Origin of the sequence: Actinokineospora fastidiosa (assembly GCF_014648415.1) — a bacterium.
Taxonomy (GTDB): domain Bacteria; phylum Actinomycetota; class Actinomycetes; order Mycobacteriales; family Pseudonocardiaceae; genus Actinokineospora; species Actinokineospora fastidiosa.
On record NZ_BMRB01000002.1, the window covers coordinates 548,960 to 662,775 of the forward strand.

A 113,816-nucleotide genomic window follows, 5' to 3' on the forward strand; every position below is an offset into this window, starting at 1 on the left:
GCGGCGGACGCGTGCGCGACCAGCGCAGGTGCACGCCGCCGGGCACGCCGACGACGAGATCGGCCTCCAGTCCGAGCAGGACGAGACGGGTGTCCTCCGGGCGGCGGAACTCGGTGTGGCAGAGCATGGTGGCGAACTGGCGGGCGGCGTCGAGCAGCGCCTCCGGCCGGGCGGGCGCGTCCGGCGCGACGCCGAGCCGGTGTCCGGGGGCGGGCTCGCGGAAGGCGACGACCCGGCCGTCCCCGGTGTCGGCCATGCCGGTGACCAGCACGTTCTCCAGGTCGCAGCGGTGGACCAGGACGGGGTCGGCTGGCAGGCGGCGCAGGCTCGGCGGCGCGGGCCGGACGGTGTGCAGCGGCAGTGCGGTGCGGTTCAGCTCGCCGGAGCACACCACCTCACCGTCCTGTTCGGCCAGCAGGGCCGTTCCGCTGTGGACGAGCGCCACGTCGGCGTTCGGCTCGCAGAAGGACGGGAACTCCATCCGCAGGGCGAGCCGGGCCGGGTCGTCGTCGGGGCGGGTGAGCCTGGTCAGGTCGAAGAGGGCGCAGACCAGGGCCATGACCGGCACGTGGTCGAGCGGGTGGTCGTAGAAGTACGGGTCGTATTCGGACAGGGCGAGTTCGGCGGTCGTCGCGGTGTCCGTCCGCTGTGGACTCCGGAGTAACGGCGCGGTGGATTCCAGTTCCTGGGGAAGGGCTGTCACGGTCCTCACCTTTAAGATCGAAGTCAGGCGATCCTGTCGGCGAGGCCGTCGGGGCCGCATCTTCGGCCGTGCGCCCGGCGGGAATGTTCCGATTACTGGCGAGTCTTTCTCATTTTCGATCGGGCACAGCGGACGTCACGCGCGGGTCCGCTGGCGGGCGGCGAGCCGGGCGGCGATCCAGAGCGGGAGGGCGGCGGCGATGCCGGTGAGGACCAGCAGCGTGATCGACAGGGTGCTGGCGTAGCCGAGTTCGCCGTACTCGAAGGCGCGGCGGTAGATCAGCAGGGGCGCGGTGAGCGTGGCGTCGGCCGGGCCGCCGTCGGTGACCAGGAGTGCGGGCACGAACGCGTTCTGCACGACGACGACCATGTCCCGCACGGCCAGGACGATGACGATGGGCGCCATGAGCGGCAGCGTCACCCGGGTCATCGCGAACCAGGGCGACCCGCCCTCCAACGCGATCGCCTCGTGCAGCCGGGCCGGTATCGCCATCCGCGCCGCCAGGGCGACCGTGAAGGCCTCGCCGATCTGGAACACCATCACCAACACCAGCCCGATCCGCGCGCCCCAAGGGGTGGTGAGGAAGCCGGGGTCGGGGAGCCCGAACATCTTGAGCAGAGCGGGCAACGGCCCATAGAGCGGGTTCAGGATCCATAGCCACAACAACGCCCACGCCGCGTCCGGGATGACGGAGGGCAGATACGCCGCGACCCGCCCGACAGACGTCCCCACCCGACGGCGGGCAAGCAACAACGCCGCCCCCACCGCCAGCCCCACCCGCAGGGGCACGACGAGCAACGCCACCACCGCGCTGACCCCGACCGCCTCCCAGAACGCCCCATCCCCCACCAGCCGCCCGAGGTTGTCTCCCCCCGTGAACTCCGGCGCCGTGAACCCGTAGTAGTCCGTGAACGCAAGCGCCGACGCCACCACCAACGGCACAAGCACCAGCAGAGCGGACCCGACGAGATACGGACCCGCCAGCGGCCACCGCCGAGCGAACCTCGCCCTCGTCACGACGCCCCACCAAACCGAACAACGCCTACAACCGAACCCCATTCACCCACGACGAGTGAGACCACACCCCTCCGCCGCATCACACCACGCTGACAACCACCGATCACGCCCCTCACCCACGAGCCCGTCATCGGCGACCGAGCTGGCTCCACCCCACGCCACCACACCCACCGACGACCGGCGACCGTCTCACCCGTCCGAGGCGCGCGGCCTGGCCACTCCACCCGAACCGACCCACGCCGTGACAACTCCGAACCACCCTGCCACTGGCGGCCCACGGTCAGACCGACCATGCCGGCCGTCATCGGCGGTTGCCTGTGGTGGCGTCGAAGTGGTGTTCGTCCTCAGTCCGCCACGTCACGGTCACGCTGGTGCCCGCCTCTGGTGCGGCCGTCCACGGCAGACGGGCCAGGAGGTCGCCCTCCACGACCTCGACGGGCGCCTCGAGGCGGACAAGGCATTCCTCGCCCGCCTGTTCCACCGCCAGGACCGTCGCCCTCAGGCCATCACCGCCCAGGCGGATCCGCTCAGGGCGGACGCCCACGACCCTGCCCTCCGACGCCAGCAGGTTCATCGGCAGTGGGCCCACGATCCGCGCCACCGCCGTCGTGGCGGGCCGCGCGTACAGCGCCGTGGGCGTGTCGCACTGGAGGACCCGGCCACCGTGCATCACCGCGACGCGGTCGGCCATGGCGAGGGCTTCCAGTTGATCGTGGGTGACGTGGACCATCGGAACACCCAGCGACCGCTGGAGCGCGCGGATCTCGCCGCGCATGCGGAGGCGGGATTCCGCGTCGACCGAGGCGAGGGGTTCGTCGAGGAGGCATACCGCGGGCACGCGGATCATCGCCCTGGCCAGCGCCACCCGTTGCCGCTCGCCGCCGCTCAGCTCGCCCGGCATGCGGTCGAGGAGGTGGTCGACGTCGAGCACGCCCGCCACCTCGCGGACCCTGGCCTCGATCGACCGCCGCCCCGCTCCCCGCGCGCGTTCGCCGATGCCGATGTTCGCCGCCACGGTGAGGTGCGGGAACACCGCGGCCTCCTGGAACACCATCGCCACATCCCGTGCCGCGGGCGGCAGGGAGGTGACGTCCCGGTCCCCGATGAGCACCCGTCCGGCGTCCAGGGGTTCCAGACCCGCGATAGCGCGCAGCAGCGTCGACTTCCCCGACCCGGACGGCCCCACGATGACGAGCAGCTCGTCCTCCGTGGCGATGTCCACGCCGTCGAGGGCGACCACGCCGCCCGCGCGGAAGGCCTTGCGCGCGCCCTCGACCCGCAGGCTCATCGGCGCCGCAGCAGGGGGTCGGCCTGCCGCTGGATCTCCGCCAGCACCTCCTCGAGCGGGACGCCGTCGTGGAAGGCCCGCTCCAGCTGGGTGCCGATCACGTCCTCCACCTCCGGCCACGACGGCACCACCGGCGTGTGCCGCAGGTGGGGGATGGCGTCGAGGAACACCTGCGACGACGCGGGCGCGCGGGTCGGGCTGAGGAACGCGGGCGAGGTCGCCACCGAGCGCAGCGACGGCACCGTGCGCCCGCCCAGCGCGGTGATCGTCTGCCCCTGCTGCCCCACCGCGTACGCGATGAACCGCGCCGCCGCCTCCGCGTTCTCCGATGTCGACGAGACGCAGTACGCGTCCGAGTGCAGCACCGACGCGGGCTCGCCCATCACCGGCAGGGCGGCGACGTCGAAGTCGAGCCCGCGCTGCTCGCGCAGCGCCGGGACCTCCACCCGCGAGCTGAGGAACATCGCGAGCTTCCCGGTCATGAACTGCTCCTCCACCCCCTGCGCGGCGAGCTGCTCCTTCGACGGCGTGGCGCCCGTGCCGATCAGGTCGAGCACCGCCTGGAGCGCGGCCTTCGCCCCCGGCTCGTGCAGGGTCGTGCGGGTGGGGGCGGCGTCGTCGTCGACGATCGCGCCGCCGCTGCCCCAGATGAACGGCGCCATCCGGGTGATCGAGGCGTCGATGCCCACGCCCTTGACCCCGTCCGAGGTCAACGCGCGCGCGGTGCGCACGAAATCGTCCCAGGTCCACCCGGCCGAAGGCGCCGCGGCGCCCGCGTCCCGGAACAGCGCGCGGTTCCAGTAGACGACCAGCGACGAGATGTTCTGCGGCATGCACTGCAGCGCGCCGTTGTAGGTGAACGCGCGCAGCGGCTGCTCGTAGTAGTCCGCCGTGTTCACCCCCTGCTCCTCCAGCAGCGGCCCCACGGCGCGCACGGCCCCGCGCTGCACGAACGGCGCGTAGTCGCGGTAGTTGATCAGGAAGACGTCCGGCGCGTCCCCCGACGCGAACGCCGTCGACAGCCGGGTGAGGTGGTCATCGCGCCCCACGGCGACGAGTTCGACCTCCCCGCCCTGGTACGCCGAGATCAGGCTCCGGTAGACCGCCGCCTCCTCCGGCTCGGCCCGGATCTGCAGGGTGATCCGCGCTGGCCCGTCCGCGCTCGGCTCCGCGCACGCGCTCGCCGCGAGCAGCACGGCCAGGCACACCGCCCTGGCCCTCACGAGCGCTCCACCGACGAGAAGAACGACCGCTGGCCGATGCCGAAGGCGATGAGCGCGGGCGCGGTCACCACTACCGCTGCGGCGAGGTAGATCGGGTACAGAGCGGCCTCCATCTCGCTGAGGCTCCGCAACCCCAGCGCCACCGGCCAGTTGGCGGGCGAGGACACCAGGGTCAGCGGATCCATGAACGTGGACCAGTAGAACAGCCCGGACAGCGCGGCCACCGCCACGACCGCGGGCCGGGCCAGCGGGAGCGCGACGCGCCACCACACCGCGACCGGGCTCAGCCCCTCCAGCGTCGCCGCCTCCAGCAGCGAGGTGGGGATGCGCGAGCAGGCGAGGGCGAACAGCAGGACGTAGAACGGGGTCGTCCCCGCGAGCGCGAGCAGGGCGACGGTGAACGGCGTGTCGGCCAGCCCGACCCCGCGCAGCAGGACGACCCGGGGCACCCACAGCGCCGCCGCGGGCACCAGCAGCATCAGCACCGAGACGCCGATGAGCCACCGCCGCGCCCGGCCCCGCGCCATGGCGATCGCCAGGCCCGCCATCGAGGTGACGACGACCGTGACCGGGACCGCGACGACGACGAGCAGCAGCGAGTTCACCAGCAGCCTGCCGACCGGCATGAACCGGGGCACGGCGGCGTAGTTCGCCCACTCGGCGGGGTCGGGCCAGAGGTCGAGGCCGTCGGGCGGCGGCTGGAGCGGGCGCTGCAGCGAGCCCAGCGCCATCACCGCCAGCGGCGCGAGGAACACCACCGAGAGCACGACGACCCCGGCGGCCCACCAGGGCCGCCGGGGTGCTCGGGTGCGCCGCCGGTCCAGGGCCTCAGTCGGCGAGCGACGTCGTCCAGATGCTGCGGCCATAGGTCGCGGCGTAGAGCGTGTCGCTGCCCGCGGGCAGGTCGATGTCGGTGATCGGCACGAGCGGCAGGTTCGTGCCGACCTTGGTCCACGTCCGCCCGAGGTTGGTCGTGCGGTAGACGCCCACGTCGGTGGCGATGAACAGCCAGCGCGGCTTGGACGGGTGGCGGATGACGTCGTTGACCGGCGCCTGCGGGATCTTCTTGCCCGCGATGTCGGCCCACGTGCGGCCGCCGTCGCTGGTCATGACCAGGTGCGGGTAGCCGTCGCCGGAGCGCCAGCCGGAGAAGCTCGCCCAGGCCACCCTCGGGTTCTGCGGGTCGACGGTGATCCGGGTGACCCAGCGGCCGGGGAACACCGGGCTGCGCAGCCGCTCCCAGGTCACCTGGGCGGGATCGGCCGCCATCGCGTTGCGGCTGACCCACATCAGGCCGCTGTCGGTGCCCGCGTAGACCAGGTTCGGGTCGGCCGCGGTCGTGCCCAGCGCGGTGACGGTGCCGAAGCCGGGGGCGCGCGGCTCGGTGCCCTCGGTCAGGTCGGGGCTGATCCGCTGCCAGGTCCGCTGACCGGCGTCGGTGTTGATCCGGCTGACGTACTCGCTGGCGCCGAACAGGATCCGCGGGTCGGCGGAGAACTCCAGCGGCGCCACCCAGTTCTTGCGCGCGCCCGGGATCGTCATGGAGAAGCCCGCGCCGTCGACGAAGCCGCGGCAGCCGCCGTTCTGGGAGCAGCCGTAGTACTTGCGGTCGTCGGTCGGGTCGATCCGGTTCATCATGCCGTCGCCGCCGACGAAGCCGAACCAGTCGCCGGTCACGGTGTTGTCCGAGCCCCACGACTTGAGCGAGCCGTTGTCCTGGGCGCCCGCGTTGACCCGCGAGCCGTCCTGGTGCGAGACGTCCATGGCGTAGAACTGGGTCACGGGCAGGTACGGGGTCTTGGCCCACAGGCCGCGCGCCGCGCCGTTCTCGGTGGACCAGTAGAAGCCGCCGTCGTTGCCGAGGTACACCCGGCCCGGGGTGAACGGGTCCCACTCCAGGCCGTGCTGGTCGGCGTGCGGGGTGCGCGAGGTCGTCCAGGTGAGGCCGCCGTCGAGGCTCTCGGCGAGGCTGACGCCCGCGACGAACACGTGCAGCGGGTCCACCGGGTCGACGTAGACGCGGCCGAACCACCAGGCGAACCCGCCGCTGATCGACTGCAGCGTGCCGCCCGAGGTCGCCCCGACGGGCGTCCAGGTCGCGCCAGCGTCGGCGCTGGTGAAGAAGCCGTTGAAGTTGCCGCCCGCGGTGCTGGAGATGAGGTAGGCGCGGTTGGGGTCGCTGTCGCTGAAGTCCACGCCCATGCGGCCGACGTAGGTCGCCGAGTCCGGCTGGCCCACCACGTCGACGCTCTGCGGCAGCGGCGCCTGGTGGATGTTCACCCAGGTGCGGCCGCCGTCGGTCGAGCGGTACAGGAAGGAGTTCTTGCCGTAGATGCGCGACTTCTCGTCCCGGACCTTGTCCCAGGTCGTGGCGAGCATGATGTCGGGGTTCGTCTTGTTGACGGTCACGTCGATCACGCCGGTGGACGCGCTCGGCGGGGCGATCACCCTGGTCCAGGTGGCGCCGCCGTCCTCGGTCATGAACAGGCCGCGGGTGGGCTCGGTGTCGTGCAGCGCGCCCATGACGGCGACGAACACGCGGTCGTCGTCGCGCGGGTCGATGACGATCTGGCCGACCGTGTCGCCCGAGGAGAGGCCGACGTTGGTCCAGGTGGCCCCGCCGTCGGTCGACTTGTAGACGCCCTTGCCGTAGTACGCCGAGCCGCCGCCGTGGTCGGGCTCGCCGGTGCCCGCCCAGACCACGCCCCGGGAGTCGACCGCGACGGCGCCCATGGACTGGGGCAGCCGGTCGTCCCAGGCGGTGTCGAAGGTGGCGCCGCCGTCGTCGGTGCGCCAGAGGCCGCCCGTCCCGGTGGCGATGTAGACGACGCCCCGTGCCGTCGGGTCGGTGGCGATGTCCCGGATGCGGCCGCCGATGTTGCCGGGGCCGAGCGGCTTCCACACCTGGTCGGTGCCCGCCGCGGCCACGCCCAGCTGTTCGGACTGCGCGATCGCCTGCGTTACCGCGGCGTCCGGGATGGACCCGTCCGGGTTGGCCCGTTGCAGGTACATCCACTCCTCGGCGCCCACCGGGTCGGCCGTGCGCTCGGCGGCGTCGGCCCCGGAGGTCTCAGGAGTGGAGACGGCGCTCGCGCCCGCCATGGCCAGAACCGCGGTGGCGGCGACTATCCAGACAGGGGTCTTGACCACGCATTCCTCCGGAATCACGGGCGCCCTGCGCGCCGGTGCCACACCGTAACACCGGATGATCGGATTTCACCCCGTCGTGAGGGCTGCGGGCATTCCCAGAATTACCTACAGTGGCCGCCATGGTCGAACGGGCGCTGATCGCGGTGGCGGTCCTGCTGACGGGCTGCTCAACCGGGGTGGGCGCGTGCCCGGACCCGGCCGCCGCTCCCCCCGCGGAGCTCGCGCTCCTGCCCGCCGGGCTGTCCCTGGACCAAGTGGGAACGGTGACGCGGGTGGAGAGCGCCGACGGCCACCTCTCGGTCCGGGCCGTGACCGCCAAGCCCATCGACGAGGTCACCGTGCTGATCCAGGACGCGGTGACCGCCGCGGGCTACCGCCCCGCCGGGATGGACAACGAGGGCTTCGAGGCCGAGGTCTTCTTCACCGCAGGCACGTACGCCGCTGGCCAGGCGCTCGTCCGGCGGGGCGCGTGCGAGGGCCAGTGGGACATCGACCTCGTGCTGATCGACCCGGCCACCGTCCCCAGTGGAGGGTGACGCCCCCTAGGGGTCGGGGCGCCGCCAAGATCAGGGGTTCGACCGGATGTGCGGGCCGCCTGCCCACCCGTAGGTTCTCCGCGTGCCACTCATCGAGACCACAGCGCTGGAGATGCGCTACGACGGCGGGGTGACCGCCCTGGCGGACCTGACGCTGGCGATCGAGGCGGGCGTGGTCGGGCTGGTCGGGGTCAACGGCGCGGGCAAGACCACGCTGATCAAGCTCGCACTCGGCCTGCTCACGCCCACCGGCGGCGGGATACGCGTGCTCGGCCTCGATCCGGTCGCCGACGGCGACCGGGTCCGGGCCAAGGTCGGCTACATGCCCGAGCACGACTGCCTGCCGCCGGACATGATCGCCGCCGAGTTCGTGACCCACATGGCCAGGATGAGCGGCCTGCCCGCCGCCGCGGCGCGGGAACGCGCGTCGGAGACGCTGCGCCACGTCGGGCTCTACGAGGAGCGCTACCGCCGCATCGGCGGCTACTCCACGGGCATGAAGCAGCGGGTCAAGCTCGCCCAGGCGCTGGTCCACGACCCCGAGCTGCTGCTGCTCGACGAGCCGACCAACGGCCTCGACCCGGCGGGCAGGCGGGCCATGCTCGACCTGGTGCACCGCATCGGCACCGAGTTCGGCGTCTCCGTCGTCATCTGCTCGCACCTGCTCGGCGAGATCGAGCGGATCTGCACGTCGCTGGTCGCCATCGACGCGGGCAGGCTGCTGCGCTCGGCGTCGCTGTCGGCGATGACCGAGCACAACGACCTGCTCGTCGTCGAGGTCGACGCGGGCGCCGACCGGCTGGCCGACGCGCTCACCGCCGCGGGGTTGGACGTGCGGCGGGACAACCGCGTGCTGACCGTCCGGCTGGGCGATGACGACGGCCCGGCCTACGACCTCATCCGCGACGCCGTCGCCGACCTCGACCTCGCCCTGCACCGGCTCGAACGCCAGCGCCACCAGGTCGCCGACCTGTTCCGCGACCTCCCGACCCCGGCGGTGACCCGTGTCTGAACCCGGCGTGATCCACGACATCGGCTACCAGCGCTACGCGGGCCCCCGGCTGGGCCCGGGCTACTCGGCGCGCTCGCTCTACGTGCACAGCCTGCGCGGCGCGTACGGCCTCGGCCGCAGCCCGTGGGCGAAGGTGCTGCCGATCGGCCTGCTCGGCCTGGCGAGCATCGCCGCGCTCATCCTCGTGATCGTCAACAGCCAGCTGCCCGCCCCGGTGATCGACTACGTCGGGATCGCCTCGACGTTCACCTTCGCCGCCACGGTGTTCGTCGCCGTGGTCGCGCCCGAGCTGGTGTCGGTGGACCTGCGCACGAAGCTGCTGCAGCTGTACCTGTCGCGCCCGCTGAGCCGGTCGGCCTACGCGCTGACCAAGGTCGCCGCGCTGGCCACGGCGACGTTCCTGCTGTTCGCCATCCCGATGCTGGTCATGTTCATCGGCATGGCGTTCGGCACCGACACCGGCATCGGCGGGGTGTTCGACGAGCTGGGCGGCCTGCTGCTGGGCCTGCTCGCCGCCGTCGTCCACGCCGCGCTGCTGGCCGCGCTCGGCCTGCCCATCGCCTCGCTGTCCGGGCGGCGGGTGTTCGCCACCGGCATGATCATCGGCGTCTTCCTGCTGACCGCGCCGATCTCGGCCATCCTGCGCGAGCTCGACCCCGGCGCCCTCGGCGCCCTCGCCGGGCTGCTGGACCCGACCAGCCTGCTCAACGGCGTGGACACCTGGCTGTTCGGCTCGGACATCGCGCTCGGCGCGATCGACGGGTACGGGCCGGTCTACGGCGCCGTGACGCTCGCGCTCATCGCGCTCGGCACCGCGTGCGCGGTGTGGCGCTACAGGGGGATCGATTCGTGAACACCGTCGAACTGACCGGCGTGTCCCGCTGGTACGGCAACGTCGTCGCCGTCAACGACGTGACCCTGTCGATCGGCCCCGGCCTGACCGGCCTGCTGGGCCCGAACGGCGCGGGCAAGACGACCGTCCTGCACCTGATGGCGGGCCTGCTCGCCCCGTCGCAGGGCGAGGTCCGCGTCAGCGGCGAGCCCGCGTGGCGCAACCCCGCGATGTACCGCAACCTCGGCCTGGTCACCGAGCGGGAGAGCGTGCCCGGCTTCCTCACCGCGTGGGAGTTCGTGCTGGCCAGCGCGAAGCTGCACAAGCTGCCGGACCCGGCGGCCGCCGCGCGGGCCGCGCTGGACGTCGTCGAGCTCCGCGACGCCCAGGACCGGCGCATCTCCACCTACTCCAAGGGGATGCGCCAGCGCAGCCGCGTCGCCGCCGCCCTGGTGCACGACCCGGCCGTGCTGCTGCTGGACGAGCCGTTCAACGGCATGGACCCGCGCCAGCGGATGCACATGATGGACCTGCTCGACAGCATGGCGGGCGAGGGCAGGACCATCGTGTTCAGCTCGCACATCCTGGAGGAGGTCGAGCAGCTCTCCGGCACCGTGCAGGTGATCGTGGCGGGCAGGCTGGCCGCCTCCGGCGACTACCGCCACATCCGGCGGCTGATGACCAACCGCCCGCACGTGTTCACCATCGCCTCCTCCGACGACCGGGCCCTGGCCACCGCGCTGATCGGCGAGGAGTCGGTGTCGGGCGTGAGCGTCACCGCGGGCGGCCTGCAGGTGCACGCCAGCGACTACGGCACGTTCACCCGCGCCGTGGCCAAGCTCGCCAAGGCCCGCGCCATCCGGCTGACCTCGATCCTGCCTTCCGACGAGTCGCTCGAGAAGGTCTTCTCCTACCTGGTGACGACATGAACCCCACGATCATGCGCCTGACGGCGCGGGCCCTCCTCGGCCGCAGGCGCGTGCTGCTGCTCCTCCCGATGCCGATCGTGCTGATCGGCCTGACCCTGCTCGGCGTGGCCAGCGAGGACGAGTACGTCACCGCGGGCGACTGGGGGCCGCTGGTCTTCGGCAACCTCGGCCTCGCGGTCATCCTGCCGCTGACGGCGCTCATCGTCGGCAGCAGCGCGCTGGGCCTGGAGATCGACGACGGCACCATCACGCACCTGCTCACCAAGCCGCTGCCGCGCGGCGAGATCATCCTGTCCAAGCTCACCGTCGCCTGGCTGGTCACGACCGCGGCCACGGCCGTGCCGCTCGCCGTCGCGGCGCTGATCGCGGGCTCGGGCGCGCTGGCCGTCGGCATGGTCGTCGGCGCGGCCGTGGGGTCGCTGGCCTACAGCGCGCTGTTCCTGGCGCTGAGCGTGATGTCCAAGCGGCCGGTCGCGGTCGGGCTGGTCTACATCGTGCTGTGGGAGAACCTGCTGGTGTCGTTCGTCGACGGCGCGCGGGTGTTCAGCATCCGCCAGCACGCGGGCGCGCTCGCCGACGCGATCGGCGACACCCCGCTGGTCGACTCCTCGCTGACGGTGCTCACCGCGGTCCTAATGGCCGCCGCGTTCGCCACGCTCGGCACGTACGCCGCCACACGGCGTCTGCGGTCCTTCGCGCTCACGGGTGAGGCCAATTAGCCCAACGCGTTGCTCCAGAGGGTCGAACGCGACCGGTGGCCGAGGCAAAAAGTCTGGTCTTGATCTTTTAACGCCGGAAAGCTTTGAGCTTCCGACCCCACCTGACGGAAGGACATGGCGTGGGATCAAAGAAGCTCCGGCCATTATCCCGGTTGACCGCCGTCACCGCCGCGCTGTTCCTGCTGGGCGCCACCGCGGCGCAGGCCGAGGGCGACCTCGGTGAGGGCGCCTTCGAGACCAGCGACAACGTGCGGCTGATCGCCAACGTCCCGCACACCGCGCCGCTGACCGACAACGGCGGGCGCGGCAGCGACCTCGCCTTCACCGGGAACTACGTCATCGGCGGCAACTACGCGGGCTTCACCATCTACGACATCGCCAACCCGCACCGGCCGCGCATGGTCAGCCAGGTGCTCTGCCCCGGCTCCCAGGGCGACGTCACCGTGCAGGGCGACCTGCTGTTCTACTCCGTCGACTCGCGGCGCAGCGACGACAGCTGCGCCTCGACGGCCCAGAACGACGGGAGCAAGCCCTACTGGGAGGGCATCCGGATCTTCGACATCAGCGACAAGGCCAACCCCCGCTACATCAAGTCGGTGGAGACCGACTGCGGCTCGCACACCCACACCCTGGTCCCGGACAAGGAGGGGAAGAACGCCTACCTCTACATCTCCTCCTACGGCCCGTCCCCGTCCATCGCCCGGTGCAAGCCGCCGCACGACAAGATCTCCATCGTCAAGGTCCCCCTGGCCGACCCGACCGCAGCGGCCGTGATCGCCACGCCGGTGCTCTTCCCGGACGGCGGCAACCCGGGCAAGCCCGGCGACGTCGACTCGGGGTACGTGCGGGAGACCAGCGGCTGCCACGACATCACCGCCTTCCCGGAGAAGGACATCGCGGCGGGCGCGTGCATGGGCGACGGCGTGCTGTTCGACATCACCGACCGCGAGCGGCCGAGGGTGATCACCCAGGTCAGGGATGACGCGAACTTCGCGTTCTGGCACTCGGCGACGTTCAACAACGACGCCACCAAGGTCGTCTTCACCGACGAGCTCGGCGGCGGCGGCGCGGCCACGTGCCGCCCGGACATCGCGGCCACCCGAGGCGCGGACGGCGTCTACGACATCACCGGCTCCGGGACGTCCGCGACGCTGCAGTTCCGCTCGTACTTCAAGATCCCCCGCCACGACACCGAGATCTGCGTCGCGCACAACGGCTCGCTGATCCCGGTCAAGGGCCGCGACGTCATGGTGCAGTCCTGGTACAAGGGCGGGGTGTCCGTCTGGGACTTCACCGACTCGGCGAACCCGGTGGAGATCGGCCACTTCAACCCGCTGCCGGAGCGCAAGGGGCCGTCGGGCACGTGGTCGGCGTACTGGTACAACGGCTACATCTACTCGATGGACGGCCAGCAGGGCCTGGACGTCATCGAGATCAACGACCCCCGCGTCAACCAGGCGCGGTCGGTGCACCAGAAGGTGTTCAACGCCCAGACCCAGTACACGGTCCGCCCCGGTCGCAACTGACGACCCGGCTGAGTTAGCGAACGGCGCCCGGGCGCGCAGGGGTCCCACCCCGCGCTCCCGGGCACCGTCGCGTCAGGGGGCGGACAGGTTGTCCGTCGCGTCGCGGCCCGCCGCCGTGGTGCGGTGGAGGAAGTCGGCGATCGCCTCCAGCTGGTCGACCGTGTAGTCGGCCATCAGCTCGTCCATGGACGTGTTCATGCCCGCGTAGAGGCGGAACACCTCGGGGTTGCGCTCGCGCCGCGCGCGCAGGACGACGGCCCGCCGGTCGACTGGGTCCCGTTCGCGGTCGATCCAGCCGCCGCGTTCGAGCCGGTCCAGGACGCCGGTCATGGTCGCCGCGTGCAGGCCCACCCGCCGGGCCAGCGCGCCCGGGCTGATCGGCTCGTGCCGCCTGATGATCTCCAGGCAGTCGAAGTCGATGTCGCGCAGCTCGAAGTGGGCGCTGATCCGGTGGTTCAGCAGCGACAGCTGGACGCTCAGCTCACGCAGCGACTCCTTGATCTCCGTGCCCGTGCGCCGCCGACGCCGTTTCGCGTCGGCGTTCTCGTCCCCCGAGCCCCGCCCGGTAGCCATGCCGGGATCGTAGGGCAGCCATCGTACGACTTCCAAAACATCTGCTACGGTTTCCGTAGTATCTGAAACTCGAACGAAGTGGGGGGCAGTCATGATCCTGGTCACCGGGGCCACGGGCACGGTCGGCAGACCACTGGTAGACGCGCCGCGGGCGCGCCGGTCCGCGCGGTGTCGCGGGACGCGACGGCGGCGGCCTTGCCCGTGCCCGTGGTGGAAGCCGACCCGGCCCAGCCGCGGTCGCTCGCCGAGGCGCTGGACGGTGTCACCGCGCTGTTCCTGCACCCGCGCGCGGTGGGCGCCGCCGCCGCGGATCTGGTCGCACTGGCGCGGGAGCGGGGAGTCCGGCGGGTGGTGGCCCTGTCGGCGATGAATGTGGACGATCCGCTGGCGGAGCAGCCGTCGCGCTACCGTGGCGACCGCAACAAGGAGGCTGAGGACGCGGTGGTGGGCAGCGGCCTGGGGTGGACCAGCCTGCGGGTCGGCGCGTTCGCCGGGAACGCGGTCGGCATGTTCGGCGCCCAGCTCCGCGCCGGGGACGTCGTCCGGTACCCGTTCCCGGGGTTCGCCGAGTCGCCGATCCACGAGCGGGACATCGCCGAGGTAGCCGCCCGGGCCCTGCTCACCGACGACCTCGTCGACCAGCGCCTCGACCTGACCGGCCCGCGGTCGCTCACCCACGCGGACATGGTCGCCATCATCGGCGATGTCCTCGGCAGGCGCCTGCGATACGAGGAGATCACAGTCGCGGAGGCCACCGCCCGAATGGTCGCCCACGGATTGCCCGAGCCGTTCGTGACGGCGTTGATGGCCCGATACACCAAGCACGCCGACGCGCCCCAGCACCCACCGACCGACGACGTGGCCAAGGTCCTCGGCCGCCCCGCGCGCCCGTTCGCGGAATGGGTCGCCGACAACGCCGCCGCCTTCCAGAACGCCGACCGCTGACCGGAAGCCCAGACGCGCCCGCGCGGCGGCTGCTTCACCGCAAATGAAACGGGTGCCCAGGCCGGCCGAAGCCGACCTGGGCACCCGAATGACTCACACCAGGTCGAACCGGTCCAGGTTCATGACCTTGTCCCACGCGGCGACGAAGTCGCGGGCGAACTTCTCGGCCGCGTCGTCGCTGGCGTAGACCTCGGCCAGGGCCCGCAGCTCGGAGTTCGAGCCGAAGACCAGGTCCACGCGCGTGCCCGTCCACTTGAGCTCGCCCGTGATCGGGTCGTAGCCGTGGAAGGTCTGCGCGTCCTCCGAGGTCGGCTTCCACGTCGTGCTCATGTCGAGCAGGTTGACGAAGAAGTCGTTGGTCAGCAGGCCCGGCTTGGCGGTGAGGACGCCCAGCGGGGACTGCCGGTGGTTCGCGCCCAGCACGCGCAGGCCGCCGACGAGCACGGTCATCTCCGGCGCGCTCAGGTTGAGCAGGTTCGCCCGGTCGACCAGCAGGTACTCGGCGGGCAGGCGGTCGCCCTTGCCGAGGTAGTTGCGGAAGCCGTCCGCGGTCGGCTCCAGCACCGCGAAGGACTCGACGTCGGTCTGCTCCTGCGTGGCGTCCGCGCGGCCCGGGGTGAACGGGACCTCGATGTCGTGGCCCGCGTCCTTGGCCGCCTTCTCCACCGCGGCGCAGCCCGCGAGCACGATCAGGTCGGCCAGCGAGATCTGCCTGCCGCCCTCGGCGTTGAACGCGGCCTGGATGCCCTCGAGCACCCGCAGCGTCTCCGCCAGCGCCTCGGGCTCGTTGACCTCCCAGTTCCGCTGCGGCTCAAGGCGGATGCGCGCGCCGTTGGCGCCGCCGCGCTTGTCGCTGCCGCGGAACGTCGACGCCGACGCCCACGCGGTGGCCACCAGCCGCGACACCGACAGGCCGGACTCCAGGACCCGCGCCTTGAGCGCGGCGATGTCCTCGGCGTTGACCAGCTCGTGGGTGACGGCGGGGATCGGGTCCTGCCAGATCAGCGTCTCCTGCGGCACCAGCGGGCCGAGGTAGCGCGTGACCGGGCCCATGTCGCGGTGGGTCAGCTTGAACCACGCGCGGGCGAAGGCGTCGGCGAACTCGTCCGGGTTCTCCAGGTAGCGCCGGGAGATCGGCTCGTAGATCGGGTCGACGCGCAGCGCGATGTCCGCGGTGGTCATCGTCGGCGCGTGGGTCACCGCCGGGTCGTGCGCGTCGGGGACCGTGCCCGCGCCCGCGCCGTCCTTGGGCTTCCACTGCTTGGCGCCCGCGGGGCTGTGGACCAGCTCCCACTCGTAGCCGAACAGCGTCTCGAAGAAGCTGTTGTCCCAGGTGGCCGGGGTGGGCGTCCAGGCGCCCTCCAGGCCGCTGGTGATCGTGTGCTTGCCCTTGCCGGTGCCGAAGCTGTTCTTCCAGCCCAGGCCCTGGTCCTCCAGCGGGGCGCCCTCGGGCTCGGGGCCGACGTGGCTCGGGTCGCCAGCGCCGTGCGTCTTGCCGAAGGTGTGGCCGCCCGCGATCAGCGCGACGGTCTCCTCGTCGTTCATCGCCATCCGGCCGAACGTCTCGCGGATGTCGCGGGCCGAGGCCAGCGGGTCGCCGGAGCCGTTGGGGCCCTCGGGGTTGACGTAGATCAGCCCCATCTGGACGGCGGCCAGCGGGTTCTCCAGCTCGCGGTCGCCGGTGTAGCGCTCGTCGCCGAGCCAGGTGGTCTCCGGGCCCCAGTAGACGTCCTCGTCCGGCTCCCAGACGTCGACGCGGCCGCCGGCGAACCCGAAGGTCCGGCAGCCCATCGACTCCAGGGCGCAGTTGCCCGCGAAGATCATCAGGTCGGCCCAGGAGATCTTGCGGCCGTACTTCTTCTTGACCGGCCAGAGCAGCCTGCGCGCCTTGTCGAGGTTGCCGTTGTCGGGCCAGCTGTTGAGCGGGGCGAAGCGCTGCATGCCCGCGCCCGCGCCGCCGCGGCCGTCGATGGTGCGGTAGGTGCCCGCGCTGTGCCAGGCCATCCGGATGAACAGCGGGCCGTAGTGGCCGTAGTCGGCGGGCCACCAGTCCTGCGATGTGGTCATCACCTGCTCGATGTCCTGGCGCAGGGCGTCGAGGTCGAGGGTGGCGAACTCGGCGGCGTAGTCGAAGCCGGGGTCCATCGGGTTGGCGACGGCGGGGTGCTTGCGGAGAATCTTCAGGTTGAGCTGGTTGGGCCACCAGTCGCGGTTGCCGCCACCCTCGGTCGGGTGCTTGCGGCGCACCGCCGTCACCGGGCACTGACCCGCTGGCTCGTCGTTCAACTCTCCAACAACGGCGTCTGGGCTGTCAGACACGAACATCCTCTCAAGAGTGGAAAAAGGACACTCAGGAATCGAGTGCGGACGAGCATTCGGGGCACCGGCCCCAGTAGACGACCTCGGCCTCGTCGATGGTGAAGCCGTGGCTGGCGGACGCGGTGAGGCACGGGGCCTCCCCGACCGAGCAGTCCACGTCGGCGATGGCGCCGCACGACCGGCACACGACGTGGTGGTGGTTGTCCCCCACCCGCGCCTCGTACCGGGCGACGGAGCCCTGCGGCTGGATGCGCCGCAGGAGCCCCGCGGTGGTCAGCGCGCGCAGCACGTCGTAGACGGCCTGGTGGGAGACCTCGCCCAGCGCCGCGCGCACGACCCCGATGATCGAGTCGGTGTCGGCGTGCGGGTGGTCGTGCACGGCGGACAGCACCGCGACGCGCGGACGCGTCACGCGCAGGTTCACCCCCCGCAGCATCCGTTCGAGGTCCGAGGTCGCAGGCACGCCCGAAGTGTGCCGCATCTTCTTGAACGAGTCAAGATTAGGGGGTGACGCCGCGCTGACGCCCCGGCGGCCGTCCGGTGTCGGGCCGGTATTCGGGAAATGGCGATTTCCAAGGTTAGGCAACGCTTAGCACCAGGTTGCGGGCCTGTGCTACCGGTGCCACTGTCCATTCCGTATCGGCGTTCGAGACCAGGGAGAAATCATGACCACGATGGAAATGCCCGCGGTGAACGAGTGCACGGTCACCAACTGCTCGTACAACCACGACGGCTGCCACGCCTACGCGATCACCGTCAGCGGCATCGACGGCTCCGCCGACTGCGGCACGTTCGTCCCGCTGCAGGAGAAGGGCGGCCTGCCGAAGGTGATCGCCCAGGTCGGCGCCTGCTCGCGCACGGACTGCGTGCACAACTCCGAATTGGAATGCACCGCCTCCGGTGTGCGCGTCGGCCCCGGCCAGGGGTCGCACGCGGCGAACTGCCTGACCTACACCCCGAGCTGATTCCCGGCCAACCCGTCATAGGCGCAGGTGATCCGGCCGCGGTCGTCGCGCCACACCCGGCCCTCCACGGTGAACACCTCCCGGAGCAGGGCCGGGGTGACGGTGGCGGCAGGCGGGCCGTCGGCGTGGACGACACCGTCGCGCAGGGCGATGACGCGGTCGGCGTAGCGGGCGGCCTGGGCGAGGTCGTGCAGGACCGTGACGACCGTCAGGCCGCGTTCGGCCCGAAGCCGGGTCACCAGGTCGAGGATGTCGAGCTGGTGGTGGATGTCGAGGTAGGTCGTCGGCTCGTCGAGGAGCAGGACGGGCGCGCCCTGGGCCAGGGCGAGCGCCAGGCGGGCGCGCTGGCGCTCGCCGCCGGAGAGCCGGTCGAGCCGGGCGTCGGCGTAGGCGGCGGTCCCGGTGTCGGCCAGCGCCGCGGTGACGGCGGGGTCGTCTCCCCCGGCGAGCATCCCGAGCGGTCCGCGCGCGGCGTAGCGGCCCTGCCGGACCAGTTCCCGCACGGTCAGCCCGGAGTCGGGCATCGATTGGGGCAGGACGGCGATGCGGCGCGCGATGTCCCGTCGGGACAGGCCCGCCAGCGGTGACCCGTCGACGGTGACCGTCCCCCGGTCCGGGCGCAGGAGCCCGGCCATGACCCGCAGCAGGGTCGTCTTCCCGCAGCCGTTGCGGCCGACCAGCGCCAACCACTGGCCGCGGGGGACGTCGACATCGACGTCGTGGAGCACGGTGCGCGGCCCGAAGCCGACGCGCAGGCCGCTGGCCCTGATCACCGGGAGCCTCCCTGGGCGGTGCGGATCATGACGATGGCGCCCGCGACGGCGGTGAGCACGCCGGCGGGCAGACTGGGCGGGGTCCCGCCGACGGCGGGCGCCCAGCCGCTGACGGTCTGGGCCACGGCGTCGGCGAGCGCGACGGTGGCCGCCCCGGCGAGCGCCGCGACCGGGACCGGCGGCCCGCCGAGCGCGCGGGCCAGGTGCGGGGCGAGCAGCCCGACGAACGCGAGCGCGCCCACCGCGGCGACCGCGGCGGCGGTGGCGACCACGGCGACGATCAGGACGACGGGCCGCCACCGTCCGGGGTCGAGCCCCACCGCCCTGGCGTGGTCGTCGTCGACGGCCAGCACCGCGAGCACCGGCCCGAGCAGCGTGCCCGCGACGACGCACACCAGCGCGAACGGCCACAGCGCCGCCCAGTGCTCCCAGGTCCGCCCGCCGAGCGAGCCGACGAGCCAGCGCGTCATCGCCCCGGCGAGCTGCGGCCGCGCGGTGAGGATGATCAGCGCGGCGCCCGCGAGCACGGCGGAGACCAGCACCCCGGCGACGGTCAGCCCGCGCGGGTCTCCCCCGGCCCTGGCCGCCACCAGCCACAGCACCCCGCCGCCGACCGTCCCCCCGATCACCGCGGTCAGCACGAGCCCGGCGGGACTCGCCGCCGCCGTCGTCGCGACCACCGCCCCGAGCACCGCCCCGGACCCGACCCCGGTCACCTCCGGCGAGGCGAGCGGATTGCGCAGCACGGCCTGCAGGATCACCCCGGCCACACCGAGGCACGCCCCCGCCGCGACCCCCACGGCGACCCGAGGCAGCCGCAGCTCGACGAGGATCGCGGTCGCCCGCGGGTCCCCGGAAAGGATCTCGCCCAACGCCAGGGTGGACCCGGTGGCGGCTTGGAGGGCCGCGACGATCGCGGTAACGCCTATCAGGGCAAGGACGGGCCTCACCGCCACCTCCGCGCCGTGAGCAGCCCGGCGACCACGGCCAGGACGGCGGTGAGGCCGCCCACGGGGAGTTCGACCGGGTACAGGACGGTCCGCGCGAGCAGGTCGGCGCCGAGCACCAGGACCGCGCCGCACGCCGCCGCGCGGCCGAGGCCGCCGCCTGCCAGGCGAGGAGCGAGGAAGCCGACCCAGGCGACCGGGCCGCAGTGGGCGACCACGCTCGCCACCAGGGCGCACGCCACGGCCAGCACTCCCAGCCGTGCCCGACCCGGACGCAGGCCTGCGGAGGCGGCCGCCTCGTCGCCGAGCCGCAGCACGCGCAGGGCGGGCACCGCGAGGACGGCGAACGGGGCCGCCAGCGCGGCGATCGGGAGGGCGGTCAGCACGTCCGTCCACGTGGTGCCGGTCAGCGAGCCCAACAGGTACCGGCTTAGCACGCCCTGGTCGCGGGTGTCCGAAAGGGAGTGTGCGGCCAGCAGCACGGCCTGCAGCGCCGCGCTGACGGCCGCGCCCGCGAGCAGCACCGAGTCCGGGCCCGCCGCGCGGCGGATCGCGAGCAGCGTCAGCGCGCCGCCCACCCCGGCGCCGAGGGCGGCGGCCGCCAGGAGCGGGACGGGGAGCGTGAAGACGACGGCCACGGTGACGGCCGCCGCCGCGCCGGAGGACACGCCGAGGAGTTCGGGCACGGCCAGCGGGTTGCGCAGGGACTCCTGCAGCAGGTGCCCGGCCGCGCCGAGGGCCGCGCCCGCCAGCAGGGCGAGCGCGGCGCGCGGCGCGCGGGACTGGACGACCAGCGCGTGTTCGAGGCCGTCGGCGGCCAGCAGCGCGGGGACGAGCCGGTTGAGCCCGACGAACGGCTGCCCGACCATCACCGCGGCCAGGCCCAGCACCACCACCGCCAGGCCGAGCGCCCACGGCCCGGCGAGGCTACGGGGCAAGACCCCGCGCCTCGGCGAGCACCGCTTCGAGGCTGCGCAGCCCGCGCCCGGAGCCCCACAGCTTCGGGTGCACCTCGTGGACCGCGCCGTCCCGCACGGCCGGGATCTGCCGCCACACCGGGTTGTCGGCCAGCTGCTCGCTCAGCGGCTTGTCCGATGTGGAGAACAGCAGGGAGTAGACGAACACCGTGTCCGGCTGCCGCGCCAGGAGTTCCTCGACGCTGTAGTTGCTCGCGGTCGCGGCGTCGGTCCCCTTGGCCGGGAACGGATAGTCGTAGACGGCGTCGAGCAGGTGGCCCTTCAGCGAGTCCGCGGTGTCCACGCCGATCGCGTCCGCGCTGCCGTAGATCACGACCACGGTGCGGTCGGAGGCCGCGGTGTCGGCGAGGACGCCGCGGAAGCGGGTCTCGGCGGCGACCGCCTCGGCGGTGCGGCCGGTGAGCGCGCCGAGCGCCCGCAGGTAGCCGACGGACTCCTCCCAGGTCGCCGGTTCGGCCAGCCACAGCGGCGCGAACCGCTCGATCGCGGGCCGCAGCGCCTCGTGCACGCCCTCCAGGCCGATCACCAGGTCCGGGTCCAGCGCGGCGATGCTCTCCACGTCCTCGCCGCCGAACGACCCGGCGACCACGGGCACGGCCTTCCCGCGCTCGCCGAGCAGGGCCGGGTGGCTGATCAGCGTCGGGTTGCTCGTGCCCGCGGGGACGAGGCCGAGGTCGACCACGATGTCGTCGCAGAGCCCGTTGAGGCACACGATGCGCTCGGGCGGCGCGGGGAGTTCGATCCGCACGCCGTGCGGGTCGGTGACCGCGAGGGCGGGGTCCAGCGGGGCAGCGGTCCGGTCCACCGAGGGCGGTGCCGGGGCGGGGGCCGGGACGGTCGGGGCGGCCGAGCAGCCCGCGGCGACGAGGGCGGCGGCCATGAGGAGGGTTCTGCGCACGGACCGGTTCTACACGATAACGAGAATCGTTCTCAAGTAAGCTGCCCGGCGTGCGCGATGTGGACTTCCGGCGGTACCTGGCCGCCCGACTGATCTCCGTGGCCGGGACGCTGGTCTCGGTCGTGGCCCTCCCCGTGCTCGTCTACCGGTTGACCGGCTCGGCGGGCTGGACATCGGCGGTCGCGGCGGGCGGAGCCCTGCCCTACCTGCTGTTCGGCCTGGTCGCGGGCTCGGTCGCCGACCGCGTCGACCGGCGGCGGCTCATGGTGGGGCTGGAGCTGGGCGCGGGCGCCGCGCTGGCGACCATCCCGGCGGCACACGCGGCAGGCGCGTTGACCGCGGTCCACGTCCTCGCCGTCGGGTTCGCGGTGCAGACCTGCTTCGTGTTCTTCGACGCGGCCAACTTCGGCGCGCTGCCCGCCCTGGTCGGGCGGGAGCGGCTGACCAGCGCGTACTCGGCCGTCTTCGGCGGCACTACCGCGCTGGAGCTGGTGATCCCGCCGCTGGCCGGGCTCGCGGTGGCCGCGTTCGCGCCGTCCCCGCTGCTCGCGGTGAACGCCGCCACCGCCGTGGCGTCGGCCCTGCTGCTGCGTGCGATCAGCGGCCCGCTCTCCGCCCCTGCCGGGCCGTCGTCCGGAATGCGCCGCGACATCGGCGCGGGCCTGGCGTTCCTGTGGCGGCACCGGGTGGTCCGCACGCTCACCCTGGTCGGGACCACCCACGCCGCCGCCGCGGGCGCGTGGGTGGCGATGCTCGTCCCGTGGGCCGACGAGGTGCTGGGCGTGCGCTCCTCCGGCGACGCCCGCCTGGGCGCCCTCTTCAGCTGCTGGGGTATCGGCGCCGTGGTGGCCGCCAGGACCACGCCCCGGCTGGCGAGGCGGCTGGGCCGCGCCCGCCTGGCCCTGGCCGCGCTGCCCGCGTCCCTGGTCAGCGGTCTCGCCGTCCTCGCCGCCGACCAGTGGATCCCCGCGGTCGCCGCCGCGACCGTCTGGGGGTGGACGCACTCGACGGTCGTGCTGAACGCGATCACCTACCGCCAGCACGTCTGCCCGGACGACCTGCAGTCCCGCGTCAACACCACGGCCCGGATGCTGTCCTGGGGCGTCGGCCAGCCCCTGGGCGCCGCGGTCGCCGGAGCCGTCGCGGTCAGCGGGCCCGGCCCGCGCGGCGGCCTCGCCGCCGGCCTGGCGATCCTCCTCCTCGGCGTCATCGCCGCGTGGTCGACGCGCGATCTGCGCCATGCCCCTCGGGAGGAGACCTGACCTCGCCCGGCCGCGTCACTCAGGACAGGACCCGGTAGGACAGGTGGTGGGCCGCCGGGGTGGACACGACGTCGACCCGCTCCAGCCGCAGCCGTCTCCCGTCCTCGGCCGGGAACAGCCGCGTGCCCGCGCCCAGCACGATCGGGGCGACGTGCAGGTGCAGGAGGTCGACCAGGCCCTCGGCGAGGAACTGGTGGCAGACGTCGCCGCCGCCCATGACCACGACGTCCTTCTCCCCCGCTGCCGCGCGGGCCTGGCGCAGGGCGCTGCGCGGGCCGTCGGTGACGAAGGTGAAGCGGTCGCCGAGCCGCCAGGTGCGCGGCGGGTGGTGGGTGAGCACGAAGACCGGCGGCGGGGCGTTGCGGTCCGCGCCGTAGCCGATCGCGTCGTTCCAGCCCTGGGGGCCGTCGACGACGTCGAAGGTGCGGCGGCCCATGATCACCGCGCCGGTCCGCGCGCTCGTCTCGTCGAGGATCACGCCGTCATCGGGGGTGCCCGCGAAGACCCAGTCGTGCAGGGGTTCGCCGTCGACACCGAGGCCGTGCTCGATGTCCGCGCCGGACGCGGTCACGTAGCCGTCGAGCGACATCGTGATGTCGACGATCACCTGGCCGGTCACCGCGCCAGCACCTCGTCCAGCCGCTCCATCGACTCGCGCATGCCGTGCTCCATGCCGCTGGCGACCATGGCGTCGCGGGCCTCGACGGTGGAGTAGACGGAGCGCCCGTGCACGCGGGTGCGGCCGTCGCCGAGGTCCTCGAACGTCATCGTCTCCAGGCAGACGTCGTTCGGCGCGCCCTCGTACTCGAAGGTCTGGATGATCAGCTCGTCCTGGACGACGTTGTGGAAGACGCCGCGGAAGGCGTACTCGCCGGTGTCGTCGGCGTGGATGTAGCGGTAGCCGCCGCCCGGGGTCGCGGTGAACTCCACCACCTTCATCGTCATGCCGCGCGGGCCGAGCCACTGCGGCACGATCTCCGGGTCGGTCCAGGCGCGGAACACCCGGCCGCGGGGCGCGTCGAACTCCCTGACGACCTCGATGAACGGGGTGCCGGGCCGGGCGGTGATCGTGGTCTCGTTCATTTCTCCTGCTCCTCCATGGCTTCCAGCACGGCGTCGAGCCTGCGGTAGCGCCGCTCGACCTCGAGCCGGTAGGTGTCGATCCAACTCGTCAGCTCCTCCAGCGCGGCCGCGTTCAGGTGACACGGCCGCCGCTGGGCGTCCTTGCTCCGGGTGATCAGGCCCGCCGCCTCCAGCACCTGGATGTGCCGGGAGACGGCCTGCTTGGTGATGGCGAACGGCTCGGCGAGTTCGTTCACGGTCGCGTCGCCCCGCGACAGCCGCGCGATCAGCGCACGCCGGACGGGATCGCCCAGCGCGGCGAACGCCCGGTCCAACCGCTCCTCGAACTCGTCAACCGCCATGGTTATCAACCGCTTCCTTTATCAACCGATGTGTTGACTATAAGCCCGCGATCCGGCGTCCGTCAACCGCCATGAACGACCGTGTACGAGTCGGCGCTCCCCTAGCAGGACTGGACCACAGGGGCGGTCCCGGCCCCGCGCTCGCGGGCGCGGCCGTCGTCAGCGCCGCGTACCCCATGGCTGCGCGGCCCCGTCTCGTACCCGGCGGTCACTCCCACTGCCCCTGCTCGATGGGAACGGACCCGACGAGCCGCTGACCGCTCTGCTCGGCGCCACCCGCGCGCGGACGCTCCGTGTCCTCGTTCGCGAGCACACCACGACCGAACTGGCCGGCGCCCTGTCGATCACCGTGGCCGCGGCGTCCGTGCAGGCGAAGGTGCTCAGGGCGGCGAGCCTGATCACCTCGCGGCGCGACGGCAAGGCGGTGTGGCACCGCTGCGCGGCCTCCGCCGACCGCCTCAGCCGGGGCGCTGGGCCGCGCGCCTACGGTTCGCGCGGGCGCAGGCCCCGGAGCGCGGTGTCCACGACCCGCTCGGCGTACTCGGGGGTGAGCGGCCCGGTGCGCTGCAGCCAGCGGTTGAGGATGGGGCCGAACAGCAGGTCCACGGCCACGTCGAGGTCGACGTCCTCGGCCAGCTGACCCGCGCGCTGGGCGGCCCGCAGGCGGTCCTTCTTCAACTCCCGCATGGGCTCGTCCAGCCGCTTCGCGTAGTCGGCTGCCAGGGCGGGGTCGTGGACGATCTCGGTGTGCAGCGCGCGCATGGGCAGGTCGAAGCGCGGGTCGTTCAGTTCCTCGACGGTGGCGCGCAGGACCAGCTTCAGGTCGGCGGCCAGGTCGCCGGTGTCGGAGAGGGCGGCGGCGTCGCCGTCGCCCGCGAGGCCGAGGAACGCGTCGAACAGCAGCACCCCCTTCGACGGCCACCACCGGTAGATCGTCTGCTTGCCGACTCCCGCTGCCTTGGCGATGCCCTCGATGCTGAGCTTCGCGTAGCCCACCTCGGCGACGAGGTCGAGGGCGGCGGTGAGGATCGCCCGCCGCGCGGTCTCGCTGCGGCGGCTGGGATCGGGCAGGGCCTTCGTGGACACGTGACCACGGTAACAGACATGAGACGAGACGGTCCGTCTTGACAAGCGGAACCCAACGGGTAGTCTTCTGGTCATAACGAGACGGAACGGTCCGTCTCGCAATCGAAGGGAACCATATGCGCACCTCTTCTCGGGTCTGGTTCGTCACCGGGGCAAGCCGCGGTCTCGGCCGCGCGTTCACCGAGGCCGCGCTCGCCGCGGGGGACCGCGTGGTCGGCGCGTCCCGGGACGTCTCGCCGCTGGACGACCTGGCCGCCGCGCACCCGGAGCGCCTGCTGGCGCTGCCGCTGGACGTCACCGACCGCCAGGCGGTGTTCGCCGCGGTCGACGCGGCGGTGGAGCGGTTCGGCAGGCTCGACGTGGTGGTGAACAACGCCGGGGCGTTGTTCACCGGCATGGTCGAGGAGTTCGGCGAGGCCGAGGCGCGCGCCCAGCTGGAGGTCAACTTCTTCGGCGCGCTGTGGGTCAGCCAGGCCGTCCTGCCCCGGCTCCGCGCCCAGGGCGCGGGCCACATCGTGCAGATCTCCAGCATCGCCGCGCTGGGCGGCTTCCCGAGCACGGGGCTCTACAGCGCGAGCAAGTTCGCGCTGGAGGGCATGAGCGAGGCGCTGGCCGCCGAGGCCGCCGCGTTCGGGGTCAAGGTCAGCATCGTCCAGCCGGGCGGCTACTGGACCGACCTCTACACCAGCAGCACCGCCACCACCCCCGACCCCGCGTACGACCCGCTGCGGGCGGAACTGGAGAAGCAGTGGGCCGAGGGCTCCGTCGACAGCGAACCCCGGCTCGCCGCCGAGGCGCTCATGGCCCTGGTCGACAGCGACGACCCGCCGCTGCGGCTGCTGCTCGGCAGCATGGTCTACGACCTCGCCTTCGACATCTCCCGCAACCGCATGGCCACCTGGGCCGGGTGGGAGAGCGTCAGCCGCGGCGCCGAGAAGGCAGTCCCGGCGCCGCGGTAGCGGATCAGCCGGCCGCCGCCGCGACCGGGACCCGGCCCTCGACGACCCGGGCGGCGGCGCGGCGGTCGACGCCGAGGGCCACGGCCGCGCATCCGGTGACCGCGAGGGTGACCAGGCCCGCGACGACCAGCGCCGGGCCCGGGCCGAGGCCCTCGCACATCCAGCCCAGCAGGGGTCCGCCCACGGCTCCGGCCGCGGCCGCCACGGCGCCCTGGACGGAGAGCACGCGGCCGCGCATCTCCTCGGCCGAGTCGAGTTGGACGCGGGTGCCCATCACGGTGTCGATGACCACCGCGCCCGCGGCGATCGCCACGATGAGCGCGGCAAAGCCGAACAGCCCGGGCATGAGGCCGCTGACCGCCTGCAGCACGCTGGTGATCGCGGCGGCGGCGAGCAGGACCGGCGCGCCGAGGCCGCGCATCCGGGCCGCGATCAGGCCGCCGATGACCGCGCCGACGGCGAACACCGCCGAGAGCAGGCCGTAGCCCTCCGCCCCGGCGTCGAGCGGTCCCGAGGACATCGCGGCCATGGTCACCTGGTAGTTGCGGCCGAGGCTGGACAGCACGAACCCGAGCGCGAACAGCGTGAGGAGGGTGGAGTTGGCCCGCACGTGCGCCAGCCCGGCGCGCAGCCCGGCCCGTTCCGGGGCGCTGACCGCGAGCGGGTGCAACTCCCCCACCCGCACCGCGCGCACGGTGGAGATGACGGCGAGGAAGGTCACGGCGTTGACGAGGAACAGCGCAGGCTCGCCGACCGCCGCGGCGAGCACCCCGGCGAGGCTCATGCCCAGCACGCGCCCCGCGGAGTTCACCAGCGAGCCGAGCGCCAGCGCGTTCGGCAGGTCCTCCGGCGGCACCACCTGGGCCCCGAACCGGCCGAGCGCCGGACCCTCGACACTGGTCACCACTCCCGACACCGCGGTGAGCAGGTACAGCATCCCCAGCGGCGCGCCGCCCCACACCAGCACGGCGAGCAGCAGCGCCAATCCGAGGTGGACGGCCTGGCCCGCCATGATGATCCGGCGCGGGTCGACGCGGTCGGCGAGCGCGCCCGCGAACGGGCCGACCAGCAGCGCGGGCAGCGTGCCCGCCAGCACCGAGAACCCGACCGCCGTGGCCGAGCCCGTGCGTTCCAGCACCACCCAGTTCAGACCGAGCACCTGCATCCAGGACCCGGTGACCGACACCAGGTCCGCGCCCGCCCACAGCCGATAGTTGTGGTGTCTCAGCGCGCGCCGACGACGGCAGGGTTCGCCGCACCGTTTTCCTCCGGGATTTCGGCGTAGCCCAACCGCACGCCACCAACAGACCGGGCGCAAAGCTACCCACTGCCCCGAACGGGCTCCAAAGCCACGCGGTGTGGGATGGCCGACACGCGCGGCTGTAACACTTCTCCCACCGTCCAGAGTGGATCATGAGGCACGGCGGCGGCAAGCCGGCGGCAGCGCGGATCGCGGTGGAGGCGGAGCAGCGGCACAGCTCGCGAGTTGTGCGATGCCCACGCCTGATCGTCGTGCTGGTGCTCGGAACGCGGCGTTCGTTTGCCAGGGAACACCGCGCCCGTGGGCTCAGCGGAGGGCAGCGATGGTCTCCCGGAGAGCGTCATCGGTGGGCGTCGGCTCGATGCCGAAGGCGGCGGTCGCGGCGGAGGAGTCCAGCACGAACGGGCGGCGCAGCTGGTACTGGACCTCCGCCAGCTCCCGGGCCGCCGGGGTGACGAGCCCGGCCAGGCGCAGGGCGAACGCGGGCATGCGGGTCAGCCTCGGCGCGGGCGCGCCCGCCAGTTCGGCGGCGCGGACGGCGAGCGCGCGCAGGGACAGCGGCGGCGCGGTGGGCACGTGCCACGGCCTGCCCCACGCGGTCTCGTCGGCGGCGACGGCGACCAGGGTGCGGGCCACGTCCCCGACGTAGGTCCAACTGTGCGGCGCGTCGAAATCGGCGGGCGCCGACGCGCGGCGGCCCGCGAGGATCCTGGGCAGGACCATGACGCTGAACGGGGACACCGCGCCAGCACCGAGGTAGTCCGAGCCGCGGACCTCGGCGGTGCGGATGCGCCCGGCGTCGTGGGCGGCCAGCGCGTCGGTCCACAGCCTGGCGCGCACCTCGCCCTTCACCGAGTTGGGGCGCAGCGGCGTCCGCTCGGTCATCGGGGCGTCGACGGCGCCGTAGCCGTAGAGGTTGCCGGTGGTGACCAGCACCGCCCCGGTGGCCTCCGCGGCCCGGATGAGCGCGGCCATGAGGGGCGGCCACTCGGCGGGCCAGCGGTGGTAGGCCGGGCCCGCGCAGCAGTACAAGGCGGTAGCTCCCGCCGCGTGCCGGATGAGGGCGTCGGCGTCGTTGGCGTCGGCGGCGACGCGGGTGATGCCCTCCTGCTCGGGCCCGCCGCCGCGCCGGGTGACCAGGCGGACCTGGTCGCCGCGCGCCGCGAGCGCCCGGGCCGTCGCCGAACCGACCGGGCCCGCTCCGACGATGACGTGCAGGGACATTGGGCGACACCCTTCAGAGAACACTGTTCTTGGATGTGGGCCACCGTACTCGGCGGGCGATCAGCGGGTCAAGAACACCGTTCTCGCTTCATTCTGGTGTTCTCGGCGCTGTGCGAGACTGGCGGGCATGTCCGCACCGTCGTTGCGCGCCGAGGTCCGCGCGCAGATGAACCAGCGCATCAAGGACGTCGCGCGCAGGCGCCTCGCCGCCGAGGGCGCGAACCTCTCCCTGCGCGCGGTGGCCCGGGACATGGACATCGTCGCTTCCGCGCTCTACCGGTACTTCCCCAGCCGCGACGCGCTGCTCACCGCGCTGATCATCGACGCGTACGAGTCCCTCGGAGCGGCGGCGGAAGAAGCTGAGGCGGCGGTCCCGCGCGCGGACCTGCGCGGCCGGTGGCTGGCCGTCTGCCGCGCCGCGCGGGCGTGGGCGCTCGCGCACCCGGCCGAGTACGGCCTGCTCTACGGCAACCCGGTGCCCGGCTACGCCGCGCCCCAGGAGACCGTGCGACCGGCGGCCAAGGTCGTGTTCCTGCTGGTGGCCGTCGCCATCGACGCCGCCGACCGGCTGGCGCCGGTCACCCCGGCTGTCCCGGGGCCCGTCCGCTCCGACCTGCGCCGCCTGATCGACCGGTACGGCGGCGGGCTCTCCGCCGACCACTTCGACCGCGTGTTCGTCGGCTGGACCCACCTCTTCGGCCTGATCAGCTTCGAGGTGTTCGGCCGCTTGGACGGCATGGTCGACGCGCGCGCCGAGCAGTTCGAGCACCACATGTCCCTGATGGCCGACCTCGTCGGGCTTCCGCGCTGATGCTCACTTCGCCCCGCGCGGCGCCGCTTGCCGAGGGGATGTCGGTTGCCGCCGGTAGGTTCTGCTCCGTGGACGCACGGGAACGGATTCAGGAGCTGGCCGATCGGGTCGTGGTTCTGCGCGACGCGTACTACCGGGGATCGCCGCTGGTCGCCGACGCCGAGTACGACGCGATCGAGGACGAGCTGCGCGCGCTGATCGCGGCGCACCCGGAGTCCGCGCCGGTGCCGAACCCGCTGGAGCAGGTCGGGGCGCCGAGCGTGCTGCACGCGCCCGTCCGGCACTCGCGGCCGATGCTCTCGCTGGAGAAGGCGACCAAGCCCGAGCAGGTCGAGGCGTTCTTCGACCGGTTCCCCGGGCAGCCCGTCGTGGTCATGCCGAAGCTCGACGGCCTCTCGCTCGCGCTGGTCTACGAGTCGGGCAGGCTGCGGCAGGCCATCACCCGCGGTGACGGGACCACCGGCGACGACGTCACCGAGCTGGTCCGCGCGCTGGTCGACGGCCTCCCCGACCGGATCGCGCCGCAGGGCCGCGTCGAGGTGCGCGGCGAGGCGATGATGCTGCGCTCGACCTTCGCCGCCTACAACGCAGCCCACCCGGACAAGCCGCTGATCAACCCGCGCAACGCCGCCGCGGGCACGCTGCGCGCCAAGGACCCGGAGACCGTCGCCGAGCGCAGGCTGCAGTTCCTCGCCTTCGAGCTGGCCACGGAGGACGCCGCCGAGGTCGACCTGGAGGCCGGGCTGCTGTCCCTCGGCTTCACCGTCGCCGACATGCGCCACTGCGCCGACGCCGCCGCGGCGCTGGCGGTGATCGCCGAGATCGAGGCGCGCCGCCACGACCTGGACTACGACCTCGACGGCGCCGTGCTGCGCCTGGCCGACCGGGGCGCCTACGCCGCCGCGGGCACCAGGTCGAACTCCCCGCGCGGCGCGCTGGCCTACAAGTTCGCCGCCGAGGAGAAGACGACCGTGCTGCTCGACGTCGTGTGGGACGTCGGCAAGACCGGCAAGATCGCCCCGGTCGCGTGGCTGGAGCCGGTGTTCGTCGGCGGCACGACGGTCACCCGCGCGACGCTGGCCAACCAGGAGGTGATCCGCGCCCGCGGCATCCGCATCGGCGACACCGTGCTGGTCCGGCGCGCGGGCGACGTCATCCCGTTCGTCGCGGGCGTGCTCGACGAGTCCCAGCGCACGGGGGCCGAGCGGGAGATCGTGCCGCCGTCGGTGTGCCCGTCGTGCGAGCAGGCGCTCACCGAGCAGGGCAACAGCCGGGAACTGTTCTGCACCAACGTCGCCTGCCCGGCGCAGACCGTGCGCAGGCTCATCCACTGGGCCTCGCGCGCGGCGGCCGACATCGAGGCCGTCGGCGGCGTGTGGATCGAACGGCTCGCCGAGGCGGGACTGCTAGAACACCCCTCCGACTTCTACCGGCTGACCACCGAGCAGCTGCTGGAGTTCGACCGCATCGGCGAGGTCTCGGCCACCCGCATGATCGACTCGATCGACGCCAGCCGAGGCGTCGGGCTGCGCAGGGCGCTCATCGGGCTCGCCATCCCGATGGCGTCGGAGGGCACCGCCGCGCGCCTGTGCCGGGCGGGCTTCGGCTCGCTGGAGGAGGTCGCCGACGCTGGCGAGGAGCGCCTGGTCGCCGTCGAGGACATCGGGCCCAAGGTCGCCGCGTCGCTGACCGAGCACCTGGCCCGCCTGCGCCCGGAGATCGACCGGCTGCGCGCGCTGGGCGTCTCCCTCGACGTCCGCGAGGAGGACCTGCCGCCGGTCGTCGCCACCGACGCCCCGCTCAAGGGCAAGACCGTGGTCGTCACCGGCTCCATCAGCGACCCGCGCACCGGGGAGAAGATCCCCCGCCCCACCTTCCAGCGCCTCTGCGAGCGGGCGGGCGCCACCACCGCAGGCTCCGTGTCGGCCAGCACCGACCTGCTGATCACCGGAGCCGACGTCGGCGCGGCCAAGCTCACCAAGGCCGAGAAGCACGGCGTGCAAGTGGTCGACCAGGGCGAGATCTGGCAGCAGCTGATCGCCGCGGGCCTGGCGTGAGGCGTGGATCACCGGCGCTTGACCTCCAGTTAACCTGACATCGGACTCTTGGCCTCGACGGAACGGATTCTGTGGAGGTCGTGATGTTGGCTGTGCGCGCGGTGGCGTTCGGGGGACCGGAGGTCCTGGTGCCCGGCGAGGCGCCGGTCCCGGTCCCGGGGGCGGGTCAGGTGGTGGTGGCCGTGTCCGATGTGGACGTGTTGTTCCTGGACACCCAGATCCGCGGCGGGTGGGGTGAGCAGTTCGGGCTGACGCCGCCGTTCGTGCCCGGGGGCGCGGTCGCCGGGCACGTCGCCGCCGTCGGCCCGGGGGTGGACCCGGCGTGGGCGGGGCGGGCGGTCGCGGCCAGGACCGTCCACTTCGGCGGGTACGCCGAGCACGCGCTAGTGGCCGAGCAAGCGCTGGTCGCCGTGCCGGACGGGGTGGGGCTGGCGGAGGCCGCCGCGCTCCAGCACGACGGCCCCACCGCGGTGGGCCTGTTCGACGGCGCTGAGATCCAGCCCGGCGAATGGGTGCTGATCACCGGCGCGGCAGGCGGCATGGGCGTCCTCCTCGTCCAACTGGCCCGATCGGCAGGCGCCCGCGTCATCGCCGCGGCGCGCGGAGCCCGCAAGCTGAAGGAGGTCGAGAACCTGGGCGCCGAGGTCGTGGTCGACTACTCGACGAACTGGCTCGACCGACTCCACGAGGCGACCGACGGCACCGGCCCGCAGGTGGTGTTCGACGGCGTCGGCGGCGACCTCGGCGCAGCCGCCTTCACCGCGACCGCTCGGGGCGGCCGCTTCTCCGCCCACGGAGCCGCCAGCGGCGGCTTCGCCCCCATCGACCCCCGGGAGGCGGAACGCCGCGGGATACGGGTGCGCGGCATCGAGCAGGCCCAGTTCACCACCGAGGAGGCGAAGCGCCTGACCGAACGAGCCCTCAGCGATGCCGCCGCAGGCCGCATCAGGCCCTTGATCGGCCAGACCTTCCCCCTCACCGCCGCAGCCGACGCCCACGCCGCCATTGAGGCACGGCAGACCCTCGGCAAGACCCTCCTGCAGGTAAGCCCGACGCGCTAGCCCACCGGAGAGCCGGTTCGACTCGCGGGACATCGGATCGGCGGATCGACCACTTCCCGGCAGCCGAGGAACGTCGCCAACTCCATCCCGAACCCGACTACCCGGCTGAGAACACCCTCGGTTTCATCGCCCAGTCCACCGGGGAATTCCACTGCCCGCCGACGAAGGAAGGTCGCTGGTCCCATCCCGGCCCCACCAGGCCGACTGACCACTTCCCAACCCCAACCCGCTCCCAGCGACCGAGGACCGTCACCGGCTCTGTCTCCAACCGGGCGGCAAGCCCCCGGGGCAGCCGAGGTTCATCCTTGGCTTCACCCCGGCCGCGGAGTGGTGACGGCCCATCCGGTCCCCCAGCCCGGGCGGCCGGGGCATCCGTCGGGGGCGTTGTGATTGGCGGGACTGGGCTGCGGGCAGTCCCGGATGGTGAAGACCATCGGGGTGGGTGTCCTGGCCGCCGTGGCGGCGGGGGTGGGGTTCTACGCCGCGTTCGCGACCACCGTGTGGGTCGGGGGGCTCGACGCCGCCGATGTGGTGCCGCCTGCCAGTCTCGCCGCTGCGGGGCTGGGGGCGGGGGTGGTCGCCGCGCTGGCGTGGCCTCGGGGCGTCCCCGGAACGGTGGGGCTCGTCGTCGGGCCTGCCGGTGTCGGGGCGGTCCTGGGGGTCGTCATCGATGTGATGAGGTCGGGGCTTGTCTGGGGGGCGGTCGGCGGGGCGGTCATCGTTGTCGGGACTGTGGCGGCGGCTCGGATGACCGCCCGGTGATCACGCCGCCATGCGCTGGGCTATCTGGATCGTCGTCTGCTGGGTCACGCCGTTGACCGTCACCGCGATCACGACCGTCGACGGGCGGAGGCCGGTGACGGTGCCCGTGGTCGGGTCGAGGTGGGCGGTGTGCCAGGGGCGGAGGTCGCGGCGGTGGCCGATGTGCAGGTTCGGGGACCCCGACCAGTCATGCGCCACCGGGTACGCCACCGGAACACTGCGGGAGCCCTGGACGACCACCCCATCGACCGGTGCTGACTGCCCCTCCCCCACCACACTCGGCGCGCGCAGGGTCAGCGAGTCGACGTGCGGCCGCATCTCCGCCAGCAGCCACGGCGGACGGGGCCGGTGCGGCCACGCCCGGTCGGGGGCCGCCGGGTCGACGCCGACAAGGGTCCAGCCGGTGAAGCCGCCAGCGCCCGCGTCCCCGGACGGCGCCTTGCCGCTGTTTCCGTTGATCAGGTACGGCACCCCGTCGACCCGGGAGGCGTGGAAGACGCCGACGTGCGCGCCGATGAAGGCCGCGCCCTTGCCCGTGTCGCGGCGGAAGTCGGCGAGCCAGCGTTCGACCATGGCGGCCTCGCGGCGGTCGGACAGCTGGCTGCCCTTGGTCGGCGTCGGGTCCCGGGGCGGGTGGTGGTGCAGGACGACCACCGAGTGGACCGGGTCGGCGGCCGCGCGGTCCAGCGCCTGCCGCAGCAGGACGGCCTGGTCGAAGCCGCCGCCGCGGAGCGTGCCGGTCGAGGAGTCCAGCAGGACGAACCGGGTCCCCTTGTGGTCGAACGCCCGGTGGGTCGCGCCGAACTCGCGGGCGAAGTTGTCGATCGTGCCCGGGCCCATGATCTCGTGGTTGCCCGGCACGTAGTACCAGGGCAGCTCGTCGCCGAGTTCCTCGGTGAGGACGCGGCGGGCGAGCGCGAGGTCGGCGGGCGCGGCCTCGTCGACGAAGTCGCCGTTGACGACCAGGAAGTCCGGCCGCTGGGCCTTGATCTCGCGCAGCGTGCGCCGGGCGGCGCGGACGAGGTCGCTGTCGGGGTTCCGGGCGACGAACTGCGCGTCGGACATGACCGCGAACCGCCACTGCTTCCCCGCGACCGTGCCGTCCTGGACGACCACGGTGTCGGTGACCGCCGGGTCCTCGGGGATCGCGACCGGCGGCGGCACCTTCGCCACGAAGTCGTCGATCAGCACCTCGCCCGTGTACTGCCGGTCCGCCTTGGTCTCGATCGTGTAGAACCTGTTCACCTTCAGCGGAAACGCCATGCCCGCAGGCACGGGAATCTCCATGTACTTCCATCCCGTCCACGTGATGTACGGGCCGTACAGCGAGCGGGTAGCGCCTTGGCCGTCGGTGACGGTGAACGCCGTCCACTCCCCCTTGCCGTGCCCGTACACCCACGCGCCCAGGGCGAGCGGCTGGCCCACGATCGTGATCGGCCGCGGCGCGATGGCGTACGCGGTGCGGGTCCCGGTGGACTTGGTGAAGTCGTAGGTCAGCCGCAGACCGGGACCGGTCCGCCCGTCGGCGGGCGCCACCGAGCCGGTGCCGCGGGCCGAGCCGAACGTCCACGACGCGGCGTCGTCGAACGCGGCGAAGGTCTGCGCCCGCAGGCCGACGGTCACCGCGACCCGGGTCACCCGCTCGCCGACCCGAACGGTGATCACGCCCGAGCCTTCCGCGCCCACGGCCCTGACCCGCAGGCCGCCGTCGGCCACCGGGGTCACCTCCAGCAGCCCCCTGTCGTAGTCCAGCTCCACATCGGACGGTTCGATCGGCGCGGTCGAGCCGGTGTCGTCGTAGCCGACCACACCGAACGTCGCCGTGTCGTCCTGGCCGACCAGGCTCAGCCGGGTCGCGGTCGGGGTGACGCGGGTGAGCGGGCCGAGCACGGTCAGGGCGATCCGGCCGGTCACCCCGCCCCGGCGGACGGTCACCTCGGCCGTCCCGGTGCGCTGCGCGTGGAAGACGCCGTCGGCGTCGACCCGGCCGTGCGGGCCGCGCACGTGCCACGACCTCGGCCCGGGCCGCGCGGGGCCGTACGTCTCGTCGTACCCGTTGGCGAGGAGTTTTCGGGTCAGGCCGGGGAACACCCGATCCGGGTGGCCACCGGGCACGGTGTCGGCGCCCGGCGCCCTGGCGGGCTCGATCGCCGTGCGCACCCAGAACCCGGTCAGCTCGCCGCTGCCCGCGGGCGCGAACAGCGCCAGGCCGTTCGGCACCAGGCGTTCCGCGCCGTCGGACGGCCGGTTCTCCACCCGGACCCCCTCGGCGCCGGGCTCCCGGGCGACCATCGTCGACGAGCCGCCGCCGTCGAGGTTGAGGGCGTTGTGCGCGCCCATCTCCTTCAGCATCGACGCGACATCACGCAGGTTGAGGCCGAGCATGTACGGGCCCTGCCTGCCGTCCACGGTCAGCAGGAACATCTTGGTTCCGTCGTGGGAGAACCCGACGGCGGTCCGCGGGTGCAGCGGGTCCGGCGGGGCCACGATCTCCCCGTCCCTGATCAGCAGCTGGTTGCCGCCGATGGCGGTGCGCGGCACGCTCCCGTCGCTCGTGCGCGAGGTGTACGACACCCGCGCGCGGTCACCGACGACCAGGGCCGCCAGCGTGTCCGCGCCCGCGTCCCGCCCGAGCAGGACGTACCCGTCCGCCGGAATCGGGTCCGCTCCCGCGCCCGCGCGGACCTCGGCCACGACGTCGCCGCGCACCACCACCTCGGTGACCCGCGCCGCGCCGCGGACGGCCCTCGCCCGCGAGTACTCCCCCCACATCGGGTTGAACACGCCGATGCCGTTCACGTCGATGTGCGAGGCGTTGAGCTGGGTGAGCGGGATCGTGCCGTCGCCGGTGGCCACCGCGCCCTCGAAGAAGACCTCCATGACCCGGCCGATCCCGGCCGCGTCCACGCCGACCGCGCGGTGGTGGCCCCGGTTCGGGGACTTGACCAGCTCGCCGTCGCGGATGCCCACGCCCTCGGGGGCGTTGGAGTTGTTGATGTCGAAGAAGTCGCCGTTGACCGCGGCCACCGCACGGCCCGCGTCGGCCTGGGCGGACAGCGGCGCGGCGGCGGAGACCCGGCCGGGGTCGAGGTAGCCGACGGTAGTGCCCGCCGTCAGGTCGGCGGTGAGCACGTCCCCGCGCACCCACCCGCCCGCGTCGCCGGGCTCGTACCAGTCGAAGGAGTCCAGCGTGACCCCGGGCGCGACCGGGCGTGACGTGCGGGCGGTCTCGATCCGCCGCCCCGGGTCGACCGCCGCGGTGGACGCGGCCGCGACCCCCGGCAGGTCGTGCACCACCGGCGGCGCGGGCCGCGCCTCCGCGACGGCGGCGGGCGCGGGCACCCACCCGGCCAGCGCGACCACCAGACCGACCGACCACCCACGGGCACGTAACGGCACGGCGACTCCCCACGACGTCCATATCCAACGGACTGTGACGCTATCGGGTGAGCGAGTTGCGAAGACACCGCTGACAGGTGCACATCGGCCGACGTCGGCGTGAACCGCGGCGGCCGGAACGCCGCGTGGCGCCGACCCCCGGATCGGGATCGGCGCCACGCGGGTTCACCCGGGGTTACGGGTTGTCGAGCTGCCGCTGGAGCTCATCGACGCGTTTGCCCAGCGCCTGCACGGCGGTGAGGAGCACGCCGATGGCGTCGACCAGCGGGATGGTGCGCCCGTCGGCGCTGAGGCCGAACACCTGCTGCCAGTCCTGCGCCATGGGACCGAGGTGCCGGACGTCCTCGGCCTCCCACTGGTAGCGCCAGGTGCTTATCGGCAGGTCGGCGAGCTTGTCCAGGATCTGGTGGCCGTTGACCGGTTCGGGCGCGACCACGTCGGGGTCGGCCGTGGCGTCGATGGTCACCGGGTCCAGACCACCTCGACCACGTCGCGCTTGATCGTGCGGTCGCTGAGGCCGCCGAGGATGCTGTTGAGGACGCCGCCCAGGCTGCCGATGGCGAGGCTGGCGGTGTCCTGGCACTCGGCCGCCCGGGCCGTGGGGGCCGCGAGGCGCTCGGCGTTGGCGTGGATGCGCTGGCGCAGAGCGTCAACTGTGTTCTGCATGGCTGAGGATCCCTTCCATCAGGTTGATCTTGCTGGTCCGGCAGTAGGTGGTCTCGGTGCTGTCGAACCTGCCGGTCTCGAAATACTTGTTGGCCACCTGCCCGCCGCGGCAGTACGCGTAGTACGCGCAGGAGTCCCGGCACGCGCTCGCGCCCGCGATGGCCTCGGCGACCCACGGGACGCGCGGGGCCTGGGCCACCAGCTCGGTCAGCTGGGTGCGCAGGACGTTGCCGGTGGCGAAGGCGCCGTGCCGGGGGTGGGTGAACCCGGCCAGCTCGGGGCCGATCGGCACGACGTCGCCGTCCCAGGTCACCATCGGATACGACGGCAGGGGCCGGTTCGCGCGCGCGTCGGCCACGCCCGCCAGCTCGGCCCGGAGGTAGCTGTAGGCCTGGTCGAGTTCGCGGACCCGGATATGCGGATCGGCCTGCCAGCAGGTGGCCAGCTCCCGCCAGAACGCGGTCACCTCGGCGCTGGCCCCCTGCCCGGGGACGTCATTGACGCCCTTCTGCTCGGCCAGGTTGACGCCCAGGCCCACGCAGCCCAGCTCGCAGGCGAACCGGTACAGCTCCCGGGCAGCCGCGGGGGTCGCCTCGGCGACGACGGCGATCAGGCCGAAGGGGATCCGGTGCTCGCGCAACCGGTCCACGCCGCGCAGCGTGCGGTCGGTGCTGGCCTGCCCGGCCCAGTCGGCCCTGGCGGCGTTGGCCTCCCCGACGCCGTCGATGCTGACGGTGACCGCGACCGGCCACGAGGCGAACAGCTCGCACCACTGGTCGTCGATCAGCGTGCCGTTGGTCTGCACGGAGTGCGTGACCGGGTGCTCGTCGCCGGGCGCGAACCGCTCCAGCAGCCCGCGGAAGTACGGCGCGCCCACGGCCAGCGGCTCGCCGCCGTGCCACACCACCGACACCGGGTGGAAGCGGGACCACGTGCGCACGCTCGCGGCGACCGAGTCCGCCACCGCCGTCGACATCCGCCGCGCCACCGCCCGCTCGGGGAGGTAGCAGTAGGAGCAGTCCAGATTGCACAAGGTCGTGGGCTGCATCAGCACCACCGCCGCCGAGGTCGTCAGCCGCACCGGCGGGACGTCACGCTCCGAAGTCGACAAACCCGAACCCTCCACCCGCGGACAACGTCGTGGCCATCATCGGCCCGCGCCCGGCATCCCCCCGCCGGTTCACACCATCGTGGGCGCGTCCGACCGAGCCGCGCGGACGAATGCGAAAAATTTCGGCGCGCGCGGGCCTTTTATCGAAAGAACGCATTCACGCCACGTTTTCCGAAACATAACCGAAATCATTGACCGCACAACGCCGCCACTCCGATACTGACGGGCAAAGGAATGGCGCCCGTTCCACGGCCTCAACGGGGAGGAAACACCGACATGAATGACGCCACCGCCGTCCCGACCGGCCGCAGACGCGGCGGGCTACGGCGGCTGATCGGCCGGGCTGGCGCGGTCGCGCTGGTCGCGGCCGCCACGCTCGCGCCAGGGGTGGCCGAGGCGGCCATCACGACAAATCAAACCGGCACCAACAACGGCTACTTCTACTCCTTCTGGACAGACAGCCAGGGCACCGTTTCCATGGAACTGGGCTCGGGCGGCAATTACAGCACCTCGTGGCGCAACACGGGGAACTTCGTCGCGGGCAAGGGGTGGGCCACCGGCGGGCGCAGGTCCGTCAGCTATTCGGGCTCGTTCAACCCGTCCGGCAACGCGTATTTGACGCTGTACGGATGGACGAGAAACCCGCTCGTCGAGTACTACATCGTCGACAACTGGGGCACCTACCGGCCCACCGGCACGTACAAGGGCACCGTCACCACCGACGGCGGCACGTACGACATCTACCAGACCACCCGCTACAACGCCCCGTCCATCGAGGGCACCCGGACGTTCAACCAGTACTGGAGCGTGCGCCAGTCGAAGCGGACCGGCGGCACCATCACCTCCGGCAACCACTTCGACGCCTGGGCGCGCCACGGCATGAACCTGGGCAGCCACGACTACATGATCATGGCGACCGAGGGCTACCAGAGCAGCGGCAACTCCAACATCACCGTCGGCGGCACCGGCGGGGGTGGGGGCGGAGGCGGCGGTGGGGGCAGCTGCACCGCGACGCTGTCCGCTGGCGAGCAGTGGAGCGACCGCTACAACCTCAACGTCTCGGTGTCCGGCGCCACCAACTGGACGGTCACGATGAACGTCCCGTCGCCCGCCAAGGTCATCGCGACGTGGAACATCAGCGCCAGCTACCCGACGGCCCAGCAGCTAGTCGCCCGGCCGAACGGCAGCGGCAACAACTGGGGGGCCACCATCCAGCACAACGGCAACAGAACCTGGCCGACGGTCTCCTGCAGCGCAGGCTAGCGTCGCCCCGGAACAGCGCCGCACCGCCGTCCTGGCGGTGCGGCGCTGTCCTCATGCCGCCGTGTGGGCCAGCCAGTGGTCGGCCAGGGCGCGGTCGCCGGTGATCGTGATCCGGGAGGCGGGCAGCCGCCGGGTGAAGACCAGGAGCAGGTCGGCGATGGGCGCGGCCATGGTCACGTCCGCGGGGCCGGTGGTCCTGTCCCACTCCACGCCGTCGGGCGTGCGGGTGATCAGCCAGCCGGGGCCGGCGTCGGGGCTGAGCTGCAGGGTCTGCCCGGCGCCGCGCAGCGCGGCGAACTCCGGCTTGATGCTGGGGGTGACCGGGTTGGACAGCAGCTCGAGCCACTCGGTGACGGCGTCGGCGGCGATGTCGGGCTCCACGGCGAACGGCGCGCCCGTGGCCAGCGCCGCGTCGGCGTGGTGGATCGTGGTGTCGTGCAGCATGCGGCGCAGCCAGAACCGGGCGGGGCGCTCCCCGAAGAACGTCCACACCGGACTGTCGCCCGCCGCGGCGACGGCGTCGGCGAGTGCGGTGGCGCCGTCGCGCAGCCAGGCGGACCACTCCCCCGGCGGACCGGGGTCGGCGTCGACCGGGTCGGGGACCGGGGACGGCCCGGACCCGACGATGCCCGCCGCCCAGCGGTGCGCCTGGCCGATGTGGCCGACCAGCACCCGCAGCGGCCACTCCGGGCAGGTGGGCACCCGGGCCTGCGGGTCGGCGCCCGCCACGGCGGCGGCGAACGCGGCGGTGTGGTGGTGCAGTCCCTGAGCGAGTCGCGCGTTGTCCATGGACCTACCGTAGGAACTCCACTCGGCTGGAGGTTCAACCGACGGTGACCGGAGACACACTCGGGATCGGCGACCTGGCGCGGCGCACCGGCGTGCCCGTGCGCACGATCCGCTTCTACTGCGACGAGGGGCTGCTGGAGCCCGCGCGCAGCGTCGGCGGGCACCGCCGGTTCGGCGCGGACGCGGTCGAGCGGCTGAGCCTGGTCCGGCGGCTGCGCGGGCTCGGGCTGGGCCTGCGGTCGATCACCGACCTGCTCGCGGGCCAGCGCTCCCTCGCCGAGGCCGTCGCCGCCGAGCGCTCCGCCCTCGACCGCGAGCTGTCGGCCCTCGCCTGGCGGCGCTCGGCGCTGCGGGCGGTGGAGGAGGCGTCCCCCGCCGAGCGCCCCGCGCGACTCGAACTGCTGTCCGCCGTGCAGGACGGGCACGACGCGCACGAGGTCCTGGTCCGCCTCTGGCAGCCGATGACCACCGGCCCGATCCCGCCGGACACGGCGCGCATGTTCCTCGACGTCAGCGCGCCGCGCCCGCCCGAGCTGCCGACCCCGACGCAGGTCGTCGCCTACGCCGAACTGGTGCTGCTCGCCGCCGACCGGACGCTCGCCGCCCGCCTGCGGGCCAGCACGCTCGTCGACCACGACCGGATCGCCGACCTCGCCGCCCTCCACGCCGCCGTCGCCGAGGCGTGCGAGCTGGCGTTCCCCCAGGTGGCGGCAGGCGCCCGACCACAGCCCGGTCCGGCACTCGACCGGTTCGTCACCGCCCACGCCAGCGCCCTCGGCGCCAGCGACAGCCCGGACTTCCGGCGCGCGCTGAACCGCCGCACCGCAGCCGACCGCCACCCCCGGCTCCGCCGCTACTGGCACCTCGCGGGCCAGATCACCGCGGAGCCCGCCCCGCTCGGCGTCACCCACACCTGGCTCCTCGACGCCCTGGACGACTCGGTCGCCTGAGCACGCGGAACCGTCGCTTCGCCGAGCAGGCTCGCGCTACGTTCCTGGCATGTTCACCGAAGCGGACGCCGTCCGGATCGCGCGGGAGGCGCATGACGGGCAGGTCGACAAGTCCGGCAGGCCGTACATCGGGCATCCGCTGCGGGTCATGGCCGCGGTGGACGGGCAGCACGAGCGGATGGCCGCGGTGCTGCACGACGTCATCGAGGACACCCCGGTCACCGCGGACGACCTGCGGGCGGCGGGCTGTCCCGACGAGGTCGTCACGGCGGTCGTCGCGTTGAGCAAGGTCGACGGCGAGGACCAGGACGCCTACCTCGCCCGCGTCGCCGCCAATCCCTTGGCCGTCACGGTCAAGCGGGCCGACATCGCCGACAAACACCGCACCCGCCCGCATGGCGGCGCTGGACCAGGCCACCCGGGCCCGGCTGGCCGCCAAGTACGCCGCCGCGCTCGCCTTCCTCGACACCCACGGCTGACGTGGACGTCAAGCGGTCGCTGACCCGGCAGTCGCTGGCCGTCGCCGGGGTCTGCGCGGTCACCGACACCGGGCTGTTCCTCACCCTGGGCCCGCCGCCGGGCTGGGAGCTCGCGCTGCTGCTCGGCTGGCTGCTCGTCGCCGACGCCGCGCTGGCCGCGCCCGCGCGGTTCTCCGGGTTCGTCACGCTGGCCCACGCCGCGCTGGTGCTGGTGTCGTGCATGGTGCTGAGCGACTTCGACGGCATGCGCGTGCCCAACAACTCCGGGCTGCTGGTGGCGGGCTTCCACGCGGGCGCGTGGCTGCGGCCGGTGCAGGCCGGGCTCGCCCTGCTCGCGGTGATCGGCGCGCTGCTGGCCAGCGTGGCGGTCGCGGGCCGCTACGACGGCGACTGGCGGGTGGTGCTGTTCGCGGGCGTCATCCCGAACGCGGTGCTGCCCTGGCTCGTCGGCCGGTACACCACCGCCCGCCGCGCGTACCTGGCCGAGCTGGAGGCCGAGGCGGAACAGCGCAGGCGCGACGAGCGGGTGGCGGTCCAGCGCGCGGTCGCCGAGGAGCGCAGCGCGGTCGCCCGCGACCTGCACGACATGATCTCCCACCACGTCAGCGCGATCAGCATGCACGCGGGCGCGGCCCGGCTCGGCGTCGCCGACGACGGGCCGGTGCGCCGGTCGCTGGCCGAGGTGGAGTCGGCGAGCCGGTCGGCGATGGCGGACCTGCGGCGGATGCTGGACCTGCTGCACGGCCACGACCCCGGCGCGCGCAACCAGCCGGGCCTGTCCACCGTCGACGAGCTGATCGACGGCGTGCGCGCGGCCGGGCTGCCGGTGCGGCTGACCGTGCGCGGGACTCCGGTGGCGGTGCCCGGGTCCCTGGACATCGCGCTATACCGGATCGTGCAGGAGGCGCTGACGAACGCGCTGCGGCACGGGGGTGGTCAGGTGGAGGTCGACGTGGCGTACCGGCCGGAGGGGCTGACGGTGGCCGTGGTCAACGACATCGGGGCCGCTCCGCAGCGCACCGCGTCCCGGCTGGGGCTGCGGGGCATCCGCGAGCGGGTGGCGGTGTTCGGCGGCGACGTCTCCTACGGCCCCGACGGCGGCCGGTGGCGGACCGTGGTCAGCATCCCGCTGGAGCACCCGTGACCGTGCGCGTGCTGCTGGCCGACGACCACGCCATGTTCCGCTCCGGCGTGCGCGCGGTGCTGGACACCCAGCCGGACCTGGAGTGCGTCGCCGAGGTCGGCGACGGCGACGCGGCGGTGGCCGAGGTGGCCCGGCTGCGGCCGGACGTGGCGCTGCTCGACGTGCGCATGCCCCGCCTCGACGGCATCGCCGCCACCGAGGCGATCATGACCGCGGGCGCGGGCACCCGCGTGCTCGTGCTGACCACCTACGACCTCGACGACTACGTCTACGCGGCGCTGCGGGCGGGCGCGAGCGGGTTCCTGCTCAAGGGCACGCCGCCGGAGGAGCTGGTCGCCGCCATCCGGGTCGCCGCGCGCGGCGACGCGCTCATCGACCCCGCGGTGACGCGCAGGCTGATCAGCCGGTTCACCGAGTGCGTCCGGCCGTCGGCCCCGCCGCCGGGGCTGGAGCGGCTGACCTCCCGCGAGCGCGAGGTCCTGCTGCACATCGCCGAGGCGCGCAGCAACGCCGAGATCGCGTCGGCGCTGCGCGTCGGCGAGGAGACGGTGAAGACGCACGTGTCCCGGGTGCTGTCCAAGCTCGGGCTGCGCGACCGCGTGCACGCCGTGGCGTATGCCCATCGGCACGGGCTTGTGGGCCGCCCGTAGGGGCCGCCGTCCCCCGGATTGGGGATGCCCGGTCCCCCGCCGTCCGGACGATCCGCGCGGGAAAGATCACTACCGTGGTCGGCATGGGGGTCAGGAAGGTCTTCGTCGTGCTGGCCGCGCTCGTCGCCGCGGTGGTCGGCGCGGGTCCGGCGCTGGCCGACGGCGCGCCCTCGGCCGCCGACCTGCACGTGGCGCAGACCCTGGGCGAGCGCGAGCTGACCGTGGTGATCCGGCGGGCGGAGCCGGTGCCGGGCCCGCTGCGGGTGGAGGTCGTCACCCACGCGGGCACCGCGCCCGGGACGCTCGTGCTGCGCGCCGCGGCGACGGGCGCGTCCACCTCGGACGAGCCGAGCACGCCGAGCGAGGCGACGCTGGCGCTCGGCGAGCGGCCCGGGCCCTACGCCGCGACGCTGCGGGTGGACCGGACCGGCCCGTGGGAGCTGGCGGTCGACGACGGCGAGCGCGTGGCCCGCATCCCGTTCATCGTGCCCGAGCGGGTCGTCTCCGCCTGGGAGAAGGCCGCGTACGGCGGGTTCGTCGGCGCGGGGCTGTTCATGCTGGTCACGGTGGTGGTCGCGGTGCGCGTCCGGCGCGGCTGGGTGGCGCTGGCGCCCGCCGGGGCGGTGGTGGCCGCCCTCGCCGTGGGCATGACGGCCGCGCTGCTCTCGGCGAGCCTCCCGCCGCCCGTGCCGCCCGGCCTGCTGACCGACCCGACCGGCGGCGCGCCGGAAGCCCGCCTCTCCACAGTGGACTACTCGCGCCCGCCGGTGAACCTGCTGGTGCGCGCCGATGGCGACGGGGTCGGCCGCCCGCTGGACCTGCGCATCGGCCTCACCGACACCGGGAGCGGCCGACCGGCCGACGACCTGCTGGTCCGCGACAACGCCCTGATCCACCTGGTCGTCGTGGGGCCGACCGGCGAGCTGTGGCACCTGCACCCGATCCGCACCGCCCCCGGCGAGTACACGGCCCGCCTCACGCCGCCCGCGCCGGGCGAGTACGCCCTCGCGGCCGAGTTGTCGCGCCGCGGCGGCGGGGTCCAGCTGCTGCGCTCGGAGTTCACCGTCGGGGCCCCGGGAACCGACTACCGACCGGCGCCGGGTCCCGGTCCCCGGGACATCGAGGGCACCACGGTGACAGTGGACGTCTCCGGCCTCACGACACAGGCCGCGAGCGCGGTCACCGCGCGGTTCGGCGACACCGCGGACCTGCAACCGTGGCTGGGCATGGCGGGCCACCTGATCATCGTCGGGCCGCTGTCGACCTCCGCGGCCGACGCGCCGGTCTGGGCCCACGTGCACGCGATGATCCCGGCGTCGATGGGCAGGCCGGACGAGACCGTGGCGTCCTTCGGGCCGGAGGTGTCGTTCGCGTACCGGTTCCCGCTGCCCGGCCGCTATCGGCTGTGGGTGCAGGCCGAACGCGACTACCGCGTGCTGACGGTCCCGGTCGAGGTGGTCGTGCGATGAAGATCGTGGCGCTGGTCGCAGGCGTGTTCGCCGTCGTCCTGCTCGGCTGGCTGGTGTGGCCGACCGACGACGAGCCGACGGTGCTGCACGCGCGGACCGCGCACCACGTCGTGCGGCTGTCCATGGCCGAGCCGAGGATCGGCGCGAACGAGGTGCGGCTGGAGATCACCGACGGGCAGGGGCGGCCCGCTGACCTGCGCGAGGTCACCGTGGAGCCCGTCATGCCGCAGATGGGCCACATCACCGCCCCGGTGCCCGCCCGCGCGGGCGCGGACGGCCGCCGGGTGGCCGAACTGCCGCTGAACATGGGCGGGCAGTGGGTCATCACCGTCACCCTGCACGGCCCGGCGGGGTCCGAGAACGTCGACTTCCCCTTGCTCGTCAACGGATAGAGGACTGCCATGCAACTCACCGCTTCGCGGTCGGACACCGCGCGGGGCGCGCTGCCCGCCGCCGTGCTGATGGGCGCGTCCCTGTTGTCGCTGGTCGGCGCCACCTGGGACATCCAGTGGCACGAGGACGTCGGCCCGGACACCTTCTTCACCGTGCCGCACCTGCTGCTGTACGCGGGCGCGGCGATCGCCGGGCTGGTCAGCCTCGCCGTCGTGCTGAGCACGACCGCAGCGCAGCGCGCGGGCCGCCCGATCGACCCGGCGGTCGGCGGCAGGCCCGTCCGGATCTTCGGCGGGATCTTCACCGCGCCGGTCGGCTACGTCGTCTCGGGCACCGGGGCCACGCTGTTCCTGCTCTACGGGCTGTGGGACCTGTGGTGGCACAGCCTGTACGGCTTCGACGCGGTCATCGACTCCCCGCCGCACATCGGCCTGCTGCTGTCGGACATGATCACCTCGATCGGCCTGGTCATCGTCCTGGCCGCGGGCCGGGCGAACCGGTGGCTCGCCTGGGGCACGCTGGCCGCCGTGGCCATGCTGTTCACCTCCAGCACGATCACCGTCCTCGGCCTCGGCCAGCTGCCCGGGCCGGTCCGCTGGACGAACGCGGGCACGGCGTTCCTCGCGGTGCTGCTGCTCTCGCTGGCGTGGGGGTTCCTCGGCCGCAAGGGCGTGCTGGGCGCGGCGGGCATCGTGCTGGCGCTGCAGCTGGCGTTCTGGTGGTTCGCGCCGTGGGCGGCCCGCGCGTACGCCGACGCGGTCGGGCTGTCGGTGCGCGACTACCTCGACGGCGTCCCCGTCACCCCGGCGCTCGTGCCGTTCTGCCTGGTGCTGGTCGCCGCGCTGATGGCGGCGCTGTCGCGGGTCCCGGTGCTCGCGGGCGGGATCGCGGGCGTGGTCATCGTGGTCTGCGCGCCGCTGCAGGTGATGTGGCTCTACGACGCGCCCGGCCCCGATCCCACGCGGCTCATCGCGACCTGCGTCGCGGGGGCGCTGCTCGGCCTGCTCGGCGGATACCTGGGCGCGCGCTTCGGCGCGATGCTCCGGCTGACTTCTGGAGTGCGTGATGCGTAAGGCGATCGTGGCCCTGCTGGCCGTCTGCGGGTTGCTCGTCGGGTCCGGCACCGCGCTGGCCTACCCGCCGGTGGAGACCGTGCACACCGAGCAGGTGCAGGCCGGGCCGTACCGGATGACCGTGGGGTTCAGCGTGTGGCCGCTGCGGGCGATGCAGTCGCTGGACTTCAGCTTCGTGCCCGACGGCGGGATCGCGGGCAAGTCGGGGACGCTCGCGCTGGTCACGCCGGACGGCGGCGAGTACCGCCCGCGGCCGCTGGCCCGGCACCCGCGCGCCCGGGAGGTGTGGGGCCTGGACGTGTTCGCCCTGGACGCGGAGGGCACGTGGACGTTCCGGTTCACCGTGGACGGTCCTGCCGGTCAGGGCCAGGGCGAGATCGCGCTGCCCGTGCTGGAGCAGCCCGGCCCGCCGATGGCCCTGAGCTGGGCGATCAGCGTCATCCCGCTCATCGGGCTGGTGACGTTCCTGGTCGTCGCCTGGCGCCGGGCCAAGGGCGAGCTCACCCGAGCGTGACGGGCAGCTCGACCAGGCCGCGGTTGCGGAACGACGGCAGCGCGCGCAGGTCGCCTGCCGGGACCGCCAGCGCGCACCCGCGCTCCAGCAGCGCCGCCACCGCGATCGCGGCCTCCACCTGGCTCAGCCGGGAGCCGAAGCTGCGGTGCGCGCCGTGCCCGTAGCTCAGGTGCGGGTTCGGGTCGCGGTCCAGCCGCAGCGCCTCCGGCTCGGCGAACACGGTCTCGTCGTGGTTGGCCGAGGCGATGCCGAGCAGGACGGTGTCGCCTGCCGGGACGGCGACGCCGCCCACCTCGATGTCGCACACGGGGAAGCGGCGGATGGCGAACTGCAGCGGCTGGTCGTAGCGGGTCAGCTCCTCGACGGCCGTGGGCAGGTCGGTGACCGGCTGGTCGTGGGTCAGCAGGGCGCGCATGCCGTTGCCGATGAGGTTGACCAGGTTCTCGTACCCGGCCCACAGGGTCAGGAACGCCATCGAGACCAGTTCCGCCTCGCTGAGCCGGTCGTCGTCGTCCCGGGCGGCGATCAGGGCGGACAGCAGGTCGTCCTCCGGGGCGGCGCGCTTGGCGGCGATGAGGTCGACCAGGTAGCCGTGCATGCCCGCCACGGCGTCGCGGGCGGCGGTCGGCGGCTGGCCCGGCGACGGCGTGAGCAGCGTGCGGGTCCACTCGCGGAAGCGGGCGCGGTCCCGACGCGGCACGCCCAGCAGGTCGCCGATCACCCGCAGCGGCAGCGGGGCGGCGAAGGCCGCGATCAGGTCGACGGGCTCGCCGGTCGGGCAGGCGTCGAGGAGTTCGGCAGCGGCCGAGGTGATGGCCGGGGCCATGGCCTCGACCCTGGCCGGGGTGAACTCGCGGGCGATCAGCGCGCGCAGCCGGGTGTGGTCGGGCGGGTCGAGGTTGAGCAGGTTGGCGTCCAGCGCGGGCGGCAGGGCGAAGCCGCGGTAGCCGTCGCCCGCGTTGGCCCGGTTCAGCGACAGGCGCGGGTCGGCCAGGCAGGCGCGGACATCGGCGTGACGGGTGACCAGCCAGGCCTTCGATCCGTCCGGTGTGGACACGTGGTGCACGCCGCCGTCGGCGCGCAGCCGGGCGTAGGTGGGATACGGGTCGGCGTAGAAGGTCTCGTCGAATGTCGGGACGGGCGTCACCGGTGCTCCAGGGTCGAGAAGGCGCGGGAGACCCGCACCAGCCAGTCGGTCTCCGCGTCGGCGGGCGGGGTGGCGGGCGCGGGGTTGGTGGCCGCCGACTCGGCAGCGCCCACGCTCGCGCGCGAGAGCGCGGCGGCGATGGCGGCGGCCTCGACGTGCGCGCGCAGGTCGTCGCCGGAGAGCCCCGAGGGCGCGACCACGGCGTCCGGGTCCTGGTACGGGCGCAGCCAGCGCCTGCCGTCGAGGATCTCCACCACCCGGCGGTGCAGGCGGAAGTCCAGGTCCCGCACGGCGGTGCGGCCCGCCTCCGGGTCCAGGGCCAGGTCGGGGTTGGCCGCGCGCAGCGCGGACCAGAGCGGGTAGAGGTCGCGGTAGGCGCGGTAGTCGCGCAGCCAGTGGCGCAGGGCGCGCACCTGCGGTCCCCAGCCCGGGACGCTGAAACCGATCAGGGTGAGGATGCCGCCGCCGCCCGCGCCGAGCCGGGCGACCACCTCCCAGTCCGCCGGGTCGAGCCCGAGCGGCCCGGCGAGCACGTCGGCGTAGCGGGCCACGACGTACACCAGGCCGCCGACCGCGCCCACCGCCGCCAGCCGCAGGCCCCGGCTGAGCCACCGGCCCTCGACCGCCCGCGCGTACCGCAGACAGCGCACGACCAGGAGGTACTGGGCGACGGCGAAAGCGGTCACGTACAGCAGCAGGTAGAGGGCGTAGCGCCAGTTGCCCGCGTACCGGATGACCGCGGTCGTCGTGTCCTCCGTGCTGAGGTCTGCCGCGGCGAACAGGCCAGCCATCACCGCGAAGAGGCCGATGAACGCGTACGTCTGGCCGCGGACGCGGGGCCGGGCCTCCTCCGCCGAGCGCTCCCAGTAGGTGAGCGCGGCGAGCTGGCTGGCGGCCACCCCGATGACCGCGCCCTGCGACAGCAGCAGCGCGAGGTTCGGCACGCCGCTGACCCGGCTGACCAGCGCCCACACCCTCGGGTCGCTGATGGTGAACGTCAGGCCCATGAACAGGTAGAACAGCGACACCGCCGCGGCGGCCGGTCCCCTGCCCCTGCCGAGCACCTTGAACAGCAGGCTCACCCAGGCGATCCCCGCGCAGAGCGGGTACAGCACGGCGTTCACCGCGGCTCGCGGTGCGCGGAGTGGTTGAGCGAGTCGGCGATGCGCGCGGCCACGTCGTCGGCGTCGACCGACGGCGCGCGCAGGATCTCGGCCAGCAGGTAGGCCATGATCTCGGCCTGCTGCTCCTGCTCGTCGCTGTAGGTCGTGCGGGCGAGCATGGCGCGGACCAGGTCGGGGTCGAGGTCGGGGAACAGGTCGGGGACCGGGTCGCCGCCGCCGGTGTGGCCGCAGATGAGGTGCCCGATCTCGTGCAGGATGATGTGCTCCTGGTGGGCGCGGCCGGTGTCGGCGTCGTAGAAGACGTAGTCCTCGTCGCGTGTGGACAGCCACAGCCCGCACGGCTGCGACGCGCGCATCGACACCGACACCACGTGCAGCGGCCTGCCCCTGGCGGCCGCGAGATGGCCGCACAGCCCGGCGAGGTCGGCGCGGGCGGGCAGCCGCAGGCCGTCGAGCAGACGTCCGCACTCCCGCCGGATCCGGCGCAGGTCGGATCGCCGCCCCGCCACGGCTCAGTCCTGGGCGACGTCGGTGACCGGCGGCAGGCCCTGCTGGCGGCGGGCCTGGTCGAGCATGGCGATGATCAGGTCGAGGTTCGCCTGCGGCAGCCCCACCGCCCGCTGCGCGATCCCCACGACGCCGCGCTCGCGCAACATCTCCAGCTGTTCCAGCTGCCTGCGGACCCGCTCGCCCTGGCCGTCCTCGTCGTCGAAGAAGTAGCTGGGGTTCACGCCGAAAAAGCGGGCCAGCGCGACGAGCAGGTCGGTCGACGGGCTCGTCCGCTTGCCGGTGCGCAGCATGGACAGGTACGCGCCGCTGACCCGCAGGTCCGGGTTGGCCTTCTTCACCTCGGCGGCGACCTCGGCGTTGGACCACTGCCTGCCGCGCGGGCGGCTGATCTTGAAGAGCCGGTCGAGCCTGCTCGTCAACGGCGTCGGCCCGCCGTCGGACATGTGCGTCCCCCAGGTGTGTGTCGCGGAAACAGCCGAACCAGTGTCTCAGGGTAACTGTGCGTTGACAACACGCCCTCCCGGCCCACTACGATGATCGCGGCGGATTAACTGAGAGTTATCCGTCGGCTCGCGGGCCCGTATTTGGGGGTGTGCCGTGTGGTGGGACAGCGCCGTCCCGCCACACGGGGCCCGGCCCTGGACATAAAAGAGTTCCGCGCTCGACCGGCCTGGGGGTCACCGGGAGCGCGGAACCGCACTGATCATACCGCCTACCCCCCGGGCGCGCGCAACGGGAACGCCCGATCGATCATCACAATGCGGGGGATCGCCAGGTCGGCTGGCGATAATCCGGTTGAGCGGACGCGGCATCCGCGGTCAGGGTCGGCTCGTGCATCCCAACGAGGTCCCCACCGGCGTCGATCTGGTCCGCCTGCTCCTCGCCGACCAGTTCCCGCGGTGGGCCGACCTGCCCGTCACCGCGGTCACCTCCTCCGGCACCGACAACGCGATGTTCCGGCTGGGCGCGGACCTGGCCGTGCGGCTGCCGCGGATTCCCGGCGCGGCCGGGAATATCGCCCGGGAGCGGGAGTGGATGCCGCGCCTGGCCCCGCACCTGCCCGTCCCCATCCCGCTTCCCGTGGCCGAGGGGCGGCCGGGCCGCGGCTATCCCTTCCCGTGGTCCGTCTGCCGGTGGGTCGACGGCGTGAACCCCGGAGAGGGCGCCGATCCGGTGGGCCTCGCCGCGTTCGTCCGCGCTCTGCGGCGCATCGAGCCCAGTGGGCCCACGTCGTTCCGCGGTCAGCCGCTCGTCAGCCGCGACACGCCGACCCGGGAGGCGATCGCCGCGCTGGACGGGATGGTCGACACCGTCGCGGTGACCGAGGCGTGGGAGGCCGCGCTCGCCGTGCCCGCGTGGTCGGGCCCGCCGGTCTGGGTGCACGGCGACCTCTCCCCCGGGAACCTCGTGGTCCGCGACGGCGCGCTGACCGGCGTGCTCGACTTCAGCGGGGTCGGCGTGGGCGACCCGGCCGTCGACCTGATGCCCGCGTGGAACCTGATGCCCGCCTCGGCCCGCGCCGCGTTCCGTCGGGCGACCGGTGTCGACGACGCCACCTGGCTGCGCGGGCGCGGGTGGGCGTTGTCGGTCGCGGTGATCCAACTTCCCTACTACAAGGACACGAACCCCGTGCTCGCCGCGAACGCCCGGCGGGTCATCGGCGAGGTCCTGGCTAGCTGACGCCGACCCGGGTCGCCATGAGCCAGGCGCGGTACTCGGCGTAGCGGGCGCGCAGGGCGTCGCCCGGCCAGTCGGCTGGCAGGAGGGCGGGCGGGAGGACCGGGTCGGTCAGCAGGTGGCGGACCGACATGGCGACGGCGGCGAAGCGGGTCGCCGGGTCGGCCGCGGTGGCGATGGCCTCGAGGAGGGCGCGGCCGTGGGCGGCCCAGGCGGGGAGGTCCCACAGCGCGGCGGCGAGGTCGGCGGGGTCCTGGTCCGGGCGCGCGGTCAGGCGCAGGGTGGCCGTGGCGACGGTGTCGGGCCAGGCGCGGCGCAGGTTGTCCGGGCGCAGCCAGACGCCTTCGCGCAGTTCGGCGAGGCGCAGGGCGGCGAGGTCGGCGCGCAGGGCCGCGCGGTCGGCGGGATCGCGGCCGGTGGCGGTCACGACGACGGTCTCCCACTCGCCGTGCCACGGGGTCGTCTCCGGGTGCACGGCGGCGTCCTGGCGGCGCTGGCGGGCCAGCAGGCGCGGGGACAGCGTGTACCGGCCGTCGGCGCGGTCCAGGTCGCCCGCGGCCACCATGCGCGACAGCGCGGCGCGGGCGGCGGACTCGGCGACCCCCACCAGGCCGACGGCGGCGACCAGCTCGCGCGCGCTCATCGTGGGCGGGTGGGCGCCGAGCAGCATGCTCAGCAGCGCTGACCTGGCCGACACCGGGCGGACGATGGACACGACCGCCGATATTACACTCTTGCCACGGTCGCATGAGATTCGTAATGTCGAGGGATGACGACCACGGCTCCCCACGATGCGACCACCCACGCGGTCACCAACCAGGCGCCGCCGTTGGCGCCGTACGACGCGGCCGACGACGCCGCGCTGCTGGAGGGGCTGCGCCGGGAGGGCGCGGACTGGGCCGAGCCCGACATCCGGCGCCTCGGGGGGCTCGCGGGCGGCGTCGAGGCGCAGACCTGGGCCGACCAGGCGAACCGGTACCCGCCGGAGCTGCGCACGCACGACCGCTACGGCAACCGGGTCGACGAGGTCGAGTTCCACCCGAGCTGGCACAGCCTCATGCGCGTCGCCGTCGCCGAGGGCGGCGCGGCGTCGGCGTGGGCCGACGGCAGGCCGGGCGCGCACGTCGCCCGGGTCGCGGTGTCGCTGGTCTGGGGCCACACCGAGGCCGGGCACGGCTGCCCGGTGTCGATGACCTACGCCGCCGTCCCGGCGCTGCGCAAGCAGCCCGACCTGGCCGCGGTGTACGAGCCGCTGCTGGTCAGCCGCGTCTACGACCCGGGCCTGCGCGTCCCCGCCACCAAGCGCGGGATCCTCGCCGGGATGGGGATGACGGAGAAGCAGGGCGGCTCCGACGTCCGCACCAACACCACGGCCGCGACCCCCACCGCCGAACCCGGCGTCTACACGCTGCGCGGCCACAAGTGGTTCACCTCCGCGCCGATGTGCGACGTGTTCCTCGTGCTCGCCCAGGCGCCCGGCGGGCTGTCCTGCTTCCTGGTGCCGCGCGTCCTGCCCGACGGCACGCGCAACGCGTTCCGCATCCAGCGCCTGAAGGACAAGCTGGGCAACCGGTCCAACGCCTCGTCGGAGCCGGAGTTCGAGGACACGGTCGCCTGGCTCGTCGGCCCGGAGGGGCAGGGCGTGAAGACCATCATCGAGATGGTCAACTGCACCCGGCTCGACTGCGTCGCTGGCACGGCGACGCTGATGCGCAAGGCGCTGGTCGAGGCGGGCCACCACACCCGGCACCGCGCCGCGTTCGGCGCCCGGCTGATCGACCAGCCGCTGATGCGCAACGTGCTCGCCGACCTGGCCGTCGAGTCCGAGGCGGCCACCGTCCTCACGCTGCGACTGGCGGGCGCTGCCGACCGCGCGCTGCGGGGCGACGGGCAGGAGCAGGCGTTCCGGCGCATCGCCACGGCGGTGGGCAAGTACTGGGTGACCAAGCGCGGCCCGGCGTTCACCGCGGAGGCGCTGGAGTGCCTGGGCGGCAACGGCTACGTCGAGGACTCCGGCATGCCCCGGCTGTACCGGGAGGCGCCGCTGCTGTCCATCTGGGAGGGCTCGGGCAACGTCAACGCCCTCGACGTGCTGCGCGCCCTGGGCCGCTCACCGTCGACCGCGGAGGCGCTGATGGCGGAGCTGGCGCAGGCACGCGGCGCGGACGCCCGGCTGGACGCCGCGACCGCCAGGCTGCGGGCCGAGCTGTCCGACCTGGACGGCATCGAGGGCAGGGCGCGCCGGGTCGTCGAGCTGATGGCGCTGGTGCTGCAGGGGTCGCTGCTGGTGCGCCACTCCCCCGCCGCCGTCGCCGACGCGTTCTGCGCCAGCAGGCTCGGCGGCGACTGGGGCCACGCGTTCGGCACCCTGCCGTCGTCCGCCGACGTCACGGCGATCCTCGACCGCGCCCTCCCCTGACGGCCTCACGCTGCCGCGGTGTGGGTCAGGAAGAAGTGCCGGACGTCCTCGGCGAGGAGGTCCGGCACCTCCATCGCGGCGAAGTGGCCGCCGCGATCGAACTCCGACCAGTGCCGGATGTCGTACAGCCGCTCGGCCAGCGGTCGCACCGACAGCGTGATGTCGTGGGCGAACACCGCCACGCCGAGCGGGACCCGGCACGGGAGCCCGCTTCCCCGCGGGGTGTCGCGGTGGAACCGGGCGGAGGAGGCAGCGGTCGCGGTCAGCCAGTACAGCGAGACGTCGGTGAGCATCCGGTCGTCGCCGACCGGCGTGGCGGGGTCGGTCCACTGCGCGAAGCGCTCGGCGATCCAGACCAGCTGGCCCACCGGCGAGTCGGTCAGCGCGTAGCCGATGGTCTGCGGGGTTAGCGCCTGGAGTGCCTGGTACGGCGGGCGGTTCGCCATGAGCTGCCTAACCTTGTCCAGTCGGGCCTCGTCCGCTTCGGACAGCTCGACGCCGGGCTGCGGCCGGGTCGGCAGGTAGTTGACGTGCACCCCGACGACGTGCTCGGGCGCGATCGCGCCGAGGGCCGTCGAGATGCCCGAGCCGAAGTCGCCGCCCTGCGCGCCGTAGCGCTCGTACCCCAGGCGGCGCATCAACTCGGCCCAGGCCCGCGCGACCCGGACGGCGTCCCAGCCGCGCTCGCGGGTCGGCCCGGAGAACCCGAAGCCGGGGATGGACGGGATCACCAGGTGGAAGTCGCGCGACAGCGGCTCGATGACGTCGAGGAACTCCAGGAACGAGCCGGGCCAGCCGTGCGTGAGGACCAGCGCGAGCGCGTCCGGCCGCGCCGACCGGACGTGGACGAAGTGGATGTTCTGGCCGTCGATCTCGGTGGTGAAGTGCGGCAGCTCGTTGAGCTTCGCCTCGTGCTCGCGCCAGTCGTAGCCGGTTCGCCAGTACTCGGCCAGCTCTTGGAGCCTGGCGAGCGGGAAGCCGTAGTCCCATCCGGCGTCGGCGACCTCGTTGGGCCACCGGGTGCGGGCGAGCCGGTCGGCCAGGTCGTCGAGGTCGGCCTGCGGGATGTCGATGCGGAACGGCCTGATCATGGTGCACTCCATCGTTTGAAGAGTTAACGTTTATCCGATTAACGTTTATCCTCCGAACGATAGCAGGATCGTTAGTGCGACCAACGACTTGTTAGACTCGCCACATGGAGAACCCGCGCGCCAGCTGGGAGAGGCTGCCCAGCTGGCTGCTCACCCAGACCGCAGGCCACGCGCACCGACTGGTGGGCGAAGGGTTCTCGGCCGTCGGCGCCCGCGGCTACCACTACCGCCTGCTGGCGACCCTGGAGGAGCTCGGCCCGGCCAGCCAGGCCGCGCTGGGCCGCCGCAGCGGCATCCACCTGAGCGACATGGTCGCGGCGATCAACGAACTCGCCGACCGCGACCTGGTCGAGCGCGCCCCCGACCCCGCCGATCGGCGACGCAACATCATCTCCTTGACCACCGCGGGCAAACGCCAACTCCGGCGATTGGAGAAGCAGCTGGCCGAGACCCAGGACGAACTCCTGGCTCCGCTCTCCCCCAAGGAACGCGGCCACCTGACCGACCTGCTGTCCAAGCTGCTGGACCACCACAACCACCGAACGGACACCCCAGAGCCCCCGGGTTGACCGACGCGACAACGGGCTGTCGGCGCGCGAGCAGGACGAGCCGCCACACGCGACCACCGGCAGCTCACGACGCGGAACAGGAACAAGACGACCGGGGAACCGGATCTGTCGTTCAGCGGCTTGCCCGAAGGATCAGGCACCCGGCAGTACATGACACGAGGCGGCCCGGGGAATCGGCTCTGGCCAGCGGTCCGTATTTCAGCAGCCAGCAGACGCGATCGAACGCGCCCAGCGGCTAAGGCCGGGCGGCGGCGCGGTCAGCGGGCCGCGAAGCGGGTGGCGAGCCAGGTGGCGTAGCAGGCCAGGGCGGCGATGCCGAGGGCGCGGGTGCGGGGCCCGGCGATGGCCAGGCCGATGGCGACCTCGGTGGCCCCGTTCCGCAGCACCCAGCGGCGGGTGTCGTCGGGGAAGGGCCTGCGGGAGATCGGCTCGAAGGCCTTCGGCGCGACGAAGTGGGCGGCGCCGGTGCCCGCCACTGCCAGACCGAGGAGACGGGTGCGACGTGACATGCGGCTGCCTTCCGACGATGGTGGCCGCCATCCTCACCCACCCGCCGCCACGGATCAACGCCGGGAGTGCACAGTGCTCATCCCGTGCGCGTCGGCGGGGCCGGAACGCTCACGTGAACAGACAGAACGGGTGCCCGGACGGGTCGAGGTAGACGCGGACGTCGTCCTGGGGCTGGTAGTCGGCGAGGCGGGCGCCCACGGCCTCGGCGCGCCTACTCGCCTCGGCGAGGTCATCGACGTGGATGTCGAGGTGGGCCATCATCCGCTGGTCGCCGCCGCTGGCGGGCCAGACCGGCGGGACGTAGTCGGGTTCGGACTGGAAGGACAGCCCCGCGCCCCCGTCCGGCGGGCGCAGCGTCACCCATCCCGGTTCGTCCTGCACGACGGTCCAGTCCAGCAGCCTGCGGTAGAAGTCCGCCAGCTCCCGGGCGTCCAACGCGCTCAACACGGTCGCGGTCAACCGCACGATCCCTCCCCCCGCCGACCCCGCGCGCCGCCAGGCGCGCGGGGTCCGCGACTCACTCGGCGACCACCAGCACGCTCGCGGCCCGCATGCCGTCGTTGTCGTTGTCGTCGTCATCGCCGTCATCGTCGTCGCCACAGGCCGCCAGCAGCGGGAGCAGGGCGAAACTGGCGATCACGGCAAGCAGCCGGGGCGACCTGCGGCTCGGGTCGAGGGCCATAACCCACCTTCCTCCAGAGTGATCAAGCACCCCGGACGTACCCACTGCCCGCGCGGGTGAATCGGAAAAGCCCCGGGAGTGTCATCCGGCCAGCCCGGCGAGCAGGTAGCCCAGTCCGGGGAGCGCAGGTGGCCGGAGGCGGTGAGGGTCGGATAGGCCTCGGCCTGTCCGCGGGTGTCCACCCCCGGCAGGTCGGCCGAGGGCAGCGGCACCTCGGCGACGATCGCGGCCACGGCCAGGTCCAGCACCTCGTCCCTGGTCCTGACATGCCAGCAGAGGGTGTGGCCCCGCGAGGGCCAGGCGCTCGGCGAGCCCGCGCGTCGTCAGCCTCGCCTCGCCCGCGTGCAGAAGCTCGGCCCCCCGCCTCGACGATTCGGTCGAGGGTTGGCTACCGCAGGCCTGAGCCGATGCCGGTCAGGGAGCGGACCTCCATCTCGGCCTGCTTGCGCTCGTCGGCGGGTTGTCTGCTCAGGATCGTGCCCAGGAAACCGAACAGGAAGGACAGCGGGATGGACACCAGGCCTGGGTTGCTGAGCGGGAACCAGTGGAAGTCGACGGTGGGGATGATCGAATCCGGGGTGCCGGAGACGGCCGGGGAGAAGGCGATCAGGACGAGCGAGGAGATCAGGCCGCCGTACATCGCCCACAATGTGCCGCGGGTGTTGAACCGCTTCCAAAACAGTGAATAGAGGATGGTAGACAAATTGGCCGACGCGGCGATGGCGAAGGCCAGCGCGACCAGGAACGCGACGTTCTGGCCGTTGGCGGCGATGCCGCCGATGATCGACAGCACGCCGATGACAACTGCCGTGATCCGGGCGACCCGGACCTCCGAGCGGGTGTCGGCTTTACCGCGCTTGATCACGTTGGCGTACACGTCGTGGGCGAAGGACGCGGACGCGGTGATGGTCAGGCCCGCGACCACGGCCAGGATGGTGGCGAAGGCGACCGCGGCGACGATGCCCAGCAGGACGGTGCCGCCGACCCGGAACGCCAGCAGCGGGGCCGCGGAGTTCTCCCCGCCGGGGGCGTTGGCGATCGCCTCCGGGCCGACCAGCGCCATCGCGCCGAAGCCGATGACCAGGGTGCACAGGTAGAACGTCGCCATCAGCCAGATCGCCCAGCTCACCGAGCGGCGGGCCTCGCGGGCGTTGGGCACGGTGTAGAAGCGCATGAGCACGTGCGGCAGGCTCGCGGTGCCGAGCACGAGCGCCAGCGCCAGGGAGATGAAGTCGAGTTTGGTCGTGTCGGTCGCGCCGTACTTGGCGCCCGGGCTGAGCACCGCTTCGCCGAGCGGGCTGCGCTCGGCGGCGCCGCGCAGGATCGCCGAGAGGTTGAAGCCGAACTTGCCCAGCAGGAACACCGTGATCATGGTGACGCAGAGGATCAGCAGCACGGCCTTGATGATCTGCACCCACGTGGTGCCCTTCATGCCGCCGACGAGCACGTAGAACAGCATGATCAGACCGACGATCGCGATGACCGCCGCCTGCGCTGTCCGGTCGTGCACGTCCAGCAGCAGCGCGATCAGCCCGCCCGCGCCCGCCATCTGCGCGATCATGTAGAACAGCGAGATCACCAGGGTCGCGTTGGCCGCCGCGGCGCGCACCGGGCGCTGGCGCATCCGGAAGGCGAGGACGTCGCCGAGGGTGTAGCGGCCGGTGTTGCGCAGCCGCTCGGCGATGAGCATCAGGCCCATGAGCCAGGCGACGACCCAGCCGATGGAGTACAGGAACCCGTCGTAGCCGGTGACGGCGATCGCGCCGGAGATGCCCAGGAACGACGCGGCGGACAGGAAGTCGCCCGCGAGCGCCATGCCGTTCTGGCCGCCGGTGAAGCTGCTGCCCGCGGCGTAGTAGTCCGACTGCGTCACGTTGCGGCTGCTCGCCCGGTAGACGATGTAGAGGGTGATCAGCACGAAGACGGCGAAGACGCTGATGTTCAGCGCCTGGTTGGTGGGGTTCACCGCTGGTCCACCAGCGCGCGCACCGCGTCGACCTCGGGATCGACACGGCGCTTGGCGTAGCGGCCGTACAGCAGCGTGATGACCACTGTGGACACGAACTGGAGCATCCCGAACAGCAGGCCGACGTTGACCGCGCCGAACACCGGCTGGCTCATGAAGCCCGGGGCGTAGGCCGACAGCAGCACGTAGGTGAGGTACCAGACGAGGAACAGGACCGTGGCGGGCAGCGCGAACCGCACCGCGCGCCTGCGCAGCCGCTGGAAGTCCGGGCTCGCCTGCAGGGCAACGAAGTCGATCTCGCCGTCGGCGTCGAGGTAGTCCCGCCTCGGTTCCGGCTCGAAGGTGGCGAAACCCGGGCGCGGGCGCGCGGACAGCGACTTCGTCATCGGGGCCCTCCCACGAAACAATTCCGCACCGGCCGTGCCGTACGGAGCGATCAGCCTAACGAGCGGGCGCGCCCAGTCAAGGAACGAGTTGCGGGTATGTTCGGAAAAGAAATTACGTCCGTTCACCTCGTTGTCGCCGAACGATCTCTGACTTACGATGCCGGTCCGACTGGTTTGGGCCGCGCATCCCGGGAGGTAGGCGAGAGAGTGGCACGCGCAACGCCATCCCGGACCGGTGGGCCGCGGACAGGATGATCGTGGCACCTACCGGTATAGATCAACAACCGCGCCCCCGCCAGACCGGGTCCTCGCTGGCCGCGGTGCTCGACTGGCGCAACTGGAAGCTCCCGGTGAAGCTCGCCGCGGTGCTCGTGGTGCCGATCCTGGTCGCCTTGGCCGCCGGTGTGCTGCAGATCCAGAGTTACGTCTCGCGCTCGGCCAATTACGCGCAGATGCGCGAGCTGGTCGCCGTGCGCGACGCGCTGGTTCCGCTGATCGACAGCATCCAGCTGGAACGCACGATGGTCGCGCGCGGCGTGCTCGAACCCGGCGTCTACCAGGAGCAGGGCCGCACGACCGAGTTCATGCGCGTGCACCTGGTCACCCTGCGCGCGGAGACCGCGGGCTTCGGCGAGGTGTCGGCGACCCGCTTCGACGAGGCGGTCCAGCACCTCGCCCCGCTGGCCGACGTGCGGGCGCGGGTGCCCAAGGACGGCTCGACCTCGCTCATGGCGTACACGATCGCGGTCAAGGCGCTGCTCGACTTCGACCAGGCGCTGGTGAGCCAGTTCGGCGACCCGCTGCTGTCCGGAACGGCGACCGCGCTGCACCACATCGAGGTCGCCCGCGAGCAGGTAGCGCTGCAGCAGGCCGTGGTGCTGACCGGGCTCGCGCGCGGCGACCTGGCCAGCGCCGACCAGCGCGCGCTCGCCGAGTCCGTGCTGCGCATGACCGACCGGCTCAGCGACTTCCAGGCGGTCGCCACACCGCAGCAGCGTCGCGAGTTCACGGTGCGGATGGAGTCGACCGACGTCGCGCTGCGCGACCGGCTGGTGCAGACCGCAGTGAACACCAGCGGTGGGTTGCGCATCGAGCCCACCGAGTGGAACCGCAGCTCCGAGGCCACCGCGGCCCGGCTGGCCGAGGTCGGCGCCGGACTGGCCGGTGAGCTGCGCGGCGCCGCCGACCGGCTGCAGGACCAGACCAGCGACCGCGCGGGCCTGGCGTCGGTCATCCTGCTCGGGATGATCGTCGCCGCGGGCGCCATCGGCTGGATCGTCGGCAGGCAGCTGCTGCGGTCGCTGACCGCGCTGCGGCGCGCGGCGCTGGAGGTGGCCGACCACCGGCTGCCCGCCGTCGTCGCGGGCATCCGGGCCAACACCGAGCCGGACACCGCGATCGAGCCGGTCCCGGTGCACACCACCGAGGAGCTGGGGCAGCTCGCGCGCGCGTTCGACGCCGTGCACCGGCAGGCCGTGCTCTCGGCGACCGAGCAGGCCGAGCTGCGCTCGGACATGCGCAACATCTTCGTCAACCTGTCCCGCCGCAGCCAGGGCCTGGTCGAGCGCCAGCTCAAGCTGATGGAGGAACTGGAGCGCAAGGAGGAGGACCCCGACCAGCTGGCCAACCTGTTCAAGCTCGACCACCTCGCCACGCGCATGCGGCGCAACAACGAGAACCTGATGGTGCTCTCCGGCACCGAGGTCTCGCGCCGGTTCACCAAGCCGGTGCCGCTGGTCAGCGTGCTGCGCGCGGCCGTGTCGGAGATCGAGCAGTACCAGCGCGTGGTGGTGCACCCCGCCCCGCCGGTCGAGGTCGTCGGGTACGCCGCGGGCGACCTCGTGCACCTGGTGGCCGAGCTGCTGGACAACGCCACCGCGTTCTCCCCGCCGCGCTCGCAGGTCGTGGTCGGCGCCCGCGCCCGGGGCGACGGCGACGTGCTGGTGGAGATCACCGACGAGGGCATCGGCATGGCCGAGGCGGAACTGATCGCGGTGAACCGGCGGCTGGCCGAGGACGCCCCGGCCGAACTGCCGGTGTCGCGGCAGCTGGGCCTGTTCGTGGTGGCCAGGCTGGCGGCGCGCCAGGGCGTGCGGGTGCGCCTGCGCCCGGTCGGCGACGGCAAGGACGGCCTCCGCGCCGTCGTGCTCGTCCCGGCCGAGCTGGTCCGGGCGCAGACGGTGACCCCGGTCCCCGCGACCACGGCGCCCGGCGCCAACGGACGCGTCCTGCCGCGCGGCTCCGCCACCGCCCTGATGCCACGCGTGCCCGACACCAGTCCGGCTGCGAGCGGTCCCATCCCGACCGCCCACGGCCTCGACAACCCGCCACCACGCCTGCCCGGCCCCGTTCCGGCCACGAGCGGATCCGGCCTCATCCACGCCACGAACGGCTCCGACCCGCTGCCACGCAGGCCCACCACCCCAGCAGGGAACGGGCTCGACCCGGCACAGCACCAGCCCGGCACCGCGAACGCCTCCGACCCCATCCACGCCACGAACGGCTCCGACCCGCTGCCACGCAGGCACACCACCCCAGCAGGGGACGGGCTCGACCCGGCACAGCGCCTGCCCGGCACCGCCACCGCGGACGGGTTCGACCCCATTCACGCCGTGAACGGCTGCGAGCCGCTGCCACGCAGGCCCACTACCACGGCGGCGAACGGGCTCGACGCGGCACGGCGCCAGCCCGGCGCCGCCACCACGGACGGGTTCGGCCCGATTCGCGTCGTGGACGGGGCCGAGCCGCTGCCGCGCAGGTCCGTCGCCTCGGCGGGGAACGGGGCGGACCCCGCCAACCCGGTGTCGCAGGGGGCTGGCCTCGCCCAACCCAACGGGGCGGTGCCGCGCGTGCCCATCGGGTCCCCGTCCTCGGCGGACGGGGCTGGGCAGGGTGACTCGAGCTGGTTCAGCGGGGAGTTGCCGAAGCGGCCCGTTCGCTCCCCCGGTTTCGGGGCGCCGCCGCCGGTGTCGGCTCCCCGGCGGCGCGACCCGGAGCGCGTCCGCGGTTTCCTGGCCAACTACCAGTCCGGGGTGCGTCGCGGCGTGCCCAACGCCAACCAGCGGAATGAGCAGTCATGAGCACAACGCCGTCGCGGCAGGTGAACCAGTTCGGGTGGTTGGTCGGCAACTTCACCGAGCGGGTGCCCGGGGTCGCCCACGCCATCGTGATCTCCGTCGACGGGTTGCTGCTCACCACATCGGCGCGGCTGCCCAGGGACCGCGCCGACCAGTTGGCCGCGATCGCCGCGGGCGTCACCAGCCTGACCGAGGGCGCGTCCCGCTGCTTCGGCGGCGACCGCGTGCTGCGCACGATCATCGAGATGGACGGCGGCATCCTGCTGCTGATGTCCATCAGGGACGGTTCGTGCCTCGCGGTGCTGGCCGCGCCGAACTGCGATGTCGGCCAGGTCGCCTACGAGATGAACGTGCTGGTCGACCAGGTCGGCCAGATGCTCACCCCGGAACTGCGCGCCGAGCTGCGCGGCTCCCGGCACGCCGCGGCAGCGCACTCGGGCTGAGCCATGGGCCCAGACGAGAACGGGGGTGCCGAGGAGCGCGATTTCGCCGACCTGCTCAACGGGTTCACGTTGGACAAGCGCCGCCGCCGCGGCGGGCGCCACGCGCGGGAGCCGGAGCCCGCGCCGCGCGCCCCCGAGCCGCCCGCGCCCCGGCCCGAGCCGGTGGAGGACGGCGCCGAGATCGTCCGCGCCTACGCGTGGACGGCGGGGCGCACGCGGCCGGAGGCGCACCTGGAGGTCGAGACCCTGGTGTCGAGCACGGACGTCCCGCCCCGGCTGCTCGCCCAGCTCCCGGCCGAGCATCACACGATCGTGGAGCTGTGCCGCGCCACCCGCTCCGTCGCGGAGGTGGCCGCGCTGCTGGCGCTGCCGCTGGGCGTGGTGAAGGTGCTGCTCGGCGACCTGGCCGGACGCGGGCTGATCGCCGTGCACCGCACGGGTCACGCGGGCGCGGCCCCGGACCTCGGCCTGATGGAGCGCGTCCTGAGCGGGCTGCGCAGGCTCTGATCGGTCCCCCGGCCGCACGGTCCCTGCGGCCGGGGGATCTCCTCCGGTCACGACCCGGTTGCGAACCGGGTCGGCGGACGGCGGGCGGGGTACCGCTCGGACATGAGAGTCCTGCCGATCGCCGCGCCCGTCCTGATCCTGCTGGCCGCCTGCGGCGGCGAGGTCAGGGAGAACGACGACCTGGGAACCCTCGGAGACCACGGCCGCGCGGGCCCGGTCGAGGTGCTGAACGTGCACGTCGAGCCGCCTGCCGACGACCGCTACGTCCCGGGCGACGACGTCGTGGTCCGCTTCACCATGGTCAACGGCGGTGACCGACCCGACGAGCTGACCGCCGTGAACGTCCCCGGCGCGGACAAGGCCACCGTGCACTGGGACGCGGAGTGCGACGGGACCGCGGAGGCCGTGCGGACCGTTCCGCTGCCGCCCGGGACCACCGGCGTCGACGTGGGCCCGCCGGACGAGCGCAGGCACCAGCCGTACTACCTGACCGTGACCGGGCTCGACGACCTGACCGTGGCGGGCACGACGCTGCCGATGTCGTTCACCTTCGCCCAGGCGGGCACCGTCGAGGTGGACGCCATGGTCGCCATCGACCGCCCGCGCCCGACCGACTACGAGTACGCCTGCTCGGTCGAGCCCTCGGTGGGCTAGCGGTTCAGCGCGAGCAGGACGCTGACGCCCACGACGGCGAGGAAGCAGGGCAGGGTCACCAGCAGCACCAGCCCGAATCGCGGCCGCCTGCGGAGGAGGAGCAGCCACGCCAGCGCGGCGGTGAACAACGGCGGGACCACCAGGATGCCGACGATCGCGCCCCACGCGTCCGTGAGCACGGGCGGGCCGGATACGGCGAACAGCACCACGACCGTCAGGGCCGTCCAGACCATGGCCGCCCCGAAGCACCTCTCGAACAGCGTGGGCTGCGGTGTCCGCCGCGCGGGCTCCGCATCGATGCCGCGCTCGACGATATCCATTCCGTCCCTCCGATCGCGCAGCCGGATGCTACGCGACCAGCGGTTACGCCCGGCCCAGGGCGGGACGGCCGCCCAGGTGGCCGACGGTCGAGCCCGCGGCGGCCGCTGCGGCGCGGGCGGCGGCCTCGGGGGACTCGCCCCGGGTCAGCGCGACGGTGAGGGCCGCGATCAGCGAGTCGCCCGCGCCCGTCGTGTCGACCGTGGGGTCGGCGGTGTACGGGATGAACACGTGGCCGTCGGGCCAGGCGAAGAGGTCGCCTTCGGCCTCCACGGCCAGCGCGACCATCGACGGGCCCTCGGCCAGCACGGACCGGGCGGCGCGGACGGCGGTGTCGACGGAGTCCATCCGGCTGCCGGTCAGCAGCGCGGCCTCCTTGGCGTCGGCGCGCACGACGTCGGCCGTGGCCAGCAGGTCCGCGCGCTGGTCCGCGGGCGGGGCGCCGTCGAGGACGACCCGGCGACCGGCGTCGCGGGCGATCGTGGCCGCGGCGAGCGCGGCGGGCTGCTGGAGCTGGACGATGACCGACGACGCGGCGACCAGGGTGCCCCGCGCGCCCTCGACCTCGGCCTCGGTCAGCTCCGTCCCGGCGAAGTCCTCCAGGTACCGCCACGCGCCGCCGCGCTCGACGACGTTGACGATCAGCGCGGTCCGCCCCTCCGGCCGGTGCACGACGCACACGACGTCGATGTGGTCGGCGCGGGCCTGGGCGAGCAGGGCGGTCCCCACCTCGTCGTCGCCGACGACGCCGAGCAGCGCGACCGACGCGCCGAGCTGGGCGCAGGCCACTGCCTGGTTGGCGCCCTTGCCGCCGAGCAGTTCCCGGCGCTCGCGGACGTCGGCTGCCGCGCGGGCGCCCGGCAGCTCGTCGACGAGCAGGACGATGTCGCGGGCGATCTGGCCGACGACCACGATGTCGAGCTCGCCGCCGAACCCGGCCAGGTAGCGCTCACGGCAGATCCGGGCCTGTCGTCGTGCGGTCGCGGTCATGGTCCCCACCCCGCTCTCAGGTCAGGAAACGCCCCCCGGTCACCGCCAGGGTCTCGCCTGTGATGTAACCGGATTCCGGGGAGGCGAGGAAGACGTAGGCCGGTGCCAACTCCGCGGGTTGCGCCGCGCGGCCCATCGGCGTCTGCTTGCCGAACTCGGCGACCTTCTCCTCGGGCATGGTCGACGGGATCAGCGGCGTCCACACCGGGCCCGGCGCGACGGCGTTGACCCGGATGCCGCGGGAGATCAGGTCCCCGGACAGGCTCTGCGTCGCGTTGAGGATCGCGGCCTTGGTGGCGGCGTAGTCCATCAGCTCCGGCGACGGCTCGCGCGCCTGGATCGAGGTGCTGTTGACGATGGTCGAGCCCGGCGGCATGTGCGGGACCGCGGCCCGGCACAGCCAGAACAACGCGTACAGGTTGGTCTTGAACACGCGGTCCATCTGCTCGGTCGACAGCTCCGCGACACCCTTGCCGGACATCTGGTAGGCGGCGTTGTTGACCAGGATGTCGATGCCGCCCAGTTCGCCGACGGTGCGCTCGACGAGCTCGGCGCAGTGCGCCTCGTCGCGGACGTCGCCGCGGACCATGACGGCCTTGCGGCCCGCCTGCTCGACCAGCGCGGCGGTCGCGGCGGCGTCGGCGTCCTCCTGCAGGTAGGAGATCACCACGTCGGCGCCCTCGCGGGCGAAGGCGATGGCGACCGCGCGGCCGATGCCGGAGTCCGCGCCGGTGATGAGCGCCTTGCGCCCGCGCAGCCGGTCGGTGCCCCGGTAGGTCTCCTCGCCGTGGTCGGGCTCGGGGCGCATGCCCTTGGTGCTGCCCGGCGCGCTCTGCTGCTGCGGCCCCTGCGCGTCCGGCGTCGGGTACTGCGTGCGCGGGTCCTGGAAGGTGAACTGGTCCATCGTGATCCTCCAACGCCGGGCTATCCACTGTGGACTGCCGATGCGGCATCGCCCCTCAGGGCGTTCCCCGTCCGGGCGCGCGCCAACCAAGGACGCACCGGTCCGGTCACGGCGCGCGCTTCTCCAGCGGCTTGGTCGCCGGTCCCTCCAGGACCTCGCCGTCGACGTCGAAGCGGGAGCCGTGGCACGGGCAGTCCCAACTGTGCTCCGCGGTGTTGAACCGCACCACGCACCCGAGGTGCGTGCAGGTCAGGCCGACCGCGTGCAGTTCGCCGTCGGCGTCGCGGTAGACGCCGGTCTTGCCGAGCCCGTCGCGGCGCACGCACGCGTCGCCTGGGGCCAGGTCGTCGAGGTTGGTGGTCCCGGTCGGGGCGAGGTGGTCGGTGACGAGGTCGACGCCGACCTTGGCGTTCAACCGGGCCAGCGTGGGCAACCCGCTCAGCGAGAGCCGGTGCGGGGAGAACAGGTCGACCGCGTCGCGGCCGAGGACGAGGTCGGCCAGCTGCGACCCGGCGAACGTGCCGGTGGACAGGCCCCACTTGGCGAACCCGGTCGCCACGTACAGCCCGCGCACGCCCGGCCGGTAGGTGCCGATCATGGGCAGCCGGTCGAACGGCACCGGGTCCTGCGCCGACCACCGGTGGGTCACCTGCGCGACGTCCCAGTGCTCGCGGGCGAACGCCTCCAGCGCCAGGAACCGCGCCGCGGAGTCGCCGCGCTCGGCGACGTGGTGGCCCTGCCCGCCGACGATCAGCCGGTCCCCCGCGGAGGTGATCGACCAGCCGGGCCCGCCCGCGGCGATGGCCATGCTCGTCGGCGGCGTCCCGCTCGCCAGCGTGGCCGCGACGCAGTAGGAGCGCGTGGGCTCCAGGCGCGCGAAGTACAGGCCGCGGTCGAGGATCGGGTAGTGCGTGGCGACGATGACGCTCGCGGCCCGCAGGTCGCCGTGCTCGGTGCGGATCGTGGCGGGCTCGCCCTCGCGGACCTGGTGCACGCGGCTGCGCTCGAAGACCCGGCAGCCGTCGCCGTCGACCATGCGGGCCAGGCCGACGGCATAGCTCAGCGGGTGGATCCGGACCTGGTCGTCGAGCCGGACCGCGGCGTGCACCGGGAACGGCAGGTCGGGGGCGGGGTCGCTGACGGCGGGCAGCCCGGCCCGCACGGCGGCCGCGAGTTCGCCCTCCACGGTCTCGACGTCCTCGGGCCGCATGGCGACGGTGTGGGCGGGCCTGCGCTCGAAGCCGCAGTCGATGCCCTCGGCGAGTTCGGCGAGCAGGTCGACGCCCGCCGTGCTCGCCTTGGCGTACGCCGCCGCGGCCTCCTGGCCGTGCTGGCGTTCCAGGTCCGAGTAGACGGTGGACTGCAGCGCGGTGACCTTGGCCGTGTTGTTGCCGGTGACGCCCCGTCCGACCCGGTCGGCCTCGATCACCGCCACCCGCAGGCCCGCGCGCTTGAGCAGCAGCGCGGCCGTCAGCCCGGTGATGCCGCCGCCCACGACGGCCGCGTCGAACCCGGTGTCGGTGACCTCGGCGCAGGTCGGGAACGACGTCGGGGCGACGCCGTCCAGCCACAGCGACTGACGGGCGGTGGTGGTCTGCATGACCGACAGTTACCCCCGCGCCGCGCGGTCAAACCGTGATCACCACCAGCGGCCGGTCTCCACCAGCCGCATGTTGGCGTACGCGCGGTCGAGGTAGCGCAGCCTGCGCGGCAGCCGGGGCCAGACCGCGCGGACGACGGCGGCGAACGCGCGGAACCGCCGCTCCTGCCGCTCGGTCCAGGTGAGGCCGAGGATCTCCCGGGCCCGGGGCGGCAGCAGCGCCACCGACAGCCACACGCCGAAGCGCACCACCGGGTCGCGGACGACCGCCCACACCGGGCCGGGCACGAACCGCGGCGGCGGGATGCGCGCGTCCGCGATGCGCACGGCGAAGTCGGTGGTGCTGTTGGCCTCCAGCTCCTCGTCGAGCATGCGCTGCCAGTACGCGGCGAAGTCGGCGTAGTTGTCGATCACCGGCCTGCCCGACAGGCCGTAGCGCCGCCACCAGGTCACGCCCTCGGCGACGAGCCTGTCCTTCTCGGCGTCGGTGAGCGGGGTGCCGAAGAACTCGTTGACCGCGATGATCCCCTCGACGAACGTCGCGTGCGTCCACCAGAACACGTCGGGGTTCAGCGCGTGGTAGCGCCGCCCGCGCGAGTCGGTGCCCGACAGCCCGGTGTGGAAGCCGCGGACGAGGGCCCCGGTGTCGGAGCCCGGCGGGTCGTACACCACGCCCAGGATGGGCGGCATGGACCGGAACAGCCGGTCCAGCGGGTTGTCGAAGAAGTCGGAGTGGTCCCGCAGCGCCGCGCCCACGGCCGGGTGCATGTTCTGCAGCGTGCCGATGCGGCCCAGGAACAGCAGGCCCCGGGTGTCCCCGAAGTGGTGCCAGGTCAGCGAGCCGGGTCCGATGGGCGCCGAGTTCATGCACAACAGTGCAACACAATTTGTGGATCTGTTGCAAGGATCTAGGCTGACCTGGTGGAGAACCCGCTCGCGCCCCTGCTCGCGCCGCCCGCCGACCCAGCGGACGTGCGCATCCTGGAGGCGGCGGTCGCCCAGTTCGCGCTGATCGGCATCCGCCGCACCAGCGCCGACGACATCGCCCGCCGCTCCGGGGTCAACCGCACGACGCTCTACCGCAGGATGGGCACCAAGGAGGAGATCGTCCGCGCGGCGATGGCGCACGAGGTGCGCAAGGTGCTCGCCGAGATCGAGGCCCGGCTCGCAGGCATCGACGACCCGCTGGAGCGGCAGCTGCACGGGTTCGGTGTCACCGTGACGACCCTGCGCGGCAACCCCCTGCTGCGCCAGCTGCTCGCCGTCGACCGCGACGAGACGCTGGTCTGGCTGACCCTGGACGCGGGCGCGGCCATCGAGATCGCCACCGCGTACGTCGTGGGCATGGTGACCGAGCTGCGGACCGCGCTCGGCCTGCCCGACACCCCACCCGCCGAGGTGGTCGCCGCGACGATCGTGCGGCTGGTGCACTCGCTGGTGCTCACCCCGGACGGGTCGCCGCGGCTGCCCGACGACCGGAGCCTGCGGGAGTTCGCCGCCACGGTGATCTGCCCGCTGATCGGGGTGCCGCTTGACAGGAGCGCGGGCCGAGCGGATCAATAGAGATCACTCTGCCGCACGGGAGGCCCGGGTGAGCGACGACGAACGGCGGCTCCACGAACTCGGGTACGCCCAGGAGCTCTCCCGGTCCATGTCCGGGTTCGCCAACTTCGCGGTGTCCTTCACGATCATCTCGGTGCTCTCCGGCTGCCTGACCCTCTACGGGTTCGGCATGAACACCGGCGGCCCCGCGATGATCGTCTGGGGCTGGCCGCTGGTCGGCATGATGACGCTGCTGGTCGGCCTGGCGATGGCCGAGGTCTGCTCCAGCTACCCGACCGCGGGCGGGCTCTACTACTGGGCGGCCAAGCTGGCCCCGCGCAACGGCGCCGCCTGGTCGTGGTTCACCGGCTGGTTCAACCTGCTCGGCCAGGTCGCCGTCACCGCGGGCATCGACTTCGGGGCGGCGTCGTTCATCAACGCGTTCCTGGACCTGCAGTTCGGGTTCGCGGCGACGCCGGAGCACACCATCCTCATCTTCGGCGTCGTGCTGGCGGTGCACGGCCTGCTGAACACCTTCGGGGTGCGGCTGGTGGCCCTGCTCAACAAGGTCAGCGTCTGGTGGCACCTGATCGGCGTGGCGGTCATCGTGACGGCGCTGGTGGTCGTGCCCGACCGGCACCAGTCGGCGGACTTCGTGTTCGGCGCGTTCGTCAACAACACCGGGTGGGAGTCCGCGTTCTACGTCGGGCTGCTCGGCCTGCTCCTGGCGCAGTACACGTTCACCGGGTACGACGCCTCCGCCCACATGACCGAGGAGACCCGGGGCGCGGCGCGGTCGGGCCCGCGCGGGATCGTCATGTCGATCGTGGTGTCGCTGGTCGCGGGCTGGGTCCTGCTGCTGGGCATCACGTTCGCCATCCAGGACTACGACGGCGCGCTGAACAGCGAGACCGGCGTCCCGCCCGCGCAGATCTTCATCGACGCGCTCGGCAGCACGGGCGGGAAGCTGCTCCTGCTGATCGCGATCGGCGCGCAGCTGTTCTGCGGCATGGCGTCGGTGACGGCGAACTCGCGGATGATCTACGCCTTCTCCCGCGACGGCGCGCTGCCCGCCTCGGCGTTCTGGCACCGGATCAACAAGCGCACCCGCACACCCACCAACGCCGTCTGGCTCGCCGCGGGCGGGGCGTTCGTGCTCGGCCTGCCGTACCTGTGGAACGAGACGGCGTACGCGGCGGTGACCTCGATCGCCGTCATCGGGCTCTACATCGCCTATGTGCTGCCGACCCTGCTGCGGCTGCGGCAGGGCGACCGGTTCGAGGCCGGGCCGTGGAGCCTGGGCCGGTGGAGCAGGCCGGTGGGCATCGTCGCGGTGGTGTGGGTCGGGTTCATCACCGTGCTGTTCATGCTGCCGCAGGTGAGCCCGGTGACCGCGGAGACGTTCAACTACACGCCGGTCGCGGTGCTCGTGGTGCTCGGCTTCGCCGGGACCTGGTGGCTGGTCTCGGCCCGGCGCTGGTTCACCGGCCCCAAGGTGGAGGGCACGCCGGAGGAGCTGGCGGCCATCGAGCGGGAACTCGATCTGTAGTTTCACCGGCCGCGACCGCGGGCACCCCGTTCGTGCCGAGTGAGGAGGTTGGTCCATGCCCGCGAGCAAGGAGATGCCCAGCACGCTGCGCCGTTCGTCGAAGAAGGCCCAGCGCACCTGGGGGAAGGCCCACGATTCCGCCGTGGACACCTACGGCGAGGGCGAGCGCGCCCACCGCACGGCGTTCGCCGCCCTGAAGCACACCCACGAGAAGGTCGGCGACCACTGGGAGCAGAAGGACGACGCGGGCCCGTCGGACAAGCAGGCCGCCCGAGGCGCCTCGTCCCGCCGCGGCAAGACCGCGGGCGGGGTCGACGCGAACGCGAGCAAGAAGCACCTGTACGAACTGGCCCAGCGGATGGACATCCCGGGCCGCTCGTCGATGAGCAAGTCCGAACTGGTGGACGCGCTGGAGAAGGCCAACCGCAAGGAGACCGCGAAGGCCCGGCGGTGAGTTCCCCAGCGGTCCCGGAAGAACCTTTCACGGGAGAAGCGTGAGAAGCACGGTCCGCTGCCCGCGGTCGATGCGGGCAGCGGACATCTGTGCGGACCAGCGTGCGGACCGGACGATCGCGCGGGCCGGGTCCGGCGTCTCGGCGTCGGCTACTCGCGGCCGCGGATGATGGTCGGCTCGTAGCCCTCGTCCTCCGGTGGCGCCGGATCGGTCCAGGTGGTGGCCCGGCCACCGATCAGGTCCACGTCGTCGTCCGGGGCGGTCCGTTGGAGCGGGACCAAGTCGAGTTCCTGAGTCATCGCAACCTCCTTGCCACTTCTTGGCGTACCCCGCGTGGCGCCCAGGAAACCTCAGCTGTCCAGCAGCTTCAGGACCGCCCGCTCGATCCGCTGGCGCGTGGCCTCGTCGGTCAGGTCGTCGCCGGTGCGGTCCAGGGTCGCCCGGATGGTGCGCCCCTCGGCGAACGCCTCGACCACCCGGGCATCCACATAGGACTTGCGGGCGATGGCCCTGGTGTTGCCCAGGTCGTCGGCGACCATGTCCATGACGGCGGCGTCGACCCGCTTGCGGGCGCGCTGCGACGTCGCCGCCTCGGCCCGCGCGAAGCCGATGGCGGCCACCACCGTGGCGTGCCAGGTGCGCAGGTCCTTCACCGTGTAGTCCGCGGCGGTCAGCTCCTTGAAGCGGTCGTTGATCTCTCCCGAGCGCAGGTCGCGCCACTGCCCTCGGCCCTCCCGGTACGCCAGCAGGCGGTCGCTTCCAGTGCGGACGCGCTTCAGCGAGCGCACGAGCGCGGACAGCTCCGGGTCGTTGAGGGACACGGCGCGCTGGAGGCCGCTCTTGGCCGGGTAGTCGAACACCAGGAGGCCGCGCCGGAGCACCACGTGCTCACGCAGCAGCGTGGCGACGCCGTGGCTGCCGTTCTCCTCGGCGTACTCCTCCCCGCCGGTGCGGAAGACGCCCCGGTCGAGCATGCGCAGCGCCCCGCCCAGCACCCGGCGGCAGGTCAGGCCGTCCGAGGACAGGTCGTCGTGGACGGCGGCGCGGAACCGGGGCAGGATCACGGCCAGCTCCTGGACGCGCTCGTGCTTGGCCTCGTCGCGCTGCTTGCGCCACTGCTCGTGGTAGAGGTACTGCCGCCTGCCCGCGTCGTCGGTGCCCACGGCCTGGATGTGGCCGGTCGGGTGCGGACAGATCCACACGTCCCGCCAGGCGGGCGGGATCGCGAGCGAGCGGACGCGTTCGGTCTCCTCCGGGCTCAACGGACGCCCGGTGGGGTCGAGGAAGCGCCAGCCCCGGCCCTGCCGCCGTCTGGTGATCCCGGGTTTGGACGGATCGCTGCGCCGCACGCCTGCGGTGTACCCAGCCTGGGCCCCGGTCACGCCGGGTCAGGGCGAGCGCTGGTCGCGGTTCTCCTCGTCGGGCTGCTTCATCGCAGCCCCGCAGAGGAAGACCACGGACACCGACAGGGTGACCGCCCACGTCTGCCCGGCCTGCGCGGGAGCGAACAGCGCCAGTGCGAGGTGCACCAGGGCCGTGACCGCGAGCCGGTCGCGGAAGGACATGGCACTAGGCGTACCGGCGCAGCACGCCGACGCGGTCGCGGAGGTCGATCTCGGGGCCGACGACGCGCACCCTGGCGGAGACGGCGAGGGCGGCGGCGGGCAGGCACTCGTCCAACCGGCACTCGACGTCGCCGGGCTCCAGCGAGATCGTCTCGGGCGCGCCCGGGGTGACCCAGGCGGTCCCGTCGATGTCCATCGGCATCAGCAGCAGCTCGGCGTTGCCCGCGCGGAGCGCCTCGACGACGTCGGGCAGGCCGTCCACGGCGCGCACGCCGGTCTGCTCGCGGAAGTGGTCGAGGTCGGCCAGGTGGTCGGCGGCGTCGATCTCGGCCAGCGCGCGGGCGACCTCGGCCTCCAGCCTCTGCTCGTCGGCGCCCGCCGAGCGGCTGCCCGCGTCGAGTTCGACGGCGTGCAGCGACTCGGGCAGCTCCGCGCACAGCGCTGCCCGCGATTGGACCTCGCCGGCGACGGCGACCAGGCGGGCGCCCGCGCCGCGCGCGACCTCGGCGGCGGTGTCGGCCGCCGTGCGCATCGTGCGGCGCACGGTCTCCTCGACGCGGCGCTGCATCGACAGGTGCGACCAGCCGCCGCCGGGGATCTTGTGGACCGGGTGGTCCTCACCGCGGACCGTGTCCTCGGCCGTGCCGTCGGAGGTGACGACGCGGTAGTCCATCCCGGTGCTGTCCACGACGAGCACGACGTGCGGCGGCGCCTGGCCCGCGGCCAGCGCGGGCAGCACGTACGGCAGCACGCCGTAGCGGCTCTGCGGCTGGTCGGGCGGGCTGGGCAGCACCACGTCGAGCAGCACACGCGATGAGTCGGCGACCATCAGCCTGCCCGCCCGTCCGCGCGGGGGCAGGTCCTCGGTCCACGCGCGCTCCAGGTGGGCGATCGACGACGGGTCGGCGCCCGCCTCGGCGAGGCCCTCCGCCGCCGCCCGCCAGCGCTGGCGGGCGAGGTCGAGCGCGTCCTCGGTGTCGTGGCTCGCGTCGAGCAGCACGGTGGCGAACGGGCCGGGCTCGCGGACGAGGTCAGCTGGCGACATGGCGGTCTCCTTCCGGCGCGGGCAGCGCCAGCCGCACCGCGTCGAGGACGGTGGGCGCGACCAGCGGGGCCGCGGCGATCTCGGCGGGCAGCGTCCGCGGGGTGGGCACCAGCACCGACCGCGCCCCGGCAGCGGCCGCGGCCTCGACGTCCGCGCCGATGTCGCCGATGACGACGACGTCGGCCGGGTCGACGGCCAGGTCGACGCAGGCGGACAGGATCAGCCCGGGCTGGGGTTTGCGGCACACGCACCCGTCGTCGGGTCCGTGCGGGCACCATTTCCAGGTGCAGAGCCCGCCCAGGAGCTCATCGACGCGGGCGTTCACGGCCGCGACCTGGCCCGGCGTCAGCAGGCCCCGCGCCACCCCGGACTGGTTGGACACCACCCCGGTGCGCAGGCCCCGCAGCCGGACCTCGTCCACCGCCGCGCGCGCGGACGGCATGAGACGGACCAGTGCCGGGTCCCCGTTGTACGGGACGTCGTGCACCAGGGTTCCGTCGCGGTCGAACAGCACCGCCGCAGTACGCATGCCACGGACGTACCCGCTGCGCCGACGCCTTACCCCTCAGCGCGCGTCACGGCGGCGGAGACGGTCACAGATGGTCGCGGGGGAAGCTGTGCCGCCAGTCCCGCGAATACACGCGGTCATCGCCCTCGTAGGCGTCGAGATGGGCGTGCAGCACGAACTCCGTTTCCGTGCAGGTCAGCTTCTGCCGCGTCTGCACGCGGGCGACCCAGTCGCCGCGGCGGAACGTCATGGTCCAGTCGGTCTCGCCCGCAGCGGAGGTGAAGTCGTTCGCGGTCCAGCAGTACCGCTCCTGGACGTGCTTGCCGACCTCCATGCCGGAGTCGGCGAATCGCAGGAAACCGTTGTCCTTGAGGACATCCAGCGAGCTGCGGTAGTCGGTGAGGTCGCGGCTGACCCGCCAGTGGTAGGCGGGCGGCGTCAGCTGCTCGGTCTCCGGCGGCTCGGCGCCGTCGGGCGGCTCCAGCAGCGCGGGAGCGGTCCCGCCGTCAGTGCGCACCGGCAGCAGCAGCGAGCTATCCCCTGTGTGCACGGTCACAGTGGCCGCGGTGGGCGGCGGCCACGCCAGGGGCCAGTACGAACTCGACAACGACAATCGGATCCGGTGCCCCGCCGGGAAAGTCTGCGCCACGCCGTTGAGCGGGACCTCGACGTGGTAGACCTCGCCCGGCTCGACCGGCGCGGGATCGTCGTGGCCGTCGCGGTGGGAGAGGTTCAGCAGCCCGTAGCTGACCCGCGTCGCCGCGCCGTCCGGCGCGACGTCGGACAGCCGGGCGGCCACCATCGCCACCGGGCGGTCCGCGGAGACCGCGAGCCGCACGACCGGCGCGCCCAGGATCTCGCACCGCTCGGGCAGCGGCGGCGTCTCGAACACGAGCGCGCCGCCGTCCTCCTCGCGCTGGTCGTACGGCAGGTCGGGCGGGGCGTTGTAGGAGCACCACTTGCCCGCGAACTGCCCCAGGCTCAACGGGGACGACACGCTGATCGCCGCGTCCTCGCCCACCCCGAGCCGGTACGGGGCCATCGGCCAGGCCACGGTCTCCACCTGCGGCGACGGCCACGCTGGCTCGGCAACCCACCGCCCGGGCCGCTCCTGGTAGGAGGTGGACGGCGGGACGCTGTCCTGCATCCAGGTCTGCAGCACCGGTTCGGTGTCCACGCCGTTCTCGCGCCCGAGCAGCCACCGGTCCAGCCAGCGCACGACCTCCTGCAGATAGCCGACGGCGGGCCCGGGCTGGCCGAGGTGCGGGTACTTGTGCGACCACGGCCCGATGAGGCCCCGACGCGGCACGTCGAGCCGGGCCATCAGCCGCAGGACGGCGTTGGAGTAGCCGTCCGCCCACCCGGAAGCGGCGAACACCGGGACCTGGATGGCCGAGTAGTCCTCGCACACCGAAGCGTGCCGCCAGTAGTCGTCGCGGCGCTGGTGGGACAGCCAGTGCGCGGCCCACGGCCCGGCGGCGGCCAGGCGCTCGAACCACATGTCGCGCCACCGCTCGCCGACCCCGGCCGGATCGGGCGGGCAGGTGCTGTAGGCGAACATCGTGCCGGACTCGGCGAGGTTGTCCGAGAGCAGGCAGCCGCCCATGTAGTGCATGTCGTCGGCGTAGCGGTCGTCGGTGAACGACGCGATGCACAGCGCGCGCAAGCTCGGCGGTTTGCGGGCGGCGACCTGCAGGGCGGCGAACGCGCCCCAGGAGATGCCCATCATCGCCGTCTGCCCGTCGCACCACGGCCGCGCGGCCAGCCAGGCGAGCACGTCCTCGGCGTCGCGCTGCTCCAGTTCCAGGTACTCGTCGGTCAGCACGCCGCCGGAGTCGCCCGAGCCGCGGATGTCCACCCGCACGCACGCGTAGCCGTGCCCGGCCAGATAAGGGTGGTTGATGCCGTCGCGCACCGAGGTCAGATCGCCCTTGCGGTAGGGGATGTACTCCAGCACCGCGGGCACCGGACCGGCCGACCGGGGCCGCCAGACGCGGGCCGCCAGCTCGATCCCGTCGGAGACCGGGATCGTGGTGTCCTCCACGGCCACCTCGTAGCGCATCACGCCTCCTCCACCCGGTAGTCCAGGGCCGCCACCGTCCGCTCGTACTTGGCCACCAGGTCGTCCTCGTCCTCGGCGCCGACGGTGATCTCGGCGAGCAGGTGGCTGTAGCTGTCGCCGACGGTCAGCCGGTCCCCCGACGACACCCGCCAGTGCACGCGCACGCCGGGCTCCAGTTCCCCGGCCTCCAACGACCCGGTGAGCACGCCGTCGGAGAAGTGGCGCAGGTACCACAGCGCGGAGATCCCGTGCTTCCCGCCGCCCGCGGGCACTGCCGGGTCCTCCCCCAGCGCGACCGCGAGCATCCGCTGGTGGTTGGGCACCCCGTCCACGTGCAGGAACAGCTCCGCGTGCGACTGCGAGTGCCGCGGGTTGATCTCCAGCAGCCACACCTCGTCGGTCGCCGGGTCGCAGAAGAACTCCACGCTGAACGTCGCCGGGGACAGGCCGATGTGCTCGATCACCTTCTCGGCGACCTCGCACAGCCGCCGCTGCGTCGACTCGGGCAGCTGCGACGGGTACTGGTGGCGCAGGAAGCTCGACACGCCGTCGTAGACCAGCGAGTCGAGCACGCCGTAGACGACGGCCTTGCCGTCCACGCAGTACCCCTCGACGGCGGCGCGCGCTCCCGACATCGCCGCCTCGGCCAGGCACACCTGCCCACCGACGGAGGCGATCTCCTTCGGCAGGTCGGCCTGGGCGAGCAGGTGCTCGAACGGCTCGCCGACCCGCTCGATGCCGTCGGCGATCTCGGTGCGCGCCTTGGTGAAGGTGTCGAAGTCGGTCACCTCGAAGGCCAGCGCGGAGGAGAACGACTTCACCGGCTTGAGCCAGAACGGGTAGTCGACGCCGCTGGGCGGGTTCGGGTCGGTCGGCTCGACCAGCGCGAACGGCGGGTACTCGGTGATCACCTCGGACTGCACGAGCCTGCTCCAGTACTTGTGCTCGCACTTGAGCACCGCCTCCAGCGGCGCGCCGCGCACGTTGTACCGCCGCTGCAGGATCGGGAGCATGGTGCTGACCGGGAAGTCCCAGTAGCCGACGATGGCGTCGATCGGCCCGTCGAAGTCGTCGAGGACCGCGCACGCCTCGGCCAGCAGGTCGTCGATCGGGATGTCACCGCCCTGGAGCTGTCCGATCGTGAGCAGGCCGTGGAACTCGTAGCGGTCGGCGTCGGGAACCTGCCGCAGCAGTTCCAGATTCGCCTCGTCAAGGCCCAGTACGAACACGGTCGCCGAACGCACACATCCTCCAGGGGTAGGCATCAGGTGCGACGTACCCCGTCACCCGTTCCGGTACACGTGTACGCAGTCGCGCGCCTCGTTCTCCCGATCGGGGATGGTGGTCGGCGACTCAAGGTGCACCGCGCCGCTCGGCAGGATCCCGGCCCCGCCCGCCCGCGCCATGACCCGCCACTGGGCCACGACGTCCTCGCCGCAGTGCCGCGGGGGCAGATCGCGCCAGAACCCGAACCCTCCGGAGGCGAGCAGCTCCGCCCGGTCGAACAGCACGCAGCCGCCCACCCAGGCGATCTTGTACGCCCGCCACTCCCCCGGCCGCAGTCCGAGCCCACGCGCCAGGTGCGCGGGGTTGGCCGCGTTGTGCAGCGTCCACCGCCGCCAGCCCGGGCTTCCCGGCTCGATGCGCTCGGGCTCGGGCGCCCCGGTCCACTCCTCGTACGGCGCCAACTCGTCCGGCCGCACGTCGTCCAGATAGGACAGTCCCTGCACCGCGGCGCCGACCAGGCCGCAGCCCAGGGTCTCGATGGCGGTGCGCAGCCGCGTCACCGTGCCCGGCGCGAGCCACACGTCGTCGTCGAGGAACAGCACGTACCGCGCGCGGCTCTGGTCGAGCAGGAACGCCCGGTGCTCGGCGACGCCGCGGCGCGGCACGTGGCGCAGGAACCGGACCGGGCAGCCGCGCTCGCGCAGCACCGCGGCCATCGCCCTGGCCGACGGGGTGTCCCAGCCGGGGTCCCCGGTGGACTGGTCGCTGACGACCACCCCGAACTCCGCGTCCTGGGCGGCGAGCCCGGCGAGGGTGGTGGCCAGTTCGACAGGCCGGTCGCAGGTCGGGACCAGGACGTCGAGCCCGCTCATCGGCCCGCCTGGCTGACGATCCGGTCGATGACCGCGCTGGTCGACTGGTCGGGCACGTAGTCCACGATGCGCACATCGCCGCCGCACTCGCGCACCACGGCGGCCTCGTCGAGCATCGACTCGGTGTAGTCGCCGCCCTTGACGTAGCAATCCGGCCGCAGCGATCGGATCAGCCCGGCCGGGCTGTCCTCGTCGAACACGGTGACGTGGTCGACGCAGCTGAGCGCGGCCAGCACCTCGGCCCGGTCAGCCGCGGGGTTCACCGGCCTGCCGTCGCCTTTGAGCCTGCGCACGCTCGCGTCGCCGTTGACCGCGACGACCAGCACGTCGCCGAGACGGCGGGCCTGGTTGAGGTAGGCGATGTGGCCGCGGTGCAGCACGTCGAAGCAGCCGTTGGTGAACACGACCCTGCGCCCCTGCGCCCGGTGCGCGCGCACCAGGTCGGCCAGCTCCGCTGCGGCGACCGCGGCGCCCTGGTGCGCGCCGAGGCGCGCTGCCAGGTCCTCGGTCGTGCAGACCGACGTGCCGGGGCGGTGGACCACGATGTCGGCCGCGGTCTGGGCGAGCTCGGCCGCCGTGGACAGCGGCAGGCCCGCCGCCGCGGCGACGGTGAGCGCGGCGCAGAACGTGTCGCCCGCGCCCGCGGCCTGGCTCTCCGGCGCGGGCTCGGCCCAGGTGCGGTGGCCGGGGCCGTCGTCGACCAGCACCGAGCCCTCGCGGTCGAGGGTGACCACCACGGCCTTCGCCCCGGCCGCCGCGCGCAGCCGCTCGCCCAGCTCGATCACCGCGCGCACGCGGTCCTCCGCGGGCAGCGGCTCGCCGAGCAGGCCCTCGGCCTCCGCGGCGTTGGGGGTGACGAGGTCCGGCCGGATCGCGGCCCAGCGCGCGGGTTCGTGGGCGTCGACGACGAGCAGCGGGAAGGCGTCGCGGTGCTTGTCCAGGAAGCGGGCCAGCACGGACCCGCAGACGCCGAGGCCGTAGTCGCAGAGCACCACCGCGTCGGCGTCGGCGACCGCGTGCGCGGCGCTCTCGGCGATGGCCTGGCAGGTCGTCGCGTCGTGCTCGCCGACCTCGCCCTCGTCGTAGCGCACCATGAGGTGGTCGGCGGCCAGGACCCGGTGCTTGACCACGGTCTGCGGACCGACCACGAGGTGGTGGGTGTCCACGCCCGCCGCGTCGAGCAGGTCGCGCAGCTCCGCGCCCGCCTGGTCCGGCCCGACCGCGCCGACCAGCGTGGTCTCCGCGCCCAGCGCGGCGAGGTTCACGGCGGTGTTGGCCGCGCCGCCCGCCGCGGCGTGTCTGGTGTGGACGGACACGACCGGGGCGGGGGCCTCGCGGCAGAGCCTGCCGGCGTCGCCCTCCAGCCAGACGTCGAGGATGGCGTCGCCGATGACGGCGATCCTCGGTTTGCGCGCGGCCAGCCTGCGCGGCAGGTCGGCGGTGATGGCGTGGGTGGTCACGGCGCTCCCCCGGGCGGGCTGAGGTGGACGACCTTGGTGGTGGTCATCTCGTCGAGCAGTTCGGGCCCGTAGCCGAAGCCGGTGCCGCTGAGCCGCCGGGGCTGGGCCGCCCCGCCGGGCGCGCCGCCGAAGACGGCGTTGACCTTGACCGTGCCGACGTCCAGCGTGCGCCATGCGCGCTGCGCGTTGGCCATGTCCGCGGTGAACACGCTGGCGGCCAGCCCATGCCGGTCCTCGGCGGCCAGGGCAAGGCCCTCGGCGAAGTCCGGCACGACCATCACGGGGGCCACCGGCCCGAAGGTCTCCTCGGTCATGACCGACATCACCGGCGTGCAGTCGGTCAGCACGGTCGCCGGGTACCAGGAGCCCGCGCCGGACGGGAGCGTGCCGCCGGTGGCCAGCGTGGCGCCCGCGGAGACCGCGTCGGTCACCTGGCGGTGCACCCCGGCGCGGTGGTTGGCGTCGACCAGCGGGCAGAGCGTGTCGTTCCACCGCTCGGCCTCCTTGACCAGCGCGTCCAGGAACGGCGCCGCGACGTCCTGGTGGACGAACACGCGCTCCACCGACGTGCAGACCTGACCGCCGTTGGCGTACGCCCCGAGCGCGACCTGCGCCGCCGCCCACGCCGGGTCGACGTCGCAGTCCACGATGGCGGCGTCGTTGCCGCCGTTCTCCAGCAGCGCCTTGGCGCCCGTCGCCGCGGCCGCCATCGCGATGGACCGGCCGGTGTGCGTGCTGCCGACGTGCGCGACGACGGCGACGTGCGGATTGGCAGCGAGCGCCGCGCCGACCTCGCCCGCACCGAACACCGTCTGCACGACGTCCTCCGGCAGCGCCTCGGCCAGCAGTTCGGCGAGCAGCGCGCCGGTCCGGCACGCGCGCTCGCTCGGCTTGTGCACGGCGGTGTTGCCGGTGACGAGAGCGGCCCCCAGCAGCCCGCAGGCCACCGGGACCGGGTCGTTCCACGGCGTCAGCGCCACCACGACGCCGCGCGGCTGCGGGATCATCAGGTCGGTGGCGTTCCAGCCGCCCTGCAGCGCCCGGCCGCGGTGCAGCGGGCCGAGTTCGGCGTACTGGCGCAGCGTGCCGATGCCCGCCTCCACCGACGCCCGCGCCTCGTCCCTCGGCCTGCCGGTGTCGGCGTGGTTGGCCTCGGCGAGGTCGTCCAGGCGGGCCGCCATCGCGTCGGCCGCCCGGTGCAGCCGCGCGCCGCGCTCGGCCGGGACCGTGGCCGCCCACGCCGGGAACGCGCGCTCGGCCCGGTCGACGACCTGGTACGGCTCCGTGTGCGGCATCAGCTCGGTCACGGCCATGACGGCTCCCGGTCCGGGCAGACGACCAGTTCGCGGATCTCGCAGCCGCGCGGCGCGGAGAGCGCGTGCAGCACGCTGGCCGCGACGTCCTGCGGCCGGTTGAGCACGGCGTCCGCGCCCGGCTTGTACTGGTCGGGGCGGTCGTCGAAGAAGTGCGTCTGCATGCCGCCGGGGATCAGCAGGGTGACCCCCACCTCCCCCGCGGTCTCCATCGCCAGCGCCCGGGTGAACCCGACGACGCCGAACTTGGAGGCGCAGTAGGCGGTCGCGTCGCCCGCGGGCCGGATGCCCAAGGTGGACGCGACGGTGACCACGCGGCCGTGCGAGCGCTTCAGCGCGGGCAGCGCGGCGCGGACGACGGCGGCGGTGCCGATCAGGTTGACCCTGACGACCCGCTCCCAGTCCGCGGTGGACACCTGGTCCAGCGCGCCGCAGGCGTCGGTGCCCGCGGCGGTGACGACGGCGTCGAGCCCGTCGGCTGCCAGTTCGGCGACGGCGCGCTCGGTCTCGGCGCTGTCGGTGACGTCGACCGTGCGGTACTCGGCTGGGCCGGACGGGGCCTGTTTGTCGAGCACCAGCGGGATTCCGCCGTGGGCGGCCACCGCCTCGGCGATCGCGGCCCCCAGTCCGGACGCCCCGCCGCTTATCAGCACACGGCCAGGATTGGCTGTCACGTCATCTCCCTTCTTGTCCCGCTGTCGCGGGAGATCTCCTCGCTAGCCCGCCTCGGCGAGCGCGCCCGCGAGCCGGGTGGTGGAGCGGCCGGGCAGCAGCGGGGTGGTCACGACGCGGCCGCCCCAGCCGCGCACCAGGTCCGCCTCCGGCAGGTCGTCGGGGTCGTAGTCGCCGCCCTTGACCCAGATGTCGGGCCGCAGCCGGGCCAGCACCCGGCGCGGGTCGTCCTCGCCGAAGACGACGACGGCGTCCACGCAGGCCAGCGCCCGCAGCAGCGCCGCGCGGTCGGCCTCGCCCATGATCGGCCTGCGCGGGCCCTTCAGCCTGCGCACCGACTCGTCGGAGTTGAGGCACACGATCAGGCAGTCGCCCAGCGCGCGGGCGGCGGCCAGCGTCCGGGCGTGTCCGGCGTGGACCAGGTCGAAGCAGCCGCCCGTGGCGACGACGGTGCCGCCGCGCGCCCGCACGGCCGCGATGAGCGCCTCCGGCGTCGGCTCCGGCCTGCTCGCCGAGAGCCCGCCCTCGGCCAGGAAACGGCTCGCGGCGGCCACGGCGGCCTCCACGGCGGCGTAGGTGTCGGCGCCGCGCATCAGCGCGTCGGCGGCGGCCGCGGCGAAGCGGTCGCCCGCGCCGCAGGTGTCGGCAGCGTCGACGGCGGCCGCGGGCACCGGCTCGACGCCGTTGCCCCGGTCCAGCAGCGCGCCCCTGGCCCCGGTGGTGACCGCGACCGCGCTGGCCCGCCAGCGGTCCCGCAGCAGCCGGGCGGCCTCCGGGTCGCCGGTGCCCGCGAACGCCGTCGCCTCGGCGAGGTTCGGGGTGGCCAGCGTGATCCCGGGGACCGGCTCCGGCCCGCGCGGGTGCGGGTCCCAGACGACCGGCACGTCCACCTCGGCGAGGACCGCGCGCAGCCGCTCGCAGGCGGCGAGACCGCGGCCGTAGTCGGACACGAGCACGGCGTCGGCGTCGCGCACCGCGTCGAGCATCTCGTCGGTGGCGCGCGCTGGCGGCCCGTCGCCGCCGCGGTCGAGCCGCAGCAGGGACTGCCCCGCGCAGCGCACGCGCGCCTTGACCGGCGTGCTCGCCGCGACGCCCGCCACGACGTCGACGCCAGCGAGCGCCGCGCGCAGCCGGTCGCCGTCGGCGTCGTCGGCGATCGCGGTGACCAGGCGGACGGACGCGCCGTCCCCGGCGGCCAGCGTGGCCGCCAGCGCGGCCCCGCCCGCGCGGTCGGTCTCCCCGGCCACGTCCACCACCGGGACCGGGGCGTCCGGGCAGACCCGGGACACCGCGCCGGTGATGTCGACATCGAGCAGCGAGTCGCCCACGACGACGAGCCTCGGCCTCATGACGCCCGCACCGCCCTCCGCGGCAGCGGCACCGCGAGCGCCTGCTCGAACGCCGCGCACAGCAGGTGCACCAGCACCAGGTGCATCTCCTGGATGGTCGCGGTGCACCCGGGCACGCAGACGGCCTCGTCGGCGACCGTGGCCAGCGGGTTCGGCGGCGGCCCGGTCATCGCCCACACGGTCGTCCCGGCCCGCACGCCCGCCAGCGCGGCCCGGCGCAGGTTCTCGCTGCGGCCGCTGGTCGACAGCAGCACCAGCACGTCGCCGGGACGGGCGTGCGCCTCGACCTGGCGGGCGAACACCTCGGCGTAGCCGTAGTCGTTGCCGATCGCGGTCAGGCTGGAGGTGTCCGCGTGCAGCGCCAGCGCCGAGAACGGGCGGCGGTCGCGGTCGAAGCGGCCCACCAGCTCCGCGGTGAGGTGCTGGGCCTCGGCGGCCGAGCCGCCGTTGCCCGCGGCCAGCAGCCTGCCTCCCGCGGCCAGCCGGTCGGCCAGCTCGCGGCCCCAGCGGGTGAGCAGGTCGGTCTGGCCGCGCACGAACGTCAGGGCGCTGGCGATCTCGTCGATGCGGTCGTCGATCATCGGTTCTCCCCCACGGCCTCGCGGACGGCCGCCCCGGACGGGCGGGCGCAGCGCTCGTAGACGCGTTCGGTGTCGGCGGCGATCCGGTCCCAGCCGTACCGGGCGTGCGCCCGGTCGGCGCCCGCGACGCCGAGCATGGTGCGGCGCAGGTCGTCCGGCAGCAGCTCGCGCAGCCGGGCGGCCAGCGCCCTCGGGTCGCGCGGCGGCACGTGCACGCCGGTGACGCCGTCGACCACGGTGTCGGTCAGCCCGCCGACCGCGGCGGCGACGACGGGGACGCCGCAGGCCATCGCCTCGAGCGGCACGATGCCGAACGGCTCGTACCACGGCACGCACGCCACGACGTCGGCCGAGCGCAGCAGCGCGGGCATGTCGGCGCGCGAGACCTGGCCCACCAGGTGGACCCGGTCGGCGACGCCCAGCGACGTCGCCAGCTCCAGCAGCGCGCGGGCCTCCGGGTCGTCGGTGCGGCCGGAGCCGCCCGCGATCACCAGCTCGGTGTCGGGCACCGACGGCAGCGCGCGCACCAGCGTGGCGTACCCCTTGCGCGGCACGAGCCTGCCGACGCTGACCACGCGGAACCGGCGGCCGCGCGCGGCTGTCGGCCCGTCCGGGGTGAACCTGCCCAGGTCCACGCCGCACGGCACGACCGAGATCCGCTCCCGGGGCACGCCCATGCGCACCAGCTCGAACACCTCGTCGGAGCAGGTGGCGGCGACGCGGTCGACGCGGGTGCCGACCATCCGCTCGATGCGGACCCGCTCCGGCGGGCTGGTGTCGGCCCGGCCCTGGTGGCGCTTCTTCACCACGCCCAGCGCGTGGAAGGTCTGCACGGACGCCATGTCCAGCCCGTCGGCGGCCACGACGGTGGCGAGCCCGGACATCCAGAAGTGGCCGTGCGCCACGTCCGGCGGCTGCCTGGTCCACCGGTCGCGCAGGTACCGGGCGAATTCGCCCATGTGCGGCAGCAGATCGTCCTTGGGCACCGGCCTCGCCGGACCGGCGGGCACGTGCACGACGTGGTACCCGGCGCTGGTCGCGACCTCCTCCGGGCTGTCGGGGTCGTCGCGTCGCGTGTAGACGGTGACGTCGTGCCCCCGGCGCGCCAGCGCCGCCGACAGCTCGGCCACGTGCAGGTTCTGCCCGCCCGCGTCCACTCCGCCGAGCGCGGCAAGCGGGTTGGCGTGCTCGGACACCATAGCGATCCTCATGCTGCACCTCCGGTTCCAGCGGCGGCATGCGCCAGCACGCCGTCCCAGGTCTCCAGGAACGGGCCGAGGCCGTAGTGGGTGAGCGCGTGCTCACGGGCCCTGGCCCCGGTGTCGGCGGCCAGGACGCGGTCGCCGAGCAGCTTCGCGGCGGCCTCGACCAGGTCGGCGACCCGAGTGGACACGACGCCGACGCCCGGCGGGACGGCCCGCGCCGCCTCGGTCGTGCCCAGCACCACCGGTGGGAGCCCGGCGTGCATGGCTTCGAGCAGGGAGAGCCCCAGCGACGTCCACCGCGTGACGTGCAGGTAGACCCGGCGGCGGGCGAGTTCGGCGTGCAGCCGCGCGGTCGGCAGGTCGCCGATGGTGCGCAGCGCGTCGCTGTCGAGGCCGACGGTCTCCGGAAGCCGCTCCAGCCCCATGCCGAACACGTCGAGCCTGCCCGCCTCGGCGAAGCGCGGCAGCAGGTCGGTGCCGGTCACCCGGCCGCGGCGCACGGGCTCGTTCAACACGACGGCGGCGGCGGCCAGTTCGCCGGTGAACAGGTGCCCCGGGTCGGGCACGCCGTGCTCGACGACGGTCGTCGGGGTCGTGCCGCAGTCCCACATCAGGTCGTTGAAGTGGGTCACGTGCACCAGCGGCAGGTCCGGCCGGTCGGCCATGCGGTGCCGGGTGTTCGGCGCGGGCGGGGTGTTGTGCTCCAGGAACACCGCCGGGAGGTCGTGGCCGGGCACGCGCCCGGTCAGCCCGCGCGTCAGCTGCTCCTCCTCGGGCCGCTGGAGCACGACGACGTCGATGGACTCGTCGGCCAGCTCCGCGTAGGGCACCTCGCGCACCGACACCGGCCAGTCGCGGCCAGCGCGGCCCAGCCCGTAGGCGCCGCCGCCGGGCGCGACCGGCAGCAGGTACTCGTGCCTGCCCCGGACGAACGCGTCCATCCAGCCGCCGTGCACGTGCCAGATCAGCACCCTCATGCCCGCACTCCCACCAGTTCGTCCACCACGGACACCACTTCCTCCACACTCACCCCGTCCAGACACGGATGCCCCGGGATGGGGCATTCCTTGGCCCGCGTGCCCGCGCACGCGGCGTGCTGATCGCCCAGCAGGACGACCTCCGCCCGGTACGGCGCCCACTTCGCGGCGGGCACGACCGGCGAGAACAGCGAGACCACGGGCGTGCCGACCGCCGCGGCCAGGTGCGCGGGACCGGTGTTGCCGACCACCACGGCGTCCGCGCCCGCCAGCACCCCGGCCAGCCGGGGGAAGCTCGTGCGCCCGCCCAGGTCGATCCCGTGCGCCCCGGCGACGCGCGCGGTGAGCGCGCGTTCGTCCGGCCCGCCGGTCACCACCACCCGGTGCCCGCGCTCGGCCAGCGCGGCGACGGCCTCGGCGCAGCGGTGCGGCGACCAGGCGCGCGCGGGCGCGGAAGCACCCGGGTGGACCACGACATACGGCCTCGGCAGGTCGGCGGCCTCCTCGACGCCGCACACCCGTAGCCTGCCGTCATCCCCCGGCGGCAGCGTGAACCCCGCCGCCTCGGCGACGGCGAGCGCGCGTTCGGGCTCGGGAACCAGTTCCTCCACATCGGACCCCGGGCGCAGCCGCACGTCCAGCAGCGACCCGGGGTAGTCCTCGGAGACCGCGGCGATGAACCGCACACCGGCCAGCCGCGCCAGCAGCGCCATCGGCAGCGGCGACTGGTGGAACGACGTCAGCAGCAGCGCCGCGTCGAAGCGGCCCGCCCGCATCCAGGCCACCAGCGCGCCGACCTCGGACTCGACGACCGGCGGCGGGTCCGCGGCGATCCACGGGCAGTCCCACACGGACACCTCGGCTACGCCGGGCAACATCCGGGCCGCGCGCTCCCCCGAGGGGCCGCACAGCAGGGTGACCCGGGCGCTCGCGGCGGCCGCGCGCACCGCAGGGCCTGCGGTCAGCACGTCTCCGTCGCTGTCCGACCGGACCACCAGCACGTTCCGCTCCATGGTTTATCGAGTTACCGCCGGCGGAGGAGGCGAAACATGGAGTAGCAACTACTACTCAGCGCGACATTGGGCCATCTCGGCGATCGCCAGGCGTGCACCCCTACCCCGATGATGTTGGGAGCACACCGGCGGATTTCGCCGCATTCGGGGAACAAGGGGGCAAGGTGGCAGGAAAAGGACAGCGCAACGCCGACGCGCCCTGGTACCGGTTCGACCCCCGCGACTACCTCGCGCGCAACTACGCCCATGTCCGCGTCGAGGACCGGCAGGTGCTCGAACTCGTCCGCGACTTCCTCGGCGACGCCGGGCGCCCGCCGGACCGGCGCGGCGGCCTGCGCGGCATCGACGTGGGCACCGGGGCGAACCTCTATCCCGCGCTGTCGATGCTGCCGTTCTGCGAGTCCATCACGCTCTACGAGTACGCCAAGTCGAACCTGGAGTGGCTGACCGAGCAGAACGCCGCCGAGTGGCCGTCGTGGGACCCGGTGTGGTCCGGCTTCTGGGCGCTGCTGCGCGAGCGCGACCCGTACGCCCGGCTCGGCGGGCACCCGCGCAGGCTCCTCGCCGAGCGGGTGGAGATCGCCGAGGGCAGCGTGTTCGCGCTCGACCCCGCCGCGGGCACGTGGGACATGGGCACCATGTTCTTCGTCGCCGAGTCCATCACCGCCGAGCGCGCGGAATTCGCCGACGCGGTGCGGGGTTTTCTGGCCGTGCTGCGGCCGGGCGCGCCTTTCGCGATCGCGTGCATGGAGAATTCGGTCGGATTCGAGGTCGGCGGGGTCTGGTTTCCCGCTGTCGCCGTCGACGGCGCCGATGTCGACCGTTGTCTGGCCGGTCGGGCCACCGATGTCGCCATCAGCCGGGTCGAGGCGAACGGCACGAGTCTGCGCGCGGGCTACACCGGGATGATTGTCGCGTGCGGTCGCGCTTCGGGGGTGCCCGCCGCCCGCGATTCATCCGTTGGTGAACATCGTCCGGCCCACGCGAAGGAGGTCAGATGACCATGGTACGGTTCGCTCCGCCGCGCCGCGGTGATCAGCAGCCGTTTTCCTCGCGTCTTCTCGTTCCAGGGTGGCCGCTATGAGAATCCAACCGAGACGACAGATCCTCGATATCTGGCGGTCGGTTATCCGGTCGTCGTTCCAGAACGGCTCCTGGGAATGGCGCGGCCGGGACGAGTCCAATTCCATCAGCGACGCCGAGCAGCTGCTGTGCCTGCTCTACCCGGCGACCGAGGTCCCGGCGCTGGCGCTGGACCAGCCCGACATCATCGCCGAGGACGCCACCAAGGCCCTGGAGCGCTTCGGCGACCCGCGCACGATCCCGTACCGGGTCATCGAGGTCATCGAGGACTACCTGCGGCGCAACACCGTCGACGGCGAGCCGCACTTCGGCGGCCGCGGCTACCTGGTCACCGACGGCCCCGAGCCCTCGGAGGAGCAGCTGCGGCTCGGCCTGGTCGAGTCCTACTCGATGTCGGTCTCGCTCTGCCTGGCCGCGCTCGGCTTCCTCCGGCTCTACAAGCCGCCATCGCGCAGGCCCGCGCTCGTGGCCAAGATCGGCGTCCTGCAGACCGAGCTGAGCAAGCGGCTGACGGCGGCGCTCGTCGGCATGCTGCGCTCGTTCGTGGTCAACACCGTCGGCATCGAGGAGGCCGACCGGCCCGTCCGCGCGGCCATGCTCGCCATGGTCAACCAGCGCGACGACCCCGACCAGATCGTCGTCTCCCGGCTGCGCGACCGGCTCCAGCGCGTCCGCAACCGGCTGCTCGAGGACGTCCGCACCGGCGTGACCGTCGACGGCGACCTCGAGGAGGAGAGCAGGCTCTTCGAGATCGGCTGGGGCTGGGGCATCGTGTCGAACGCGACCGCGGTCGACCTCGACCTCGACAAGTGCGCCTTCGACGAGCAGCCCTCCATCTGCACGGTCGCGGGCGTGGCCGAGGCCCGCCCGTACCTCTACTCGACGGTGCTTGCCCTCGACGGCATCAACGACCTCCGCTCGCAGCGCACGCTGGAGCTCAACCTGCTCGACGACGAGCAGCGGCGGCTCACCGAGGCGCTGCGCATCCGGTTCGACCTGACGCAGCGGTACTGGTCCACGATCGCCCGCTTCGGCGAGGTGTGGCCGCTGGAGGACATCCCCTGGCGCACCTCGGACGGCGACGAGTCCGACTACTACTCGCTGCTGGTCTCCGCGGTGCTGGTGCAGGACCTGGAGACCCGCCAGGCCACCGACGACGACCTCAACCGCGCGGTGGTCGTGTTCGAGTCGCTGGCCCAGCGCGGCCGCATCACCCGGCGCGTCACCCAGGACGACCCGTCGGTGGAGATGCACGTGCCCGGCGTGCGGATGCGGCTGGGCGGCTCGGCCGAACTGGGCCCGCAGCTGTACTGGTACGCCCGCGACTTCGCCCCGCTGCTGATGAAGCGGTGCCTGCAGGCGGCGGCCCTCTCCGGCAACCGCGACTCCCGCGACCGGCTGATGCGCCTGGCCAAGGCCACCCTGGACCACCTGATGGCCCGGCGGCTGGAGAGCGGCGACGCCGCGGGCCTGTGGGACGACCCGACGCCGCTGTTCCCGCACGAGACCCGGCCAGCGGAGAAGGAACCGTCCTGGTACCTCACCGAACGGGTGATCGAGGCGCTGATCACCGCGGCCCGCACGTTCGAGGCCGAGCCGCTGCGCAGCCCCGGCATGCGCGCCCGGGCAGAGGAGGTCCTGCACGAGGCCGAACAGCTGCTCAACCGGCTGCTGCTCGACTCCGACATCGACGACACCTCAGCGCGCAGCGTGCGCCTGGCCGAGATCGAGACCAAGCTGAACCGGGCGGCCGACATCCTCATCGAGCGGCCCGCGACGGCCAACGCGCTGGCGCTCGAGACCCTGCGCGGCCTCGACGAGCTGGCGGTGGCCAGGGACAACGCGGCGAGGAGTGCGTAGTGCTGGTCTTCGCCTCGTCGGACAAGGGCGGCACCGGCCGGTCGGTGACCAGCTGCAACATCGCCTTCCACCTCGCCCAGCGCGATGACGTGGCCTACCTGGACTTCGACTTCGGCTCGCCGACGGCGGGCGCGATCTTCGACATCCCGAGGGCCGAGCGCGGGATCGAGCGCGACGGCCTGCACACCTACTTCACCGACGGCATCACCGACCCGCGCCACCTCGACGTCTGGCACGCCACCGACCGCGCGGACCTGCGCGGGGCCAACGTCCGCGCGGGCAGGCTGTCGTTCTACCCCGGCGAGATGGGCGGGGCCGAGTTCGCCATCTCGGACACGGCCACCACCCGCTGCGCCGAGCTGCTGACCCGGCTCGACCAGGAGTACTCGGTCTGCGTGGTCGACCTGAGCGCGGGCCGCTCGACCGCGCTGGAGATGGTGCTCGCCGCCACCGCCCAGCCGATGATGCGCGCGATCACCACCCGCTGGCTGGTGTTCCACCGCTGGACGCGCCAGCACATCGTCGCCGCCCACGGCCTGGTCTACGGCGAGCGCGGCATCGTCGAGATCGGGGCGAGCGCGGGCCACGACCCCGAGGCGCTGCGCGACGCCATCCGGTTCGTCCGGATCGCCGTGCCCAACCTCAAGGAGCACAATCCCGGGCAGACAGCCGCGCAGGCGACCTGGCTGTTCACCTACGACGAGGAGCTGCGCAAACTAGCCGTTGACAAGCGGCTGGGCAAGAGCCGAGTGTTGGGCATGACCCCGGTCGAACCGGTCCTGCAATACCGCGAGCAGCTGATCTCCGACTCCGACGTGTCCACCAAGATCGCCAACCACGCGACGGTGGAGGCGTTCCGCGAGTTGGCCGCCCGGCTGTCCGACGACGCGGTGTGGGAGGGCATGTGAGCGAGCTCGCGAGCGGACCGCCGGGCACAGCGCCCCCGGGTCCGCACGGCGCTGGGGGCGAGCGGGTCCGCCCTGTCGGGGAGGCGGCGTGAGCAGCCTGGACACGCCCGTCTACACCGAGGCCACGGCCAAGCCGGAGCCGCGCCAGGTGGCGCTGTCGCACCTGTCGGTCGAGGTGGGCCACCTCTACATGGAGGACCTGCTCGGCGGCGAGGAGCGCATCCGCACGCAGTTCCGCAGGGTGGCGCCCTGGCTGACGGCGGTCCGCCAGGCGCAGGCCGTCGAGCTGGGCGGGGTCAAGCCGAGGATCAGCACCTGCTTCCTCATCGACGACTACTTCCGCCCCGACACCGACCCGTCCGTCATCGTGCCGCAGCTGCTGGACATCGCCGCCGAGTGCGGCATCCAGATCGACTACCTGGCGCGCGAGGCGGGCTGCCACGAGGCCGAGCGGGTGCCGCTGGCCGAGGTCACCGCGGCGATGCTGCTGCCCGAACCGCCGGTGGGCACGACGGGGTCGCGCCCGCCCGTGCAGGACTCCGGCTGGCTGTGCAACGGCGAGCGCTCGCCGGACAACACCGGCCGCCAGGCGATGATGCCCGCGGTCGCGTGGGCGCCGGCGGAGGAGTTCGGCAAGCGCAACCACTCGATCTTCCTCGACGTGGAGCTGTGGAAGGACCAGACGGTCACCGTCGACGGCGTGCGCCGGGTGGAGCGCAAGTGGTCCTGCCCGTTCCTGGCCGCGGTCTGGCAGCTCGTGCGGCTGGGCCAGCTGCGGTACGCGGGCGAGCCGGTTGCCCAGCCGCAGCCGTGGTCGGGCAGCTGGCCGAGGCACTGGCGCGACCTGCCCGCGGTCGTGCAGCTCAGCGAGCGGCCGCAGCCGTTCTCGGCGTACCGCACGGCGTCGATCCTGCCCAAGACGTACCTGAAGATCGAGCACGCGGTCACCGTCATCCTCGACCACCTCGACCTCGACGACGCCGTCGTGGCGCAGACCGCGCGGCGGGCCGAGGCCGAGGGCCTGCGGCTGCCCGCCCAGCTCACCGACCGGGTGGCGCACGTCTTCATCGAGCCCGCCGAGTCCCGGGCGGAGCGGGCGTGGTGATCCTGGGCGAGGTGCGCACGAGCCTGCTGCACAACTCCCTCCCGCTGCCCCGCGACGCGGTCGCCGACCTGCTGTCGCTGCGGCCGGGCAGGCAGGTGACGGCCACCGACCGCCCGATCAACCGGACGGTGTCGCCGGAGACGGTGATCGGCGTGGACTGCGCGATCGCCAGCGAGCCCCGTGTCCGCGCCCGCGGGATCGGCACGGTCGCCGCGCACGCGGTGGTCGTCGGCGGCCTCGTCGCGCAGGCGTCCGCGCGGGTCCGTCTGGAGTGGACGGCGGACCGCGAGCGCAAGCCGTGGGCTCACTACGCGCGCAGGCGCGGGGTGGTGGAGGTGCTCGGCGGGGTGACGGCCGAGCAGGTGCTCGCGGGCTACCACCGGCCGGGCAGGCAGGCCGACACGATGGACCTCGGCGCGGTGTGCCAGCGGCTGCTGACGCAGGTGCAGGGCCGCCCGCAGCTGGACCACCGCACCGGGCTGCGCACCCGGCCGACGAGCCTGCGCTGGACTGCGGTCGCGCGCGAGGACGAGCGGCCGTCGGTGCGGCTGCACATCGACGACGAGGTCCAGCGCACGCTGCAGGTGGTCGTGCCGCCGGACCTGCTGGGCGAGGCGGCCCGGTTCTGCGAGGACCTGGCGCTGCACGACTGGCTCTACACCGCGCTGGGCAACGTGGTCGGGCAGGCGGAGCGGGACATGGCCATCGGCGCCGACCCGATGGGCGTGCTCAACGCCGCGTTGAGCCTGCTGGTCCGGCTGTGGATGCCGGGGGCGCACGTGGACCTGGCGCTGCGGCCGCTGTGGCAGGAGCTGGAGACGACGCCGGGGTTCACCGAGTCGTGGGACCGGCAGGTGGCGTGGATGCGCGACCAGGTGTCCATGCGGACGCTCTCGGCCCTGCAGGAAGCCCGGCATTAGCGGAACCACCGCCGCACCAGCAGCGCGAAGAAGATGTTGAGCGACAGGGCGCCCACGTAGCTCTCGGTCAGCAGCAGGCTCTTGGCCGCGGCGGGCAGCCCGTTCGTGTCGCCGCCGCCCGCCGGGTTGAGGTAGTTCGTGAGCACCATGTGCAGGCTGGTGAGCGGACTCTGGTCCCGGGCGACGACGACCAGGGTGATGCCGAAGACGACCAGTTGGATGAGCACCCACAACAGCAGCCGGTAGGGCTTGTACCCGTAGCCGCAGGTCAGCCAGGAGATCCAGAGCAGCGCCCTGCGCCCTGCCGAGCGCTCGATGCGCTGGCGGGCCAGATTGCGCCGGTAGAGGCAGCGGTCGCGGGCGATGTTGTCCCTGGTCAGCAGGTGGATCTCGGCAGCGCGGTCGAACGCCTCCGCCGCGTGCAGGTGCAGCTTCTCGACCAGGCACTCCGCGCCCAGCTCCTCCAGGATCGCGGCGAGGTCGGAGTTCTGCGCCTGGGTCAGCTTCAGCGGGCCGTGGAACTCGACCTCGGCGGCGAGCAGGGCGACCAGCAGGGTGCGGCGGCACTCGCTGGCGAGGTGGTCGGGCTTGCGGTCGTAGAGCTCCTTGAAGACCAGCTCGTGGGACTTGGGCCAGCGGCTGGAGGCGAGCCGGTCGAGGATGCTCGACGTGTGCTGCTCGAAAGTGTCCAGCAGCTCACTCTCCCGGCCCGCCAGCGTGCCGTTGTTGATGGCCTCCTCGACATCGTCGGCGTAGCGGCCCGCGCGCTGTTCCACGATCGCGCACAGCCGGTGCGCGCGATCGCGGTCCTGGGTGAACGCCACTGACAAACCGCTGCCTAAGCCGCGGATCCTGGGAGTCGCATGGGGCCATTCTGCCCGTGAATTCAGAACATGGCCTGCGCCATTCGGGGGGAATATCGGCGCTGACGATTGAGCGCGTCTTATACCAGCGCGGGGATGCCTATACCACGGGATTCCCTATTCTGTCCGGGAAACGACGAAGAAATGTCGTCGCGTCGCTGTTCCGACACTCTAGTCCGGTGTGGACGTGGGGGGTCACGTCCGGCTCGGCAGCGGGCGCCGGGCGTGGTCGTAAAGCCAGTACCGGGAGCGCTCGAACGGCGTGGTGGGCAGTTCGACCCGGCCCCGGCCGGCGAACAGCCCGGTCCAGTCGGCCTCGGCCACGGCGGGGTCGCCGAGCACGCCGGTCGCCCCCGCCGCCACCGCGGCCAGCCCGGCCCGCAGCTCGACCCGGTCGGCGGCGACGACGACCGCGCGGTGGTCGAAGTGGGTGCGGCCGAGGGCGAGCGTGGCCGCGGTGTCGGGCAGGGACAGCAGGTGGTGGGTGTCGAGGAAGGCCAGCAGCGCCCGCGCGTGGGCCGTGAGCGCCTCCGGGGTCCGTCCGGTGACGACGAACGGCAGCGGCGCGCGCTCCGGGGTGTCCCGGGTGGCCGGTGGCGGCTGTTCCAGCACGACGTGGACGTTGGTGCCGCTGAACCCGAAGGACGACACCGCCGCGCGGCGGGGCCGGTCGCGGTGTGGCCACAGCGTGGCGCCGGGGAGCAGGCGGACGGTGTCGGACCAGGTCACGGCGTCGGTGGGCGGCTCGGCCGAGCCGGGGACGACGCCGTGGCGCATCGCCAGGACGGCGGCGATCACGCCCGCGATGCCGGAGGCGTTCTGGGTGTTCGCCAGCTGCGACTTGACCGACCGCAGCAGCACCGGCTTGCCGCCCGCCCGGTCCGCGCCGTAGGTGGCGTGCACGGCCTGGATCTCGATGGCGTCGCCCAGGGGCGTGCCGGTGCCGTGGCCCTCGACCAGGTCGACGTCGGCGCCGGTGAGCCCGGCGGCGGCCAGCGCGTCGGCGATGACGCGCTGCTGCGCGGGTCCGTTCGGGGCGGCGAGCCCGTTGCTCGCGCCGACGTGGTTGGCCGCGCTGCCGCGCACCACGGCCAGGATCGGGGCGCCGTCGGCCTCGGCGTCGGCGAGGCGGCGCAGCAGGAGCACCCCGGCGCCCTCGGCCAGGCCCATCCCGTCCGCGGTGGCGGCGAACGAGCGGCAGCGGCCGTCCGGGGACAGGCCGAGGGACGCGCCGAGGCCGCTGAAGGTGACCGGGGTCGGGATCACCGCGACCCCGCCCGCGAGCGCGGCGTCGCACTCCCCCGTCAGCAGCGCGCGGGCGGCAAGGTGCAGCGCGTACAGCCCGGACGAGCAGCCGGTGGCCAGGGTGAGCGCGGGTCCCTCGACCCCGAGCGCGTGCGCGACGCGGCCGGAGGCGATGCCCATGTCGTTGCCCTGCGGCAGCAGCTCGGCCACCCCGTCGGGCAGGTCGAGGGCGGCGAGGTCGTGGATGGCCTTGAGCCCGTAGTCGGCCTGCAGGAGCCCGGCGAAGACGCCGGTGCGGGTGCCCGCCAGCGTCCTCGGGTCGGTGCCCGAGCGTTCGACGGCCTCCCAGCACAGCTCCAGCAGGAGCCGCTGCTGCGGGTCCATGGCCAGCGCCTCGGCGGGCGAGATCCCGAAGAACCCGGCGTCGAAGTCGGCGACGCCGTCGAGGAACGCGCCGCCGCTGGGCCCGTTCAGCGAGTCCAGGTCCCAGTTGCGGTCGCCGGGGAACGCCCCGACGGCGTCGACCCCGTCGGCCAGCAGCCGCCACAGGTCCTCCGGGCCGCGCACCCCGCCGGGATAGCGGCACGCCATGCCCACGATCGCCACGGCGTCCTCCGCCGCCCGCTCGGCCCGCACGACCCGGACGGGTTCGGGCGCGCCGGACTCGCGGTGCAGGAACTCCGCCAGCTTGGCCGGGGTCGGGTGGTCGTAGACCAGGGTGACCGGCATGGTGAGGCCGGTCTCGGCCGCCAGCCGATTGCGGATCTCCACCGCCATCAACGAATCGAGCCCCATCTCCGCAAACGATCGCTGCGGTGCGACCGCCCCCGGATCCAGACCCACAACCCCACCCACGACACCCACCACCAACTCCAGCAGGCCCTCCCGGCCCCGCCGCCGCGCGGGTTCCTCGGACTCCCGGTGCAGGAACTCCGCGATCCTGGCGGGCGTCGGGTGGTCGTAGACCAGGGTCACCGGCATCGCCAGGCCGGTCTCCGCAGCCAACCGATTGCGGATCTCCACCGCCATCAACGAATCCAGCCCCATCTCCGCGAATGACTTCTGCGGAGCAACCACCCCCGGATGCTGGCCGACGACCGCACCCACAACCCCGATCACCAGCTCCAGCAAGGCTTCCCGGTCTCGCCGGGGCCGGGCGGAGGGGGTGTGGGGGACGGCGCTCGCGCGGGCTTCCGGGATGCCGTCGAGCAGGGGGCGGGGGGCGGCCGAGGCGAAGACGGGGGCGAAGCGGGACCAGTCGACGGCGGCGACGGCGACCGAGGTCTCCCGGTGGGCCACCGCCGTGGTGAGGGCGGCGAAGGCGGGTTCGGGCTGCATGTGCGGCAGGCCCTGGCGGCGCAGGATCTCCGGATCGACCGTCTTCGGGTTGTACGGGTCCAGCACGCCCCACACGCCCCAGGCGACGGCGGTGGTGGGGAGGCCGCGGGCGCGGCCCGCCTCGGCGAAGGCGTCGAGGTAGGCGTTCGCGGCGGCATACGCGCCGTGGTGGGCGCTGCCCCAGACGCTCGCGATGGACGAGAACAGCACGAACGCGTCCAGGCCGTCGCCGAGCAGGTCGGTGAGGTGGTCGAGGCCGCCGACCTTGGCGGCCAGCGAGTCGGCGAGCCGGGCGGTGTCGGTGTCGGTCAGCGGGGCCAGGTCGATGAGGGCGGCGGCGTGCACGATCGACCCGACCTCGATCCCGTCGCGCCTGAGTCCCGCGACCATCGCGGTCACGTCGGCGCGGTCGGCCAGGTCGCAGGCGGCGAAGGTGAGCCGGGCCCCGGCCGCGCCGAGTTCGGCGCGCAGGTCGGCCATGCCGGGGGCGGACGCGCCGCGCCTGCTCGTGAGCACCAGGTGGTCCGCACCGAGGCCGACCAGCCAGCGGGCGATGTGCGGGCCGAGCGTGCCGCTCGCGCCGGTCACCAGCACCGGCCGCGACGGCCGCCAGCCCGGCGGCGCTGCGGCGGGCAGCGGCGCGCGCACCAGCCTGCGCACGTGCACGCCGGATGCCCGGACCGCTGCCTGGTCCTCGGCCGGGTCGGCGAGCAGGGCGACGACCCCGGCCAGCGCGTCGGGGGTGAGCCGGTCGGGCAGGTCGATCAGCCCGCCCCAGCGGCGCGGGTGCTCCAGGGCGATGACCCGGCCCAGCCCCCAGACCATGTTCTGCTTGGGTGCGGTGGGCGGCGCGCCGCCGATGCCGACCGCGCCCCGGGTGAGCAGGTGCAGCGGGACGGACACGTCCGCGTCGGCGAGCGTGCGCGCCAGGTCCAGGGTGGCGGCCAGGCCGACCGGGACGGCCGGGTGGTCCGGGTGGGGCCGTTCGTCGAGGGCGGCCAGGGAGACGATGCCCGCCAGGTCGGGATGGGCGGCGATGGCGGCGCCGATGTCCGCCTGCGCGAGGACGACCCGCGCGCCCGCCTCGGCCAGGGCGCGGACCAGGGGTTCGGGGTCGATGGGGTCCCCGGCGGGCAGGACGACCATCCACGTTCCGGTGAGCGTGCCCTGCGGCCCGTCCGGCGCGGGCTGCCACTCGACGCGGTAGCGCCAGTCGGCGTTGTCCGCCGGCACGGGCGCCGCGTCGGGCTCCAGCCAGTAGCGGGTGCGATGGAAGGCGTAGGTGGGCAGGTCGACGGGGGCGGTGGCGGCGGGAAGCGCGCGGGTCAGGTCGACGTCCGCGCCCGCGGCGTGCAGGGTGGCGAACGCGGTCAGCACGCGGTCGAGCCCGCCGTCGCCGCGCGTCATGGTCGGGACGACGACGGCGTCGGCGCCCACCTCCTCGATGGACTCCCGCACGCCGAAGGCCAGCAGCGGGTGCGGGCCGACCTCGACGAACACGCTGCCGCCGTCGGCGAGCAGCTCGCGCAGCGCGGCGTCGAACTCGACGGGCTCGCGCAGGTTGCGCCACCAGTACTCCGCGTCCAGCCCGGTGGTGTCGAGCCGGTGGCCGGTCACGGTCGAGTGGAACGGGACGGCCGAGGCGCGGGGCCGCAGGTCGGCGAGGTCGCGCAGCAGGTCCTCGCGCAGCGGGTCGACGTGGTGGGAGTGGGCGGCGAACTCGGCGGCGACGCGCCTGCACCACACGCCGTCGGCGGCGCAGCGGGCGGCCAGCTCGTCGATGGCGTCCGGATAGCCCGCCACGACCATGGCCGTGGGGCCGTTGGTCGCGGCCAGGCAGAGGCGGTCGCCGTAGGGGGCGATGCGGGCGGCGAGGTCGTCCCTGCGGAGCGCGACGGTCAGCATGCGCCCGCCGGTGGCGACCCGGGCCATCGCCCGGCCGCGCAGCGCGGTGATCCTCGCGCCCTCGACCAGGGTCAGCGCGCCCGCCACGCACGCGGCGGCGACCTCGCCCTGGCTCGCGCCGATGACGGCGTCCGGCACGACGCCCCACGACTCCCAGACCGCGGCCAGGCCCATCGAGACGGCCCAGAGCACGCACTGGACGGCATCGGGACGATCCAACTCGGACAAGGCGGCGTGCAGATCGATGTACGGCGCCAACGCGTCGGCGCACTCCCGGAAGCGGTCGCGGAAGGCCGGGGACGTGGCGAGGAGGTCGTCGGCCATGCCCGCCCACTGCGCGCCCTGACCGGCGAACATGAACACCACCGGGCCGGTCGCGGTCGCGTCCGACCGCACCACCCCGGGCGCGTCCGCGCCGTCGGCCAGGGCGTCCAGACCGGACAGCAGCGCGGCGCGGTCGCCGCCCACGACGACCCCGCGGCTGCGCAGGTGCGCGCGGGTGCCCGCGAGGGCGACGGCCGCCGAGGCGAGGTCCGGCTCGTCGGCGAGGCGTGCGCGCAGCCGCGCCGCCTGCGCGCGCAGCGCGACGTCGGTGGCCCCGGACACGGCCAGCGCGAGCGGCCCGGTCCACGGCGCTGGCTGGCGCACCGGGTCGGGCTCGACCGCTTCCAGGATCACGTGCGCGTTGGTGCCGCTGAGCCCGAAGGACGACACGCCCGCGCGGCGGCGGGCCGACTCCCACGGCTCGTTCTCGGCGAGCAGGGCGACCTTCCCGGCGTCCCAGTCGACCTTGGTGGACGGGTTGTCGCCGTGCAGGGTGCGCGGGAGGACGCCGTGGCGCATCGCCTGCACCATCTTGATGACGCCCGCCACGCCCGCGCCCGCCTGCGTGTGCCCGATGTTGGCCTTGACCGAGCCCAGCCGCAGCGGCGCGCCTTCGCGCTGCCCGTAGGTGGCCAGCAGCGCGTGCGCCTCGATCGGGTCGCCGAGCGCCGTGCCGGTCCCGTGCGCCTCCACGACATCGACGTCCTCTATGGACAGTCCGGCGTCGGCGAGCGCGGCGGTGATGACGCGCCGCTGGGCGGGTCCGTTGGGGGCGGAGAGGCCGTTGCTGGCCCCGTCGGAGTTGACCGCCGTGCCCCGGATGACCGCCAGCACCTCGTGGCCGTTGCGCCGGGCGTCCGACAGGCGCTCCAGCAGCAGGAGCCCGCCGCCCTCGGACATCGCCATGCCGTCGGCGGTGTCGGCGAACGGCTTGCACCGGCCGTCCCTGGCCAGCGCGCGCTGCCTGCTGAACTCCACGAGCGGCGCGGTCGACGCCATGATCGTGGCCCCGCCCGCCAGCGCCTGGTCGCACTCCCCCGAGCGCAGCGCCCGCACGGCGAGGTGGATGGCGACCAGCGACGACGAGCAGGCGGTGTCGACGGTGATCGCGGGGCCGCGCAGGCCCAGCGTGTAGGAGATGCGGCCGGAGGCGACGCTGAGCACCGCGCCGGTGCCGACCAGGCCCTCGGCCTGCTCGGGGATCGCGGCCAGCCGGGAGATGTAGTCGACGTTGTTCGCGCCGATGAACACGCCGGTCTCGGACTCGCGGGCGGCGGTGGGGGCGATGCGGGCGTGCTCGAACGCCTCCCACGCCAGCTCCAGGAGCAACCGCTGCTGGGGGTCCATGGCCAGGGCCTCGCGCGGGGTGATGCCGAAGAACCCGGCGTCGAACGCGGCGGCGTCGTGCAGGAAGCCGCCCTCGCGGACGTAGCAGTGCCCCTTGCGCTCCGGGTCGGGGTCGTAGAGGTCCAGCGGCCAGCCGCGGTCGGCCGGGAAGCCGGTGGTGACCTCGCCGCCGCGCCCGACCAGCTCCCACAGCCGGTCCGGTCCGGTGACGCCGCCCGGGTACCGGCAGCTCATCCCCACGATCGCGATGGGGTCGTCGGCCATCGTGCGCCGTCCTTTACTGGTCGATCAGGGCGAGGGTGGGCTGCGCTGGGGCCAGCCGGGCCACGATGGCCTCGGCCAGCTTGCGCGGGGTCGGCTCGTCGAAGACGACCGTGGCGGGCAGCCGGGCCCCGGTCGCCGCGGACAGCCGGTTGCGCAGCTCGACCGCGGTGGCCGAGGCCATGCCGAGGTCGTGGAACGCGCGGTCGGGGGCGATGTCGGCCTTGCCCGCGTAGCCGAGCACCACGGCGGCGTGGGTGCGGACGAGGTCGAGGGTGCTGCGGGCGCGCTCGGACGGGTTCTCCGCGATGTCGGCCACCGCGACCGGCCGGGCCGGGGCGCTGCCCCGGCAGGTGATCCCGCCGATGACGACGGCGGCGTGCCCGCGCCCGTCGGTCAGCGTCAGGCCGTCCCTGGTGGCGCACAGCGTCAGCGGTCCGGTCGCCGTCGCGCCGCTCACCTCGGTGAACGCGAACGGGCGCGCGTCCGGGTCGCCGAGGTGGGCGGCCAGCGCGGCGTCGATGAGGACCGGGTGGAGGGTGAACTCCCCCGGCGGCAGGTCGACCGAGAGCACAGTGCGGGGTTCGCCGTCGCCGGGATCGGCAGGGAGGTCCGCCAGCGCGCCGGTGGCGCACGGGAACCAGGTGTCGACGCGGGCATGGACAGTGAACGTGCGGGCGGCGGCCACGGCGAGTTGGAGGTCAACCGGCCCGTCCAGGGGGACGGGCGTGTGCAGGACCAGTTCGGCGACCTGGCCCCCGCCCGCCGCGCGCAGGGCCAGGTCGAGCAGGACGCCGGCGGGCAGCACCGCGGCCCCGTCGATCTCGTGCCCGCCGAGCCAGGGGTGCTCGGCCGGGTCGACGCGGGCGTTGAGCACCATCCCGCCGTCGGCCAGGTCGACGGCGGCGGTGACGAACGCGTGCCCGGTGGCCGGGGCCGCCGCGCGTTCGGGGAGCCAGTACCGCCTGCGCTGGAACGGATACGTCGGCGGCGCCACCCGAGGCGGTCCGTCCACGCCGGACACCGCGGTCCAGTCGGCGGGCGCGCCGTGGACGTGGGCCTCGGCCAGCGCGGACAGCATGCGCGAGCGGCCGCCCTCGTCGCGGCGCAGCGTGCCGACGACCGGGGTGTCCATGAGGTCCTGCAGGCCCATGGCGAGCACCGGGTGCGGGCTCACCTCGACGATGAGCCCCGCGCCGCAGGCCTGGGCGGTGTCGGACAAGCGAACCGTGGAGCGGAGATCGCGGTACCAGTAAGCGGCGTCCATGGTCGTGGTGTCGATCGGACCGCCGGTCACGGTGGAGTGGAACGGGATGCTCGCCGCCCGGGGCTCGATGTCGGCCAGCGCGGCGAGCAGGTCCGCCTCCAGCGGCTCCATCGCGGGCGAGTGGCTGGCGTAGTCGACCGGGATGGGTCTGCCGTCCGGGTGCGCGGCGAGGAACCCGGCGACCGAGTCCGGGTCGCCGGAGACCACGGTGGCCCTCGGGCCGTTGACGGCGGCGACGTCCAGCCCGGGCCAGCGGGTCAGCGCGGCCCGCACCTGCGCCTCCGGGAGCCGCATCGCGGCCATCGCCCCCGCGCCCGCGACCTTCCGCAGCGCCTGGCTGCGCAGGGCGATCACCTTCGCGGCGTCGCGCAGCGACAGCGCCCCGGCCACGCACGCCGCCGCGACCTCGCCCTGCGAGGTGCCGAGGATGGCCGCGGGCCGCACGCCCCAGGCCAGCCACTGCCTGGCGAGGGCGACCATCACCGCGAACAACGCGGGCTGGACGACATCGATGCGGGTTAGCGGCCCGGCGAGCTCGGTGCGCAGGTCCCAGTCGACGAACTCCGACAGGGCGGCCGCGCACTCGTCGACGGCCGAGGCGAACTCGGGGCACTCGGCGGCCAGCGCCAGGCCCATCCCCGTCCACTGCGCGCCCTGCCCGGGGAAGACGAACGCGACGTCCGGCGGGCCCTCGGCGGCGCCGACCGCGAGGCCGGGCGCGGGCAGGCCGTCGGCGAGCGCGTCGAGGCCCGCGTCGATCTCCGCGCGCGACGCGCCCACCACCACCGCCCGGTGCTCGAACGTCGAGCGCGTGGCGAGCGCGTGCGCGATGTCGGCGGTACCGCCGGGGAACGCCCGCAGTCGCCGGGCCTGCGCCCGCAGGGCATCAGGCGTGCGGGCCGACACCGGCCAGGCGGCGGTCGCGTCCGGGATCGGCTCGGGTCCGCCGTCGACGGCTTCCAGCACCACGTGCACGTTGGTGCCGCTGATGCCGAAGGACGACACGCCGGCCCGGCGCGGGCGGTCCACGGCGGGCCACGGCCGCGCCTTGGCCGCCACCTCGACGCCGTCCCACTCCACCTCCGGCGTCGGCCGGTCCGCGTGCAGGGTCGCGGGGACGACGCCCGCGCCGAGCGCGGTCACCATCTTGATCACGCCGCCGACCCCGGCCGCCGCGGCGGAGTGGCCGATGTTGGACTTCAGCGAGCCCAGCAGCAGCGGCGCGCCCGACCGCCTGCCGTACGTCGCGACCAGCGCGGCGGCCTCGATCGGGTCGCCCAGCGCGGTGCCGGTGCCGTGCGCCTCGACCACGTCCACATCGGACACACCGAGGCCCGCGGCGGCCAGCGCGTCGCGGATCACGCGCTGCTGCGCGGCACCGTTGGGCGCGGTCAGGCCGTTGCTGGCGCCGTCGGAGTTCATCGCGCTGCCCCGGACGACGGCCAGCACCGGGTGGCCGTTGCGGCGCGCCGACGACAGCCGCTCCAGCAGCACGACGCCCGCGCCCTCGGCCATGCCCATCCCGTCGGCATCGGCGGCGAACGCCTTGCTGCGCCCGTCCGGCGACAGCGCCCCGGTCTGGCTCATCCCGACGAACGACCGCGACGACGCCATGACCGTCACCCCGCCCGCGATCGCCAGCTCGCACTCCCCCGACCGCAGCGACGCCGCCGCCAGGTGGATCGCGCTCAGCGACGACGAGCAGGCCGTGTCGATCGTCAGCGCCGGGCCGTGCAGGCCGAGCGTGTAGGCGACGCGACCGGAGATGACCGACGAGAAGCTGCCGGTCATCAGCTGGCCCGTCTCGCTCTCCGCGGGCGCGGCGCGCCCGGTGCCGTAGTCGACGGACACGCAGCCGATGAACAGGCCCGTCCGGCTGCCGCGCAGCGACGCCGGGTAGATGCCCGCCCGCTCGACCACCTCCCAGCCGATCTCCAGCACCAGCCGCTGCTGCGGGTCCATCGCCGTCGCCTCGCGCGGGGAGATCCCGAAGAAGGCGGCGTCGAAGTCGCCAGCGTCGTAGAGGAAGCCGCCGCGCTGGGCGCGGCTCGCCGTGCGCAGGGCCGCGAGGTCCCAGCCGCGGTCGGCGGGCAGGTCCCCGGTGGCGTCGACGCCGTCGGCCACCAGCCGCCACAGCGCCTCCGGCGTGTCGGCCCCGCCCGGGTAGCGGCAGGCCATGGCCACGATGGCGATCGGGTCGTCGTCCGAGGCGCGCTCGACCGGTGCGCTCTCGACCGGCTCCGCCGTCTCCTCACGGGAGAGCCGGTCGACGAGGTGCGCGGCGAGGCGGTCGGGCGTGGGGTGGTCGAACACCAGCGTCGCGGGCAGGGCGAGCCCGGTCGCGGCCGCCAGCCGGTTGCGCAGGTCCACCCCGGTCAGCGAGTCGAACCCGATGTCCTTGAACGGGCGCGCCGCCGACACGTCCTCGGGGGACAGCCTGAGGACGGCCGCGGCGCTCGTGCGCACCAGCCGAGCCACCGCAGTGGCCCGCTCCGCCTCCGGCAGGTCGGCGAGCGCGGAGCCCGCCCTGGCCGCCTCGGGGATGGTCTCGGCCATCCTCGTCCTGGGCAGGCGCGTCCAGTCGAGGTCCGCGACCACCAGGTCGGTGTCGGTGGCCAGCGCCCGCACGGCCCGCTCGGGGTCCATCAGGCCCGCGCCCGCCAACCGCAGCCCGGCGGCGGCGCGGTCGTCGACCAGCCCGCCGCCCGCCCAGCCGCCCCAGGCGATCGAGGTGGCCGGGAGGCCGTCGGCGCGGCGCCGCTCGGCCAGCGCGTCCAGGTGGGCGTTCGCCGCGCCGTACGCGGCCTGGCCCGCGTTGCCGAGCACGCCGCTGGCGGAGGAGAACAGGACGAACGCGGTCAGGTCGAGGTCTCGGGTCAGCTCGTCGAGCAGGTCGGCGGCGTGCGCCTTGGGCGCGAGGACGGCGTCGACCCGGTCGGCGTCGAGGTCGCCGACCAGGCAGTCGTCCAGCGCTCCCGCGGCGTGGACGACCGCGGTGGGGCGGTGCTCGGCGATCACGGCGGCGAGCTGGTCGCGGTCGGTGACGTCGGCCCGGACGAGCGCCATCCTCGGGTCATCGGGCCCTCGGCCGCTGCGGGAGACGAGGACGACGCGCTCGGCGCCCTGCTCGACGAGCCAGCGGGCGGCGTGCCCGGCGAGCGCGCCGCTGCCCCCGGTGATCAGCACCCGCGCGCCCGCCCACGACGTCCCGGCGGTGAAGCCGGTGCGCTCGATGCGGCGCGCGCTGACCCCGTCCTCGCCGATGGCGACCTGGTCCTCGTCGCCCGCCAGCACCGAGCACAGCGCGGCCAGCACGCGCGGGGTGAGGTCGGTCGGCAGGTCGATCAGCCCGCCCCAGCGGTCCGGCTGCTCCACCGCGACCGCCCGGCCCAGGCCCCACACCTGCGCGCGGCGGGGATCGCGGGAGCCGTGGGTGGCCACCCAGAGCCGCGCCCGCGTCGTCCGCGCCAGCTCGACGGTCTCCATCAGCGTCGGGTCGACGGCGAGCAGGTGGTCGGGGTGCTCGTCGGTCACCTCGGCGCCGCGGTCGGCGAGGGCGGCGGCGATCGGGGCGGTGTCGTAGCCGTCGGGCGCGGTGATCGCCCAGCGGCCGCGCAGGACCGGGACGGCCGTCTCGCGGACGGGACGCCAGGTGACGCGGTAGGTCCAGCCCTCCAGCGGGTCGGCGGCGTGCCAGTAGCGCTCGCGCTGGAACGGGTAGGTCGGCAGGTCGGCCCGCGCGGGCGGGAAGACGGTCGCCCAGCCGACCGGGACGCCGTGCACGTGGGCCTCGGTGAGCGCGCGCAGGAACGCGCGGTGGCCGCCGTCGTCGCGGCGCAGCGTGCCGAGCGCGGCGACCCGGCCGCCGACCTCGGTGGCGGTCTCCTGCACGGCGGCGGTGAGCACGGGGTGCGCGCTGGGCTCGACGAACCGGCGGAACCCCCGGGCCAGCAGCGCGCGGGTGGCGTCGGCGAAGCGGACCGGTTCGCGCAGGTTGCGGTACCAGTAGTCGGCGTCGAGGGTGGTCGTGTCGATCTCCGTGCCGGTGACCGCGGAGTAGAACGGGACCCGCGCGGCCATCGGCTCCACCTCGACCAGCGCGGCCAGCAGGGCGTTGCGGATCGGCTCGACGTGCGGGGAGTGCGACGCGTAGTTCACCGGCAGCGCCCGCGCCCGCACCCCGCGGCGCTCGCACTCGGCGACCAGCCCGGCCAGCGCCTCCGGCTCACCGGCGACCACAATGGACTGTCCGCTGTTGAGCACCGCGATAGCGGCGCCGGGTGGCAGCAGCGGCTCGACGTCGGCGGCGGACAGCGCGACCGACACCATCCTTCCGCTGCCCGCCAGGGCCGTCAGCAGCCGCGACCGCAGCACGACGACCCGCGCGGCGTCCCGCAGCGAGAGCGCGCCCGCCACGCACGCCGCCGCGATCTCGCCCTGGGAATGCCCGACGACGGCCGCGGGCACGACACCGTGCGCCTCCCAGAGCCGCGCCAGGGAGACCATGACGGCGAACAGCATGGGCTGCACGACGTCGTCGCGGCGCAGCGCCTCGTCGTCGCCGAGCACGTCGGACAGCCGCCACGGCGCGAACTCGGCGATGGCCGCGCCGCACTCGGCCAGCGCGGCGGCGAACACCGGGGACGCCTCGGCCAGCTCCAGCGCCATGCCGACCCACTGCGCGCCCTGGCCGGGGAAGACGAACACCGTGCCGTCGCGGCTGGGCACGACCGAGCCCACGATCCCGTCCGCCGGGAGATCGCCGCGCGCGATGGCGCGGATGTCGTCCGGGTGGAACACCGCGGCCCGGTGCTCGAAGGCGGTGCGGGTCAGCGCGAGCGCGGAGGCCAGCGCCGCCTTGTCCTCCGGCAGGTCCGCGAGCCGCGCGGCTTGCGCGCGTAGCGCCTGCGGTGTGCGGGCGGAGAGCAGCCACGGCGCGCCGTCGACCGGCGTCCCCGGCGTGGGCGCGGTCTCCGGAGCGGCTTCCAGGACGACGTGGGCGTTGGTCCCGCTGATGCCGAACGCCGAGACCCCCGCGCGCACGACCCGGTCCGTGGGCAGCGCCACCGGCTCGGTCGCCAGCCTCAAGGTCGACCAGGCGATCCGGCGCGACGGCGTCTCGACGTGGAGGGTGGGTGGCAGCGTGCGGTGGCGCAGGGCGAGCACCGCCTTGATCACGCCCGCGACCCCGGCGGCCGCGCCGGTGTGGCCGAGGTTGGACTTGACCGACCCCAGCAGCAGCGGCCGGTCCCGGTCGGCGTGGAGGGCGGCGAGCGCGCGGGCCTCGATGGGGTCGCCCAGCGGCGTGCCGGTGCCGTGCGCCTCCACCAGGTCGATGTCGGCGGGGGCCAGCCCGGCGTCGGCCAGCGCGGCGCTGATCACCATCCGCTGGGCGTCCTCGCTGGGCGCGGTGAGCCGGGGGCTGGCCCCGTCGGAGTTGGTCGCGCTGCCGCGGACGACGGCGAGCACGGGCGCGCCCTCGGCGAGCGCGTCGTCGAGGCGGCGCAGGTAGAGGATGCCGACGCCCTCGCCCCACGCGGTGCCGTCGGCGTCGTCGGCGAAGGACTTGCACCGGCCGTCGGGGGCCAGCCCGCGCTGGCGGCTGAAGTCCACGAACGGCCCCGGGGTGCCCATGACCGTGACCCCGCCCGCGAGCGCTGCCGAGCACTCGCCCGACCGCAGCGCCCGCACCGCCAGGTGCAGCGCGACCAGCGAGGACGAGCACGCCGTGTCCACGGTCAGCGTCGGCCCGCGCAGCCCGAGCGCGTAGGCGACCCGGCCGGAGACGACGCTGACCATCGAGCCCGTCATCGTGTAGCCCTTGGCGTCCTCGACCGGCTCGTGCATGCGCGGCCCGTAGTCGAGCGCGATCGCGCCCAGGAACACCCCGGTGTCGCTGCCCCGCAGGCGGGCCGGGTCGACGCCCGCGCGTTCGACCGCCTCCCAGGACACCTCCAGCGCCAGCCGCTGCTGCGGGTCCATGGCGACGGCCTCGCGCGGCGAGATCCCGAAGAAGGCGGCGTCGAACCTGTCGGCGTCGCGCAGGAATCCGCCGTGCCGGGTCGCGCTGGGCGTGGCGGGGTCCCACCCCCGGTCGGTGGGGAACGGGCTCACCCCGTCGCGGCCGTCGGCGAGCAGGTCCCAGAACCCCTCCGGCGAGTCCACCCCGCCCGCGAACCGGCAGCCGATGCCGACGATGGCGATGTCCGCGCTCATGTGGGTGCCCCCCGTGGGTCCGGTGCCTGACCACACCGTTGCCGAGCGCGTTGACCTCACCCTGACACCGTCCGCACGGTGGCGCGGAGTTGTCGCCGGGGTGCGGGTTTCGCCAGCGGGCGCGCGGCTCCCGCGCGCAGATTTCCGGCTAGGTCCGGGTCGTCTCGCCCAGGTCCTCCCGCTCCTGGTCGTCCAGCGCGCGGGTGTCGCGCGGGGGCAGGAACGGCTCGTCGTCCTCGGCGCTGGCGCCGGTCCTGGCGATCTCGGCGTCCAGCTCCGCGCCGAGGAGGACGGCGAGGTTGGTGATCCACAGCCAGACCAGGAAGGCGATGATCCCGCCGAGGGAGCCGTAGGTCTTGTTGTAGGAGCCGAAGTTGGCGACGTAGACGGCGAACCCGGCCGACGCGGCCGCCCAGATCAGCACGGCCAGCACGCCGCCGGGGGTGATCCAGCGGAAGCCGGGGTGGCGCACGTTGGGCGCCGCCCAGTAGAGCAGGGCGATCACCAGGCTGACGAGCACCGCGATCACCGGCCACTTGACGACGCCCCAGATCGTCAGCCCGGTCGTCCCGATGCCGATGGCCGAGCCGATGCGCTCGGCGATCGCCCCGGTGGCGACCACGCCCGCGGCACAGAGGGCGAGCAGGACCGCCACGGTGACGGTCATCCCGATCCGCAGCGGGATCGTCTTCCACAGCGGACGGCCCTCGGGCATCTCGTAGATGGCGTTGCTGGCGCGCATGAACGCGCCGATGTAGCCGCTGGACGTCCACAGCGCGCCGAGCAGGCCGAGGACGGCCAGCGGTCCGGCCACGCTCGCCGAGCCCTTCAGCTCCTCGACCGCGGTGGTGAGGATCTCGGCGGCCTGGCCCGGCACGATCGCCTGGATGTTGTCGACCAGGCTGGCCGTGGCCGACGGCCCGAGCAGCGCGGTCAGCGAGGTGACCACGACGATCGCGGGGAAGATGGAGAGGACGGCGTAATAGGTGAGGGCGGCGGCCCAGTCGGTGAGTTTGTCCTTGGCGAACCCGCGGAGGGTGCCGCGCAGGAGCGACTTCCAGGAACGCGGTGTCATCGACGTCATCGAGCCTCCCGTCCCCCGACGAGTACCTCGTTCCGCGTCGGTGAAACGCGCTTACTCCGCTTGGCGGTAGGCCGCGTCGTAGTGCGCCTGCGCCTCGGCGTCGGCCTCCGCGTGCCGCGCGCTGCGGATGTCGCGGGCGGTGCCGTAGGGGTAGCCGTGCCTGGCCGCCCGCATCTCCGCGCTCTCGTGCAGGTAGGAGAAGGAGAAGTAGTAGCCGATGATCACCGCGAGGCCGACCATGCCGAGCCGGATGGGCAGCGGGCCGGGCACGAGCAGGCACACGACGGCGATCGGGGCGAGGAGCACGCTGGCCCGGGCGGCGTGGCGCAGGACCCAGGTGCGGGCGGTGACGTCGTGCAGCACCCACTCCCGCAGCCGGTCGGGCAGCCTGCCGCCCACGGCGTACCAGAGCCACTGCACGGGGTTGGGTCGCATGGCTCCTCCTGATCGGCTTGCAGTACCCTAACATTTAGCACACTAACAGTTAGGGTGGCCATGACGACCATCGACCTCGGGGACGACCCCCTGGCCCTGGACCGCCAGGTCTGCTTCGCCCTCTCCGTCGCGTCGCGGGCGGTGATCGGCATCTATCGGCCGCTGCTGGAGCCGCACGGGCTCACCCACCCCCAATACCTGGTGATGCTCGCCTTGTGGGACCGCTCCCCGCGCACGGCCCGCGACCTGTGCCGGACCCTGCACGCCGAGCCCGCCACCCTCTCCCCCATGCTCAAACGCCTGGAGACCATCGGCTACCTCACCCGCGCCCGCAACCGCTCCGACGAACGCGAGCTCCGGATCGACCTGACCCCCGCGGGCCACGCCCTCCGCCGGGAAGCGGAGAAGATCCCATACAAGGTCGTCGAGCGACTGGGCATGGAGGTCGCCGAACTCCAGACCCTGCACTCCGCCCTCTCCCGGGTGATCGCCGCCGCCACCTCGGACGGATAAGCCGCGGCCCGCCGGGGTATCCGGACCGGCCCAGGGAAGGAGCCCCCATGACCACCCCAGACCCCGACCCCACCGACCCGGACGACTACGCCGAGGAAGTGGGCATCGACCCCACCCCCGACCAGGTCGACCACTACGTGGAACTGGCCGAGGAGCGCAGCCCGAACCCCGCCGACCCCGACCCCGCCTGACGCCGCCTGCTACCACCCGAAACGGCGAACCGACAAGGCTGACCCCCGGTCGATCATCGCGGGCGATGGCTAATCGTTGTCACCGTTCCTGATAGATCAGCGAGGCCACACCCGGTAGCACTTCCCGCCATCGGGCTTCACCTGGTGCCGACGTGCGCCGGTCGGCGAGTCCGGGCGTCAACGCGAGAAGGCCCAGACCACGCACACACCTGCCGACCCATAGGGGCCTACCGCAGCACGAGCGCGCCGACCCGCATGGCCGACCCCTCCACTGCTCCGCGCACAGCGTCCTCGCCGCCGAGGCCCAAGCCCTCACCCAGGCAGTCCTCAGCCGCCCAGGTTGTTCGTGGTGGCGGTCAGGGCGGCCGCCTGGCGTTCCAGGTCGTCGTCCGTGAACTCCGTCTGGCCCGTCGTGCGCAGCAGGTCCGCTCGGGAGATGACCTCAAGGCCCGCGCGGTCCGCGCCCGCCACCACGTCCACCCGGCCCTCGCGGAGGACCAGGACCGGATCAGGAAGGTCGGAGTCCAGCAGTTCGCGGAGATCTCCGGCGTGGACGGTCAGCGGTTCCTCGTTCGCCATAACCCCCGCATACCCCGCCACGGCCGCGCCAACCGCCGAGCTTGACACCGGCGCGCGCCCTCCTCCATGCTTTCACTAGTTGATTAGTTAAAGGGGGTTATGCGTGATCGCCTTCCACCTGGACCGCGGGTCCGGGGTCGCGACCTACCTGCAGCTGGTGCAGCAGGTCAAACACGCGCTGCGGCTCGGCACGCTCGAGCCCGGTGACCGGCTGCCGACGGCCAAGGAAGTCGTGGCCGAGTTGGCCATCAACCCGAACACCGTGCTCAAGGCGTACCGCGAGCTGGAGCGGGAAGGGCTCGTCACGGCCAAGCCGGGGGTGGGCACCTTCGTCCAGCGCTCGCTCGGGGGCGCCTCGTTCGCCGAGCACGCACGCCTGCGCAAAGCCCTCAACGGCTGGATCGCCGACGCCCGGGCCGCCGGGCTGGACCAGGGGGACGTCGAGGCGCTGGTCGCCTCCGTGGTCCTCGACGCCTTTCGACACGGGGAGCGGACCGCGTGACTGACCTGCCCGTCCTCGAGGCCACCGGCCTCGGCAAGCGCTACCGCCGCAAGTGGGCGCTGCGCGACTGCTCGCTCGCCCTCCCGAAGGGCCGCGTCGCCGCGCTCGTCGGCCCCAACGGCGCGGGCAAGACGACGCTGCTGCACCTCGCCGTCGGCTTGCTCTCCCCCAGCGAGGGAACCGTCCGGAGCACGGGCGCCACCGCGTTCCTCGCCCAGGACAAGCCGCTCTACCGCGGCTTCACCGTCGCCGAGACGCTCAAGTTCGGCCGCCTGCTGAACCCCACCTGGGACGACGCCTACGCCCACGACCGCGTCGCCGCGCTCGGGCTGCCCCTCGACGCCAAGGCGGGCACGCTCTCTGGCGGCCAGCAGGCGCAGGTGGCGCTCACGCTCGGCCTCGCCAAGCGCCCCGACCTGCTGGTGCTCGACGAGCCGCTGGCCAACCTCGACCCGCTCGCCCGGCACGAGGTCATGCGCGGGCTCATGGAGGCCGTGGCGGAGACCGGCCTGACCGTCCTGCTGTCCTCGCACGTGATGTCCGACCTGCGCGACACCTGCGACTGGCTCGTCGTGCTCAACGGCGGGCGCGTGCAGGTCAGCGGCGACATCGACGAGCTCATCGCGGGCCACCGCCTGCTCACCGGCCCGGCCGAGGACGCCGACGCGCTCGCCCGGCGGGTCGAGGTGGTGGACCGCTCCGGCTCGCGGCGCCAGGTGTCCCTGCTCGCCCGCACGGGGCCGATCCCGCTCGGGCCGCAGTGGACCGAACGGCCCGTCGACCTGGAGGAACTGGTGCTCGCCTACCTCCGCCGCCCCGACGCCGCGAGCCTGCCGCGGCCCACCCTGGCCACGGCGTAGGAGGACGACGATGTACTGGATGACCTACCGCCAGCACCGCACCCAATTGCTCGTCTCGGCCGCCCTGCTGGCCGTGATCGGCGCCGTGCTGCTCATCAACGGCCTGCTCGCGAGCGGCGCCGCCGACCCCAGGGAGTCCTTCAAGGCCATCTACGTCTACCTGTCGTGGCTGCCGGTCGCGCCGATCGCCGTCGGCGTCTTCTGGGGCACGCCCCTGCTCGCCGCGGAGTTCGAGCGCGGCACCCACCGCCTGGCGTGGACGCAGTCGGTGTCCCGCGCCCGGTGGCTCGCGGTGAAGCTGGGCACGCTCGGCCTCGCGGTGGCGGTCGCGGGCGGGGTGTTCGGCCTCATGGTCCAGGCCTGGATCGACGGGTACCCGACCGTCCGCGCCGCCGACCGCTTCGGCGACATCGCCCTGTTCTCGATGACCGGCGTCGCCGCGCCCGCGTGGTGGCTGTTCGGCTTCGCCGTCGGCACCGCGGCGGGCGCGCTCCTGCGCCGGACCCTGCCCGCCATCGCGGTCACCATCGTGATCTTCGTGCTGGTGATGGTCGGCCTGTTCCGGCTGCGCGAGGACTACGCCGAGCCCGTCGAGGTGCGCATCGACCACCAGTCGGAGGTCCCGCACGGCATGATCGTCGGCACGCTGCTCGACGCCGAGGACAACACGGTCGGCCTGCGGGTCCAGCCCGCCGACCGCTACTGGCGCTTCCAGTGGACCGAGGCCGGGATCCTGCTGGCGGCCGCCGCCCTGCTCACCGGGGCGACGGCCGTCGCGGTGCGGCGCAGGCCCTAGGGACGCGCCCGCTCGTTCGGCACGCAGTGGGTCATCTTCAGCCCGGTCACGTCGCGGCTCCCGTTCTGGCCCAGGCTGCCCAGCCGCTTGCGGTCCTCATCGGTGAGTTCCTGGCCGGGGAGGGGCTCGAGCCGGGCGACGTCGGCGGGCGTGATGCCCAGCGCCTCGCCGACGCGCAGGCCCAGGTCGTCCTCCACCAGGAGGAAGTGCCAGACCATGCGCTCCTGGATCGGCCGGTCGCACTGCGCCAGCAGCGCGCCGAAGTTGCGCACGAGGTCGTCGCGCTCCCACTGCTCCATGAGCAGATACCGCTGACCGGCCTGCAGGTAGTCGTTCGTGCGGGGGATGCGCTTGCGGGTCACCCTGCCCTCGATCACCGGGCCCTGCTCGTCATGGGTGGGGTAGTGGGCCTCCCGGAGGCCCCCGGTGATCGAGGGCTCGTAGTTGACGTGCGGGTTCTCGCCCGCGCGGTCGACGTAGTGGGCCATCTGGCCGTCGCGCTGGTTGGTCCGCACGTCGGCGTTCTTGGCGTGGTTCACCGGCAGCTGCAGGTAGTTCGGGCCGACCCGGTACCGCTGGGTGTCGCTGTAGCTGAAGGTGCGGCCGACCAGCATCTTGTCGTCGGAGAAGTCCAGGCCGTCGACCAGCACGCCGGTGCCGAAGGCGATCTGCTCGTTCTCGGTGAAGAAGTCCGACACGTTCCGGTCGAGCACCATCCGGCCGACCGGGCGGGCCGGGAACTGGTCCTCCGGCCACACCTTGGTGTCGTCGAGCGGGTCGAAGTCCAGCTCCGGGTGCTCGTCGTCGGACATGAGCTGGACCAGCAGCTCCCACTCCGGGTGGTCGCCGCGCTCGATGGCCTCGTACAGGTCCTTGGTCGCGTGGCCGAGTTCGGTGGCCTGGATCGCGGCGGCGTCCTCCTCGGTCATGCTGCGCACGCCCGCCTTCGGCATCCAGTGGTACTTCACCAGGTGGGTGCCGCCCTCGGCGTCGACCCACTTGTAGGTGTTGACCCCGAAGCCCTGCATGTGCCGGTAGTCCGCCGGGATGCCCCGCGGGCTGAACAGGTTGACCAGCATGTGCATGCACTCCGGCGTCTGCGACATG

General features: G+C 73.6%; 105 protein-coding genes and 1 pseudogene (2 of these 106 running past the window's edge). 43 read left to right on the forward strand and 63 right to left on the reverse strand.

The window, feature by feature from the left end:
- The 6 genes from IEY98_RS12415 to IEY98_RS12440 all read right to left on the reverse strand — a co-directional run.
- A protein-coding gene (locus IEY98_RS12415; protein WP_189210582.1) for an AfsA-related hotdog domain-containing protein crosses the window boundary here: on the reverse strand, nt 1-703 show its 5' portion. 131 nt of this gene lie to the left of the window's left edge; only the first 703 of its 834 coding nucleotides appear in the window; it begins with the start codon at nt 701-703; its stop codon lies off the left edge, out of view.
- Between the two features lie 135 nt (nt 704-838).
- On the reverse strand, nt 839-1,651 hold the full coding sequence (locus tag IEY98_RS12420) for a carbohydrate ABC transporter permease (protein ID WP_229786848.1): 813 nt from the start codon (nt 1,649-1,651) through the stop codon (nt 839-841).
- A 370-nt stretch (nt 1,652-2,021) separates the two neighbouring features.
- Complete coding sequence (locus IEY98_RS12425; protein WP_189210584.1) at nt 2,022-3,008, reverse strand: ABC transporter ATP-binding protein; 987 nt, start codon at nt 3,006-3,008, stop codon at nt 2,022-2,024.
- On the reverse strand, nt 3,005-4,231 hold the full coding sequence (locus IEY98_RS12430; protein WP_189210585.1) for an ABC transporter substrate-binding protein: 1,227 nt from the start codon (nt 4,229-4,231) through the stop codon (nt 3,005-3,007). The genes IEY98_RS12425 and IEY98_RS12430 overlap by 4 nt, the downstream gene beginning before the upstream one ends.
- Entirely contained in the window at nt 4,228-5,097 is an 870-nt protein-coding gene (locus IEY98_RS12435; protein WP_229786849.1) for a carbohydrate ABC transporter permease, read from the reverse strand. Before IEY98_RS12435 ends, IEY98_RS12430 begins: the two co-directional genes overlap by 4 nt.
- On the reverse strand, nt 5,060-7,381 hold the full coding sequence (locus IEY98_RS12440; protein WP_229786850.1) for a WD40/YVTN/BNR-like repeat-containing protein: 2,322 nt from the start codon (nt 7,379-7,381) through the stop codon (nt 5,060-5,062). Before IEY98_RS12440 ends, IEY98_RS12435 begins: the two co-directional genes overlap by 38 nt.
- A 119-nt stretch (nt 7,382-7,500) precedes the next feature.
- Between IEY98_RS12440 and IEY98_RS12445 the strand changes: the two genes are divergently transcribed.
- The 6 genes from IEY98_RS12445 to IEY98_RS12470 all read left to right on the forward strand — a co-directional run bounded on the left by IEY98_RS12445 (nt 7,501) and on the right by IEY98_RS12470 (nt 12,935).
- A complete protein-coding gene (locus IEY98_RS12445) occupies nt 7,501-7,917 on the forward strand; it encodes a hypothetical protein (protein WP_189210586.1) in 417 nt (138 codons plus the stop codon).
- 82 nt (nt 7,918-7,999) lie between these two features.
- The gene (locus IEY98_RS12450) at nt 8,000-8,929 is read left to right on the forward strand and encodes an ABC transporter ATP-binding protein (RefSeq protein ID WP_189210587.1); all 930 of its coding nucleotides are present in this window, start codon (nt 8,000-8,002) and stop codon (nt 8,927-8,929) included.
- Nucleotides 8,922-9,782 carry an ABC transporter permease gene (locus IEY98_RS12455; protein ID WP_189210588.1) on the forward strand — a complete coding sequence of 287 codons (861 nt, stop codon included), beginning with the start codon at nt 8,922-8,924 and terminating at the stop codon, nt 9,780-9,782. Before IEY98_RS12450 ends, IEY98_RS12455 begins: the two co-directional genes overlap by 8 nt.
- Entirely contained in the window at nt 9,779-10,690 is a 912-nt protein-coding gene (locus tag IEY98_RS12460; RefSeq protein WP_189210589.1) for an ABC transporter ATP-binding protein, read from the forward strand. The genes IEY98_RS12455 and IEY98_RS12460 overlap by 4 nt, the downstream gene beginning before the upstream one ends.
- On the forward strand, nt 10,687-11,409 hold the full coding sequence (locus IEY98_RS12465; protein WP_189210590.1) for an ABC transporter permease: 723 nt from the start codon (nt 10,687-10,689) through the stop codon (nt 11,407-11,409). The genes IEY98_RS12460 and IEY98_RS12465 overlap by 4 nt, the downstream gene beginning before the upstream one ends.
- Before the next feature lie 152 nt (nt 11,410-11,561).
- Entirely contained in the window at nt 11,562-12,935 is a 1,374-nt protein-coding gene (locus IEY98_RS12470) for an LVIVD repeat-containing protein (protein ID WP_229786851.1), read from the forward strand.
- A gap of 72 nt (nt 12,936-13,007) precedes the next feature.
- Here IEY98_RS12470 and IEY98_RS12475 read toward each other — a convergent pair whose 3' ends face one another.
- The gene (locus IEY98_RS12475) at nt 13,008-13,508 is read right to left on the reverse strand and encodes a MarR family transcriptional regulator (RefSeq protein ID WP_189210592.1); all 501 of its coding nucleotides are present in this window, start codon (nt 13,506-13,508) and stop codon (nt 13,008-13,010) included.
- A gap of 168 nt (nt 13,509-13,676) precedes the next feature.
- On the opposite strand from IEY98_RS12475, the gene IEY98_RS12480 reads away from it, so the two are divergent.
- A complete protein-coding gene (locus tag IEY98_RS12480) occupies nt 13,677-14,453 on the forward strand; it encodes an NAD(P)H-binding protein (protein WP_229786852.1) in 777 nt (258 codons plus the stop codon).
- A gap of 93 nt (nt 14,454-14,546) precedes the next feature.
- On the opposite strand, the gene katG is transcribed toward IEY98_RS12480, so the two are convergent.
- Complete coding sequence (katG, locus tag IEY98_RS12485; protein WP_189210593.1) at nt 14,547-16,778, reverse strand: catalase/peroxidase HPI; 2,232 nt, start codon at nt 16,776-16,778, stop codon at nt 14,547-14,549.
- 25 nt (nt 16,779-16,803) lie between these two features.
- Nucleotides 16,804-17,235: a Fur family transcriptional regulator gene (locus IEY98_RS12490; RefSeq protein ID WP_189210594.1), complete on the reverse strand. Its 432-nt coding sequence runs from the start codon at nt 17,233-17,235 to the stop codon at nt 16,804-16,806.
- 202 nt (nt 17,236-17,437) lie between these two features.
- Here IEY98_RS12490 and IEY98_RS12495 point away from each other — a divergent pair, with 202 nt between their 5' ends.
- Nucleotides 17,438-17,737: a DUF1540 domain-containing protein gene (locus tag IEY98_RS12495; RefSeq protein WP_189210595.1), complete on the forward strand. Its 300-nt coding sequence runs from the start codon at nt 17,438-17,440 to the stop codon at nt 17,735-17,737.
- Here IEY98_RS12495 and IEY98_RS12500 read toward each other — a convergent pair.
- Genes IEY98_RS12500 through IEY98_RS12515 form a run of 4 tightly spaced genes read right to left on the reverse strand, consistent with a single transcriptional unit; the run spans nt 17,722 to nt 21,332 of the window.
- Nucleotides 17,722-18,510, reverse strand: a complete 789-nt coding sequence (locus IEY98_RS12500; RefSeq protein ID WP_229786854.1) for an ABC transporter ATP-binding protein — start codon at nt 18,508-18,510, stop codon at nt 17,722-17,724. The genes IEY98_RS12495 and IEY98_RS12500 overlap by 16 nt on opposite strands.
- Nucleotides 18,507-19,460: a FecCD family ABC transporter permease gene (locus IEY98_RS12505; protein WP_229786855.1), complete on the reverse strand. Its 954-nt coding sequence runs from the start codon at nt 19,458-19,460 to the stop codon at nt 18,507-18,509. The genes IEY98_RS12500 and IEY98_RS12505 overlap by 4 nt, the downstream gene beginning before the upstream one ends.
- Nucleotides 19,457-20,395: an iron chelate uptake ABC transporter family permease subunit gene (locus IEY98_RS12510; protein ID WP_229786856.1), complete on the reverse strand. Its 939-nt coding sequence runs from the start codon at nt 20,393-20,395 to the stop codon at nt 19,457-19,459. Before IEY98_RS12510 ends, IEY98_RS12505 begins: the two co-directional genes overlap by 4 nt.
- Nucleotides 20,385-21,332, reverse strand: coding sequence for an ABC transporter substrate-binding protein (locus tag IEY98_RS12515; protein ID WP_229786857.1), 948 nt, complete (start codon nt 21,330-21,332; stop codon nt 20,385-20,387). Before IEY98_RS12515 ends, IEY98_RS12510 begins: the two co-directional genes overlap by 11 nt.
- Nucleotides 21,333-21,382: 50 nt before the next feature.
- Between IEY98_RS12515 and IEY98_RS12520 the strand changes: the two genes are divergently transcribed.
- A complete protein-coding gene (locus IEY98_RS12520; protein WP_229786858.1) occupies nt 21,383-22,594 on the forward strand; it encodes an MFS transporter in 1,212 nt (403 codons plus the stop codon).
- 19 nt (nt 22,595-22,613) lie between these two features.
- Here IEY98_RS12520 and IEY98_RS12525 read toward each other — a convergent pair whose 3' ends face one another.
- The 4 genes from IEY98_RS12525 to IEY98_RS12540 form a co-directional block, all read right to left on the reverse strand.
- The gene (locus IEY98_RS12525) at nt 22,614-23,213 is read right to left on the reverse strand and encodes a dihydrofolate reductase family protein (RefSeq protein WP_229786859.1); all 600 of its coding nucleotides are present in this window, start codon (nt 23,211-23,213) and stop codon (nt 22,614-22,616) included.
- Nucleotides 23,210-23,677 carry an SRPBCC family protein gene (locus tag IEY98_RS12530; RefSeq protein ID WP_189210597.1) on the reverse strand — a complete coding sequence of 156 codons (468 nt, stop codon included), beginning with the start codon at nt 23,675-23,677 and terminating at the stop codon, nt 23,210-23,212. The genes IEY98_RS12525 and IEY98_RS12530 overlap by 4 nt, the downstream gene beginning before the upstream one ends.
- Entirely contained in the window at nt 23,674-24,018 is a 345-nt protein-coding gene (locus tag IEY98_RS12535; RefSeq protein ID WP_189210598.1) for an ArsR/SmtB family transcription factor, read from the reverse strand. Before IEY98_RS12535 ends, IEY98_RS12530 begins: the two co-directional genes overlap by 4 nt.
- Nucleotides 24,019-24,501: 483 nt before the next feature.
- Nucleotides 24,502-25,104 (reverse strand): TetR/AcrR family transcriptional regulator, encoded by a 603-nt coding sequence (locus IEY98_RS12540; RefSeq protein ID WP_229786860.1) that lies wholly within the window; start codon nt 25,102-25,104, stop codon nt 24,502-24,504.
- Nucleotides 25,105-25,220: 116 nt separating this feature from the next.
- Between IEY98_RS12540 and IEY98_RS12545 the strand changes: the two genes are divergently transcribed.
- Nucleotides 25,221-26,063 carry an SDR family NAD(P)-dependent oxidoreductase gene (locus IEY98_RS12545; protein ID WP_189210600.1) on the forward strand — a complete coding sequence of 281 codons (843 nt, stop codon included), beginning with the start codon at nt 25,221-25,223 and terminating at the stop codon, nt 26,061-26,063.
- 4 nt (nt 26,064-26,067) lie between these two features.
- Here IEY98_RS12545 and IEY98_RS12550 read toward each other — a convergent pair whose 3' ends face one another.
- Together IEY98_RS12550 and IEY98_RS12555 are read right to left on the reverse strand one after the other, a co-directional pair.
- The gene (locus IEY98_RS12550) at nt 26,068-27,249 is read right to left on the reverse strand and encodes an MFS transporter (RefSeq protein WP_308425880.1); all 1,182 of its coding nucleotides are present in this window, start codon (nt 27,247-27,249) and stop codon (nt 26,068-26,070) included.
- A gap of 381 nt (nt 27,250-27,630) precedes the next feature.
- Nucleotides 27,631-28,548 carry an NAD-dependent epimerase/dehydratase family protein gene (locus tag IEY98_RS12555; RefSeq protein WP_189210601.1) on the reverse strand — a complete coding sequence of 306 codons (918 nt, stop codon included), beginning with the start codon at nt 28,546-28,548 and terminating at the stop codon, nt 27,631-27,633.
- Nucleotides 28,549-28,675: 127 nt separating this feature from the next.
- On the opposite strand from IEY98_RS12555, the gene IEY98_RS12560 reads away from it, so the two are divergent.
- From IEY98_RS12560 to IEY98_RS12575, 4 genes are all read left to right on the forward strand, one after another.
- Nucleotides 28,676-29,359, forward strand: a complete 684-nt coding sequence (locus IEY98_RS12560) for a TetR/AcrR family transcriptional regulator (RefSeq protein ID WP_189210602.1) — start codon at nt 28,676-28,678, stop codon at nt 29,357-29,359.
- A gap of 68 nt (nt 29,360-29,427) precedes the next feature.
- Complete coding sequence (gene ligA, locus IEY98_RS12565; protein ID WP_189210603.1) at nt 29,428-31,416, forward strand: NAD-dependent DNA ligase LigA; 1,989 nt, start codon at nt 29,428-29,430, stop codon at nt 31,414-31,416.
- A gap of 83 nt (nt 31,417-31,499) precedes the next feature.
- Nucleotides 31,500-32,477, forward strand: a complete 978-nt coding sequence (locus IEY98_RS12570; RefSeq protein WP_189210604.1) for a zinc-binding dehydrogenase — start codon at nt 31,500-31,502, stop codon at nt 32,475-32,477.
- A 420-nt stretch (nt 32,478-32,897) separates the two neighbouring features.
- The gene (locus IEY98_RS12575; protein ID WP_189210605.1) at nt 32,898-33,239 is read left to right on the forward strand and encodes a hypothetical protein; all 342 of its coding nucleotides are present in this window, start codon (nt 32,898-32,900) and stop codon (nt 33,237-33,239) included.
- Here the strand turns inward: IEY98_RS12575 and IEY98_RS12580 are convergent, their stop codons facing one another.
- From IEY98_RS12580 to amcB, 4 genes are all read right to left on the reverse strand, one after another.
- Nucleotides 33,240-36,638, reverse strand: a complete 3,399-nt coding sequence (locus tag IEY98_RS12580) for a phosphodiester glycosidase family protein (protein ID WP_229786861.1) — start codon at nt 36,636-36,638, stop codon at nt 33,240-33,242. It abuts the gene before it with no gap.
- Nucleotides 36,639-36,813: 175 nt separating this feature from the next.
- Entirely contained in the window at nt 36,814-37,104 is a 291-nt protein-coding gene (locus IEY98_RS12585) for a tail fiber domain-containing protein (RefSeq protein ID WP_229786862.1), read from the reverse strand.
- Nucleotides 37,101-37,304 carry a hypothetical protein gene (locus IEY98_RS12590; RefSeq protein WP_189210606.1) on the reverse strand — a complete coding sequence of 68 codons (204 nt, stop codon included), beginning with the start codon at nt 37,302-37,304 and terminating at the stop codon, nt 37,101-37,103. The genes IEY98_RS12585 and IEY98_RS12590 overlap by 4 nt, the downstream gene beginning before the upstream one ends.
- Nucleotides 37,288-38,415 carry a cyclophane-forming radical SAM peptide maturase AmcB gene (gene amcB, locus IEY98_RS12595; RefSeq protein ID WP_229786863.1) on the reverse strand — a complete coding sequence of 376 codons (1,128 nt, stop codon included), beginning with the start codon at nt 38,413-38,415 and terminating at the stop codon, nt 37,288-37,290. The genes IEY98_RS12590 and amcB overlap by 17 nt, the downstream gene beginning before the upstream one ends.
- A gap of 276 nt (nt 38,416-38,691) precedes the next feature.
- On the opposite strand from amcB, the gene xynA reads away from it, so the two are divergent.
- Nucleotides 38,692-39,678 carry an endo-1,4-beta-xylanase XynA gene (xynA, locus tag IEY98_RS12600; RefSeq protein WP_189210607.1) on the forward strand — a complete coding sequence of 329 codons (987 nt, stop codon included), beginning with the start codon at nt 38,692-38,694 and terminating at the stop codon, nt 39,676-39,678.
- A gap of 51 nt (nt 39,679-39,729) precedes the next feature.
- Here the strand turns inward: xynA and IEY98_RS12605 are convergent, their stop codons facing one another.
- The gene (locus tag IEY98_RS12605; RefSeq protein ID WP_189210608.1) at nt 39,730-40,467 is read right to left on the reverse strand and encodes a maleylpyruvate isomerase family mycothiol-dependent enzyme; all 738 of its coding nucleotides are present in this window, start codon (nt 40,465-40,467) and stop codon (nt 39,730-39,732) included.
- A 44-nt stretch (nt 40,468-40,511) separates the two neighbouring features.
- Here IEY98_RS12605 and IEY98_RS12610 point away from each other — a divergent pair, with 44 nt between their 5' ends.
- From IEY98_RS12610 to IEY98_RS12645, 8 genes are all read left to right on the forward strand, one after another.
- On the forward strand, nt 40,512-41,417 hold the full coding sequence (locus IEY98_RS12610) for a helix-turn-helix domain-containing protein (RefSeq protein ID WP_189210609.1): 906 nt from the start codon (nt 40,512-40,514) through the stop codon (nt 41,415-41,417).
- Between the two features lie 49 nt (nt 41,418-41,466).
- Complete coding sequence (locus tag IEY98_RS12615) at nt 41,467-41,919, forward strand: HD domain-containing protein (RefSeq protein ID WP_229786864.1); 453 nt, start codon at nt 41,467-41,469, stop codon at nt 41,917-41,919.
- Nucleotides 41,898-43,040 (forward strand): sensor histidine kinase, encoded by a 1,143-nt coding sequence (locus IEY98_RS12620; protein WP_189210610.1) that lies wholly within the window; start codon nt 41,898-41,900, stop codon nt 43,038-43,040. Before IEY98_RS12615 ends, IEY98_RS12620 begins: the two co-directional genes overlap by 22 nt.
- On the forward strand, nt 43,037-43,690 hold the full coding sequence (locus tag IEY98_RS12625; protein WP_189210611.1) for a response regulator: 654 nt from the start codon (nt 43,037-43,039) through the stop codon (nt 43,688-43,690). The genes IEY98_RS12620 and IEY98_RS12625 overlap by 4 nt, the downstream gene beginning before the upstream one ends.
- An 83-nt stretch (nt 43,691-43,773) precedes the next feature.
- Nucleotides 43,774-45,159 (forward strand): DUF8832 domain-containing protein, encoded by a 1,386-nt coding sequence (locus IEY98_RS12630; protein ID WP_189210612.1) that lies wholly within the window; start codon nt 43,774-43,776, stop codon nt 45,157-45,159.
- The gene (locus IEY98_RS12635) at nt 45,156-45,551 is read left to right on the forward strand and encodes a FixH family protein (RefSeq protein ID WP_189210613.1); all 396 of its coding nucleotides are present in this window, start codon (nt 45,156-45,158) and stop codon (nt 45,549-45,551) included. The genes IEY98_RS12630 and IEY98_RS12635 overlap by 4 nt, the downstream gene beginning before the upstream one ends.
- Nucleotides 45,552-45,560: 9 nt before the next feature.
- Nucleotides 45,561-46,625, forward strand: a complete 1,065-nt coding sequence (locus tag IEY98_RS12640) for a hypothetical protein (protein ID WP_189210614.1) — start codon at nt 45,561-45,563, stop codon at nt 46,623-46,625.
- On the forward strand, nt 46,618-47,139 hold the full coding sequence (locus IEY98_RS12645; protein ID WP_189210615.1) for a hypothetical protein: 522 nt from the start codon (nt 46,618-46,620) through the stop codon (nt 47,137-47,139). Before IEY98_RS12640 ends, IEY98_RS12645 begins: the two co-directional genes overlap by 8 nt.
- On the opposite strand, the gene IEY98_RS12650 is transcribed toward IEY98_RS12645, so the two are convergent.
- Genes IEY98_RS12650 through IEY98_RS12665 form a run of 4 tightly spaced genes read right to left on the reverse strand, consistent with a single transcriptional unit; the run spans nt 47,126 to nt 50,363 of the window.
- Nucleotides 47,126-48,286, reverse strand: coding sequence for a cytochrome P450 family protein (locus IEY98_RS12650; RefSeq protein ID WP_189210616.1), 1,161 nt, complete (start codon nt 48,284-48,286; stop codon nt 47,126-47,128). The genes IEY98_RS12645 and IEY98_RS12650 overlap by 14 nt on opposite strands.
- Nucleotides 48,283-49,410 carry an MAB_1171c family putative transporter gene (locus tag IEY98_RS12655; RefSeq protein ID WP_189210617.1) on the reverse strand — a complete coding sequence of 376 codons (1,128 nt, stop codon included), beginning with the start codon at nt 49,408-49,410 and terminating at the stop codon, nt 48,283-48,285. Before IEY98_RS12655 ends, IEY98_RS12650 begins: the two co-directional genes overlap by 4 nt.
- Nucleotides 49,407-49,919, reverse strand: a complete 513-nt coding sequence (locus IEY98_RS12660) for an ImmA/IrrE family metallo-endopeptidase (RefSeq protein ID WP_229786865.1) — start codon at nt 49,917-49,919, stop codon at nt 49,407-49,409. The genes IEY98_RS12655 and IEY98_RS12660 overlap by 4 nt, the downstream gene beginning before the upstream one ends.
- 3 nt (nt 49,920-49,922) lie before the next feature.
- Nucleotides 49,923-50,363, reverse strand: coding sequence for a helix-turn-helix domain-containing protein (locus IEY98_RS12665; RefSeq protein ID WP_189210618.1), 441 nt, complete (start codon nt 50,361-50,363; stop codon nt 49,923-49,925).
- A 388-nt stretch (nt 50,364-50,751) separates the two neighbouring features.
- Between IEY98_RS12665 and IEY98_RS12670 the strand changes: the two genes are divergently transcribed.
- Nucleotides 50,752-51,600 carry an aminoglycoside phosphotransferase family protein gene (locus tag IEY98_RS12670; RefSeq protein ID WP_189210619.1) on the forward strand — a complete coding sequence of 283 codons (849 nt, stop codon included), beginning with the start codon at nt 50,752-50,754 and terminating at the stop codon, nt 51,598-51,600.
- On the opposite strand, the gene IEY98_RS12675 is transcribed toward IEY98_RS12670, so the two are convergent.
- A complete protein-coding gene (locus tag IEY98_RS12675; RefSeq protein ID WP_229786866.1) occupies nt 51,593-52,312 on the reverse strand; it encodes a PaaX family transcriptional regulator C-terminal domain-containing protein in 720 nt (239 codons plus the stop codon). The two genes, IEY98_RS12670 and IEY98_RS12675, sit on opposite strands and share 8 nt — an antisense overlap.
- A gap of 54 nt (nt 52,313-52,366) precedes the next feature.
- Here IEY98_RS12675 and IEY98_RS12680 point away from each other — a divergent pair, with 54 nt between their 5' ends.
- Entirely contained in the window at nt 52,367-54,016 is a 1,650-nt protein-coding gene (locus tag IEY98_RS12680; RefSeq protein WP_189210620.1) for an acyl-CoA dehydrogenase family protein, read from the forward strand.
- Nucleotides 54,017-54,021: 5 nt separating this feature from the next.
- On the opposite strand, the gene IEY98_RS12685 is transcribed toward IEY98_RS12680, so the two are convergent.
- Nucleotides 54,022-55,107 (reverse strand): epoxide hydrolase family protein, encoded by a 1,086-nt coding sequence (locus tag IEY98_RS12685; protein ID WP_189210621.1) that lies wholly within the window; start codon nt 55,105-55,107, stop codon nt 54,022-54,024.
- A 104-nt stretch (nt 55,108-55,211) separates the two neighbouring features.
- Between IEY98_RS12685 and IEY98_RS12690 the strand changes: the two genes are divergently transcribed.
- Nucleotides 55,212-55,676, forward strand: coding sequence for a MarR family winged helix-turn-helix transcriptional regulator (locus IEY98_RS12690; RefSeq protein WP_189210622.1), 465 nt, complete (start codon nt 55,212-55,214; stop codon nt 55,674-55,676).
- A 257-nt stretch (nt 55,677-55,933) separates the two neighbouring features.
- On the opposite strand, the gene IEY98_RS12695 is transcribed toward IEY98_RS12690, so the two are convergent.
- The 5 genes from IEY98_RS12695 to IEY98_RS12715 form a co-directional block, all read right to left on the reverse strand.
- Nucleotides 55,934-56,185 carry a DoxX-related protein gene (locus IEY98_RS12695; protein WP_189210623.1) on the reverse strand — a complete coding sequence of 84 codons (252 nt, stop codon included), beginning with the start codon at nt 56,183-56,185 and terminating at the stop codon, nt 55,934-55,936.
- A gap of 109 nt (nt 56,186-56,294) precedes the next feature.
- A complete protein-coding gene (locus IEY98_RS12700) occupies nt 56,295-56,651 on the reverse strand; it encodes a VOC family protein (protein ID WP_229786867.1) in 357 nt (118 codons plus the stop codon).
- A gap of 52 nt (nt 56,652-56,703) precedes the next feature.
- Nucleotides 56,704-56,868, reverse strand: coding sequence for a hypothetical protein (locus IEY98_RS12705; RefSeq protein WP_189210625.1), 165 nt, complete (start codon nt 56,866-56,868; stop codon nt 56,704-56,706).
- Between the two features lie 388 nt (nt 56,869-57,256).
- Nucleotides 57,257-58,834 carry a monocarboxylic acid transporter gene (locus tag IEY98_RS12710; protein ID WP_189210626.1) on the reverse strand — a complete coding sequence of 526 codons (1,578 nt, stop codon included), beginning with the start codon at nt 58,832-58,834 and terminating at the stop codon, nt 57,257-57,259.
- Entirely contained in the window at nt 58,831-59,220 is a 390-nt protein-coding gene (locus IEY98_RS12715; RefSeq protein ID WP_189210627.1) for a DUF485 domain-containing protein, read from the reverse strand. Before IEY98_RS12715 ends, IEY98_RS12710 begins: the two co-directional genes overlap by 4 nt.
- A gap of 251 nt (nt 59,221-59,471) precedes the next feature.
- Here IEY98_RS12715 and IEY98_RS12720 point away from each other — a divergent pair, with 251 nt between their 5' ends.
- The 4 genes from IEY98_RS12720 to IEY98_RS12735 all read left to right on the forward strand — a co-directional run bounded on the left by IEY98_RS12720 (nt 59,472) and on the right by IEY98_RS12735 (nt 63,901).
- The gene (locus tag IEY98_RS12720) at nt 59,472-62,300 is read left to right on the forward strand and encodes a sensor histidine kinase (RefSeq protein ID WP_189210628.1); all 2,829 of its coding nucleotides are present in this window, start codon (nt 59,472-59,474) and stop codon (nt 62,298-62,300) included.
- Nucleotides 62,297-62,740: a roadblock/LC7 domain-containing protein gene (locus IEY98_RS12725; protein ID WP_189210629.1), complete on the forward strand. Its 444-nt coding sequence runs from the start codon at nt 62,297-62,299 to the stop codon at nt 62,738-62,740. Before IEY98_RS12720 ends, IEY98_RS12725 begins: the two co-directional genes overlap by 4 nt.
- Before the next feature lie 3 nt (nt 62,741-62,743).
- Entirely contained in the window at nt 62,744-63,247 is a 504-nt protein-coding gene (locus IEY98_RS12730; RefSeq protein ID WP_189210630.1) for a DUF742 domain-containing protein, read from the forward strand.
- 102 nt (nt 63,248-63,349) lie between these two features.
- The gene (locus tag IEY98_RS12735; protein ID WP_189210631.1) at nt 63,350-63,901 is read left to right on the forward strand and encodes a copper chaperone PCu(A)C; all 552 of its coding nucleotides are present in this window, start codon (nt 63,350-63,352) and stop codon (nt 63,899-63,901) included.
- Here the strand turns inward: IEY98_RS12735 and IEY98_RS12740 are convergent.
- From IEY98_RS12740 to IEY98_RS12760, 5 genes are all read right to left on the reverse strand, one after another.
- Nucleotides 63,898-64,221: a hypothetical protein gene (locus IEY98_RS12740; protein WP_189210632.1), complete on the reverse strand. Its 324-nt coding sequence runs from the start codon at nt 64,219-64,221 to the stop codon at nt 63,898-63,900. The genes IEY98_RS12735 and IEY98_RS12740 overlap by 4 nt on opposite strands.
- 43 nt (nt 64,222-64,264) lie before the next feature.
- On the reverse strand, nt 64,265-65,209 hold the full coding sequence (locus IEY98_RS12745) for a PfkB family carbohydrate kinase (protein ID WP_189210633.1): 945 nt from the start codon (nt 65,207-65,209) through the stop codon (nt 64,265-64,267).
- A gap of 16 nt (nt 65,210-65,225) precedes the next feature.
- Nucleotides 65,226-66,113 (reverse strand): SDR family oxidoreductase, encoded by an 888-nt coding sequence (locus tag IEY98_RS12750; RefSeq protein WP_189210634.1) that lies wholly within the window; start codon nt 66,111-66,113, stop codon nt 65,226-65,228.
- A gap of 106 nt (nt 66,114-66,219) precedes the next feature.
- Nucleotides 66,220-67,713, reverse strand: a complete 1,494-nt coding sequence (locus IEY98_RS12755; protein ID WP_189210635.1) for an FAD-dependent oxidoreductase — start codon at nt 67,711-67,713, stop codon at nt 66,220-66,222.
- A gap of 39 nt (nt 67,714-67,752) precedes the next feature.
- The gene (locus IEY98_RS12760; protein ID WP_189210636.1) at nt 67,753-68,580 is read right to left on the reverse strand and encodes an oxygenase MpaB family protein; all 828 of its coding nucleotides are present in this window, start codon (nt 68,578-68,580) and stop codon (nt 67,753-67,755) included.
- 54 nt (nt 68,581-68,634) lie between these two features.
- Between IEY98_RS12760 and IEY98_RS12765 the strand changes: the two genes are divergently transcribed.
- From IEY98_RS12765 to IEY98_RS12775, 3 genes are all read left to right on the forward strand, one after another.
- Entirely contained in the window at nt 68,635-69,276 is a 642-nt protein-coding gene (locus tag IEY98_RS12765; RefSeq protein ID WP_229786868.1) for a TetR/AcrR family transcriptional regulator, read from the forward strand.
- Nucleotides 69,277-69,364: 88 nt separating this feature from the next.
- Nucleotides 69,365-70,804, forward strand: a complete 1,440-nt coding sequence (locus tag IEY98_RS12770) for an amino acid permease (RefSeq protein ID WP_189211764.1) — start codon at nt 69,365-69,367, stop codon at nt 70,802-70,804.
- A 55-nt stretch (nt 70,805-70,859) separates the two neighbouring features.
- The gene (locus IEY98_RS12775) at nt 70,860-71,258 is read left to right on the forward strand and encodes a ChaB family protein (protein WP_189210637.1); all 399 of its coding nucleotides are present in this window, start codon (nt 70,860-70,862) and stop codon (nt 71,256-71,258) included.
- 149 nt (nt 71,259-71,407) lie between these two features.
- On the opposite strand, the gene IEY98_RS12780 is transcribed toward IEY98_RS12775, so the two are convergent.
- The 16 genes from IEY98_RS12780 to IEY98_RS12855 form a co-directional block, all read right to left on the reverse strand.
- Nucleotides 71,408-71,557: a hypothetical protein gene (locus tag IEY98_RS12780; protein WP_189210638.1), complete on the reverse strand. Its 150-nt coding sequence runs from the start codon at nt 71,555-71,557 to the stop codon at nt 71,408-71,410.
- A gap of 51 nt (nt 71,558-71,608) precedes the next feature.
- Nucleotides 71,609-72,607 (reverse strand): DNA topoisomerase IB, encoded by a 999-nt coding sequence (locus tag IEY98_RS12785; protein WP_189210639.1) that lies wholly within the window; start codon nt 72,605-72,607, stop codon nt 71,609-71,611.
- A 39-nt stretch (nt 72,608-72,646) separates the two neighbouring features.
- Nucleotides 72,647-72,823, reverse strand: a complete 177-nt coding sequence (locus IEY98_RS12790) for a hypothetical protein (protein WP_189210640.1) — start codon at nt 72,821-72,823, stop codon at nt 72,647-72,649.
- Between the two features lie 4 nt (nt 72,824-72,827).
- A complete protein-coding gene (locus tag IEY98_RS12795; RefSeq protein ID WP_189210641.1) occupies nt 72,828-73,868 on the reverse strand; it encodes a baeRF2 domain-containing protein in 1,041 nt (346 codons plus the stop codon).
- Nucleotides 73,855-74,397 (reverse strand): D-glycero-alpha-D-manno-heptose-1,7-bisphosphate 7-phosphatase, encoded by a 543-nt coding sequence (locus IEY98_RS12800; RefSeq protein WP_189210642.1) that lies wholly within the window; start codon nt 74,395-74,397, stop codon nt 73,855-73,857. The genes IEY98_RS12795 and IEY98_RS12800 overlap by 14 nt, the downstream gene beginning before the upstream one ends.
- 64 nt (nt 74,398-74,461) lie before the next feature.
- Complete coding sequence (locus tag IEY98_RS12805; protein ID WP_189210643.1) at nt 74,462-76,438, reverse strand: CocE/NonD family hydrolase; 1,977 nt, start codon at nt 76,436-76,438, stop codon at nt 74,462-74,464.
- A complete protein-coding gene (locus IEY98_RS12810; RefSeq protein WP_308425881.1) occupies nt 76,438-77,682 on the reverse strand; it encodes an ATP-grasp domain-containing protein in 1,245 nt (414 codons plus the stop codon). The genes IEY98_RS12805 and IEY98_RS12810 overlap by 1 nt, the downstream gene beginning before the upstream one ends.
- Nucleotides 77,683-77,721: 39 nt before the next feature.
- Nucleotides 77,722-78,537 carry a glycosyltransferase family 2 protein gene (locus IEY98_RS12815; RefSeq protein ID WP_189210645.1) on the reverse strand — a complete coding sequence of 272 codons (816 nt, stop codon included), beginning with the start codon at nt 78,535-78,537 and terminating at the stop codon, nt 77,722-77,724.
- A complete protein-coding gene (rfaE2, locus tag IEY98_RS12820; RefSeq protein WP_229786869.1) occupies nt 78,534-79,997 on the reverse strand; it encodes a D-glycero-beta-D-manno-heptose 1-phosphate adenylyltransferase in 1,464 nt (487 codons plus the stop codon). Before rfaE2 ends, IEY98_RS12815 begins: the two co-directional genes overlap by 4 nt.
- On the reverse strand, nt 79,994-81,310 hold the full coding sequence (locus IEY98_RS12825; protein WP_189210646.1) for an aldehyde dehydrogenase family protein: 1,317 nt from the start codon (nt 81,308-81,310) through the stop codon (nt 79,994-79,996). Before IEY98_RS12825 ends, rfaE2 begins: the two co-directional genes overlap by 4 nt.
- Nucleotides 81,301-81,984, reverse strand: coding sequence for an SDR family oxidoreductase (locus IEY98_RS12830; protein WP_189210647.1), 684 nt, complete (start codon nt 81,982-81,984; stop codon nt 81,301-81,303). The genes IEY98_RS12825 and IEY98_RS12830 overlap by 10 nt, the downstream gene beginning before the upstream one ends.
- A 42-nt stretch (nt 81,985-82,026) precedes the next feature.
- Entirely contained in the window at nt 82,027-83,331 is a 1,305-nt protein-coding gene (locus IEY98_RS12835) for a PfkB family carbohydrate kinase (RefSeq protein WP_189210648.1), read from the reverse strand.
- On the reverse strand, nt 83,328-83,912 hold the full coding sequence (locus IEY98_RS12840; protein WP_189210649.1) for a D-sedoheptulose-7-phosphate isomerase: 585 nt from the start codon (nt 83,910-83,912) through the stop codon (nt 83,328-83,330). The genes IEY98_RS12835 and IEY98_RS12840 overlap by 4 nt, the downstream gene beginning before the upstream one ends.
- A complete protein-coding gene (locus IEY98_RS12845) occupies nt 83,909-85,123 on the reverse strand; it encodes a glycosyltransferase (RefSeq protein ID WP_189210650.1) in 1,215 nt (404 codons plus the stop codon). Before IEY98_RS12845 ends, IEY98_RS12840 begins: the two co-directional genes overlap by 4 nt.
- Entirely contained in the window at nt 85,120-86,094 is a 975-nt protein-coding gene (locus tag IEY98_RS12850) for a glycosyltransferase (protein WP_189210651.1), read from the reverse strand. The genes IEY98_RS12845 and IEY98_RS12850 overlap by 4 nt, the downstream gene beginning before the upstream one ends.
- Nucleotides 86,091-87,107 (reverse strand): glycosyltransferase family 9 protein, encoded by a 1,017-nt coding sequence (locus IEY98_RS12855; protein ID WP_189210652.1) that lies wholly within the window; start codon nt 87,105-87,107, stop codon nt 86,091-86,093. Before IEY98_RS12855 ends, IEY98_RS12850 begins: the two co-directional genes overlap by 4 nt.
- A gap of 164 nt (nt 87,108-87,271) precedes the next feature.
- Between IEY98_RS12855 and IEY98_RS12860 the strand changes: the two genes are divergently transcribed.
- The 5 genes from IEY98_RS12860 (at nt 87,272) to IEY98_RS12880 (ending at nt 92,983) form a co-directional block, all read left to right on the forward strand.
- Entirely contained in the window at nt 87,272-88,108 is an 837-nt protein-coding gene (locus tag IEY98_RS12860) for an SCO2525 family SAM-dependent methyltransferase (RefSeq protein WP_189210653.1), read from the forward strand.
- A gap of 79 nt (nt 88,109-88,187) precedes the next feature.
- Nucleotides 88,188-90,050: an SCO2524 family protein gene (locus IEY98_RS12865; RefSeq protein WP_189210654.1), complete on the forward strand. Its 1,863-nt coding sequence runs from the start codon at nt 88,188-88,190 to the stop codon at nt 90,048-90,050.
- Nucleotides 90,050-90,958, forward strand: coding sequence for an SCO2523 family variant P-loop protein (locus IEY98_RS12870; protein ID WP_189210655.1), 909 nt, complete (start codon nt 90,050-90,052; stop codon nt 90,956-90,958). Before IEY98_RS12865 ends, IEY98_RS12870 begins: the two co-directional genes overlap by 1 nt.
- A gap of 88 nt (nt 90,959-91,046) precedes the next feature.
- A complete protein-coding gene (locus IEY98_RS12875) occupies nt 91,047-92,063 on the forward strand; it encodes an SCO2522 family protein (protein ID WP_229786870.1) in 1,017 nt (338 codons plus the stop codon).
- On the forward strand, nt 92,057-92,983 hold the full coding sequence (locus IEY98_RS12880) for an SCO2521 family protein (RefSeq protein ID WP_189210656.1): 927 nt from the start codon (nt 92,057-92,059) through the stop codon (nt 92,981-92,983). Before IEY98_RS12875 ends, IEY98_RS12880 begins: the two co-directional genes overlap by 7 nt.
- Here the strand turns inward: IEY98_RS12880 and IEY98_RS12885 are convergent.
- The 5 genes and pseudogenes from IEY98_RS12885 to IEY98_RS12905 form a co-directional block, all read right to left on the reverse strand.
- Complete coding sequence (locus tag IEY98_RS12885) at nt 92,980-93,807, reverse strand: hypothetical protein (RefSeq protein ID WP_189210657.1); 828 nt, start codon at nt 93,805-93,807, stop codon at nt 92,980-92,982. The two genes, IEY98_RS12880 and IEY98_RS12885, sit on opposite strands and share 4 nt — an antisense overlap.
- 234 nt (nt 93,808-94,041) lie before the next feature.
- The gene (locus IEY98_RS12890; RefSeq protein ID WP_189210658.1) at nt 94,042-100,269 is read right to left on the reverse strand and encodes a type I polyketide synthase; all 6,228 of its coding nucleotides are present in this window, start codon (nt 100,267-100,269) and stop codon (nt 94,042-94,044) included.
- Nucleotides 100,270-100,282: 13 nt separating this feature from the next.
- Nucleotides 100,283-107,737, reverse strand: a pseudogene (locus IEY98_RS12895) (type I polyketide synthase); the annotation flags it as partial.
- A gap of 160 nt (nt 107,738-107,897) precedes the next feature.
- Entirely contained in the window at nt 107,898-108,824 is a 927-nt protein-coding gene (locus IEY98_RS12900) for a YihY/virulence factor BrkB family protein (protein ID WP_308425882.1), read from the reverse strand.
- A gap of 60 nt (nt 108,825-108,884) precedes the next feature.
- The gene (locus tag IEY98_RS12905) at nt 108,885-109,268 is read right to left on the reverse strand and encodes a DUF5313 family protein (protein ID WP_189210661.1); all 384 of its coding nucleotides are present in this window, start codon (nt 109,266-109,268) and stop codon (nt 108,885-108,887) included.
- A 60-nt stretch (nt 109,269-109,328) separates the two neighbouring features.
- Between IEY98_RS12905 and IEY98_RS12910 the strand changes: the two genes are divergently transcribed.
- Together IEY98_RS12910 and IEY98_RS12915 are read left to right on the forward strand one after the other, a co-directional pair.
- Nucleotides 109,329-109,781, forward strand: coding sequence for a MarR family winged helix-turn-helix transcriptional regulator (locus IEY98_RS12910; protein ID WP_189210662.1), 453 nt, complete (start codon nt 109,329-109,331; stop codon nt 109,779-109,781).
- Between the two features lie 47 nt (nt 109,782-109,828).
- The gene (locus IEY98_RS12915) at nt 109,829-109,972 is read left to right on the forward strand and encodes a hypothetical protein (protein WP_189210663.1); all 144 of its coding nucleotides are present in this window, start codon (nt 109,829-109,831) and stop codon (nt 109,970-109,972) included.
- 327 nt (nt 109,973-110,299) lie between these two features.
- Here IEY98_RS12915 and IEY98_RS12920 read toward each other — a convergent pair whose 3' ends face one another.
- A complete protein-coding gene (locus tag IEY98_RS12920) occupies nt 110,300-110,551 on the reverse strand; it encodes a hypothetical protein (RefSeq protein ID WP_189210664.1) in 252 nt (83 codons plus the stop codon).
- A gap of 103 nt (nt 110,552-110,654) precedes the next feature.
- Here IEY98_RS12920 and IEY98_RS12925 point away from each other — a divergent pair, with 103 nt between their 5' ends.
- The 3 genes from IEY98_RS12925 to IEY98_RS12935 are packed head-to-tail and all read left to right on the forward strand — an operon-like array spanning nt 110,655 to nt 112,709.
- Nucleotides 110,655-111,053, forward strand: a complete 399-nt coding sequence (locus IEY98_RS12925; protein ID WP_189210665.1) for a GntR family transcriptional regulator — start codon at nt 110,655-110,657, stop codon at nt 111,051-111,053.
- Entirely contained in the window at nt 111,050-111,913 is an 864-nt protein-coding gene (locus tag IEY98_RS12930) for an ABC transporter ATP-binding protein (protein ID WP_189210666.1), read from the forward strand. The genes IEY98_RS12925 and IEY98_RS12930 overlap by 4 nt, the downstream gene beginning before the upstream one ends.
- 10 nt (nt 111,914-111,923) lie before the next feature.
- Complete coding sequence (locus tag IEY98_RS12935; protein WP_189210667.1) at nt 111,924-112,709, forward strand: ABC-2 membrane transporter-related protein; 786 nt, start codon at nt 111,924-111,926, stop codon at nt 112,707-112,709.
- Here the strand turns inward: IEY98_RS12935 and IEY98_RS12940 are convergent.
- Nucleotides 112,706-113,816, reverse strand: the 3' portion of a protein-coding gene (locus tag IEY98_RS12940; RefSeq protein ID WP_189210668.1) for a catalase. 542 nt of this gene lie beyond the right edge of the window; the window shows 1,111 of its 1,653 coding nt (coding positions 543-1,653); its start codon lies beyond the right edge, outside the window; it ends in the stop codon at nt 112,706-112,708. The genes IEY98_RS12935 and IEY98_RS12940 overlap by 4 nt on opposite strands.

Excerpts from the sequence above, each read along its gene's own strand:
- IEY98_RS12425 (WP_189210584.1), bottom strand. The coding sequence starts at position 3,008 with ATGAGCCTGCGGGTCGAGGGCGCGCGCAAGGCCTTCCGCGCGGGCGGC.
- IEY98_RS12435 (WP_229786849.1), bottom strand. The coding sequence starts at position 5,097 with ATGGCCGCAGCATCTGGACGACGTCGCTCGCCGACTGAGGCCCTGGAC.
- IEY98_RS12445 (WP_189210586.1), top strand. The coding sequence starts at position 7,501 with ATGGTCGAACGGGCGCTGATCGCGGTGGCGGTCCTGCTGACGGGCTGC.
- IEY98_RS12465 (WP_189210590.1), top strand. The coding sequence starts at position 10,687 with ATGAACCCCACGATCATGCGCCTGACGGCGCGGGCCCTCCTCGGCCGC.
- IEY98_RS12475 (WP_189210592.1), bottom strand. The coding sequence starts at position 13,508 with ATGGCTACCGGGCGGGGCTCGGGGGACGAGAACGCCGACGCGAAACGG.
- katG (WP_189210593.1), bottom strand. The coding sequence starts at position 16,778 with ATGTTCGTGTCTGACAGCCCAGACGCCGTTGTTGGAGAGTTGAACGAC.
- IEY98_RS12495 (WP_189210595.1), top strand. The coding sequence starts at position 17,438 with ATGACCACGATGGAAATGCCCGCGGTGAACGAGTGCACGGTCACCAAC.
- IEY98_RS12530 (WP_189210597.1), bottom strand. The coding sequence starts at position 23,677 with ATGAACGAGACCACGATCACCGCCCGGCCCGGCACCCCGTTCATCGAG.
- IEY98_RS12535 (WP_189210598.1), bottom strand. The coding sequence starts at position 24,018 with ATGGCGGTTGACGAGTTCGAGGAGCGGTTGGACCGGGCGTTCGCCGCG.
- IEY98_RS12545 (WP_189210600.1), top strand. The coding sequence starts at position 25,221 with ATGCGCACCTCTTCTCGGGTCTGGTTCGTCACCGGGGCAAGCCGCGGT.
- IEY98_RS12555 (WP_189210601.1), bottom strand. The coding sequence starts at position 28,548 with ATGTCCCTGCACGTCATCGTCGGAGCGGGCCCGGTCGGTTCGGCGACG.
- IEY98_RS12560 (WP_189210602.1), top strand. The coding sequence starts at position 28,676 with ATGTCCGCACCGTCGTTGCGCGCCGAGGTCCGCGCGCAGATGAACCAG.
- IEY98_RS12570 (WP_189210604.1), top strand. The coding sequence starts at position 31,500 with ATGTTGGCTGTGCGCGCGGTGGCGTTCGGGGGACCGGAGGTCCTGGTG.
- IEY98_RS12575 (WP_189210605.1), top strand. The coding sequence starts at position 32,898 with ATGGTGAAGACCATCGGGGTGGGTGTCCTGGCCGCCGTGGCGGCGGGG.
- IEY98_RS12590 (WP_189210606.1), bottom strand. The coding sequence starts at position 37,304 with ATGCAGAACACAGTTGACGCTCTGCGCCAGCGCATCCACGCCAACGCC.
- xynA (WP_189210607.1), top strand. The coding sequence starts at position 38,692 with ATGAATGACGCCACCGCCGTCCCGACCGGCCGCAGACGCGGCGGGCTA.
- IEY98_RS12605 (WP_189210608.1), bottom strand. The coding sequence starts at position 40,467 with ATGGACAACGCGCGACTCGCTCAGGGACTGCACCACCACACCGCCGCG.
- IEY98_RS12615 (WP_229786864.1), top strand. The coding sequence starts at position 41,467 with ATGTTCACCGAAGCGGACGCCGTCCGGATCGCGCGGGAGGCGCATGAC.
- IEY98_RS12630 (WP_189210612.1), top strand. The coding sequence starts at position 43,774 with ATGGGGGTCAGGAAGGTCTTCGTCGTGCTGGCCGCGCTCGTCGCCGCG.
- IEY98_RS12635 (WP_189210613.1), top strand. The coding sequence starts at position 45,156 with ATGAAGATCGTGGCGCTGGTCGCAGGCGTGTTCGCCGTCGTCCTGCTC.
- IEY98_RS12640 (WP_189210614.1), top strand. The coding sequence starts at position 45,561 with ATGCAACTCACCGCTTCGCGGTCGGACACCGCGCGGGGCGCGCTGCCC.
- IEY98_RS12645 (WP_189210615.1), top strand. The coding sequence starts at position 46,618 with ATGCGTAAGGCGATCGTGGCCCTGCTGGCCGTCTGCGGGTTGCTCGTC.
- IEY98_RS12665 (WP_189210618.1), bottom strand. The coding sequence starts at position 50,363 with ATGTCCGACGGCGGGCCGACGCCGTTGACGAGCAGGCTCGACCGGCTC.
- IEY98_RS12680 (WP_189210620.1), top strand. The coding sequence starts at position 52,367 with ATGACGACCACGGCTCCCCACGATGCGACCACCCACGCGGTCACCAAC.
- IEY98_RS12685 (WP_189210621.1), bottom strand. The coding sequence starts at position 55,107 with ATGATCAGGCCGTTCCGCATCGACATCCCGCAGGCCGACCTCGACGAC.
- IEY98_RS12690 (WP_189210622.1), top strand. The coding sequence starts at position 55,212 with ATGGAGAACCCGCGCGCCAGCTGGGAGAGGCTGCCCAGCTGGCTGCTC.
- IEY98_RS12695 (WP_189210623.1), bottom strand. The coding sequence starts at position 56,185 with ATGTCACGTCGCACCCGTCTCCTCGGTCTGGCAGTGGCGGGCACCGGC.
- IEY98_RS12705 (WP_189210625.1), bottom strand. The coding sequence starts at position 56,868 with ATGGCCCTCGACCCGAGCCGCAGGTCGCCCCGGCTGCTTGCCGTGATC.
- IEY98_RS12715 (WP_189210627.1), bottom strand. The coding sequence starts at position 59,220 with ATGACGAAGTCGCTGTCCGCGCGCCCGCGCCCGGGTTTCGCCACCTTC.
- IEY98_RS12720 (WP_189210628.1), top strand. The coding sequence starts at position 59,472 with ATGATCGTGGCACCTACCGGTATAGATCAACAACCGCGCCCCCGCCAG.
- IEY98_RS12725 (WP_189210629.1), top strand. The coding sequence starts at position 62,297 with ATGAGCACAACGCCGTCGCGGCAGGTGAACCAGTTCGGGTGGTTGGTC.
- IEY98_RS12730 (WP_189210630.1), top strand. The coding sequence starts at position 62,744 with ATGGGCCCAGACGAGAACGGGGGTGCCGAGGAGCGCGATTTCGCCGAC.
- IEY98_RS12735 (WP_189210631.1), top strand. The coding sequence starts at position 63,350 with ATGAGAGTCCTGCCGATCGCCGCGCCCGTCCTGATCCTGCTGGCCGCC.
- IEY98_RS12740 (WP_189210632.1), bottom strand. The coding sequence starts at position 64,221 with ATGGATATCGTCGAGCGCGGCATCGATGCGGAGCCCGCGCGGCGGACA.
- IEY98_RS12745 (WP_189210633.1), bottom strand. The coding sequence starts at position 65,209 with ATGACCGCGACCGCACGACGACAGGCCCGGATCTGCCGTGAGCGCTAC.
- IEY98_RS12750 (WP_189210634.1), bottom strand. The coding sequence starts at position 66,113 with ATGGACCAGTTCACCTTCCAGGACCCGCGCACGCAGTACCCGACGCCG.
- IEY98_RS12755 (WP_189210635.1), bottom strand. The coding sequence starts at position 67,713 with ATGCAGACCACCACCGCCCGTCAGTCGCTGTGGCTGGACGGCGTCGCC.
- IEY98_RS12760 (WP_189210636.1), bottom strand. The coding sequence starts at position 68,580 with ATGAACTCGGCGCCCATCGGACCCGGCTCGCTGACCTGGCACCACTTC.
- IEY98_RS12770 (WP_189211764.1), top strand. The coding sequence starts at position 69,365 with ATGTCCGGGTTCGCCAACTTCGCGGTGTCCTTCACGATCATCTCGGTG.
- IEY98_RS12775 (WP_189210637.1), top strand. The coding sequence starts at position 70,860 with ATGCCCGCGAGCAAGGAGATGCCCAGCACGCTGCGCCGTTCGTCGAAG.
- IEY98_RS12780 (WP_189210638.1), bottom strand. The coding sequence starts at position 71,557 with ATGACTCAGGAACTCGACTTGGTCCCGCTCCAACGGACCGCCCCGGAC.
- IEY98_RS12790 (WP_189210640.1), bottom strand. The coding sequence starts at position 72,823 with ATGTCCTTCCGCGACCGGCTCGCGGTCACGGCCCTGGTGCACCTCGCA.
- IEY98_RS12795 (WP_189210641.1), bottom strand. The coding sequence starts at position 73,868 with ATGTCGCCAGCTGACCTCGTCCGCGAGCCCGGCCCGTTCGCCACCGTG.
- IEY98_RS12800 (WP_189210642.1), bottom strand. The coding sequence starts at position 74,397 with ATGCGTACTGCGGCGGTGCTGTTCGACCGCGACGGAACCCTGGTGCAC.
- IEY98_RS12805 (WP_189210643.1), bottom strand. The coding sequence starts at position 76,438 with ATGCGCTACGAGGTGGCCGTGGAGGACACCACGATCCCGGTCTCCGAC.
- IEY98_RS12815 (WP_189210645.1), bottom strand. The coding sequence starts at position 78,537 with ATGAGCGGGCTCGACGTCCTGGTCCCGACCTGCGACCGGCCTGTCGAA.
- IEY98_RS12825 (WP_189210646.1), bottom strand. The coding sequence starts at position 81,310 with ATGGCCGTGACCGAGCTGATGCCGCACACGGAGCCGTACCAGGTCGTC.
- IEY98_RS12835 (WP_189210648.1), bottom strand. The coding sequence starts at position 83,331 with ATGAGGCCGAGGCTCGTCGTCGTGGGCGACTCGCTGCTCGATGTCGAC.
- IEY98_RS12840 (WP_189210649.1), bottom strand. The coding sequence starts at position 83,912 with ATGATCGACGACCGCATCGACGAGATCGCCAGCGCCCTGACGTTCGTG.
- IEY98_RS12845 (WP_189210650.1), bottom strand. The coding sequence starts at position 85,123 with ATGAGGATCGCTATGGTGTCCGAGCACGCCAACCCGCTTGCCGCGCTC.
- IEY98_RS12850 (WP_189210651.1), bottom strand. The coding sequence starts at position 86,094 with ATGAGGGTGCTGATCTGGCACGTGCACGGCGGCTGGATGGACGCGTTC.
- IEY98_RS12855 (WP_189210652.1), bottom strand. The coding sequence starts at position 87,107 with ATGGAGCGGAACGTGCTGGTGGTCCGGTCGGACAGCGACGGAGACGTG.
- IEY98_RS12865 (WP_189210654.1), top strand. The coding sequence starts at position 88,188 with ATGAGAATCCAACCGAGACGACAGATCCTCGATATCTGGCGGTCGGTT.
- IEY98_RS12890 (WP_189210658.1), bottom strand. The coding sequence starts at position 100,269 with ATGGCCGACGACCCCATCGCGATCGTGGGGATGAGCTGCCGGTACCCG.
- IEY98_RS12900 (WP_308425882.1), bottom strand. The coding sequence starts at position 108,824 with ATGACACCGCGTTCCTGGAAGTCGCTCCTGCGCGGCACCCTCCGCGGG.
- IEY98_RS12905 (WP_189210661.1), bottom strand. The coding sequence starts at position 109,268 with ATGCGACCCAACCCCGTGCAGTGGCTCTGGTACGCCGTGGGCGGCAGG.
- IEY98_RS12910 (WP_189210662.1), top strand. The coding sequence starts at position 109,329 with ATGACGACCATCGACCTCGGGGACGACCCCCTGGCCCTGGACCGCCAG.
- IEY98_RS12915 (WP_189210663.1), top strand. The coding sequence starts at position 109,829 with ATGACCACCCCAGACCCCGACCCCACCGACCCGGACGACTACGCCGAG.
- IEY98_RS12920 (WP_189210664.1), bottom strand. The coding sequence starts at position 110,551 with ATGGCGAACGAGGAACCGCTGACCGTCCACGCCGGAGATCTCCGCGAA.
- IEY98_RS12935 (WP_189210667.1), top strand. The coding sequence starts at position 111,924 with ATGTACTGGATGACCTACCGCCAGCACCGCACCCAATTGCTCGTCTCG.